Origin of the sequence: Leifsonia sp. Leaf336, assembly GCF_001423695.1 — a bacterium.
Lineage (GTDB): Bacteria > Actinomycetota > Actinomycetes > Actinomycetales > Microbacteriaceae > Leifsonia.
On sequence record NZ_LMOZ01000002.1, the window covers coordinates 337,565 to 452,907 of the forward strand.

99 protein-coding genes, 3 tRNA genes and 1 other RNA gene (2 of these 103 running past the window's edge) are annotated in these 115,343 nt (G+C 69.9%); 77 read left to right on the forward strand and 26 right to left on the reverse strand.

The window, feature by feature from the left end:
- Nucleotides 1–58 carry the 5' end (the start) of a xylose isomerase gene (gene xylA, locus ASF88_RS10535; RefSeq protein WP_055917772.1) on the reverse strand. Its footprint begins 1,136 nt before the window's first position, so 58 of the gene's 1,194 nt are visible here — the first part of the coding sequence; it begins with the start codon at nt 56–58; its stop codon lies off the left edge, out of view.
- Between the two features lie 80 nt (nt 59–138).
- Nucleotides 139–1,173 (reverse strand): LacI family DNA-binding transcriptional regulator, encoded by a 1,035-nt coding sequence (locus ASF88_RS10540; RefSeq protein ID WP_082518899.1) that lies wholly within the window; start codon nt 1,171–1,173, stop codon nt 139–141.
- An 81-nt stretch (nt 1,174–1,254) separates the two neighbouring features.
- Between ASF88_RS10540 and ASF88_RS10545 the strand changes: the two genes are divergently transcribed.
- The 10 genes from ASF88_RS10545 to ASF88_RS10590 all read left to right on the forward strand — a co-directional run bounded on the left by ASF88_RS10545 (nt 1,255) and on the right by ASF88_RS10590 (nt 13,489).
- Nucleotides 1,255–2,232, forward strand: coding sequence for an acetylxylan esterase (locus ASF88_RS10545; RefSeq protein WP_055917775.1), 978 nt, complete (start codon nt 1,255–1,257; stop codon nt 2,230–2,232).
- Between the two features lie 114 nt (nt 2,233–2,346).
- Nucleotides 2,347–3,534 (forward strand): Gfo/Idh/MocA family protein, encoded by a 1,188-nt coding sequence (locus ASF88_RS10550; protein WP_055917779.1) that lies wholly within the window; start codon nt 2,347–2,349, stop codon nt 3,532–3,534.
- Between the two features lie 24 nt (nt 3,535–3,558).
- Nucleotides 3,559–4,251 (forward strand): ThuA domain-containing protein, encoded by a 693-nt coding sequence (locus ASF88_RS10555; protein WP_055917782.1) that lies wholly within the window; start codon nt 3,559–3,561, stop codon nt 4,249–4,251.
- Complete coding sequence (locus tag ASF88_RS10560; protein WP_055917785.1) at nt 4,236–5,333, forward strand: Gfo/Idh/MocA family protein; 1,098 nt, start codon at nt 4,236–4,238, stop codon at nt 5,331–5,333. The genes ASF88_RS10555 and ASF88_RS10560 overlap by 16 nt, the downstream gene beginning before the upstream one ends.
- 27 nt (nt 5,334–5,360) lie before the next feature.
- Entirely contained in the window at nt 5,361–6,560 is a 1,200-nt protein-coding gene (locus ASF88_RS10565) for an ROK family transcriptional regulator (protein WP_055917788.1), read from the forward strand.
- 205 nt (nt 6,561–6,765) lie between these two features.
- The gene (locus tag ASF88_RS10570) at nt 6,766–8,076 is read left to right on the forward strand and encodes an ABC transporter substrate-binding protein (RefSeq protein ID WP_055917791.1); all 1,311 of its coding nucleotides are present in this window, start codon (nt 6,766–6,768) and stop codon (nt 8,074–8,076) included.
- 70 nt (nt 8,077–8,146) lie between these two features.
- Nucleotides 8,147–9,100 (forward strand): carbohydrate ABC transporter permease, encoded by a 954-nt coding sequence (locus ASF88_RS10575; protein WP_055917794.1) that lies wholly within the window; start codon nt 8,147–8,149, stop codon nt 9,098–9,100.
- A complete protein-coding gene (locus tag ASF88_RS10580) occupies nt 9,100–10,002 on the forward strand; it encodes a carbohydrate ABC transporter permease (RefSeq protein ID WP_055917797.1) in 903 nt (300 codons plus the stop codon). The genes ASF88_RS10575 and ASF88_RS10580 overlap by 1 nt, the downstream gene beginning before the upstream one ends.
- The gene (yicI, locus tag ASF88_RS10585) at nt 10,003–12,291 is read left to right on the forward strand and encodes an alpha-xylosidase (RefSeq protein ID WP_055917800.1); all 2,289 of its coding nucleotides are present in this window, start codon (nt 10,003–10,005) and stop codon (nt 12,289–12,291) included. It abuts the gene before it with no gap.
- 16 nt (nt 12,292–12,307) lie between these two features.
- Nucleotides 12,308–13,489 (forward strand): ROK family transcriptional regulator, encoded by a 1,182-nt coding sequence (locus ASF88_RS10590; protein WP_055917802.1) that lies wholly within the window; start codon nt 12,308–12,310, stop codon nt 13,487–13,489.
- Nucleotides 13,490–13,529: 40 nt separating this feature from the next.
- On the opposite strand, the gene ASF88_RS10595 is transcribed toward ASF88_RS10590, so the two are convergent.
- A complete protein-coding gene (locus tag ASF88_RS10595) occupies nt 13,530–14,735 on the reverse strand; it encodes a Gfo/Idh/MocA family protein (protein WP_055917805.1) in 1,206 nt (401 codons plus the stop codon).
- A 231-nt stretch (nt 14,736–14,966) separates the two neighbouring features.
- Here ASF88_RS10595 and ASF88_RS10600 point away from each other — a divergent pair, with 231 nt between their 5' ends.
- Together ASF88_RS10600 and ASF88_RS10605 are read left to right on the forward strand one after the other, a co-directional pair.
- Nucleotides 14,967–16,196 (forward strand): multidrug effflux MFS transporter, encoded by a 1,230-nt coding sequence (locus ASF88_RS10600; protein ID WP_055917808.1) that lies wholly within the window; start codon nt 14,967–14,969, stop codon nt 16,194–16,196.
- Nucleotides 16,197–16,231: 35 nt separating this feature from the next.
- Entirely contained in the window at nt 16,232–16,951 is a 720-nt protein-coding gene (locus tag ASF88_RS10605) for a phosphatase PAP2 family protein (RefSeq protein WP_082518900.1), read from the forward strand.
- A gap of 10 nt (nt 16,952–16,961) precedes the next feature.
- Here ASF88_RS10605 and ASF88_RS10610 read toward each other — a convergent pair whose 3' ends face one another.
- Nucleotides 16,962–17,846 (reverse strand): aminoglycoside phosphotransferase family protein, encoded by an 885-nt coding sequence (locus ASF88_RS10610; RefSeq protein ID WP_200935266.1) that lies wholly within the window; start codon nt 17,844–17,846, stop codon nt 16,962–16,964.
- A 17-nt stretch (nt 17,847–17,863) separates the two neighbouring features.
- Between ASF88_RS10610 and ASF88_RS10615 the strand changes: the two genes are divergently transcribed.
- On the forward strand, nt 17,864–18,472 hold the full coding sequence (locus ASF88_RS10615; RefSeq protein WP_055917811.1) for a GNAT family N-acetyltransferase: 609 nt from the start codon (nt 17,864–17,866) through the stop codon (nt 18,470–18,472).
- A 9-nt stretch (nt 18,473–18,481) separates the two neighbouring features.
- Here ASF88_RS10615 and ASF88_RS10620 read toward each other — a convergent pair whose 3' ends face one another.
- Both ASF88_RS10620 and ASF88_RS20370 read right to left on the reverse strand, forming a co-directional pair.
- A complete protein-coding gene (locus ASF88_RS10620) occupies nt 18,482–19,051 on the reverse strand; it encodes a hypothetical protein (protein ID WP_235493405.1) in 570 nt (189 codons plus the stop codon).
- Nucleotides 19,048–19,293: a hypothetical protein gene (locus ASF88_RS20370; RefSeq protein ID WP_157498307.1), complete on the reverse strand. Its 246-nt coding sequence runs from the start codon at nt 19,291–19,293 to the stop codon at nt 19,048–19,050. The genes ASF88_RS10620 and ASF88_RS20370 overlap by 4 nt, the downstream gene beginning before the upstream one ends.
- A 110-nt stretch (nt 19,294–19,403) precedes the next feature.
- On the opposite strand from ASF88_RS20370, the gene ASF88_RS10625 reads away from it, so the two are divergent.
- The 7 genes from ASF88_RS10625 to ASF88_RS10655 all read left to right on the forward strand — a co-directional run bounded on the left by ASF88_RS10625 (nt 19,404) and on the right by ASF88_RS10655 (nt 28,640).
- Entirely contained in the window at nt 19,404–20,438 is a 1,035-nt protein-coding gene (locus ASF88_RS10625) for a LacI family DNA-binding transcriptional regulator (protein WP_055917814.1), read from the forward strand.
- Nucleotides 20,439–20,548: 110 nt separating this feature from the next.
- Entirely contained in the window at nt 20,549–21,790 is a 1,242-nt protein-coding gene (locus tag ASF88_RS10630) for an ABC transporter substrate-binding protein (RefSeq protein ID WP_055917817.1), read from the forward strand.
- A gap of 92 nt (nt 21,791–21,882) precedes the next feature.
- The gene (locus tag ASF88_RS10635; RefSeq protein ID WP_055917820.1) at nt 21,883–22,737 is read left to right on the forward strand and encodes a carbohydrate ABC transporter permease; all 855 of its coding nucleotides are present in this window, start codon (nt 21,883–21,885) and stop codon (nt 22,735–22,737) included.
- Nucleotides 22,734–23,627 carry a carbohydrate ABC transporter permease gene (locus ASF88_RS10640; RefSeq protein ID WP_055917823.1) on the forward strand — a complete coding sequence of 298 codons (894 nt, stop codon included), beginning with the start codon at nt 22,734–22,736 and terminating at the stop codon, nt 23,625–23,627. Before ASF88_RS10635 ends, ASF88_RS10640 begins: the two co-directional genes overlap by 4 nt.
- Nucleotides 23,624–24,889, forward strand: a complete 1,266-nt coding sequence (locus ASF88_RS10645) for a family 1 glycosylhydrolase (RefSeq protein WP_055917826.1) — start codon at nt 23,624–23,626, stop codon at nt 24,887–24,889. Before ASF88_RS10640 ends, ASF88_RS10645 begins: the two co-directional genes overlap by 4 nt.
- Before the next feature lie 28 nt (nt 24,890–24,917).
- Nucleotides 24,918–26,432 (forward strand): arabinosylfuranosidase ArfA, encoded by a 1,515-nt coding sequence (arfA, locus tag ASF88_RS10650; RefSeq protein ID WP_055917829.1) that lies wholly within the window; start codon nt 24,918–24,920, stop codon nt 26,430–26,432.
- 78 nt (nt 26,433–26,510) lie between these two features.
- A complete protein-coding gene (locus ASF88_RS10655) occupies nt 26,511–28,640 on the forward strand; it encodes an RICIN domain-containing protein (RefSeq protein ID WP_235493406.1) in 2,130 nt (709 codons plus the stop codon).
- A gap of 109 nt (nt 28,641–28,749) precedes the next feature.
- Here the strand turns inward: ASF88_RS10655 and ASF88_RS10660 are convergent, their stop codons facing one another.
- The 5 genes from ASF88_RS10660 to ASF88_RS10680 all read right to left on the reverse strand — a co-directional run bounded on the left by ASF88_RS10660 (nt 28,750) and on the right by ASF88_RS10680 (nt 33,204).
- A complete protein-coding gene (locus tag ASF88_RS10660; protein WP_055917834.1) occupies nt 28,750–29,097 on the reverse strand; it encodes a hypothetical protein in 348 nt (115 codons plus the stop codon).
- 86 nt (nt 29,098–29,183) lie between these two features.
- On the reverse strand, nt 29,184–29,939 hold the full coding sequence (locus ASF88_RS10665) for a phosphatase PAP2 family protein (RefSeq protein WP_055917837.1): 756 nt from the start codon (nt 29,937–29,939) through the stop codon (nt 29,184–29,186).
- Nucleotides 29,936–30,691, reverse strand: a complete 756-nt coding sequence (locus ASF88_RS10670) for a phosphatase PAP2 family protein (RefSeq protein ID WP_055917840.1) — start codon at nt 30,689–30,691, stop codon at nt 29,936–29,938. Before ASF88_RS10670 ends, ASF88_RS10665 begins: the two co-directional genes overlap by 4 nt.
- The gene (gene ppk2, locus ASF88_RS10675) at nt 30,675–31,505 is read right to left on the reverse strand and encodes a polyphosphate kinase 2 (protein ID WP_055917843.1); all 831 of its coding nucleotides are present in this window, start codon (nt 31,503–31,505) and stop codon (nt 30,675–30,677) included. Before ppk2 ends, ASF88_RS10670 begins: the two co-directional genes overlap by 17 nt.
- Nucleotides 31,506–31,617: 112 nt before the next feature.
- On the reverse strand, nt 31,618–33,204 hold the full coding sequence (locus ASF88_RS10680) for a phospholipase D family protein (protein ID WP_200935267.1): 1,587 nt from the start codon (nt 33,202–33,204) through the stop codon (nt 31,618–31,620).
- A gap of 171 nt (nt 33,205–33,375) precedes the next feature.
- Here ASF88_RS10680 and ASF88_RS10685 point away from each other — a divergent pair, with 171 nt between their 5' ends.
- Nucleotides 33,376–34,224 (forward strand): DUF1206 domain-containing protein, encoded by an 849-nt coding sequence (locus ASF88_RS10685; protein ID WP_055917849.1) that lies wholly within the window; start codon nt 33,376–33,378, stop codon nt 34,222–34,224.
- A gap of 421 nt (nt 34,225–34,645) precedes the next feature.
- Here the strand turns inward: ASF88_RS10685 and ASF88_RS10690 are convergent, their stop codons facing one another.
- Nucleotides 34,646–35,617 (reverse strand): aldo/keto reductase, encoded by a 972-nt coding sequence (locus tag ASF88_RS10690; RefSeq protein WP_055920301.1) that lies wholly within the window; start codon nt 35,615–35,617, stop codon nt 34,646–34,648.
- Nucleotides 35,618–35,675: 58 nt separating this feature from the next.
- Entirely contained in the window at nt 35,676–36,563 is an 888-nt protein-coding gene (locus ASF88_RS10695) for a helix-turn-helix transcriptional regulator (RefSeq protein ID WP_200935268.1), read from the reverse strand.
- A gap of 102 nt (nt 36,564–36,665) precedes the next feature.
- Here ASF88_RS10695 and ASF88_RS10700 point away from each other — a divergent pair, with 102 nt between their 5' ends.
- The 5 genes from ASF88_RS10700 to ASF88_RS10725 all read left to right on the forward strand — a co-directional run bounded on the left by ASF88_RS10700 (nt 36,666) and on the right by ASF88_RS10725 (nt 42,073).
- Nucleotides 36,666–37,934, forward strand: a complete 1,269-nt coding sequence (locus tag ASF88_RS10700; protein ID WP_055917853.1) for a multidrug effflux MFS transporter — start codon at nt 36,666–36,668, stop codon at nt 37,932–37,934.
- Nucleotides 37,922–38,944, forward strand: a complete 1,023-nt coding sequence (locus tag ASF88_RS10705; protein WP_055917857.1) for a zinc-dependent alcohol dehydrogenase family protein — start codon at nt 37,922–37,924, stop codon at nt 38,942–38,944. Before ASF88_RS10700 ends, ASF88_RS10705 begins: the two co-directional genes overlap by 13 nt.
- Nucleotides 38,945–38,963: 19 nt before the next feature.
- A complete protein-coding gene (locus ASF88_RS10710) occupies nt 38,964–39,371 on the forward strand; it encodes a (R)-mandelonitrile lyase (RefSeq protein ID WP_055917860.1) in 408 nt (135 codons plus the stop codon).
- Nucleotides 39,368–39,718: a carboxymuconolactone decarboxylase family protein gene (locus ASF88_RS10715; RefSeq protein WP_055917864.1), complete on the forward strand. Its 351-nt coding sequence runs from the start codon at nt 39,368–39,370 to the stop codon at nt 39,716–39,718. Before ASF88_RS10710 ends, ASF88_RS10715 begins: the two co-directional genes overlap by 4 nt.
- Before the next feature lie 1,167 nt (nt 39,719–40,885).
- Nucleotides 40,886–42,073: a site-specific integrase gene (locus ASF88_RS10725; RefSeq protein WP_055917867.1), complete on the forward strand. Its 1,188-nt coding sequence runs from the start codon at nt 40,886–40,888 to the stop codon at nt 42,071–42,073.
- A 68-nt stretch (nt 42,074–42,141) separates the two neighbouring features.
- Here the strand turns inward: ASF88_RS10725 and ASF88_RS10730 are convergent.
- Nucleotides 42,142–42,229 (reverse strand) — tRNA-Ser (locus ASF88_RS10730).
- A 98-nt stretch (nt 42,230–42,327) separates the two neighbouring features.
- Here ASF88_RS10730 and ffs point away from each other — a divergent pair.
- From ffs to msuE, 23 genes are all read left to right on the forward strand, one after another.
- An RNA gene (gene ffs, locus ASF88_RS20080) (signal recognition particle sRNA small type) lies at nt 42,328–42,424 on the forward strand.
- Between the two features lie 139 nt (nt 42,425–42,563).
- Nucleotides 42,564–43,994, forward strand: coding sequence for a DUF1254 domain-containing protein (locus ASF88_RS10735; RefSeq protein WP_200935269.1), 1,431 nt, complete (start codon nt 42,564–42,566; stop codon nt 43,992–43,994).
- A gap of 2 nt (nt 43,995–43,996) precedes the next feature.
- On the forward strand, nt 43,997–46,135 hold the full coding sequence (pta, locus tag ASF88_RS10740) for a phosphate acetyltransferase (protein ID WP_055917869.1): 2,139 nt from the start codon (nt 43,997–43,999) through the stop codon (nt 46,133–46,135).
- Nucleotides 46,132–47,325: an acetate/propionate family kinase gene (locus ASF88_RS10745; RefSeq protein ID WP_055917872.1), complete on the forward strand. Its 1,194-nt coding sequence runs from the start codon at nt 46,132–46,134 to the stop codon at nt 47,323–47,325. Before pta ends, ASF88_RS10745 begins: the two co-directional genes overlap by 4 nt.
- 13 nt (nt 47,326–47,338) lie before the next feature.
- Complete coding sequence (locus ASF88_RS10750) at nt 47,339–48,715, forward strand: acyl-CoA thioesterase/BAAT N-terminal domain-containing protein (RefSeq protein WP_055917875.1); 1,377 nt, start codon at nt 47,339–47,341, stop codon at nt 48,713–48,715.
- On the forward strand, nt 48,712–50,037 hold the full coding sequence (locus tag ASF88_RS10755) for an acyl-CoA thioesterase/BAAT N-terminal domain-containing protein (protein ID WP_055917879.1): 1,326 nt from the start codon (nt 48,712–48,714) through the stop codon (nt 50,035–50,037). Before ASF88_RS10750 ends, ASF88_RS10755 begins: the two co-directional genes overlap by 4 nt.
- Nucleotides 50,034–51,302: an acyl-CoA thioesterase/BAAT N-terminal domain-containing protein gene (locus tag ASF88_RS10760; RefSeq protein WP_235493407.1), complete on the forward strand. Its 1,269-nt coding sequence runs from the start codon at nt 50,034–50,036 to the stop codon at nt 51,300–51,302. The genes ASF88_RS10755 and ASF88_RS10760 overlap by 4 nt, the downstream gene beginning before the upstream one ends.
- A 35-nt stretch (nt 51,303–51,337) precedes the next feature.
- Nucleotides 51,338–53,710, forward strand: coding sequence for a DNA polymerase III subunit gamma and tau (locus tag ASF88_RS10765; protein WP_055917881.1), 2,373 nt, complete (start codon nt 51,338–51,340; stop codon nt 53,708–53,710).
- Between the two features lie 4 nt (nt 53,711–53,714).
- The gene (gene recR / locus ASF88_RS10770; RefSeq protein WP_055917883.1) at nt 53,715–54,311 is read left to right on the forward strand and encodes a recombination mediator RecR; all 597 of its coding nucleotides are present in this window, start codon (nt 53,715–53,717) and stop codon (nt 54,309–54,311) included.
- 153 nt (nt 54,312–54,464) lie between these two features.
- Nucleotides 54,465–55,751 carry an aspartate kinase gene (locus ASF88_RS10775; RefSeq protein WP_055917886.1) on the forward strand — a complete coding sequence of 429 codons (1,287 nt, stop codon included), beginning with the start codon at nt 54,465–54,467 and terminating at the stop codon, nt 55,749–55,751.
- Between the two features lie 82 nt (nt 55,752–55,833).
- On the forward strand, nt 55,834–56,907 hold the full coding sequence (locus ASF88_RS10780) for an aspartate-semialdehyde dehydrogenase (RefSeq protein WP_055917889.1): 1,074 nt from the start codon (nt 55,834–55,836) through the stop codon (nt 56,905–56,907).
- Between the two features lie 92 nt (nt 56,908–56,999).
- Nucleotides 57,000–58,502 (forward strand): malate:quinone oxidoreductase, encoded by a 1,503-nt coding sequence (locus ASF88_RS10785; RefSeq protein ID WP_055917892.1) that lies wholly within the window; start codon nt 57,000–57,002, stop codon nt 58,500–58,502.
- Nucleotides 58,503–58,759: 257 nt separating this feature from the next.
- On the forward strand, nt 58,760–60,370 hold the full coding sequence (locus ASF88_RS10790; RefSeq protein WP_055917893.1) for an ABC-F family ATP-binding cassette domain-containing protein: 1,611 nt from the start codon (nt 58,760–58,762) through the stop codon (nt 60,368–60,370).
- A 55-nt stretch (nt 60,371–60,425) separates the two neighbouring features.
- Entirely contained in the window at nt 60,426–61,535 is a 1,110-nt protein-coding gene (locus ASF88_RS10795) for an Rv2578c family radical SAM protein (protein ID WP_055917896.1), read from the forward strand.
- 160 nt (nt 61,536–61,695) lie between these two features.
- Nucleotides 61,696–62,889: a sensor histidine kinase gene (locus ASF88_RS10800; protein WP_055917900.1), complete on the forward strand. Its 1,194-nt coding sequence runs from the start codon at nt 61,696–61,698 to the stop codon at nt 62,887–62,889.
- A complete protein-coding gene (locus ASF88_RS10805) occupies nt 62,886–64,097 on the forward strand; it encodes a hypothetical protein (RefSeq protein ID WP_055917903.1) in 1,212 nt (403 codons plus the stop codon). Before ASF88_RS10800 ends, ASF88_RS10805 begins: the two co-directional genes overlap by 4 nt.
- Nucleotides 64,094–64,768, forward strand: a complete 675-nt coding sequence (locus ASF88_RS10810) for a response regulator transcription factor (protein WP_055917905.1) — start codon at nt 64,094–64,096, stop codon at nt 64,766–64,768. The genes ASF88_RS10805 and ASF88_RS10810 overlap by 4 nt, the downstream gene beginning before the upstream one ends.
- A gap of 28 nt (nt 64,769–64,796) precedes the next feature.
- Nucleotides 64,797–65,471 (forward strand): thymidine kinase, encoded by a 675-nt coding sequence (locus ASF88_RS10815; protein WP_055917909.1) that lies wholly within the window; start codon nt 64,797–64,799, stop codon nt 65,469–65,471.
- The gene (locus ASF88_RS10820) at nt 65,471–66,778 is read left to right on the forward strand and encodes a UDP-glucose dehydrogenase family protein (RefSeq protein WP_055917913.1); all 1,308 of its coding nucleotides are present in this window, start codon (nt 65,471–65,473) and stop codon (nt 66,776–66,778) included. Before ASF88_RS10815 ends, ASF88_RS10820 begins: the two co-directional genes overlap by 1 nt.
- Nucleotides 66,779–66,854: 76 nt before the next feature.
- A complete protein-coding gene (locus ASF88_RS10825) occupies nt 66,855–68,723 on the forward strand; it encodes a DUF4012 domain-containing protein (protein WP_055917916.1) in 1,869 nt (622 codons plus the stop codon).
- Between the two features lie 50 nt (nt 68,724–68,773).
- A complete protein-coding gene (locus tag ASF88_RS10830; protein ID WP_055917918.1) occupies nt 68,774–69,319 on the forward strand; it encodes a hypothetical protein in 546 nt (181 codons plus the stop codon).
- 48 nt (nt 69,320–69,367) lie between these two features.
- Nucleotides 69,368–70,381 carry an LLM class flavin-dependent oxidoreductase gene (locus ASF88_RS10835; RefSeq protein ID WP_055917921.1) on the forward strand — a complete coding sequence of 338 codons (1,014 nt, stop codon included), beginning with the start codon at nt 69,368–69,370 and terminating at the stop codon, nt 70,379–70,381.
- An 88-nt stretch (nt 70,382–70,469) separates the two neighbouring features.
- A complete protein-coding gene (gene msuE / locus ASF88_RS10840; protein WP_055917924.1) occupies nt 70,470–71,063 on the forward strand; it encodes an FMN reductase in 594 nt (197 codons plus the stop codon).
- 4 nt (nt 71,064–71,067) lie between these two features.
- On the opposite strand, the gene ASF88_RS10845 is transcribed toward msuE, so the two are convergent.
- The 3 genes from ASF88_RS10845 to ASF88_RS10855 are packed head-to-tail and all read right to left on the reverse strand — an operon-like array spanning nt 71,068 to nt 73,939.
- The gene (locus tag ASF88_RS10845; RefSeq protein WP_055917927.1) at nt 71,068–71,811 is read right to left on the reverse strand and encodes a glucosamine-6-phosphate deaminase; all 744 of its coding nucleotides are present in this window, start codon (nt 71,809–71,811) and stop codon (nt 71,068–71,070) included.
- On the reverse strand, nt 71,808–73,166 hold the full coding sequence (locus tag ASF88_RS10850) for a 6-phospho-beta-glucosidase (protein ID WP_055917930.1): 1,359 nt from the start codon (nt 73,164–73,166) through the stop codon (nt 71,808–71,810). Before ASF88_RS10850 ends, ASF88_RS10845 begins: the two co-directional genes overlap by 4 nt.
- Nucleotides 73,163–73,939: a DeoR/GlpR family DNA-binding transcription regulator gene (locus ASF88_RS10855; protein ID WP_055917933.1), complete on the reverse strand. Its 777-nt coding sequence runs from the start codon at nt 73,937–73,939 to the stop codon at nt 73,163–73,165. Before ASF88_RS10855 ends, ASF88_RS10850 begins: the two co-directional genes overlap by 4 nt.
- Before the next feature lie 202 nt (nt 73,940–74,141).
- On the opposite strand from ASF88_RS10855, the gene ASF88_RS20375 reads away from it, so the two are divergent.
- The 4 genes from ASF88_RS20375 (at nt 74,142) to ASF88_RS10875 (ending at nt 78,311) form a co-directional block, all read left to right on the forward strand.
- Nucleotides 74,142–75,110 (forward strand): carbohydrate kinase family protein, encoded by a 969-nt coding sequence (locus ASF88_RS20375; RefSeq protein ID WP_055917936.1) that lies wholly within the window; start codon nt 74,142–74,144, stop codon nt 75,108–75,110.
- Between the two features lie 77 nt (nt 75,111–75,187).
- A complete protein-coding gene (locus tag ASF88_RS10865; RefSeq protein WP_055917939.1) occupies nt 75,188–76,546 on the forward strand; it encodes an extracellular solute-binding protein in 1,359 nt (452 codons plus the stop codon).
- The gene (locus ASF88_RS10870; RefSeq protein ID WP_082518905.1) at nt 76,543–77,490 is read left to right on the forward strand and encodes a carbohydrate ABC transporter permease; all 948 of its coding nucleotides are present in this window, start codon (nt 76,543–76,545) and stop codon (nt 77,488–77,490) included. Before ASF88_RS10865 ends, ASF88_RS10870 begins: the two co-directional genes overlap by 4 nt.
- Nucleotides 77,487–78,311 carry a carbohydrate ABC transporter permease gene (locus ASF88_RS10875; RefSeq protein WP_055917942.1) on the forward strand — a complete coding sequence of 275 codons (825 nt, stop codon included), beginning with the start codon at nt 77,487–77,489 and terminating at the stop codon, nt 78,309–78,311. The genes ASF88_RS10870 and ASF88_RS10875 overlap by 4 nt, the downstream gene beginning before the upstream one ends.
- Before the next feature lie 221 nt (nt 78,312–78,532).
- On the opposite strand, the gene ASF88_RS10880 is transcribed toward ASF88_RS10875, so the two are convergent.
- From ASF88_RS10880 to ASF88_RS10890, 3 genes are all read right to left on the reverse strand, one after another.
- Nucleotides 78,533–78,606, reverse strand: a tRNA-Pro gene (locus ASF88_RS10880).
- A 78-nt stretch (nt 78,607–78,684) separates the two neighbouring features.
- Nucleotides 78,685–79,668 carry a metallophosphoesterase gene (locus ASF88_RS10885; protein ID WP_055917945.1) on the reverse strand — a complete coding sequence of 328 codons (984 nt, stop codon included), beginning with the start codon at nt 79,666–79,668 and terminating at the stop codon, nt 78,685–78,687.
- Nucleotides 79,668–82,214, reverse strand: coding sequence for a transglycosylase domain-containing protein (locus tag ASF88_RS10890; protein ID WP_055917948.1), 2,547 nt, complete (start codon nt 82,212–82,214; stop codon nt 79,668–79,670). The genes ASF88_RS10885 and ASF88_RS10890 overlap by 1 nt, the downstream gene beginning before the upstream one ends.
- Before the next feature lie 115 nt (nt 82,215–82,329).
- Between ASF88_RS10890 and ASF88_RS20950 the strand changes: the two genes are divergently transcribed.
- Nucleotides 82,330–82,464: a DUF4177 domain-containing protein gene (locus tag ASF88_RS20950; protein ID WP_235493408.1), complete on the forward strand. Its 135-nt coding sequence runs from the start codon at nt 82,330–82,332 to the stop codon at nt 82,462–82,464.
- Nucleotides 82,464–82,934 (forward strand): RidA family protein, encoded by a 471-nt coding sequence (locus ASF88_RS10895; RefSeq protein ID WP_055917951.1) that lies wholly within the window; start codon nt 82,464–82,466, stop codon nt 82,932–82,934. Before ASF88_RS20950 ends, ASF88_RS10895 begins: the two co-directional genes overlap by 1 nt.
- A gap of 74 nt (nt 82,935–83,008) precedes the next feature.
- Here ASF88_RS10895 and acs read toward each other — a convergent pair whose 3' ends face one another.
- Nucleotides 83,009–84,958, reverse strand: a complete 1,950-nt coding sequence (gene acs, locus ASF88_RS10900; RefSeq protein WP_055917954.1) for an acetate--CoA ligase — start codon at nt 84,956–84,958, stop codon at nt 83,009–83,011.
- Nucleotides 84,959–85,299: 341 nt separating this feature from the next.
- Between acs and ASF88_RS10905 the strand changes: the two genes are divergently transcribed.
- From ASF88_RS10905 to ASF88_RS10925, 5 genes are all read left to right on the forward strand, one after another.
- Nucleotides 85,300–86,292: a TadA family conjugal transfer-associated ATPase gene (locus ASF88_RS10905; RefSeq protein ID WP_055917957.1), complete on the forward strand. Its 993-nt coding sequence runs from the start codon at nt 85,300–85,302 to the stop codon at nt 86,290–86,292.
- Complete coding sequence (locus tag ASF88_RS10910) at nt 86,285–87,274, forward strand: type II secretion system F family protein (protein ID WP_082518906.1); 990 nt, start codon at nt 86,285–86,287, stop codon at nt 87,272–87,274. The genes ASF88_RS10905 and ASF88_RS10910 overlap by 8 nt, the downstream gene beginning before the upstream one ends.
- Nucleotides 87,275–87,377: 103 nt before the next feature.
- Nucleotides 87,378–87,578, forward strand: a complete 201-nt coding sequence (locus ASF88_RS10915) for a DUF4244 domain-containing protein (protein WP_055917961.1) — start codon at nt 87,378–87,380, stop codon at nt 87,576–87,578.
- Nucleotides 87,579–87,603: 25 nt separating this feature from the next.
- Nucleotides 87,604–87,957 carry a hypothetical protein gene (locus tag ASF88_RS10920; protein WP_055920315.1) on the forward strand — a complete coding sequence of 118 codons (354 nt, stop codon included), beginning with the start codon at nt 87,604–87,606 and terminating at the stop codon, nt 87,955–87,957.
- Nucleotides 87,954–88,313 carry an Rv3654c family TadE-like protein gene (locus ASF88_RS10925; protein ID WP_082518907.1) on the forward strand — a complete coding sequence of 120 codons (360 nt, stop codon included), beginning with the start codon at nt 87,954–87,956 and terminating at the stop codon, nt 88,311–88,313. The genes ASF88_RS10920 and ASF88_RS10925 overlap by 4 nt, the downstream gene beginning before the upstream one ends.
- Before the next feature lie 11 nt (nt 88,314–88,324).
- Here the strand turns inward: ASF88_RS10925 and ASF88_RS10930 are convergent, their stop codons facing one another.
- A complete protein-coding gene (locus tag ASF88_RS10930) occupies nt 88,325–88,576 on the reverse strand; it encodes a hypothetical protein (RefSeq protein WP_055917965.1) in 252 nt (83 codons plus the stop codon).
- Between the two features lie 239 nt (nt 88,577–88,815).
- On the opposite strand from ASF88_RS10930, the gene topA reads away from it, so the two are divergent.
- The 7 genes from topA (at nt 88,816) to ASF88_RS10965 (ending at nt 98,701) form a co-directional block, all read left to right on the forward strand.
- On the forward strand, nt 88,816–91,641 hold the full coding sequence (topA, locus tag ASF88_RS10935) for a type I DNA topoisomerase (protein ID WP_055917968.1): 2,826 nt from the start codon (nt 88,816–88,818) through the stop codon (nt 91,639–91,641).
- Entirely contained in the window at nt 91,638–92,270 is a 633-nt protein-coding gene (gene tmk / locus ASF88_RS10940) for a dTMP kinase (protein WP_055917969.1), read from the forward strand. The genes topA and tmk overlap by 4 nt, the downstream gene beginning before the upstream one ends.
- 77 nt (nt 92,271–92,347) lie before the next feature.
- Nucleotides 92,348–93,538, forward strand: a complete 1,191-nt coding sequence (locus ASF88_RS10945; RefSeq protein ID WP_055917972.1) for a DNA polymerase III subunit delta' — start codon at nt 92,348–92,350, stop codon at nt 93,536–93,538.
- Complete coding sequence (locus ASF88_RS10950; protein ID WP_055917974.1) at nt 93,535–95,091, forward strand: alpha/beta hydrolase; 1,557 nt, start codon at nt 93,535–93,537, stop codon at nt 95,089–95,091. Before ASF88_RS10945 ends, ASF88_RS10950 begins: the two co-directional genes overlap by 4 nt.
- A 59-nt stretch (nt 95,092–95,150) precedes the next feature.
- The gene (locus ASF88_RS10955) at nt 95,151–95,846 is read left to right on the forward strand and encodes a TetR family transcriptional regulator (protein WP_235493409.1); all 696 of its coding nucleotides are present in this window, start codon (nt 95,151–95,153) and stop codon (nt 95,844–95,846) included.
- A gap of 88 nt (nt 95,847–95,934) precedes the next feature.
- Nucleotides 95,935–96,010, forward strand: a tRNA-Thr gene (locus ASF88_RS10960).
- Nucleotides 96,011–96,142: 132 nt separating this feature from the next.
- On the forward strand, nt 96,143–98,701 hold the full coding sequence (locus ASF88_RS10965; RefSeq protein WP_055917979.1) for a PKD domain-containing protein: 2,559 nt from the start codon (nt 96,143–96,145) through the stop codon (nt 98,699–98,701).
- A gap of 13 nt (nt 98,702–98,714) precedes the next feature.
- On the opposite strand, the gene ASF88_RS10970 is transcribed toward ASF88_RS10965, so the two are convergent.
- Together ASF88_RS10970 and ASF88_RS10975 are read right to left on the reverse strand one after the other, a co-directional pair.
- Nucleotides 98,715–100,364 carry a PQQ-binding-like beta-propeller repeat protein gene (locus ASF88_RS10970; RefSeq protein WP_055917982.1) on the reverse strand — a complete coding sequence of 550 codons (1,650 nt, stop codon included), beginning with the start codon at nt 100,362–100,364 and terminating at the stop codon, nt 98,715–98,717.
- A complete protein-coding gene (locus tag ASF88_RS10975; protein ID WP_055917985.1) occupies nt 100,361–100,948 on the reverse strand; it encodes an RNA polymerase sigma factor in 588 nt (195 codons plus the stop codon). The genes ASF88_RS10970 and ASF88_RS10975 overlap by 4 nt, the downstream gene beginning before the upstream one ends.
- A 91-nt stretch (nt 100,949–101,039) precedes the next feature.
- On the opposite strand from ASF88_RS10975, the gene ASF88_RS10980 reads away from it, so the two are divergent.
- The 9 genes from ASF88_RS10980 to ASF88_RS11020 all read left to right on the forward strand — a co-directional run bounded on the left by ASF88_RS10980 (nt 101,040) and on the right by ASF88_RS11020 (nt 111,199).
- The gene (locus ASF88_RS10980) at nt 101,040–102,674 is read left to right on the forward strand and encodes a D-alanyl-D-alanine carboxypeptidase/D-alanyl-D-alanine-endopeptidase (RefSeq protein WP_055917987.1); all 1,635 of its coding nucleotides are present in this window, start codon (nt 101,040–101,042) and stop codon (nt 102,672–102,674) included.
- 15 nt (nt 102,675–102,689) lie between these two features.
- Nucleotides 102,690–103,271: an isochorismatase family protein gene (locus ASF88_RS10985; protein WP_055917990.1), complete on the forward strand. Its 582-nt coding sequence runs from the start codon at nt 102,690–102,692 to the stop codon at nt 103,269–103,271.
- 60 nt (nt 103,272–103,331) lie between these two features.
- Nucleotides 103,332–105,497, forward strand: a complete 2,166-nt coding sequence (locus ASF88_RS10990) for an MMPL family transporter (protein WP_055917993.1) — start codon at nt 103,332–103,334, stop codon at nt 105,495–105,497.
- A gap of 129 nt (nt 105,498–105,626) precedes the next feature.
- Nucleotides 105,627–106,406, forward strand: coding sequence for a thiamine pyrophosphate-dependent enzyme (locus ASF88_RS10995; protein ID WP_055917996.1), 780 nt, complete (start codon nt 105,627–105,629; stop codon nt 106,404–106,406).
- Between the two features lie 38 nt (nt 106,407–106,444).
- Nucleotides 106,445–107,170, forward strand: coding sequence for an alpha/beta fold hydrolase (locus ASF88_RS11000; protein ID WP_055918000.1), 726 nt, complete (start codon nt 106,445–106,447; stop codon nt 107,168–107,170).
- Between the two features lie 49 nt (nt 107,171–107,219).
- The gene (locus tag ASF88_RS11005) at nt 107,220–107,681 is read left to right on the forward strand and encodes an Lrp/AsnC family transcriptional regulator (RefSeq protein ID WP_055918003.1); all 462 of its coding nucleotides are present in this window, start codon (nt 107,220–107,222) and stop codon (nt 107,679–107,681) included.
- A 26-nt stretch (nt 107,682–107,707) separates the two neighbouring features.
- A complete protein-coding gene (locus ASF88_RS11010; protein WP_055918006.1) occupies nt 107,708–109,171 on the forward strand; it encodes an NAD-dependent succinate-semialdehyde dehydrogenase in 1,464 nt (487 codons plus the stop codon).
- Nucleotides 109,172–109,187: 16 nt separating this feature from the next.
- Nucleotides 109,188–110,372: a thiolase family protein gene (locus ASF88_RS11015; protein WP_055918009.1), complete on the forward strand. Its 1,185-nt coding sequence runs from the start codon at nt 109,188–109,190 to the stop codon at nt 110,370–110,372.
- Between the two features lie 47 nt (nt 110,373–110,419).
- Nucleotides 110,420–111,199, forward strand: coding sequence for a 3-hydroxyacyl-CoA dehydrogenase (locus ASF88_RS11020; RefSeq protein ID WP_055918012.1), 780 nt, complete (start codon nt 110,420–110,422; stop codon nt 111,197–111,199).
- Between the two features lie 59 nt (nt 111,200–111,258).
- Here ASF88_RS11020 and ASF88_RS11025 read toward each other — a convergent pair whose 3' ends face one another.
- On the reverse strand, nt 111,259–112,716 hold the full coding sequence (locus ASF88_RS11025; RefSeq protein ID WP_055918015.1) for a helix-turn-helix transcriptional regulator: 1,458 nt from the start codon (nt 112,714–112,716) through the stop codon (nt 111,259–111,261).
- Between the two features lie 117 nt (nt 112,717–112,833).
- Between ASF88_RS11025 and ASF88_RS11030 the strand changes: the two genes are divergently transcribed.
- The gene (locus ASF88_RS11030) at nt 112,834–114,729 is read left to right on the forward strand and encodes a phosphoenolpyruvate carboxykinase (GTP) (RefSeq protein ID WP_082518909.1); all 1,896 of its coding nucleotides are present in this window, start codon (nt 112,834–112,836) and stop codon (nt 114,727–114,729) included.
- 116 nt (nt 114,730–114,845) lie between these two features.
- On the opposite strand, the gene ASF88_RS11035 is transcribed toward ASF88_RS11030, so the two are convergent.
- Nucleotides 114,846–115,343, reverse strand: the end of a protein-coding gene (locus tag ASF88_RS11035; RefSeq protein WP_055918017.1) for an ABC transporter ATP-binding protein. Its footprint extends 1,482 nt past the window's final position; only the last 498 of its 1,980 coding nucleotides appear in the window; its start codon lies beyond the right edge, outside the window — the gene reads right to left on this strand; its stop codon occupies nt 114,846–114,848.

Here is a 115,343-nt window from a genome sequence, read left to right on the forward strand (position 1 = left end):
AGCCGATGGTCCACAGTCCGAACGAGAACTTGTCGGCGCGGGTGGGGGTGAGGCTCATGGATGGTTCCTTCAGCGTCGTCGGTGATTTGTTGTTTCACTAAACTTATACCAGGAGTGACGCGTGCGCGCCACCGGCACCTACCGTGGCGCCGCAGTCGAGCTGCGCACCACCAGCGAGGTCGCCAGCTCCAGGCGGGTGTTCTCGACGTCCTCCGCCCGCAGGCGCAGCGCCAGCCGTGCCGCCTCCTCCGCCATCTCCTGCAGCGGTTGACGGACGGTCGTCAGCGGGGGCCGCGCCCAGAGCGCGGGAGCGACGTCGTCGAACCCCACCACCGAGACGTCGCCCGGCACGTCGAGGCCGAGCGCGAACGCGGCGTCCATGACCCCGAGGGCCTGCAGATCGTTTCCGCACACGATCGCGGTAGGTCGGTCGTCGTGGCCCAGCAGGCGCCGGGCCTCCCGCTCGCCCGACGCGCGGCTGAAGTCGCCCGCGGCCGCGATCGCCGGGTCGAGGGCGAGTCCGGCCTCCTGCAACGCCGACTGGTACCCGGCCACCCGCGCACGCGAGCACATCATGTCGGGCGGCCCGGAGATGACGGCGATCCGCGAGTGGCCGAGGCCGAGGAGGTGCCGGGTCGCCGCGACGCCGCCCGCCCAGTTCGTCGCACCGATGGCGGGGACGTCGGCGGGCGGGTCGCCAGCGGGGTCGACGACCACGACGGGGATGTTGCGTGTGCGCAGCTGCCGCCTGTGCGACGCAGTGAGGTCGGAGAACTGGAGCACGACCGCGACCGGCTTGCGGCTCAGCACGCCGGCGATCCAGTCGGCGCCGGGGCGGCTCACGTCGTCGAGCGCGCTCAGCCCGAGCACCAGTCCCGACTCGCGCGCGACCCGCTCGACGCCGCGGATGATCTCCATCGACCATTCGCTGGTCAGATCGGCGACGACGAGCTCGAGCAGGCCGCCGCGCTCCGGATCGAGCCCACGCCGGGCATAGCCCGAGTCGTGCAGCAGCTGCTCCACCCGGCCGCGGGTCTCCGCGGAGACGCCAGGACGGCCGTTGAGGACCTTCGAGACCGTCGAGAGCGAGACCGCCGCAGCGCGGGCGATGGCCTCCAGCGTGGGCCGGCCCGGTGCGTGTGCCGCCGCGGGCGGCGACGTCGGTTCCGGCATGGGGACACTGTGCCACAATGTCGGGCAGCCCGAACCCCCATCGCCCGACCCGCTCTCGAATCCATCCACGCGAGGAGACCAATGCCGCTCACCGACCTCACCCTGCCCGAACTGCTGGCCTTCCGTCCGGAGGTCGCCGAGCCGGACGACTTCGACGCCTTCTGGGCCGACACGATCGACGAGGCACGTGCGGCGGCCGAAACGGCGGGCACGCGACCGTCGCTTACCCCGGCCGCGACTCCGGTTACCCAGCTGATCATCGAGGACCTCACGTTCCCGGGGTTCGGCGGGGAGCCGGTGCGGGCGTGGGTGTCGCGGCCGCGGGACGCGGAAGGCCCCCTGCCCGCCGTCGTGCAGTACCAGGGCTACAACGGCGGCCGCGGCCTGCCGGGCGAGAACGTGCTGTGGGCGCTCGCCGGCTACGTGCACGTCTTCATGGACACCCGCGGCCAGGGCAGCGGCTGGGGCACGGGAGGCGTCACCGCCGACCCGCACGGCTCCGGCCCGGCGACGGCCGGCTTCATGACCCGCGGCATCCACGACCCGCGCGAGCATTTCTACCGCCGCGTGTTCACCGACGCGGTGCGCGCCGTCGACGCGACCCGCACCCTGCCCTTCGTCGACGCCGACCGCATCGCGGTGACCGGAGGCAGCCAGGGCGGCGGCATCGCGCTCGCCGCGGGCGCGCTCGCCGGCGTGCAGGCCGTGCTGCCCGACGTCGCCTTCCTGTGCGCGTACCGCCGCGGGGCCGAGGTCGCGGCGGACGGGCCGTTCCAGGAGCTCGCGATGTATCTGTCGGTGCACCGCGACGAGGTCGACACGGTGTTCCGCACGCTCTCGTACCTCGACGGCGTGAACTTCGCGCGCCGCATCGAGGCGCCCTCGCTGTTCTCGGTCGCGCTGATGGACACCGTCGTGCCGCCGTCGACGACGTTCGCGGCCTACAACCACCTGGCGGCCGCCGATCGAGCGATCGAGGTGTACGCGTTCAACGACCACGAGGGCGGCCAGACGGCTCACTGGCAGAAGCAGGCGGAGTGGCTGGCCGCGCGGATCTGACCTCCGGCGACGCGCACCGCTGAACGAAAACTTTCCAATAGTCGAGCGAAACTTGTTCGGCTCCCGCCCCGGCCAATAGCGTCGCAGCATCACCGACGCGAAGGGGCTGGAACGATGACGCGAGCGACGCGCGAGCTGCGGGTGGCCATGATCGGCTACGGCTTCATGGGCGCCGCGCACTCCCAGGGCTGGCGGGTCGCTCCGCGGTTCTTCGACCTGGAAGCCGAGCCGGTGATGGCGACCATCGTCGGCCGCGACGCAGACCGGGTGGAGGCCGCGCGCGAGCGCTTCGGCTGGCAGCGGAGCGAGACGGACTGGCGGCGCGTCGTCGACGACCCCGCCATCGACATCGTCGACATCTGCTCGCCGGGCTCGTCGCACGCCGAGGTGGCGATCGCCGCTCTGGAGGCGGGCAAGCACGTGCTCTGCGAGAAGCCGCTGGCCAACACGGTCGAGCAGGCGGAGGCCATGGTCGCCGCCGCGGAACGTGCGGCCTCCCGCGGCGTGCGCTCGATGGTCGGCTTCAGCTACCGCCGCGTGCCCGCGATCGGGTTCGCGCGGCAGCTCGTGCAGGCCGGCAGGCTCGGCGTCATCCGCCAGGTGCGCGCCCAGTACCTCCAGGACTGGCTGAGCGACGAGAACGGCCCGATGACGTGGCGGCTCGACAAGACGGCCGCCGGATCCGGGTCGCTGGGCGACATCGGCGCGCACGCGATCGACCTGGTCGAGCACCTCACGGGCGCGCAGTTGTCCGCCGTCTCCGGGACGCTGGCGACGTTCGTGGAGGAGCGCCCGCTCCTCGGCGAGACCGTCGGCCTCTCCGGCACCGCGTCGGAGGAGCGCGGACGCGTCACCGTCGACGACGCGGCCTGGTTCACGGCCAAGCTCGCGGGAGGCGCGGCGGACGGCGCGATCGGCGCCTTCGAGGCCACCCGGTACGCGACCGGCCGCAAGAACGCGCTGCGCATCGAGCTGTCCGGATCGCTGGGGGCGATCGCCTTCGACCTGGAGTCGATGAACGAGCTCGAGTTCTACGACGCGACGGCCCCGGCGGGGGAGCAGGGCTTCACCCGGATCATCGCGACCGAGCCCGAGCATCCCTACATGGCGAACTGGTGGCCGACCGGTCACGCGATCGGCTACGAGCACGCCTTCAGCCACGAGGTGGTCGACTTCGTCACCGCCATCACCGCGGGCGCCGACCCCGAGCCGTCGTTCGCCGACGGCCTCCACATCCAGCGCGTCCTCGCCGCGGTCGAGCGCAGTGCCGCCGACGGCAGTGCCTGGACGCCCACCCACTGACCATCGAACGTCCCGGAAGGAATCATGACCAGAAACGCGCTCGTCGTCCGCGGCGGGTGGGACGGGCACATGCCCGTCGAGACCACCGACAGCTTCATCCCGTTCCTGGAGGCGAACGATTTCCGCGTGCGCGTCGAGGAGGGCTCCGCGATCTACACCGACGATGCGTATCTCGCGACGGTCGATCTCATCGTGCAGGTCAACACCATGAGCAGCATCACCGGCGAGGAGTTCGCCGGGCTGCAGCGGGCCGTCCTGAACGGCACGGGGATGGGCGGCTGGCACGGCGGCATCGCCGACTCGTACCGTGACAACGCCGACTACCTGCACATGATCGGCGGCCAGTTCGCGCACCACGCGGGCAAGCACCCGGACGAGCGCACGGGCGGCCAGGAGGACAACTACATCCCCTACACCGTGCACATCACCGAGTACGGCAAGACCCACCCGATCACGCAGGGCATCGACGACTTCGACCTCGTCACCGAGCAGTACTGGGTGCTCTCGGACGAGTACAACGACGTCCTGGCGACGACCACGCAGGAGGCGCGCCCGTGGGACGCCTGGAACCGGCCCGTGACCTCCCCGGCGATCTGGACCCGCCAGTGGGGCGAGGGCCGGATCTTCGTCTCGGCGCCCGGACACCGGCTGGAGATCGTGCAGAGCCAGCCGGTCCGCACCATCATCGAGAGGGGGCTGCTGTGGGCGGCACGCTGAACGTCGGAGTGGTCGGGGTCGGGAACATCAGCCGGCAGTACTTCGAGAGCCTCCCCGCGCTGCCCAACCTCCGGCTGCGCGCCGTCGCCGACCTCGACGTCGAGCGCGCCGCGGCCGTGGCGGGCGAGCAGAACGCGGAGGCTCTGACGGTCGACGCCCTGCTCGCGCATCCCGACGTGGATGTCGTGCTGAACCTCACCATCCCGCAGGCGCACGCCGAGATCGCGCTGGCGGCGCTCGACGCGGGCAAGCACGTCTACGGCGAGAAGCCGCTCGCGCTCGGCATGGCCGAGGCGACGCCCGTGCTGGAGCGCGCGACCGCGCTGGGCCTGCGGGTCGGCAGCGCTCCCGACACCGTGCTGGGCACGGGCATCCAGACCGCGCGCGCGGCACTCGACGACGGGGCGATCGGCGTGCCGCTGGGGGCCGCGGTCTCGTGGACCGCTCCCGGGCACGAGCTCTGGCATCCCGCGCCGGCGTTCTACTACCAGCCGGGCGGCGGCCCGCTGTTCGACATGGGGCCGTACTACCTGACCGCGCTGGTGACCTTCTTCGGCCCGGTCGTGCGGGTGTCGGGGGCGACCTCGCGCTCCGCACGGGAGCGCACCGTCGCGACCGGCCCGCAGGCGGGCACGCGCATCCCGGTGGAGGTCGACACGCACGTGACGGCGATCCTCGAGCACGCTTCCGGGGTGATCTCGACGGTGACCGTGTCGTTCGACGTGTGGGCCACGCGCATCCCGCTGTTCGAGGTGTACGGCACCGAGGGCACGCTGTCGGTGCCCGACCCGAACGGCTTCTCCGGCACCGCGGCGATCGCGACGTCGGGCGACCGCGAGTTCCGCGACCTGCCCGTGGCCGCCGGCTACACCGAGGCCGGGCGCGGCTTCGGCCTGGCCGACCTCGCCCGCGCGATCGAGACCGGCCGGCCGCACCGGGCGTCGGGCGCGCTCGCCTTCCACGTGCTCGAGATCATGGAGGCCGTGCTCGCCGCCGGCGCACGCCACGAGGTGATCACGCTGACCTCCACGGTCGATCGGCCCGACGCCGTGCCACTGGGGGCGCGGCCCGAGAGCTGGTGACCCGACCGGCGGGGTTATTGTCATCACATGAGCGCCACCGACCTGAGCACCGTGCGCCCGGCGAGCGGCGGCGCCACCGATGCGCTGCGCCGCAGCAACCTGGCGACCGTGCTCGGCCTGGTGCATCGTGAGGGCGCGCTGTCGCGCAGCGAGCTCACCCACCGCACCGGCCTGAACCGCTCGACGGTCGGCGACCTGGTGGCGGAGCTGTCGGCTCTCGGCCTCGTGGAGGTCGACGAGACGCCGGTCGCTGGAGGCCGCGGGCGGCCGAGTCCTGTCGTGCGCGTGACCGACACGATCGCGGCCATCGCGGTCAACCCCGAGGTCGACGCCGTGATCGTCGGGCTGGTCGGGCTGGGCGGCCGGGTGCTCAAGCGGGTGCGCATCGAGACGCCGTCCGCGCGCTCGGTGGCGCAGACCGTCACCCTCGCCTCCGCCGGGATCGCCGGCATGCTCGCCGGCGAGACGGGCATCCGGATCGCCGGACTCGGCGTGGCGGTGCCCGGTCAGGTGCGGCTCTCCGACGGCATGGTCCGCGAGGCCACGCACTTCGGCTGGGTGGACGAGCCGCTGGCCGAGCTGCTCGAGGAGGCCACCGGTCATCGGGTCTGGGCGGCGAACGCGGCGGTGCTGGGCTTGCGCGCCGAGAGCGCGTTCGGCGCGGGCCGCGGCGTCGACGACCTGGTCTACATGATCGGCGGCGCGAGCGGCATCGGCGGCGGCGGCATCAGCGGAGGGCGCCTGCTGACGGGCGCCGCAGGCTATGCGGGGGAGTTCGGCCACACCTTCGTTCACTCGGAGGGCCGGCAGTGCTCGTGCGGGTCGCGCGGCTGCCTGGAGGCCGAGGTGACGCAGGCCGAGCTGCTCGCCGCGGTCGGGCTGGCCTCGGCGGAGGCGGCCTCCCTCGCCGACCGGCTGGCCTCCACGGACGACCCTGCGGCGCGCGCCGAGGTCGCGCGCGCCTACTCCTACGTGCGCATCGCCGTGCGCAATGCGGTCAACGTGTTCAACCCGTCCGTTGTGGTGCTCGGCGGGTTCCTCGCCGCGCTCTACCGGGGCGCGACGGCGCACGGAGCGCCCGACCTCCTCGGGGAGGTCGTGCACTCGTCGCGCGAGGGCGTGACCGTCGTGGAGGCGCAGCTCGGCACCGATCAGCTGCTCATCGGCGCCGCCGAACTGGTCTTCGCCGAACTCATCGCCGATCCGGCGCGCGCGCTCGCGGCCTAGTCTTCCGCTGCCGAGAACCGACCTGTGGTCGGTATTGTTGTGCACGCGAACTAATCGTCTCGACTCGATAACTGGGCGTTCGCGTCGAGAAATTCGACTTGCATTTCCTCCAGCGGCCGCTTATGTTGTGTTCGTCAACAAAATGCATCGGAGTGGCTGCGGGGCCTGCAGACGCGCGTCCACTCCTACTACAAGGAGGTAATCGATGCGCAAGAAGCACCTCGCCATCGGCGCGATTCTCGCCGCCGGTGCACTGCTGCTCGCCGGCTGCTCCAGCTCGTCCGGCTCCGATTCCGCGAGCACCGACGGAAAGGGCAAGACGCTCACCCTCTGGCACTACGAGGGCGAGGACTCTGCCATGGGCAAGGCCTGGGATCAGGCCATCAAGGACTTCGAGAAGGAGACCGGCGCCAAGGTCGACTTCCAGGCCAAGAGCTTCGAGCAGATCCGCTCGACGGCCTCCCAGGTCCTGAACTCGAACCAGGCCCCGGACATCCTCGAGTACAACAAAGGCAACGCGACCGCAGGCCTCCTGGCCAGCCAGGGCCTGCTGAGCAACCTCGACGACGCCGTGAAAAAGTACGGCTGGGACAAGAAGCTCGCCAAGAGCCTCCAGACCACGGCCAAGTACGACGACAAGGGCATCATGGGCTCCGGCTCGTGGTACGGCGTCCCGAACTACGGCGAGTACGTCGAGGTCTACTACAACAAGGACATGTTCGCGAAGTACGGCATCGAGGTGCCGAAGACGCAGGACGAGTTCGTCGCGGCTCTGCAGAAGTTCAAGGACGCCGGCATCACCCCGCTCGCCGAGTCGGCCGCGGAGTACCCGCTCGGCCAGCTCTGGTACCAGCTCGCGCTGACCAAGGCCGACCGTTCGTTCGTGGACGACTACCAGCTCTACAAGGGCAAGGTGAACTGGCAGGGCACCGAGCTCAGCTCCGCCACCAAGACCGTCGACGACTGGGTGAACAAGGGCTACATCTCCAAGGACGCCTCGGGCCTCAAGGCCGAGGACGCCGGCACCGCCTTCATCGCCGGCAAGTACCCGATCTTCTTCTCGGGCAGCTGGTGGTACGGCCGCTTCGTCAACGAGATCAAGAACTACCAGTGGGGCACCTTCCTGTTCCCCGGCGCGAAGATGTCGCCCGGTTCGGCCGGCAACATGTGGGTCGTGCCGGAGAACGCCAAGAACAAGGCGCTCGCCGAGAAGTTCATCGACATCACGATGAGCCCGAAGATCCAGGCGATCCTCGGTAACAACGGCGGCATCCCTGTCGCCGCGAAGCTCAGCGACATCACCGACGCCAAGTCGAAGGAGCTGATCGCCAACTTCAACACCCTCACCGGTGAGGACGGCATCGCCTTCTACCCCGACTGGCCCACGCCGACCTTCTACGACCAGCTGAACGCCGGCCTGCAGGAGCTCATCACGGGCACGAAGTCGCCCGCGGACGTCAACAAGGAGCTCGGCTCCGAGTACCAGTCCGGCGTCGACGACATCGTCAACCAGTAACCGTCCTCCCGTCCCGGCCGCCGAGCACGTGCCCGGCGGCCGGGCCGGGGGACAGGCAAGGAGAACAGACATGAGCGTCAGCGTTGCGGCGCCGAAGGCGCGCAAGCGCAGCGAAGCGCTGCTGCCGGACAGCGGCCGCGGGTCGTTCTGGTGGTACCTGCTGCCGGGGTTCGTCCTGCTCGCGGTGATCGTGCTGATCCCGCTGGTGTGGAACATCTACCTCAGCTTCACCAGCTACCGCGGCATCCGGCCGCCCAAGTTCATCGGCGTGACCAACTGGGTGCGCCTGTTCGGCGACGAGAAGTTCTGGACGTCGTTCGGCAACTCCATCGCCATGATCGTCGCGATGGTCATCATCCCGACGCTCGTCGGCCTGGTGCTGGCGGCGATGCTGTTCGACCTCGTCGGCAAGAAGTTCGGCGGCAAGCTCGCGAGCTTCCTGCGCGCCACCTACTACCTGCCGCAGATCCTCCCGGCGGTCATCGCGGCCATCGTGATCGGCTGGATCCTGCGGCCGGACAACGGCGCGCTGAACACGATGCTCGCCGCGGTCGGCCTCGGCGACCTCCAGCACAACTGGCTCGGCAGCCCGGACACCGCGCTCGCGTCGATCATGGCGGTGATGGTCTGGGTGCAGATCGGCTACCCGGTGGTCATCTTCATGGCCGCCCTCCAGCGCGTCGACCCGGAGCTCTACGAGGCGGCGGAGCTCGACGGGGCCAACTGGTTCCAGCGGTTCCGCTCGATCACGGTCTCGATCATCCGGCCCGAGATCTTCGTCGTCACCCTCACCTGCACGATCGCGGCCCTCAAGGTCTTCGGCCCGGTCTACACCCTGACGCGTGGAGGCCCTGGCACGGCGACGATGGTGCCGAGCTACTACTCGTACAGCGAGTTCTTCCAGAGCCAGCAGGTGGGCTACGGAGCCACGATCGCGACGGCGCTCACCGTCGTCATCGTCGCGGTCTCCATCCTCTTCATCGTCGCCCAGAACCGGGCCGAGCGCAGGGAGAACGAGCGCTGATGTCCACCACGATCACGCGCGACGCGACGACCGGCACGGCGCCGGCCTCCGCCCCGCGCACGCTGAAGCGGCAGAAGCCGAAGAAGACCGCGAGCGACTGGATCATCCTGGTCGTCGCCGCCGTCATCGGCGTCGCGATCGCCTTCCCGTTCCTGCTGATCCTGCTCAACTCGTTCAAGAGCCCTGCGGACTACAACACCAGCGGGCCCCTCCAGCTGCCGACGCACCTCTACACCGACGGACTCGTGAACTTCTGGAACCGGGTGAACTTCCCGCAGAAGCTCTGGAACTCGATCTTCATCTCGGGTGTCGTGTCGATCCTCGCCGTCGTCATCTCGGTGCTGAACGCGTATGCGATCGGGATCGGCCGGGTGAAGGCCCGCACCTGGATCATCGTGCTGTTCCTGCTGGCGAACATGCTGCCGCAGGAGGCCCTGCTCTACCCGCTGTACTTCATGTTCAAGCAGGTGGGCCTCTACGACAACGTGTGGAGCGTCATCATCATCTTCACCGTCATCCAGAGCGCGTTCGGCACCTACCTGCTGTCGAGCGTCTACGGCACCTTCCCCAAGGAGGTGCTGGAGGCCGCCTCGCTCGACGGCGCCGGACGCTGGCGCATCCTGTGGCGGGTCGTCGTTCCGATCTCGCGGCCGACGCTGAGCGTGCTGCTCATCTTCTTCTTCATCTGGACGTGGAACGAGTTCCTCATCCCGCTGACGTTCCTGGTCTCGAACGACAACCAGACCGTGCCCGTCGCCATCAGCGTGCTGCAGGGCGACCGGCTCATGGATGTCACCACGACCTCCGCGTCGGCGCTGCTGGGCCTCATCCCCACGCTCATCTTCTTCCTCATCTTCCAGCGCACCCTCACGCGCGGCATCACAGCAGGAGCTGTCAAGTAAATGAAGTTCACCGATGGTTTCTGGCAGCTCCGCGACGGCGTCACGCCGGTCTACGCCCAGGAGGCGTACGACCTGTGCGCCGGCGACGGGGAGGTCACGATCACCGCGCCAGGCAAGGTCATCGAGCGCCGCGGCGACACCCTCAACCGGCCGACCCTCACGGTCACCCTCAGCTCGCCGCTGCGCGACGTGATCGGCGTGCGCGTCGACCACTGGCAGGGCGGGCGCGACGAGCGCGGCTTCGCGCTGGCCTCCGAGGAGGGGCATGTCACGGTCACGGCCGACGACGCGTCGGCGACGCTGCGCGCCGGCTCCCTCGCCGCGACCGTCACACGCGGCGCCCCGTGGTCGCTCGCCTTCACGGCGGGTGAGCCGGGGGAGGAGCGCGTACTGACCTCCAGCGGGCACAAGTCGCTCGGCTACATGACGGTGGAGGGCGAGGGCGCGTTCGTGCACGAGCAGCTGGCGCTCGGCGTCGGCGAGCTGGTCTACGGGCTCGGTGAGCGCTTCGGCCCGCTGGTGAAGAACGGTCAGACCGTCGACATCTGGAACGCCGACGGCGGGACCTCCAGCGAGCAGGCCTACAAGAACATCCCGTTCTATCTGACCAACCGCGGCTACGGCGTCTTCGTGAACCACCCGGGCCACGTCTCGTACGAGATCGGCTCGGAGTCGGTGGAGCGCGTGCAGTTCTCGGTCTCGGGCGAGAGCCTCGAGTACTTCGTCATCTACGGGCCGACGCCCGCGCAGATCCTGGAGCGCTACACGGCGCTGACCGGCCGGCCGGCCTCGGTGCCCGCGTGGTCGTACGGCCTGTGGCTCAGCACGAGCTTCACGACCTCCTACGACGAGGCGACCGTGACCTCCTTCATCGACGGGATGGCCGAGCGCGACCTGCCGCTGTCGGTGTTCCACTTCGACTGCTTCTGGATGCGCGAGTTCAACTGGTGCGACTTCGAGTGGGACCCGCGCACCTTCCCGGACCCGGACGGGATGCTGGCGCGCCTGCACGACAAGGACCTCCGGGTCTGCGTGTGGATCAACCCGTACATCGGCCAGCGCTCCCCGCTGTTCGCGGAGGCCGCGGAGGGAGGGTACCTCGTGAAGCGGCCGAACGGCGACGTCTGGCAGTGGGACCTCTGGCAGGCCGGCATGGGACTCGTGGACTTCACGAACCCGGAGGCCACTCGCTGGTACCAGGACAAGCTGCGCGCGCTCGTCGCGCAGGGCGTCGACTGCTTCAAGACCGACTTCGGCGAGCGGATCCCGACCGAGGTGGAGTACTTCGACGGCTCCAGCCCCGAACGGATGCACAACTTCTACACGCAGCTCTACAACCAGGCCGTCTTCGAGGTGCTCGCCGAGTCGCGGGGTGGGGGCGACGCCGTGCTGTTCGCCCGGTCGGCGACCGCCGGCGGCCAGACGATGCCCGTGCACTGGGGAGGCGACAACACCTCCAGCTACGAGTCGATGGCCGAGACGCTGCGCGGCGGCCTGTCGCTGGCGCTCAGCGGCTTCGGGTTCTGGAGCCACGACATCGGCGGATTCGAAGGCACCCCCGACCCCGGCGTGTTCAAGCGCTGGACCGCGTTCGGGCTGCTGTCGAGCCACTCGCGCCTGCACGGCAGCGACTCGGTGCGCGTGCCGTGGGCCTTCGACGAGGAGGCCGTGCACGTCACCCGCATCTTCACGAAGCTCAAGCTGCGGCTCATGCCGTACCTGTTCGCCGCCGGGCGGGAGGCGCACGCCACCGGCACGCCGGTGATGCGGCCCATGCAGCTCGAGTTCCCGGGCGACCCGGCCGTCGACTACCTCGACCGCCAGTACCTGCTCGGGTCCGACGTGCTGGTGGCGCCGGTGTTCTCACCGGCCGACGTGACGTTCTACCTGCCGTCCGGCACCTGGACGCGACTGCCGCTCGACCTCGCCGCGCTCCTCGCAGGCGGCGCGACCGTCGAGACCGTGGAGGGCGGACGCTGGTTGCACGAGACGCACGGCTTCGACAGCCTCCCGCTGTTCGTGCGCGAGGGCGCCGTGCTGCCGGTCGGCGCGCGTGACGACCGGCCCGACTACGACTACCGCGACGGGCTGACGCTCGCGGCGTTCGCCGGCGCCGACGGCGCCCGCACGGTGAGTGTGACCACGCCCGACGGCGCGGTCGCCGAGTACACGGTGACGCGCGAGGGATCGACCCTCACGGCCTCCGGACCGGACGGAACGGACTTCATGCTGCTCGACGTCGCGACCGGCCGCTCCACGGCATCGACCGGAGGGCGTGCCGAGCTGTAATACAGTAACCGGGACCATGAACGGCAGGACGACGGGGACGAACCTCGACACGGTGCGACGGCACAACCTCGCCACCGTGCTCGGGATGGTGCACCGCGGCGGCCCCGTCGCGCGCTCGGCGCTCACCCAGGCGACCGGCCTCAACCGGTCGACGATCGGTGCTCTGGTGGCCGAGCTGGTCGAGCAGGGGCTCGTGCTGGAGCGCGAGCCGGAGACCAGCAACCGGGTGGGGCGGCCGTCGCCGGTGGTCGCCGCCGACGGGCGGGTCGTCGCGCTCGCGGTGAACCCCGAGATCGATGCGGTCACCGTCGGGGTGGTCGGTCTCGACGCGCGCGTGCACCGCCGGGTGCGGTATCCCACCGGGCACGTGCCCACCGCGCAGGAGGCCGCCGCGATCGCCTCCGCGGTGATCGACGGCCTCCGGCCCGACCTGGCGTCGGCCTCCCGGGTCGTCGGCATCGGCGTGGCGGTGCCCGGGCTCGTGCGGGAGGACGACGGCGTGGTGCGCCTCGCCCCGCATCTGGAATGGGCCGAAGAGCCGTTCGCCGCGGAGCTCGCGGCGGCCACCGGCTACCCGGTTCTCGCGGCGAACGACGCGCACCTCGGCGCGAACGCCGAACGGCTGTTCGGCGCGGGCCAGAGCGCCGCCGACCTCGTCTACCTGAACGGTGGAGCCTCCGGTATCGGCGCCGGCGTGATCGTGGGAGGAGCGCCGCTGACCGGGATCAGCGGGTACGCAGGCGAGCTCGGCCACACCCTGGTGAACTCCAGCGGCGTGCGCTGCCACTGCGGCGCGATCGGCTGCCTGGAGACCGAGGTGAGCCAGCGGGCACTGCTGCGCGTGCTCGGGCTCGCGTCGGCCGACCCCGACGAGCTCGCGCGGGCCCTGCGCGGGGCGGTGGAGGCCGGCAACGCCGACGTGATCGCGGAGGTCGACCGGCAGCGGGGGTTCCTGGCGACGGCGCTACGCAACGCCACCAACGTCTTCGACCCCGAGCGGATCGTTCTCGGAGGCTTCCTGGGCGCGCTGCACGAGCTCGCGCCCGAGCGCCTCCCGGAGCTCGTGGCGGCCCAGGCGCTCGCCGCCTCCGCCGAGACCCTCACGATCACGCGCGCGGCCCTCGGCAGCGACATCCTCCTCATCGGCGCCGCCGAGCTCGCGTTCACCCCGCTGCTCGCGTCGCCCTCCGCGCCGTAGCGCCTTAGCACCTAGCGCCGTCGTTGCCTGCGGTCGGGGCTCAGAGGGAGGCGGGGGCGTCTCCGAAGTCGGGGATGGTGAGACGGGTTCCGCCCTGGAGGGCGCTCTCGTGCGCCACGATCCCGGGGAGGGTGTAGCGGGCCGCCTGCCAGGCGTTGACCGGCGGGAGGGTGCGCTCGTTCACCGCGCGCACGAAGTCGTCGGCGAGGAAGTGATGGCTGCCCTCGTGGCCGTTGCTCGCGTGGTCGAACTCGCGCGGCAGGCGCGTGCGATCGTGGATGGGCGCGCTGCCCGACGTGAAGGCGTCGCGCAGAGCGGGCGAGACGTGGGCGAGCGACGGGTCGTCCGGTGAGAGCGTCGGCTTCGGCTGCAGGAGGTCGGTGATGTCGGTCACGCCCTCCTTGTCGGTGCGGTGCGACACGGTCGCCAGCTGCTCGAAGCTGCCCTCGGTGCCGAAGAACCGGAACCGCGACTCCCGGATGTGCGACGGGTAGCCCACCCGGCGGAACTCGTTCGTGCGGAACGATCCGCCGCCCGCCACCTCGAACAGGGCGGTCGCGTTCGAGAAGTCGTTGCCGAACATGCTCACTTCGCGGTCGAAGACGCCGTCGCCCCGGTCGTCGGTGACGCCGATCGCCGAGACGCTCACGGCGTGCGTGCGCCAGGCGCCGAGGATGCCGCCGATCGAGTGCGTCGGGTAGAGCAGGGGAGGGTAGCTCGCGGTCGACTTCCACTGCTCGCCGCCGGAGTACCGGTAGGCGTCGTAGAAGCCGAGGTCCATGTCGTGCACGTAGTCGCCTTCGGCGTAGAACACCCGGCCGAACGCGCCCTCTTCGATCTGCGACCGCGCGTAGACGGTCGCGGGGTTGTAGTGGCTCGTCTCGCCCATCATGTAGGTGAGCCCGGTGCGGCGGACGGCGTCGATGATCGCAGCGATCTCGTCGGCGCTGATCGCCATCGGCACGGCGGAGTAGACGTGCTTGCCGGCCTCCAGCGCCCGGACGACCAGCGGGCCGTGCGTCCAGCGCTGCGTGAAGATCGCGACGGCGTCGACGCGCGGATCGTCGAGGGCGGCCTCGAACGACGCGATCGTGCCGTCCAGTCCGTATTCGGCGTCGAGCCGTTCCGCACGCTCCGGCAGCAGGTCGGTGGCGTACACCGCGCTCACGCCGGGATGCAGCGCGAACAGCTTGGCGAACTGCCCGGCGAACTGGCCCGCGCCGATCATGGCGATGGAGAAGGTCATGTCACTCGCTTTCCGCGCTCACGGACGCCCCGCGAAAACGGGGCAATGTGCACGTTCACATTAACACCCGAAATCCGATAGCATGTAGCTGCGCCTGCAATCGAATCGATTCGAGCAGACGTCTCTCGCACCACCTCCCAGCACCGCGCCCGCCGCGGTGCTGTCATTTTTGCGTCCAGCGCCGGGCGCGGCCCTCCCACACACCCGCACTCAGCAGAAGGACGTCCTCCCGTGACCACCGTCGTGCACCCCGGCGACTCGCTCTCCGGCCGCCAGCGCCTGGCATACATCCTCATCCTCGGCGCACTCACCGCACTCGGGCCGTTCACGATCGACATGTATCTTCCGGCGCTGCCGACCCTCGAGTCCGACTTCAACGTCTCGACCGCGATGATCCAGCTCACGCTGACCGCGACGACGATCGGCTTCGGGCTCGGGCAGCTGCTGGTCGGCCCGTGGTCCGACAAGGTCGGCCGCCGCATGCCGCTCATCGCGGCGACCGGTGTGCACATCCTCGCCTGCCTCGCCGCCGCGGTCGCGCCCAACGTCGAGCTGCTCGGCGCCGCGCGCGCCCTGATGGGCATCGGTGCCGCCGCGGGCGGCGTCGTCGCCATGGCCATGGTGCGCGATCTGTTCGGAGGCCGCCCGCTCGTGCGCATGCTCAGCCGGCTCGCCCTCGTCAACGGCCTCGCGCCGGTGCTCGCGCCCGTGCTCGGGTCGTGGCTGCTGCTGGTGATGCCGTGGCGGGGCATCTTCGTCGTGCTCGCCTGTTACGGCCTGTTCGTGATCGTGTGCGTCTCGCTCTGGATCACCGAGACCCTCCCGAAGGCGCGCCGGCACGATGCCGGCCACGCGACCGTCGGCCAGCGCTACCGCTCGGTGCTGAGCGACCGCGTCTTCGTGGGCATCGCCGTCGTGGGCGCCGCGAACTTCACCGGCCTGTTCTCGTACCTGTCGGCCAGCCCGTTCATCTTCCAGGGCCTCTACCAGTTCACCCCGCAGGAGTACGGCCTCCTGTTCGCGGTCAACTCCATCGGCATCATCATCGGTGTGCAGTCGGCCTCCCGGCTGACGAAGTACTTCGGGCCGCAGTGGATCCTCGCGGTCTCGACCATCGTGATGCTCGTGGCCTCCCTCGCCATCGTGGTGCTCGACCAGGCGCACGTCGGCATCTGGGGAGTAGCCGTGCCGCTGTGGTTCTTCATCGCGGCGTGCGGATTCGGGTTCCCCTGCGTGCAGGTGCTCGCGCTCAACAACCACGGCCACGAGGCCGGCACGGCGGCGAGCCTGCTCGGCGCGCTGAACTTCGGCGCGGCCGGCATCTTCTCGCCGATCGTCGGTCTCCTCGGCACCAGCAGCGCGGCCCCGATGGGCGCGATGATGGCGATCTGCGCGACGGTCTCCATCGCCGCCCTCTGGCTGATCGTGCGTCCGCGGACGGTTCCCGAGCTCGCTCACTGAGCGCTTCCTTGGAGGGCTCCCGGTACGGTGAGTCCATGACGGGCGCCACTCCGAACGACCTCCACGCCGCCGCGCGCATCCAACGGAGGTGGCCGCTCATCTCGGCGTCGGTCGCGATCGGGCTGGTGATCCTCCTGGGGGCGATCATCGCCTTCCGGCCCGCCGAGCCGTTCGCCGTCGACCTGAAGTGGATGGCCGAGATCGTCGAGCACCGCTCTCCGGTCTGGACCGTGCCCGCGCTGTTCTTCAACTACGTGGGCGGCGGCATCCTCGGGTCGGTGGTGATCCCGGTTGTGATCTTCGCCCTGCTGCTCGCCTTCCACCGGCCATGGGGCGCGGCCTTCTTCGCGATCGCGAGCATCGTCTCTGTCGTCTGCGTGCAGGTGCTCAAGCACACGGTGGGACGCGAGCGTCCATCCACGATCCTGATCCACGTCGACACCGGTTCATTCCCGTCGGGGCATACGGCCAACGCGGCGACGATGGTCGTCGTCTTCGGGATACTGTTCCCGCGCGTGTGGGTGTGGTGCGTGGGCGCCGCGTGGGCGCTGCTGATGGCGGTCAGCCGAACCTACCTGGGCGCGCACTGGCTGAGCGACACCATCGGAGGCCTGCTCCTCGGCGCGGGCGTCGCCGTCATCGTGTGGGCGCCGCTCGCCTACCGGCTCGCGGCCGAGAGCAAACGGCCGCACCCGTTCCTCCGGTTGCGCGTGGGCTCGGCCTCGGCCGGCTCGGGCTCGTCCGGCTCGGGCTGACGCACCGCTCTCAGCCGGCCGTCGCGCGCAGAGCGAGCCGCCCTACGCCGACGGCGATCGCCGGGTCGTCGCCGCTGCGCTCCGACCATGCCGCCGACAGCCCGGCCCAGGCGATCGCCCAGCGCAGCAGCCGCTGTTCGGCGATCCCGGTCTCGTCCGCGATGACCCGCACCGAACGCTCGAACCGCCCGGGGGCGAGCGCGACCTCCCGGCTGGGATTGCAGAGGATGTTGGCGAAGTCGAAAGCCGGGTCGCCATGGATGTGCTTGGGGTCGATGGCGAGCCAGCCACGCCCTCCGCTGCGGGTGTCGCCGAAGTCGAGGACGTTGCCGTGGTGGAGGTCGCCGTGCAGCACCACATCGCCGACGGGAGCCTCCAGCAGCGCCTCCGCCTCCTCCGCCGCGCGGGCGAACAGCCCGTCGTGAGCCTCCGGATGCTCGGCGGCGTGCTCGAACAGCTCGCGGAACCAGCGCCGCAGATCGACCAGCCCCTCCGGCCTCGGGAGGTCGTCGACAGCGTGGAGGCGCAGCGCGGCGCGGCACAGGATCCGCGTGGCGGCGTCGTCACCCCGCGCGCCCGACGCCGCCAGCGCGACCAGCTCGCGGTCGCCGCTCGCGCGCTCGAGCACCAGCGCATCGTCGTCGGCGGCGAGGACCGCGGCCGCGCCGCGGCCGGCCCACCACCGCAGCACGTGGCCGCCCGCGGCCTCCTCGGGTTCGATCGCCCTCTTGAGGTAGGCCGCGGCTCCGTTCAGCCGGACAGGCTGGAGCACGCTCGACGCCGTCGAGAAGGCGGCGCCGTCGGGCTCCAGCCGCCAGCGCGTCCGCCAGGGCGCCAGCAGGGCGTCCGCGTCCGCGTTCGCGTGATCCGCTCGGGCGACGCTGGAGGCACTCACCCTGGCATACTTTCACGGTGAGCTCGATCCGTCCGTACCGACCGACCGACCGTGACGACGTCTACGACGTGTGCGTGCGCACGGGAGCGGCGGGGCAGGATGCGACCGGGCTGTACTCGGACGAAGCGCTGCTGCCCGACATCTTCGCCGGCCCGTACGTCGCCTATGAGCCCGATCTCGCCTTCGTCGTCGACACCGGCGAGCGCGTCGCCGGATACGTCATCGGCGTCGCGGACAGCCGGGCCTTCGCCCGCTGGTACGACGACAACTGGCTGCCCGGCTTCCGCCGGGCGCACCCGCTCGACGCCGCCCCCGACGACCGGGAGCGCGAAGTCATCGGGTGGGGACTCGACGCGGCCGACAGCATCGTGCCCGAGATCGACAGCTACCCGGCGCACCTGCACATCGACCTCCTGCCCGAGCTGCAAGGGCAGGGCTTCGGCCGTCGGCTCATCCGCCGGATGCTGGCCGCGCTGCACGAACGCGGCGTGCCCGGAGTGTTCCTGCGGGTGTCGTCCGCCAACACGTCCGCGTTGGGGTTCTACGAACGCCTCGGGTTCCACGAGCTGCCGTCGAGCCGGCCGAGCTCGCCCGTTCTGGGAATCGCGACCGACGCCGAGGTCTGAGGCGCCCCTCTACCGGAATCGCGGCAGCCGCTCGAACCAGTAGAGCAACTCGGGCGAGGTGCGGCTCAGCTGGGTCATCGTCATGAAGTCCTCGGGTCGCGTCACCGGGCGGTCGAGTTCCTCCGCGACGCGCTCGATGTCCTCCGCCGACCAGAACTGGCCGCGCATCCGCAGCAGCACCCGGCCGTCGTCACCGGTGACGAAGAGCTGGGGGAGGGTGTCGAGGGTGCTGCCGTCGTAGAGGCGCACCAGCAGGATGGAGCGCACATCGACCGGGCGGACGAGCAGGGTGCGACCGAAGAACCCGCGCTCGCGGACGCCGTCGGGGCGCAGCGCGATCGTCGCGCTGAAGAACCCGTAGACGCCGACGATCGTGGCCAGCACGACGAGCACGTGCGCGCCGAGCACGAACGTCCAGTCGCCATCGGGGATCGTGAGCCAGTAGAGCACCGCGAAGACCGGGGTCGTCAGGGCGAGGATGGCCGTGAGGCCGCGCGTGAAGAGATCACGATGCGGGCGCAGCACGACGATCGGCGCTGCCATGTCCGTCTCGACTTGCGATCCCTGCTGCCTGCTCATCGTGTCGAGCCTGACCGATTCCTCTCGTCACCGGTAGCGGCATTTTGGGGGACACGACGGGCGCGCTCGGCCAGCGTCCGCGCCCGGATGGAGCGCACGCGGAAGGCCGACAGGGTGGTGACGAGCACCCCCACGGCGAAGAGCACGACGGTGGCCGGGTCGTGCATGGAGCGACCGATGAGCATGGTCACCGCCGCGAGCACGACGGTGGCGCAGAGCTGGCTGAACATCTTCCCGGTCACTGGACATATGTAACATGCCCGGCTGGGTGCCGGCCGACGCCTCGCGTGGATGTGCAATGCTATCAACGTTGTAAATCCGTCCGCGGAAGTGTGTGGAACGAGGGGGTCTCATGGTCGCGACGCTGAAGGATGTCGCCGGTGCGGCGGGCGTTTCGGTCAAGACCGTCTCCAACGTCGTCAACGGCTACGACTTCGTGAAGGCGGCGACGCGAGAGAAAGTGCTCGCTGCGATCGAGGAGCTCGGCTACCAGCCGAACCTGGCGGCGCGCAACCTCCGCGCCGGCCGGACCGGCGTCATCGGCCTGGCTGTTCCATCGCTCAGCTTCAGCTATTTCGCCGAGCTGGCCGACGCGGTGTTGGAGGCCTCCCGACGGCTCGGTTTCGTGACGCTGATCGAGCAGACCGGCGGCGATCGGGAGGCCGAGCTCGAGCTGCTGCGCGGTTCGCGGCTGTCGATGCTCGACGGCCTGATGTTCTCACCGCTCGGCATGTCGATGGACGACGTGGATGCGCTGAACGTCGACTACCCGTTGGTGCTGCTGGGCGAGCGGATCTTCGGCGGACCGACCGATCACGTCGTCATGCAGAACGTGGAGGGCGGCCACGCGGCGACCGAGCATCTCATCGGCTCGGGCCGTAAGCGCATCGCCGTGCTGGGCGCCCACGTGGCCGAGCGCGTGGGGTCGGCCTCCCTCCGCCTCCAGGGCTACCACGCGGCGCTCAGGGATCATGGTCTCGATCTCGGCGACGAGCTGGTCGTGTTCCGCGAGGGCTGGCATCGCACCGACGGTGCGGCCGCGACGCAGGAGCTCCTGGATTCCGGAGTCTCGTTCGACGCGATCTTCGCCCTCAACGACGAGCTCGCGCTGGGCGCGCTGCGCGTGCTCAATCAGGAGGGCGTCCGCGTGCCGGAGGACGTGGCGGTCATCGGCTTCGACAACCTGATCGAGGGCCAGTTCGCGATGCCGAGCCTCAGCACCATCGACCCGGGTCGTTCGAGCATCGCCGAGCGCGCCGTCGCTGCGCTGATCGAGCGCATCGGCGACCGCAACGGGGAGGTCGGGGCGCCTCGGATGATCGAGGTCCCGTTCACCACGGTCGTGCGCGAGTCGTCGCGCGCGAGCGCCTCCGTACCGACCGCGTAACGGCGATTGACATCCTGAAACCGATGCTCCTATAATCCGATACAACGTTGGAAATGCAACGTTGTAAAAATAGGATCGGCCCGGAGCCGGTCACCGTCGAGAGGCATTCAATGAAGAAACTCATCGCAGCCGTCGCGCTCGCGGCCGGCGCGGCCGTCGCGCTCGCGGGCTGCTCCGGAACCGGTGCGGCATCGTCCACCGGCCACGTGGATCTCACGTTCTGGCACGGGTACACCGAGGCCGACGGCAAGGTCCTCGACACGATCGTCGACGACTTCAACAAGTCGCAGAAGAACATCACCATCACCACCACCACCAAGACCTGGGCCGTCATCGGCGACACCCTGCTCCCGGCGCTCTCCGCGAAGAAGGGCCCCGACATCGTCGCCGTGCCCGCGGAGACTCTTCCGGTCTACGCGACCAAGGGCGCCTTCGCGAAGCTCGACGACTTCTACGCCGGTGACGTCGCGAACGCCAACCTCAACCCGCGCGCGGTCGAGATGGAGAAGGTGAACGGCGCGTACTACGGCGTGCCGACCGGTTTCGTCCCGCTGTCGGTCATCTACAACAAGGCGCTGTTCGAGAAGGCCGGCATCAACACCTTCCCGACGACCTGGGACGAGTGGGTCGCCGACGCCAAGAAGCTCACCGATCCCGCGACCGGTCAGTACGGCCTCGCCCTCCCGGACCACGCCACGGTCGGGAACGGCGTCTGGGCCAGCCTCTTCTACGGCAACGGCGGGGAGATCGTGAACGGCTCGAAGTCGGTCGTCGACTCGAAAGCCAACCAGGAGACCCTGAGCTACTGGTCGAAGGCCGTGATCGAAGACAAGATCTCGCCGACCGGACTCGACGGCGTCGCCTCCGACAAGCTGTTCTCCTCCGGCAAGGCGGCCATGGAGATCGGCGGCCCGTGGATGGCCGGCGTTGCAGAGGCGAACAAGATCGACTACGGCATCGCAGGCATCCCCGCTGGTCCCAAGGCCTCCGCCTCGTCGGCGATCGGCATCTCCGCCGCGGTCACCGCTCAGGCCGACCCGGCCAAGCAGGCCGCCGCGAAGAAGTTCTTCGACTACTTCTTCACCAAGGAGGTGGCCACGAAGTGGTCGCTCGGCTCCGGCTGGCCTCCGCTGCGGACCGACATCCCCGCCTCCGCCGTGTCCGCCAACCCCGTCGTGGAGGCGCTGACGAAGATCGCCGGCGACGCCCGGCCGCTGCTGCCCGGCGTCGCCAACAGCACTGACGTGCTGGCCGCGGTCGACGAGGCGACCCAGAAGGCGCTCACCGGCGGCGACCCCGCCCAGCTCCTGCAGGACGCCTCGGCCAAGGTGCAGCAGGCCCTCGCCAAGTGATCGACCGGCGGGCCGCCGACCACCTCGCGACTACGTCAGCCTGAAGCCGGGCGGCGTCGGCTCGCTCAAGGGGCTGGCGCAGCCGGGCGCCGATGGCGCTGCTGTTCCTGCTGCCGGCTCTCGTGATCCTCGCCGCCTTCGTCGGCTGGCCGATGCTCTCGGCCCTCCGGCTCTCGTTCACGAACGCGAGCGGGTTCGGTGCGGAGAGCTGGGTCGGCCTCGACAACTACGTGCGGATCTTCACCGATCCTCAGATCTTCGCCACGCTGGGCAACACCGCGCTGTACACGGTGCTCTTCACGCCGACGGCACTGATCGCGGCGCTGCTGCTCGCGCTCCTGCTCGGCAACCGCCGGCTCATCGCTCGCGGCTTCTTCCGCACCGCGCTGTTCCTGCCGTTCGTGGTCTCGCTCGCGGTCGCCGCGTTCGCCTGGAGCTACCTGCTGGATCCCCAGGTCGGTCTCGTGAACTACTGGCTGCGCGGCGTCGGCATCCAGCTGGGCAACGTCCTCCAGGACCCGCTGCTCGCCATGCCCACCGTCGTGCTGGTCGCGATCTGGAAGAACTTCGGCTTCTACATGGTGATCTTCATCGCCGGGCTCCAGGAGATCCCCGAGTCGCTTTACGAGGCGGCAAAGATCGACGGTGCGGGCGCCTGGCGCCGCTTCGTCAGCGTGACGCTGCCGCAGCTGAGCAACACGCTGGCGTTCGTGGTGGTCTTCGCGATGATCGCCGCTCTGCAGGCCTTCGACCAGATCTACGTGATGACGGGAGGCGGCCCCTACCGCTCGACCCAGACCGTCGTGATGGAGATCTACCAGGAGGGCTTCAAGAAGCTCGACCTCGGCGGGGCCACCGCGCTCTCCTACGTGCTGCTGGCGGCGACCCTGCTCCTCAGTCTCATCCAGTTCCGGTTCTTCGGACGACGCGAGAAGGACATCGCATGACCACCACCGCCGCCGCCCAGCGCAGCGTGACGCCGCCGCGCACCGTGCCCGGCCGTGCGCGCCTCCGGCTCGGCCGCCGCGCCGAACGCTGGCTGCTGTTCGCCGCCGTCCTGGTGCTCACCGCGATCGTGCTGCTCCCCGTCATCGTGATCGTGCTGACCGCGTTCAAGCCGGCCGCCGAGGTCAACGCCTTCCCGCCGACCCTGCTCCCGGGCACGTGGACGTTCGACAACTTCGCGAAGATCTTCAACGACCTCCCGTTCGGCCGCCTGTTCGTCAACAGCCTCGTCTTCGCGGGCGGTGTCACTGTGTTCGCGCTCGTGTTCGACTCGCTCGCCGCGTACGCTCTCGCCCGGATAGACTTCCGGGGCAGCCGCGTCCTCCTGATCGTGATCGTCGCCAGCCTGATGATCCCGTTCCAGGCGACGCTCATCCCCGTCTACCAGCTGGTCGCCCAGCTCGGCTGGGTGAATACGTTCGCCGGACTGATCATCCCGCGCGCCGCGGACGCCTTCGGGATCTTCTTCCTCCGCCAGTTCTTCATCTCGCTGCCGCGCGACCTCGACAACGCGGCGCGGATCGATGGCGCGGGCGAGTTCCGGATCTTCCGGAGCATCGTGCTCCCGAACGCCGTGCCGGCCCTCCTCACCCTCGCGATCTTCACGTTCGTGAACAACTGGAACGACCTCCTGTGGCCGCTCGTCTTCACGACGTCGCCGGAGATGGGGACGATCACCTCGGGGCTGACGCTGCTGACCGGGCCGAGCGGGATCATCCCGTACGGCACGATGATGGCCGGGTCGCTCATCGCGGTGCTCCCGCTCGCGATCATGTTCCTGATCATGCAGCGGCGGTTCATCGAGTCCGTCGCGACGACGGGGCTGAAGTGACGGCGCCGCGCTGGTTCGAAGACGGCCGCCTCCGTCTCGGGCTCGGCATCGAGGACACCTTCGTGCCGCAGTCGCGGCCGGGGGAGCGCGCCATCGACGAGTACGAGCTGACCGAGCACTACGTGCGGTTCGCCGACGACTTCGCGCTCGCAGCGGGCGTCGGCGCCGAGCTCCTGCGCTGGGGCGTGCCGTGGTACCGCGTCGCTCCCGAGCCGGGGCGCTGGGACTGGGAGTGGACCGACCGCGCGATCGACGCCCAGCTCGCCGCCGGGCTGCGCCCGATCATCGACCTCCTGCACTACGGCACGCCGTTGTGGTTGGAGGCCGAGTTCGCCAACGCGGACTACCCGTACCACGTCGAGGAGTACGCCGCGCGGTTCGGCGAGCGCTACGGCGACCGGGTGTTCGACTACACGCCTGTCAACGAGCCGGTGATCCACGCGCTGTTCTCGGGGGAGTACGGCTACTGGCCTCCCTACCTGACCGGCGCGGAGGGGTTCGCGGCGATCGCCGCCAACCTGGCTCGCGGCTTCGTGCGCAGCCAACGGGCGCTCGCCGACCGCGTCGGAGCGCCGGCGACCTTCGTCCACGTGGACGCGGCGATGAGCTTCATCGGCGACGACATCGCGCCCGAGCACCGAGAGGAGGCCGACCGGCTCCGGCATCAGGTGCACCTCGTCGAGGACCTCGTCACCGGCCGCGTCGACTCCGCGCACCCCTTGCTCGACCGCGTCTCTCCGGCGATCCCCGACATCGAACTGCAGTGGTTCCGCGAAAACGCCGTGCAGCCCGACGTGATGGGTGTCAACTATTACCCCCGGCACTCGACCGAGCTGTTCGAGGCCGGCGTGCACCACGGCGGCGGCTTCGCCGACCCGCGCCCGAGCGTCGACCGCGGCGCCGCGGGCCTGCGCGAGGCGCTGGAGGCGTTCGCCTTACGCTACGGTGCGCCGGTGATGGTCACCGAGACCTGCGTGACGGGCAGCGTGGAGGAGCGCATCGCGTGGCTCGACGAGTCGATCGCGCTCGTGGAGCGGATGCGCGCCGAGGGCGCACCCGTCGTCGGCTACACCTGGTGGCCGCTCTTCGACATGTACGAGTGGACCTGGCGCCACAGCACGAACCCGCGGGCCGATCATCTGCTGACGATGGGGCTGCACGATCTCGTCGAGTCCGCCGACGGCCTCCTGCGCGTCGCGAACCCCGTCGCCGACCGCTACCGCGCTCACAGTCGCCGCCTGGCGGCGCTCGCCGGATCCTGACCCAGAACGACGACACCGGAAGAATCACATGCACTCAGCACGTCTCACCCTCCAGCCCGCCGCGACGATCGGCGCGATCAACCCGCGCCTCTACGGCTCGTTCCTCGAGCACCTCGGTCGCGCGGTCTACGACGGGATCTACGAGCCGGGCCACCCCTCGGCCGACGCGGAGGGCTTCCGGACCGACGTCATCGACCTGGTGAAGGAGCTCGGCGTCTCGGCGATCCGCTATCCCGGGGGCAACTTCGTCTCGGGCTTCCGGTGGGAGGACTCGGTCGGCCCGCGCGAGCAGCGGCCTCCCCGGCTCGATCTCGCCTGGCACACGACAGAGACCAACGAGGTGGGCCTGCACGAGTTCCAGTCGTGGCTCGACAAGGTCGGCAGCGAGCTCATGCTCGCGGTCAACCTCGGCACCCGCGGCGTGCAGGAGGCGCTGGACCTGCTCGAGTACGCGAACCACCGCGGTGGGACGGCGCTCTCCGAGAAGCGCATCGCCAACGGCCGCACCGAGCCATTCGACGTCCGCATCTGGTGCCTGGGCAACGAGATGGACGGCCCCTGGCAGCTGGGCCACAGCTCGGCGGAGGAGTACGGGCGGTTGGCCGCGAAGACCGCCGGCGCGATGAAGGCCTACGATCCCGACCTCGAGCTCGTCGTCTGCGGCTCGTCGAGCTCGTCGATGCCGACCTTCGGCGAGTGGGAGCGGGCCACGCTGACCGAGACCTACGAACTCGTCGACTACATCTCTTGCCACGCCTACTACGAGAACACCGGCGACCTCGGGTCGTTCCTCGCGTCCGGCGTCGACATGGACCACTTCATCCGCAGCGTCGTCGCCACCGCCGATCATGTGAAGGCGGTGCGCGGCAGCGACAAGCGCATCGACATCTCGTTCGACGAGTGGAACATCTGGTACAACACCCGCTTCGAGAACGTCGACCGGATCACCGGAACGGACAACTGGCCGATCGCTCCGCGCCTGCTGGAGGACGTGTACACCGTGGCCGACGCGGTCGTCTTCGGCAGCCTCCTGATCACGATGCTGAAGCACGCGGACCGGGTCACGAGCGCCTCCCTCGCCCAGCTGGTGAACGTGATCGCCCCGATCATGACCGAGCCGGGCGGCGCGGCGTGGAAGCAGACGACGTTCTTCCCGTTCGCCGCCACCTCGGCGCACGGTCGCGGCGTCGCCCTCGACGTCGACCTCGTCTCCGGCACCTACACGACCGAGCGGTTCGGCGACGTGCCGCTGGTGGATGCCGTCGCGACCCACGACGAGGCCGCCGGCCGCTACGCGGTCTATGCGGTCAACCGGTCGGTCGACGCCCCCACCGAACTCGTGATCGACCTGGCAGCGCTGGGCGCGGCGGGCCACGACCTGCGCGTGTCCGCACGCACGCTCTCCGACCCGGACCTCGACGCGGCCAACACGCTCGACGATCCGGAACGCGTGGCCCTGGCCGACCTCCCGGTCGCCCGCGACGGCGACACCCTCCGGCTCGAACTGCCCGCCGTCTCGTGGACCGAGGTGCTGCTGGGCTGACCCATCGTGACGGCGACCCGACGTCGTGACAACCCGTGCGCGCCCGCGCCCGGGTCGGCAGTGAGAAAGGGAACGAAGATGCTTCCATCACGCACCACGTCGCGATCGCCGATGCCGGGATCGCCCCGGCGCAGACGGATCCGAACGCTCGCCGCGGCCGTCGCCGCCGCGGGCGCCCTCGTCGCCGCCGCGATCGTCGCGGCTCCCGCCGAAGCAGTCACGGCGGGGAACGGGTCGCTGGTGTACTCGCCGGCCGCCGGCACCTCCTTCAACCCCGAGGGAGGCCGCGCCGCCGGCACGACGTACGCCAAGAACATCGTCCTCAAGTACAGCGGATCGTCCAACGGCACGCAGCTGGTCACGTACGACCAGCTCGTCCTGGTCAACGGCAAGCAGGTCTATCCGATCTACCGGAGCACCGACGACGGCGCCACGTGGAGCCACCTGACCGACATCGTCCCGAACAACGACTTCCCGACCCTCGCCCGCACCGCTCAGCCGTTCCTCTACGAGCTGCCGCAGCAGGTCGGGAGCCTGCCCGCCGGGACGATCCTGCTCTCGGGCATGATCATGCCGACCGACCGGTCGAGCAGCCGGCTCGTTGTCTACAAGAGCACGGACCACGGCGCGAGCTGGTCGTACCTGAGCACGATCGACACCGGAGGCCCTGCGACCTACGACCCCACCCCGACCTCCACGACCACCACCGTGTGGGAGCCGTCGCTGATCGTCGACGGCAACGGCAAGCTCGCCGCCTACTTCTCCGACGAGCGGCAGAAGGCGAACGGCGTGCTGCAGGCCGTGTCGTACCGGGAGTCGAGCGACGGCGGCCTGACCTGGGGCGCCGAAGGGAACGTCTCCGCGCCGACGAACAGCAGCGACCGGCCCGGGATGATCACCGTCACCAAGCTGCCCGACGGCCGCTACCTGGCCACGTTCGAGGTCGTCAACCGGCCCAGCCAGTCCAACAACACGGCACCGGCGTACTTCAAGATCTCGCCGGACGGCGTGACCTGGTCGCCGACCACCAGTATCGGAACGCAGATCACGCTGGCGAACGGTCGGGGCATCGGCTCGTCGCCGTACGTCAAGTGGGTGCCCACCGGTGGCCCCAAGGGAATGGTCGTCGTCGCCTCCAAGTGGGGGCTCGACGCCTCGGGCAACATCAGCGGCGGCGAGGACTTCTACGTCAACTACAACCTCGGCGCAGGCCCGTGGGAGCGCCTGCCGATGGCGGTGACCTACGACTCGACGGACACCGCCGGCGGCACGTTCTCCGGGTTCGCCCAGAGCATCGACTACAGCGTCGACGGCCGGACCCTCTACCAGGCGACCAATGTGGAGAACTCCGCGACCACGTACAACGACATCCGCGTCGGGTCGATCCCGCTGGACGCACAGCAGTACGAGGCAGAGAAGGCGGCGCGCACCTCCGACACCTCGCTGGTGACCGACGTCAACGCCGCCAACGGCAGCAAGGTCGGCAACATCAACCTCTCCACGAGCGCGGTGACGTTCACCGTCCGCGTGCCGTCGGCCGGGTCGTACACGCTCAATGTGCGCTACGACAACGGCACGGGCGGCGCCAGCACTCACAACGTCTCCGTCAACGGAGGCATGGCGACCTCGATCAGCTACCCGGCGACCGTCGACTGGGGGCGTTTCGGGTGGGCGCAGAAGACCGTGACCCTGAATGCGGGCACGAACACGATCGCCTTCACCAAAGGCACGTCGTACGCGGAGCTCGACCAGCTGCAGGTGTATCAGCCTGGCACACAGCTCGACTCGCAGTTCCGGGTCGTGAACCGCAACAGCGCCAAGCTCCTGGAGATCGCGTCTGCACAGCTCACGGACGGTGCGCTCGCGCAACAGTGGGGCGACACGGCCAACGCCTGCCAGATCTGGAACTTCCACCCGGTGACCGGGAGCACCCAGCTCTACAACGACAACAGCGGGAAGCTCCTCGAGATCCCGGGGGCGCAGACCGGCAACAACGTCCAAGCCGGCCAGTGGGGCCCCACCGGCAACGCCACCCAGAACTGGAACCTGACGACAAGCGGGGGGTACTGGACGCTGACCAACGCGAACAGCGGAAAGGTGCTCGAGATCGCGGGCTCCTCCACCGCCAACGGCGCGGCGGCGCAGCAGAACCCGTCGACGGGCGCGGCGAACCAGCAGTGGCAGTTCGTGCGGGAGGGTATCCAGTAGCGCGATCGGGGCTCTCCGGCATTCGTCACGAATCAGCTGATTCGTGCCACGAATCTCGCGATTCGTGACGAGTCTGCCGAGGGAAGCAGTGGCGGAGAATGAGGGGTCGTCAGAAAAGTGTGGGCGATGCGTCGTCGTCGTCCCAGCGGGGATCACCCGACTCCAGGCCTCCGTCGTACTCGTCGCCTATCTGCACCGAATCGAACTCGGCCTCCGACACGACGGCATGTCCATGATGGCGGCCGTCCTCGACGTCGAGCACCCAGCTGTCGGGGACGACGACCACGCGCTCGCCTCGACTGCCGCTCGCCGCGAGGTTGCCGTGCGCCGGCGAGAACCGCTTGGCGGTCACGACGCCGTGCATGCGCGTAGACCGTCGGATGTTGCTCTGGATGAGCCAGATAACGGTCGCGCTGAACACGGCGAAGACGCCGAACGGGATGAGCACGAGCGCCACGGATCCACCCTAAGGCGCGGACGGCGGGGCCCCGACCCCCAGAGCTGGTCACCCGTTCGTCACGAACCAGGCAAAGGAGCGGTCGATCACGTCTCCGGATTCGCCGGATGCCGGTCCACCTTGACCCAGATGGGTGGGTGGGGGCGGCGGCGCTCGCGGTAGAGCCGCAGGGCGAAGGGCGCCCAGAGGATGATCCCGACCCCCACCCCGACGAGCATGCCCCCGACGGTGTCCAGGATCCAGTGAGCGCCGAGATAGGTGCGGCTGAGCATCATCAGGAGGACGTAGACCAGCCCCGTGACCCAGACCCAGGTGCGCCAGAAGATGATCGCGAGCGTCGTGGCGATGAGGGCTGCCGTGGCGCTGTGGCCGGATGGGAAGGAGCCGAAGTCTGGCCGGACGAGGATCGCCGTCGGCCGCGGGCGTCCGACGAGATTCTTGATGACAGTCACGATCGCACCGCTCGTCACGGCGGCGATCACGTAGTACAGGGCGGCCCACGGGCGGCGCCAGATCAACAGGCCGGCGATGATCACGAGCGGGACGAAGACGATCGAACTGATCCCTCCGCCCACCTGGTCGAGGACGAGCGCCGGAACCGTCCAGATCGGCGCGCGCGCCTTGACGAGCGCGTTCATCCACGCGACCTCGAAGTCGAACGGCTTGTCGGCCTGCCGGTAGAAGATCACCGTCGCGAGCAGGACGACGAAGAGGAGCGCCGCCGCCCCCGAGACGACCCACCACAGCCGGGCGATCTTGACCTCGGCGGGAGCGTCGCTGGCGACGACCTCCTCGATCGCGTTCGCCGGCGCGCCTCCCGACCCGTGCTGGTCGGCGCTCACGGCGACTCCGACCCGGAAGCTCGCACCCGGACGGTCCGCCAGGTGTCCACGGCGATCACGCCGCCGATCACCACGAGCGAGAGCGACATCGAGGCGAGCACATCGGTCGGCCAGTGGTACCCGAGGTAGACCCGGCACGCGGCTGTCGCGACCGCCAGGGCGAACGCGACGACGAGCGCGATGACGGTGTACACCGGGTTGCGGCGGCGCGAGAAGATCAGGTAGGTCGTGATGAGGAGGAAATCGGCTGCGCCCATCACATGCCCTGACGGGAACGACGAGGTGTGGTCCGCACCGATCAACATGGCGCTGACGGGCGGCCGGTGTCGGCCGATGATCGGAGCGAGGATCTGGACGGTGGCGACGCCGACGATCATGCTCACGGCGAGCAGGAGCGGTCGCCAGGCGTGTCGTGCCGCGATCCCCCACCACACCACCGTGATGAGCACGACGATCGGCAGGACGACCGGGCCGAAGACCGTGGCGACGATCGCCATCATCACGGTCAGTGTCGGTGACCGCATGCCCTCCAGCCAGGCCTGGATCGGTCGGTCGATCGCCGACAGCCCGTCGCTCTCGCGAACCGAGTCCAGGACGGCGAGGAAACAGATCAACCCGACGACCATGAGCACGGCCGAGACGATGTAGAGGTTCCGCCGGGAGGAGGCCGGAACGACCCGGTCCTCGACGAGGAACTTCTCGTGCCATCGTCGACGCGCCCCTGCGCGTCTGTCGCTAAGCGCTGAGGTCATCGGAGGCTCGATCCGGCACGTACTTGTACAGTTCCCGCAGCGGCCGCACGTAGTCGTCGGCCTCCGGTCGTTCAGGGAGTTTCAGCTTCTTCGGCTCGATCGTCTCGTAGGGGATCTGCGAGAGGAGGTGGCTGATGACGTTCAGGCGGGCCGACTTCTTGTGGTCGCTCTCCACCGTCCACCAGGGCGCCTCGGGGATGTCGGTGGCCTTGAACATGTCGTCCTTGGCTTGCGAGTACTCCTCCCAGCGCGTGATCGAGTGGAGGTCCGTCTCGGAGAGCTTCCAGCGGCGCATCGGGTCCTTGAGCCGTGACTCGAACCGCTTCTGCTGCTCATCGTCGGAGACCGAGAACCAGTACTTGAAGAGCATCAGGCCGTCCTCGACGAGCAATCGCTCGAGCGCGGGAGCCTGCCGGAGGAAGGTGTCGTATTGGTCAGGCGTGCAGTAGCCGAGCACGTGCTCGACACCGGCGCGGTTGTACCAGGACCGGTCCATCAGCACGATCTCGCCCGCCGCGGGGAGCCGCTCGATGTAGCGCTGGAAGTACCACTGGCTCTTCTCGCGCTCCGTGGGGACGCCCAACGCGACGACCCGGGCGGACCGCGGATTGAGGTACTGGATGATCCGCTTGATCGCGCCGCCCTTGCCCGCGGCATCGCGTCCTTCGAAGATGACGAGTACCCGGGCACCGGTCGCGACGACCCACTGTTGCATGGCGACCAGTTCGATCTGAAGCTGCTTCAGCTCTGCTTCGTACGCAGCCTTGCTCGGTCGGTCCCCCTTCGATTTGGACTTCTTCTTCGGAGTGCTCATCTGCCGCCTTCGGTTCGCATGGTCGAGTGAGCATACGGCGAAGGCGAAGACGTTGCCTGGGGTTGAACGAGCCGTGCATCGTGCTATGCGCTTGCGTGCGCCTCGAGTCCGATCAGAACTTCGCGGTGCCTCGCAGACGGCGAGGGCGGGCGTCGGGGTCGACGATGACGCGGTTGATCGGGTCGGCCCAGAGGCGTTGAGACCGCGTGGCGGGCTCGACCATGTGGTGACGCGCCTGTCCGCCGGGCCGAGGCGAGGGGCGCCCGCTCGTGTGCCAACGATCGAGCGCGTCGGCGGCGGCGTTCCACAGAGCCAACCCTTCGGCTGTGTCCAGCAGCCGGGGATCGTCGTCGGCGAGGCCGAGGTGCTCCGCCCAGAGTTGCACGCGGAAATCGCGGGGGAGGCGGCCGGCGGCAGGGCCGTCGGGCGTGGTGTCGACGACGGCGCAGGTGAGCTCGCTGTCCGTCGTCCAGGAGCGACGGTTGAAGTTGTCCGACCCGCAGGTCATCCAGACATCGTCGACGATGCAGATCTTCGCGTGCACGTAAATGGGAATCGAGTCGTCGTTCTCCAGATCGAACACCCCGACACGGTCGGGGGCTGCTCGGCGCAAGGCCGCGACGGCGCGGAGCTGCCCGAGACGGCGCGGAGGACCGGAGAGCGATCCGTCGGAGTCCGGGAACCGCGGCAGGACGACGATCACCCGCAACTCCGGGGTGGTTCTGAGCGCCCTGGCGAGCGCGGCGACCACCTCCGTCGACCACAGGTATTGGTCTTCGATGTAAATGAGGGACCTGGCCGAGCCGAAGGCTTTCGCGTACGCGCGCGCGATGCTTCGCTCACCGTGCGGGGCGAAGGGGAAGCGCGGCCGTTTCGGCCCGTACGTGCGCAGGAGCTGGACGGCATGGGGTCCCGCAGGCGCGGGCGCCGGCGCGGCCTCCGGGAGGGGACGCGGGTGGCTCGGCATGTCCGCGAGTCGCTGCAGGAGCATCCGGTACGGGTTGCGGTGGTCGAGCGGGTGCGGGTCGTTCCACCGCTCGGCGAAGACGTCGAGTACGTCCGCGACGACGGGACCGCGGAGCTCGAGGGCTGCGTCGTGCCACGGTGGGGTGCGCCCGTAGCGCGGATCCATGGACACCGCCTGCGGGTCTCCGGCATGGTGCACGTCGTCACGTCGGCTGTGCGACAGGTCGATTCCCCCGACGAACGCGACGTCCCGTGACGGGTCGCCGGTGTGGCGGAGCACGAAGAACTTCTGGTGGTGGGATCCGAAGCGGCGGACGCGCTGGTCGAGCAGCACCTCCCCGCCCGCATCGTTGATCTCGCGTCCCAGGCGGGCGTTGGATCGAGCGCTGATCGGCGACGACACCCGTTCGCCGTGGGAGCGCCAGACCAGCCCGCGGACCTCGACTCCCGAACGGGCCAGCTCTGCGAGCAGTTCGCCGATGGTCGGCCCCTCCGGCCGCAACCGTTCATCCCGGTCGCCGCGCCAGTCGGTGAACCACACCCGGTCGCCGGCATGCAGGGCGGTCAGCTCCTCCCACAGCCGCTCGAAGTACGTCGCCCCGTGCACGAGCGGACGCACCAGGTTCCCCTCCGACCAGGATGACCCGGGCGCGCCGCCCGTCTGGATCGTCGACGCCGGATTCCCTCGCTCCTCGCGGGTGAGGAACCAGGCGCGGGGATCAGTCGCGTCCACGCTCATCGTTCGCGGGCCCTGCCTCTCGTGCGGCACTCGTCATGTCGCTCCCAGCGCTTCGACTAGCAGGTCGATGGCGTGCAATCAACCCCACGTCGAAGAAGCGTGCGAGGACTATCAATGAGCTAGATCGTTCGGATGTTCCGTCCCGATCATACGGAAGAGGGTGCGATGACCAGCGCGAAGGCGGGGGGCGCCGAGCCGAACGCCGCCGCGGCCGGCAAAGCCGGAGTGCGCAAGGCCGCCCGCGTCGCGGGCGACAGCAAACTGCTCGAGATCCCCGCTCGGGTCGGGTTCGCCGCGAGCGGCGTCATCCAAGTCCTCCTGGGAGGACTGGCGATCCAGTTCGGGGTGACGCAGGTCGGGGAGGCCGACCAGACCGGCGCTCTCGAAGAGGTGACGAAGATCCCCGGCGGCTTCATCGTCTTGTGGCTCGCGGCGATCGGCCTGTTCGCCCTCGCGCTCTGGCTGATCACGGAGGCGGTCCTGGTCAGGGGCCGATCGGGCTCCGCCTGGTCGCGGCGGCTGCAGCATCTCGGCAAGGCGATGGCCTACGCCGTGTTCGGCTTCACGGCCGTGGCGTTCGCCCAAGGGCATCCGAGCCACGCGAGCGACACGACCCGTCAGCTGAGCACGCAGATCCTGTCGACCCCCGGCGGCCAGCTGCTGCTCGGCGCGGTCGGACTGGCGACCTTCGGGATCGGGGTCTACTTCGTCGTCAAGGGCGTCCGGCGTCGTTTCCGTCGCGACATCCGAGTGCCATCCGGGACCGCCGGACGCGGAGTCACGATCCTCGGGGTGGTCGGCTACCTCGCGAAAGGCATCGTGGTGATGGCGGCAGGCGCCGCTTTCGTCCTCGCCGCGATCACTGTCCAGCCTGCGAACGCGACCGGGCTCACCGGCGGGCTCGACACGCTGATCCAGCTTCCATTCGGAGGCCTCATCATCGTCGTGCTCGGCGTCGGGCTGATCGCGTCCGGCGTGTACAACGTGGTGCGCGCGTCGCTGGCGCGGTTCTGATCGCGCGCTTGCCGCGATGAGGGAACGCGATGAGGCAAATATTGGCGGAGAATGGGGGATTCGAACCCCCATCGGGCCATTTCACGGCCGTCAAAACGGGGGGAAAACCTCCAGATTCCGCGGTTTCTGGGTCCTTTGCAATCACAGGAATCACGTGGAATCTCAGAAAAGTGTGGGCAAAGTGTGGGCACGGGCTTCACCCCTCGAGCGCGATCCTCGTAGCGAGGGATGTGCCCGGCTAAGGATCTCTCAGTGGAACGGTGCCGGACGCCTCGACCTGTCGACCGTCGTCGCAGATGGTGGTTCCGCCACGAAGTTCGTCCGTTTTGGGCCCGGAGACAATCTAGGTGGCGGCCTGGGCGTGCATTCGTGACTGAGGCACCATGCACCGATCGGACGGTGACGGCGAGGATGCTCGACGTTAGTGCACGAGTCCGGCGGTCAGTGCCGAGATCGCCTCGAGTTGCTTCGGTGCGAGGTCGACGTCGGCTGCCGAAGCATTTGCCTGGATCTCGTCGGCCGTCTCGGCGCCGACGATTACCGAAGCGACTGCGGGTCGGGAAAGGAGCCAAGCCAGCGAAACCTGCGCCATGGTCAGCCCCCACTCTGTCGCGAGGCGGTCGACTTCGCGTGCAACTCTGATCTCCGCCTCCGAGAAGCCGGGGCCACCGAAGCGCCTGTCGCCTGAGATCTCGCGATCGAGCACCGACAGGTTCGCCAGCAGACCCCCGTGAACGGGAGCGAACGGGACGACGGACGTGCCGAAGTGCACGCTCGCACCAGACAGCTCATGTTCGGCGCTGCGATCGAGCAGGCTGTACTTGACCTGGGAGGCAACGGGCGCAGAGACGAGCCGGCGGTCGTCGGCGATCCACAGCGCCTCCACCAGCTGCCATGCCGGGTGATTGGACAGGGCGACGTAGCGCACTTTGCCTTGATGGATCAGGTCGTCATACACCGCGAGCGTCTGCTCGAGAGGCGTGTCCGGATCGGGAAAGTGCGCATAGTAGAGGTCGATGGAGTCAGTCCGGAGACGCTTCAAGCTGCGTTCGACCTGCTGCATGATGTACCGCCGGGAGAGGCCGGCGGCTGCATCAAATCGTCGTTCTCCTGACTTGGTTGCGAGCACCACGTCCTCTCGGTGCCCCTGGAGCGCCGTGCCCAGTATTTCCTCGGCGGATACTCGCTCCGCGGCCGGTGGGACTCCGGGCCGATCGAAGGTGGGGGAGGAACCGTAAACGTTCGCCGTGTCGAAGAAGTTGATGCCGAGATCGAGCGCAGCGCCGACGACTCCGGGGGCCTCTTGCGGCGACGGTGCTACGCCGAACGTGGCCGATCCGAGACAGATCCGGGAGACGCGCACGCCCGTGGTGCCAAGACTTGAATACTTCACGGGGAACACGTCCTTCCGGAACCGCGCAGGCGTCGCCGAGGGCGAGAACGTTGAGCCCTCATGATTCCCGCGTGATTGCCTGACGAGTGGTGGTGCGGTCGGCGGCCCACGAGCCGAGCAGTTGCAGCCGCTCCGCGGATGGCGATCCGGGCTCGGCGGTGTAGACGAGCATGACGTGGCCGGGCTCTGCCGTGATCGCGAATTCCTCGTAGGCGAGTGTGATGTCGCCCACGACGGGGTGGCGGAACCGTTTCGTGCCAGCGCCGTGAGTGCGGACGTTGTGGGCGCCCCAGAGTTGCCGGAACGTGTCGCTCTGCGTGGACAGTTCCCCAACGAGATCCTGCAGGGCGCGGTTGTGCGGGTCACGGCCGGCCTCGGCGCGCATGACGGCGACGCACATGTCGGCGAACAGGTCCCAGTCGGGATAGAAGTCGTGGGAGGCCGGGTCGAGGAACTGGAAGCGGGCAAAGTTGGGTGTTCGTCCGCCGTCGCCGATCATCGGCGAGTAGAAGGCTCGGCCGAGTGCATTGAATGCGATCACGTCGGATTGTGCGTTGCGCACGACGGCGACACCGCCGGTGAACGCCTCCAGCGCCCAGTGCAGGCTCGGCCGGGAGGCGGGACTCTTGCTCGATCGCCGGCGCGGGCGGCCGGACACGGGGATCCCGTCGGCGGCGCGCGCGAGGTCGAAGAGATGGGCACGCTCCGTGTCGTCGAGCTGAAGAGCCCGGGCCACAGCGTCAAGGACGGCTGTTGACACCCCGGCGATCCCGCCGCGTTCCAGCTTCGAGTAGTACTCGACGCTGACGTCTGCCAGCATTGCCACCTCCGAGCGGCGCAACCCGGCCACACGGCGACCTGTCCCGGCGGGAAGGCCGACCTGTTCCGGTGTCAGCTTGGCACGGCGCGACATCAGGAACTCGCGGACTTCGGCTGGATTGTCCATGTCGTCGAGAGTAGGCCGGGATCCGACCGGGAGGGATGCCCTGTCAGTACACCTCTCATCAGAGACTCCCTCGGATGAGCGAACCGGGTTTTGCTTGTTGTCGTGACAGATTCCCTCGCTACCGCTTCCCGGGTCCGCGCCGGCCGCGGCGTAGCCACGCTCCTGCTCGTACTGACGGTCTTCGGGCCCATTTCGATGGACCTCTACCTTCCGGCTCTCCCGTCGCTCACCACCGAGCTGGGAGCGCCAACGTCTACGGCTCAGTTGACCGTCACCGCCTGCCTGATCGGCCTTGCCGCCGGGCAGCTGATCGCCGGTCCGCTCTCTGACCGGTTCGGGCGCCGCGGACCCGTGCTGATCGGGGTCACGGCTTACGTGATCGTTTCCGCCCTCTGCGCCGCCAGCCCGACTGTCCAGGTCCTGGTCGCCGCACGTCTGGTGCAGGGCATTTCGGGCGGGGTCGGCATCGTGATTGCACAGGCCGCCGGCCGCGACGTCTACGAGGGCGCACGACTCATCCGCTTCTACGGGCGACTGACCGTCATCGGCGGGTTCGCTGCGATCGTCGGCCCGCTCATCGGCGGCGCACTGACAACGATCCTCGACTGGCGTGGACTGTTCCTCGTCCTGGCCGTGATCGGTGCGGTCATCCTCACCTGGATCGGGTTCGGATTCCCGGAGACGCTGGCCCCGGATGCACGCATCGCCGCAGGCTTCGCCGTCATCGGGCGAGACATGCGACTACTGTTCTCCGACCGCCGCTTCGTCGGCGCAGTGATCGCGCAGGGCTTCGTTTATGCCGCCCTCTTCGCCTACCTCAGCGGCGCCACCTACGTGCTGCAAGGCGTCTACGGTTTGTCGCCGCAGGGCTACGCCCTCGCCTTCGGGCTGAACTCGGCCGGGTTCATGGTGTTCGGCTACCTCGCCGGACGCGCCAGCGAAAAGTGGAGCGTGATGGGGACACTCGTCACGGGCCTGGTGGTCGCGGGCGCTGGCGCCGCCGGACTCCTGGTCGCCGGCCTGACCCACGTCCCGCTGATCATGGTGATCGTGTCCCTGTTCCTGCTGGCTGCGGGCACCGCGATCACGAGCCCGCCCTCCACCACCCTCGCATTGGCGGACTACCCGCAGATCGCGGGGACCGCGTCCTCGCTCCTCGGCGCCGCACGATTCGCCTTCGGCGGCATCGCCGCCCCGCTCGTCGGCGTCGCCGGCGCGCTGAACATCCTCCCGCTCGGTCTGGTCACCACGATCTCCATCGTCCTCGCCGGGCTGGCTGCCGTCGTCTTTCTCACCCGTCCGACCCGAGCGACCGCTCGCGCCGGCATCATCCACCCCGCAACGGAAGGAACACCCACATGCGTGGAGTAATCATGTACGCCCCTCGGGATGTCCGCGTCGAAGACCGCGACGACCCGACGATCGAGCAGCCCACCGACGCCGTCATCCGCGTCGCCGCCGCCTGCATCTGCGGCTCGGACCTGTGGCCGTACCGCGGCACCGACTCGATCACGTCACCCACCCCGATGGGTCACGAGTATGTCGGCGTCGTCGAGCAGGTCGGCGACGAAGTGACGACCGTGAAGGTCGGCGACTTCGTCGTCGGCTCGTTCTTCGCCTCCGACAACACCTGCGAGATCTGCCGGGCCGGGTACCAGTCGCGCTGCGTGCACGCGTTCCCGATGGGCGCACTCGGCACTCAAGCCGAGAAGCTGCGGGTCCCGCTCGCCGACGGCACGCTCGTCGCGGTCCCCGGCCGGCCGACGGATGCGCAGCTGCGCGGCCTGCTCGCCGCTTCCGATGTACTCGGCACCGGCTGGTTCGCCGCGGTCGCAGCGGAGGCCGGCCCCGGCAAGACCGTCGCGGTGGTCGGTGACGGCGCCGTGGGGCTGCTCGGCATCCTCGCCGCGAAGCAGCTGGGTGCCGAGCGGGTCATCGCCATGAGCCGCCACGCCGACCGTCAGACGCTCGCCCGCCGCTTCGGCGCCACTGACATCGTCGAAGAGCGCGGGGACGACGGGGTTGCGAAGATCAAGGAGCTCACGGACGGTCTCGGTGCGCACTCCGTGATCGAGGCCGTGGGCACCCAGGAATCGATGATGCAGGCGATCCGCGCCACCCGCCCCGGCGGTCACGTCGGCTACGTCGGCGTCTCGCACGACGTCGAACTCCCCGGAGAGGAACTGTTCTTCTCCGGCGTCCACCTGCACGGCGGACCGGCTCCCGTGCGCCGGTTCCTTCCCGAGCTGGTCAGGCTCATCATGGACGGCGAGATCGACCCCGGCGCGGTCTTCGACCTGACCCTCCCGCTTGAGGACGCGGCCCAGGGCTATCAGGCGATGGACGAACGCCGCGCCACCAAGGTCCTGCTCACCCTCTGACCCGCGGAAGGACACAATCATGAACATCGAACCCGAGAAGCCCACGATCAAGAACTCTCCGGAACAGTTCGCCGGGGACGTCTGGGTCGACCCGATCGTCGCGCCGCACGAAGGCGACCAGCGCATGACCGCCGCCCGTGTGCGCTTCGCCCCCGGCGCCCGCACCGCCTGGCACTCTCACGCACGCGGCCAGTACCTGCACGTCACGGCGGGCGTTGCGCGCTTCGGCGATCGCGACGGCAACGTCATCGAAGTGCATCCCGGTCAGACGCTCTACACCCCGCCCGGCCAGGACCACTGGCACGCGGCGGCACCGAACTCCTTCATGGAGCACATCGCGTTCCTCGAGTCCGCCGACGACGCGGCCGACACCACCGACTGGAAAGAGCACATCACCGACACCGAATACGAGGGAGGTAACGCATGAGCGACACGAACGCTTCGGCCGGCTGGACCGGCGGGCAGCGCGCGTTCGGCGACTTCGCGCCCGGGCTCGTCCACTACACCGACAAGGTGCTGTTCGATGAGGTGTGGGAGCGGCCCGAACTGTCGAAACGCGACCGCAGCCTGATCACCGTCTCCGCCCTGCTGGTGGGCGGCAACGTCGAGCAGCTGCACTTTCACCTCCCGTTCGCACGGGAGAACGGTGTGACTGAGCAGGAACTGATCGAAGTCATCACGCATCTCGCCTTCTACGCCGGCTGGCCCAAGGCCATGTCTGCCATGACCATCGCCAAAGAGCATTTCGGGGCGGACCCGGGCGAGTCTGAGTGACGATTCCGGTCATCCACTCCCCACCGCCCTCAACTGGGCTGATTACGACGGGTCACTAGCCGGTCCATTTGCGGCTTCGCGGACGCTATTCGAACGGAGACCTGCCGGGACCGCTGGGTCGCGGAAGCGATGTTCCCCTAAGACCCTCCCGCGAAAATGCCGGGTCAAGGCACCCAACCGCAACAGTCGGCGCATGCGATCGACTATGCCTGCCTCGCCGCCAAAAACTAACGCCTCACCGAGTCGGTGTCGAACGTCTTCGTTCACGTTCACCAGAGACTCGCTCGGGGCGGCAATTGATGCCCGTGGTCGCGAGATGCCGCGACCACCAAAGTGACGACGAAGAGAAGCCGGGGCAGCCGAGCAACAAGCCCAGGGGAGGATCAAAGAGCGAGGATCCGATCAAGCGCCCGAAATACAGATGGAGCAGCGAGAGGGCCCAAAGGTGGAAAGCCAATGCACGTAGGCACTCTTTTGAGTGAGCCTAAAAATCGCCGGAATGTCGGGGGTCTCGTGTAAACCCAGTTGCATGGCCAAACGGGGGAGTTTCGGCAGGGTTGAACGGCGAGTGGCGTCCTACGCGCGGCAGCGGCAGGAGCACGACGTGGCGGCTGCTCGACGTGCTGAAGAGCGCCAACTCCAAGTCGTCCACAACCTCGAAGCAGAGCAGCGACGAGCGTCGGAATCCCAATCGCGCACGCGGACAGATGCGCTTCGACGACTGCATCATCTTGGCCAAGACCTAGACCGTCTGCGACGAGAAGAGGATGCTCTCCTGACCGATCGGGACGAACTGATCTTCCAGTTGAGGCAACTGGGATCTAATTGGAACTCCATCGCAGCGGCCGCCGGGCTGAGTCGACAAGCGCTCAGCATGCGCGCTTCCAAAACACAGGGGCGGTCCCGATGACTTTTCCTCCACCCCGCACGGAGCAGCCTGGCGCGTTGAGACGCCGAGTCAAGGGTGCAGCTCCGCTGCATCGCGAAGCGACGCGCAGCGCCCTTGACACGGCCTCTCAACGCGCGATCCTCCTTGGTCGGGGTAGATGGAGAGATGCCGGGTCGGGTGAATCGATGGTGCGCGTCAAATCGACGCGTAAAGCACAACGTGTAAGTGAAGGGTAGTCGTTGACGTAAGCGGCTGAGGCGCCGAGCAAGGAGGTTGAGATGGGAACCGTCACGCCCTATGAAACCGGCGGCGGCCGTCGCTGGCGTGTGCGCTACCGCACACCGGACCATCGACAGACCGACAAACGCGGCTTCACGACAAAACGTGACGCTGAGCTGTTCCTAGCCAACGTCGAGGTATCCAAAGCTGCGGGTTCGTACGTCGATCCACGCGCGTCGCGCATCACCGTCGGCGAACTCGCCGTCGACTGGCTCGCCAACAAACGCCAGGCGATGAAGCCCTCCAGCTTCCACTCCGTCGAGACCTCGTGGCGCGTCTATGTGGAACCGCGTTGGTCGGCTACTGCCGTCGGCTCGATCCGGCCCAGTACCGTTGAGCAGTGGATCCGCGAGCTCGGCGAAGGCTCGGCCGTCTCGACGCAACGCGTCCGTTGGACCGCGGACGAGTCACGCCCACGATCTGCGACCGTGGTGCTGCGGGCACTTGGCGTGCTCGCCGGCATTCTCGACGTCGCCCTGAAAGATGGTCGTGTCGCCAAGAACGTCGCACGCGGGGCCGACGGAACTCCACGCAAACACTCGAGCAAGACCCGCCGCTACCTGAGCCATGAGGAGGTCATCCGCTTCGCCGAGGCGGCCGAGACGGACATGCAGGCGACGCTTCTGATCGTCTTGGCGTACTGCGGACTTCGATGGGGCGAGGCAACCGGGCTGCGCGTGCGGGACGTCGTGATGCTGCGGCGACGACTGCAAGTCAATCGCACCGCGACTGAAGTGAATGGGAACGTCGTGGAGGGCCTCCCTAAGACTTGGGAAAAGCGTTCCGTCCCGTTCCCACCATTTCTCGCCGAACCCCTAGCGCGCCTGTGCGAAGGGAAGGAGCCCGACGATCTGCTCTTCGCCGACCGCTTCGGCGGCTTCCTGAGGCGCCCCAGCGCCAGCAACAACAAGCGCTCCTGGTTCCTGACCGCTCTCGCCCAAGCAGGCCTCGAGCGGCTCACACCGCACGACCTCCGCCATACCGCCGCGAGCCTCGCCGTCAGTTCAGGAGCGAACGTGAAAGCCGTCCAACGGATGCTCGGGCACAAGTCCGCAGCGATGACGCTGGATACCTATGCAGACCTCTTCGAGGATGACCTGGATGCGGTTGCGATGCGCCTAGATGCCGGAGGCCGTCAGAAAAATGTGGGCAAAGTGTGGGCACAGCGTGGGCGCAGCGACGACTAAATGAACCCTGGAGTGCCGAACTTCCGCGCAACCACTGGGATCGCGGGGCAGAAGCCGGAAGAAGAAAATGGCGGAGAATGGGGGATTCGAACCCCCGAGGGCTTGCACCCAACACGCTTTCCAAGCGTGCGCCATAGGCCACTAGGCGAATTCTCCTGGGTTGCCACCACCTCGCGGCGACGGCTCACAATATCTTAGCGGACGCCGGAGGCGCTCATGTGCACGGCCTCCCAGCCGGAGCCGCTAGACTGTTTCGCGGCTCCCCACGTGGCGCCATCCAGGCCAACTCCCCCAGGGCGGAAACGCAGCAAGGGTAACCGGGCTCTGGCGGGTGCGTGGGGGGTCTTTTTCGTGTCTGGGGCCCGCTGGTCCGCGTTCAGGGTCCGGCCACACGCCCCGCGTAGAGTGTGGGCAGCACAGCAGCTGTCAACACCCTTCCGATTGTTCTACGCTTTGTAGAATGACACTCCCGACGAGTCGAGGTGCGCGAATGACCGACCAGGTTTCCGTGGAGCAGGGGAACGCCGAGCTGGCGTCGGAAGCGTATGTCGTGGGCTTCCCGCTCGTGTTCGATCTCGAGCAGGTCGACCGCTTCACGCGGGAGGGGCTCGGAGCCGTGCCGCCGACGCCGTACAACGCGTTCGGCCACGCGCGGGTGCTCGCCGGCCCTGAGACCGAGTTCGTGTCCGTCAACAACGACACCGTCTACTCGATCGCGCAGCTCGACCTGGGCGTCGGGCCGCTGCTGCTCGAGGTCCCCGCCGTCGGCGACCGCTACTACGTGCTGCAGTTCGTCGACGCATGGACGGAGAACTTCGCCTACGTCGGCACGCGTGCCACCGATTCCGATGCCGGCCGGTTCCTGCTTGTCCCGCCGGAGTGGGAGGGCGAGGAGGCCGACGCGGCCGGCGACGGTGCGACCGTCATCCGGTTCCCGACTCGGATCGGCACGATCGTCGGCCGCTGGGCGGTCGCGGGGGAGGACGACCTCCCCGCCGTTCACGCCCTCCAGGACGCCCTGACGCTGACGCAGACCCGCGAATCGTTCGCCCCTCCCGCCGGTGTTCCGGAGGTCGAGGCCGGGCCGAGCGAGGCGCTCACCTTCTTCGAGCGGATGCGCGTGTGGTCGCGGGAGTTCCCGCCCGCGGACCACGACCGGCTCGCGCTCGCGAGCTACGACTCGATCGGGCTCACCGGCTCCACACCCATCGCGGACCTCGCCGACGACGTCCGCCAGGCGCTGGAGGAGGGCTACGCCGTCGGCAAGCAGGCCCTGGAGTCGGCCCTGCACACGGCCATCCCCGTGGTCGACGGCTGGCAGGCCAACCTCCACGTCTTCGACTACAACGTCGACTTCTTCGAGGTGGGCGCCCTCGACAGCCCCGCCTGGCAGCTCACCGACCCCACCACCCGCTACGCGCACCGCGCCGCGGCCGCCCTCGGCGGGCTCTGGGGCAACCACGGGTACGAGGCCGCGTATTTCCCCACCTACGTCGACGCCGACGGGGAGGCCCTCACCGGCGACCACGAGTACCGCCTGCGCCTGAACCCCACCCCGCCCGTGGGCGCGTTCTGGTCGATCACGATGTACGACCTCCCGCACTACTACCTGGTCGACAACCCGATCGGGCGCTACTCGCTGGGCGACCGCACGCCCGGGATCGTCTACGACGACGACGGCGGGCTGACCATCACGATGAGCGCCGACCGCCCGGCCGACGCGACCGCCGCGGCCAACTGGCTCCCCTCCCCGCGAGGCGCGTTCCGGCCGCTGCTACGGCTGTACGCGCCGGGTCCGGCCGTCCTCGACGGCAGCTATCGGCTCTCGCCGATCGAGCGGGTCGCGACAGCGGCCGACGCAGACCACCAAGACTACGAAAACCACGACCACACACCGCCGATCGACGAGGAGACCCGCTGACCGTGGCCCGTTCGCTCTACATCACCTCCGCGGAGGGGCACACCGGCAAGTCGACCGTCGCCCTCGGCGTGCTCGAGTCGCTCCGACACTCCGTCGAACGCGTCGCCGTCTTCCGGCCGATCGCCCGCTCGGCCGTCGAACGCGACTACGTGCTGGAGCTGCTGCTCGACCGGGTGACCGCCGAGATTAGCTACGAGGAGGCGATCGGCGTCACCTACGACGACGTGCACGCCGACGCCGACGCGGCTCTCGGCGAGATCGTGCGTCGTTTCCGTCAGGTGGAAGCTCGCAGCGATGCCGTCGTGATCCTCGGCTCCGACTACACCGACGTCAGCAGCCCCACCGAGCTCGGCTACAACGCGCGCATCGCTGCCAACCTCGGCGCTCCGGTGCTGCTGGTGCTGGGAGGCCGGATCGGCCAGGGGCTCGGCGAACGACTGGGCCAGGCCGAACCGCGCTCGCCGGAGGAGATGCGCCAGCTCGCGGAACTCGCGCTCGCCGAGCTGCGGCAGGAGCACGCCGGTGTCGTCGGCGTCGTCGCGAACCGCGCGGACGCCGACCACCTCGACGCGATCGTCACGGCCGTCGGCTCCGCCGTGCGGGCGGCCGGCGCCGCCGTCGCCTCGGGTCCTGACCTTCCGCCGGTCTGGGCGATCCCGGAGGACGCCTTCCTGGTGGCGCCGAGCATCCGGTCGATCATGGAGGCCACAGGCGGCGCCCTGATCGCGGGTGATGGGACGCTGCTGGCGCGCGAGGCGCTCGGCGTCGTCGTCGCGGGCATGTCGATGAACAACGTGCTCCCGCGCCTCGTGGAGAGCTCGGTCGTGGTGGTGCCAGGGGACCGCACCGAAGTGCTGCTCGCGGTGCTGATGGCGAACGCGTCGGGCACGTTCCCCTCGATCTCCGGAATCGTCCTGAACGGCGGGTTCGACCTCCCCGAGCCGATCGAGCGGCTGCTGGCCGGGTTGCGCTCGCCGCTTCCCATCGTGCGGACCGGCCTGGACACTTACGAGACGATCGTGCGCATCACCCGCGCGCGCGGGCGCTTCGCGGCGGACTCGCAGCGCAAGTACGACACCGCGCTCGCCCTGTTCGAGCGGCACGTCGACGCCGACGAGCTCCTCGCCCGGCTCGACGTCTCGCGGCACCAGGTGGTCACGCCGCTCATGTTCGAGTACGACCTCATCGAGCGCGCCCGCGCCGCCGACAAGCACATCGTGCTGCCGGAGGGCGAAGACGATCGGGTCCTGCGCGCCGCGGCGACGCTGCTGTCGCGCGGGGTCGCGCGGCTCACGATCCTCGGCGAGCCCTTCGAGGTGCGGTCGCGCGCGATCGAGCTCGGCCTCGACCTCAGCAGGGCGGAGGTGCTCAGTCCGTTCGACGACGTGCTGCGGCTGCGCTTCGCGAACGAGTACGCGAAGCTGCGCGCCCATAAGGGGATCACGGTCGACCAGGCCGCGGACACCGTCACCGACGCCTCCTATTTCGGCACGATGATGGTGCACCTCGGTCTCGCCGACGGCATGGTCTCCGGGGCGGCGCACACGACGGCCCACACCATCCGGCCCGCGTTCGAGATCATCAAGACGCGGCCGGGCGTGTCCGTCGTGTCGAGCGTGTTCCTGATGGCGCTTGCCGACCGGGTGCTCGTCTACGGCGACTGCGCGGTCGTCCCCGATCCGACCTCCGAGCAGCTCGCCGACATCGCGGTGTCGTCCGCGCGCACGGCCGAGCAGTTCGGGATCGAGCCGCGCGTGGCGATGCTGTCGTACTCGACCGGCGACTCAGGCGCGGGGGCCGACGTCGACAAGGTGCGCACAGCGACCGAGCTGGTCCGCGAGCGTGAGCCGCAGCTCGCCGTCGCCGGCCCGATCCAGTACGACGCGGCCGCCGACGCCGCTGTCGGGGCCGCGAAGATGCCCGGCTCGGAGGTCGCGGGCCGGGCGACGGTGTTCATCTTCCCCGACCTCAACACCGGCAACAACACCTACAAAGCGGTGCAGCGGAGCGCGGGCGCGGTCGCGATCGGCCCGGTGCTGCAGGGCCTCCGCAAGCCGATCAACGACCTCTCGCGCGGCGCGACCGTCGAGGACATCGTCGACACCGTCGCGATCACGGCGATCCAGGCGGCGCTCTCATGAGCGCCGTGCTGGTGGTCAACAGCGGCTCGTCGTCGCTCAAGTACCAGCTGATCGACGCCGGGAGCGAGGAGGCGCTGGCCTCCGGGCTGATCGAACGGATCGGCGAGGCGTCCGGGCACATCCGGCACACCGGCCCGCGCGGACGCTGGGAGACCACTCTCGCGATCCCGGACCACACGGCGGCGTTCCGGGTGATGCTCGACGCGTTCGAGACGGAGGGGCCGAGCCTCGACGAGAACCCGCTGGCCGCGGTCGGTCACCGGGTGGTCCACGGCGGCAAGCGCTTCTTCGAGCCGACGATCGTGACCCCGCTGGTCGAGATCAACATCGAGGACCTCTCCGACCTCGCGCCCCTGCACAACCCCGCCAACCTGCAGGGCATCCGCGCGGCGGAGGCGGCCTTCCCCGACGTGCAGCACGTCGCGGTCTTCGACACCGCCTTCCACCAGACGCTCGCGCCGGAGGCCTACACCTACGCGATCGACGCGGCGCTCGCCGACAAGCACCGGGTGCGCCGCTACGGCTTCCACGGCACCTCGCACAAGTACGTGTCCGAGGCGGCGGCGGAGTTCCTCGGCCGTCCGCTCGGCGAGCTGAAGCAGATCGTCCTCCACCTCGGCAACGGTGCGTCGGCGTGCGCGGTCGATGGAGGCCGGTCGGTCGACACCTCCATGGGGATGACGCCGCTGGAGGGTCTCGTGATGGGCACCCGCTCCGGCGACCTCGACCCTGCGGTGCTCGTGCACCTGGCGCGCCGCGCCGGCCTCGGGATCGACGATCTCGACGAACTGCTCAACCGGCGCAGCGGGCTGCTCGGGCTCTCCGGCCACGGCGACATGCGCGACGTCAGGCACGCCGCGGAGTCGGGGGATGCCGCAGCACGGCTGGCTCTCGACACGACCGTGCACCGGCTCAAGCACTACATCGGCGCCTACACCGCACTGCTCGGCGGCCTCGACGTCCTGACGTTCACCGCGGGCATCGGCGAGAACGACGGGAGGCTGCGCGCCGAGGTCTGCGCAGGCCTGGAGGTGCTGGGCATCCGGCTCGATCCCGAGCGCAACGCCGCCGCGTCGGGCGAGGCCAGACGGATCTCCGCCGACGACTCCCGCGTGACCGTGCTCGTCGTCCCCACCGACGAGGAGCTCGAGATCGCGCGCCAGTCCCTGCAGGCGGTCGGCGCGGGCTGAGGGCGGGTGCGGCATGCGGCGGCGCGGCGACGAAGCCGAGCGGGACGGACGGCCCACCCGGGTGGCCTCCCTGCGCACCGCTGCCGCGGCGGCCGTCGTCGCGGGGCTCGCCCTGGTCGCCGCGCTGAGCGGGTGCGCGACCGTCGAGGGCCCTGCCGGGCCGAGGTTCGTCACCCCGCCGCTGATCCGGTTCAGCTCCGTGCTGTGGCCGGTGCCGCTGCAACTGGTCGGGGCGCAGCCCGGGACGCGGCTGCGGATCACGGCCTCCCTCACCTCGGCGCGCGGCACCTGGACGTCGGGAGCCACCTACGACGTCGGCGGTGACGGCACGATCGACTTCGCGCACGACCGGCCGCAGCTCGCGCCGTTCACGCAGCCGGACTCCGCCGGCCTGTTCTGGTCGCTGCGCGGCCCGTCGCTCGGCCCGGTGGAGCTCGCCCGGCAGTGGATGCGTGACACCAGTCCCGTGACGCTCACGGCGGCCGACGGGGATCGCGTCGTCGCCCGCCGGACGTTCCGGCTCCAGGGCCTCGGCGCCGCCGCGCGCTCCGACACGGTCTATACGCACGACCTGGCCCCGGACGGCGTCGGCAGCCAGCCGCCACCGCACGAGACGCACGAGGACGAGCCGATCGGCACCTTCTGGAGCGCGGCCTCCATCGAGCGCCCGACCGGGCCGGCCGTGCTGATGTTCGACGACCCGTCGCCCGGGGCGTCGTCGGCGTTCACGGCTCCGGTGCTCTCGCAGTTCGGGGCGTCGGTGTTCGTCATCCCCGTCGGCTCGCCCGACGGCGTGCACGTCTCGACCGTGATCGACAGCGGCACGGTGTCCGCGGTGCTCGAGTGGATGCACCACCGCGTCGGCGTCGACCCGCGGCACATCTTCGTCTACGGAACGGGAGCGTCCGAGCAGCTGGCGGTCTGGGCCGCGACGACCTTCCCGAAGCAGCTGCACGGACTGTTCGCCGGCGGCGGCGCGTCATCGTTGCTGTGCCTGGCCGGGTCGAGCGCGTCACCCGTCTTCGCCGGGAGCGTCGGGCTGCCCTGCGAGCGCGAACCCGGGCCGGCGGTCGCTCCTCCCTCGCTGCAGGAGGCCGCAGGCCCGGTCGTGCTGATCTGCGGCCGCGACGACGCGGTGTACCCGCGCGCCTGCGACGACCTCCAGGCACTCGCGCGCACCCGCACGCTGCGCGCCGGCGACCAGTTGCTCCCGGAAGCCCGTGCGGCCCACGCCGTCGCGGTTCCGCCGGGGCTCCCGATCGCGCTGCCGATCGACGGCGGGTCATCCGGGGCAGGCGCGACCGGCGTCGACGCGCAGGCGACGCAGGGCGCGCGCATCGCGTTCTGGAACGCGGTGGGGCAGCAGCTGCTCCGGGCGGTGCTCTCATGACGCGGAGGCCGACCTGGAACAGACGGAGGCGAGCGGCGGTGGTGCTCGCGGCGGCAGCCGTGCTGTCGGCAGTGGCGGCGCTCTCCGGCTGCGTGCCCGCCCCTGCCGGCGGCGCGCAGATCGTCGTTGCGCGCTTCGGCAACGCCACGGCCGACCCGGTCGTCGTCTCGGTGACCGGCTTGCGACCGGGGCAGGACGTCGTCCTCACCGCTTCGGCGACCACCCTGGCGGGGGAGTGGAGGTCGCGGGCGCTGTACGCGGTGCCGCCGACCGGCATCGTCGACACCGCCTCCCAGCAGCCGATCACCGCGCCGTACGTGCGCCCGGACGCCGCTGCGCTGTTCTGGAGCATGAGCGGTCCCTCCGTGAGCCAGGCCGAGCTGGAACGCGCCTGGGCCGAGGGGCCCGTGCGCATCGCGCTGACCGCGCAGCAGCAGGGGGTTCAGGTCGCGACGACCGAGGTGCAGCGCTCGCCGCTGGCGTCGCAGAGTGTGGAACGCGACGTGAGCGTCGCCGATCTGACCAGGGACGCCGCGGCGGGCGACGCCGTCCCGCCCGCGACCGGGCCGGGCCTGCGCGTCGGGACCCTGTTCACTCCGCTGCCGACGCTCGTCCACCCGCGTCCGGGAGTGCTGCTGATCGACGGCGACGACGACGCGGCGTCCGGCGCATTCGCCGCGCGGAGGATCGCGGCCATCGGCTTCCCGGTGCTGACGCTGCCGGCGTTCGGACCCGAGGGGCAGCTCCCCGGATCGGCGGCGCTCTCGGTGCAGACCTTCGACGCCGCCCGCGCCTGGCTGTCGCGCCGGGCGGGCGTCGACCCCGACCGGATCGTCGTCTACGGCACGGGGCCCGCCGCTCCGATCGCGCTCTGGTTCGCCGCGAACGAGCCGGGAGCGGTCTACGGCGCCATCGCCGCCAGCGGCCCGACCGCGGGACTCTGCGCGTCGTCGTCGGGCGCGCCGACGCTGCTCGACGACGGGCGACCGGTCCCGTGCGCCGACCCGTCCCGGACGCTCGCCGACACCCCGATCCTTCCGCTCAGCCGCATCCCGGGGCCCCTCCTGCTCGCCTGCGGAACCGCGGACGAGCTGCTCCCGTCCGCCTGCGACTGGACCAGCGCGGGCGCCGCGGCACGCGGGCCGCGCGCTGCGGGCGAGACGCTCTTCGCCGACGGTTCGGCGGACGAGCTGAGCGCGCCGCCGATGCTCCCGATCGGGCTGAGCGACCTGCCGCCGCAGACCGCGCAGGCGACGGAGGACGCGCGCGTGTCATTCTGGTCGCGGGTGACCGCACTGCTGGAGGGGGCGATCGGGCCGTGAACACAGCACGGATCCGCACGATGCGCCGCCGCGTGCTCGCGGCGCTGGCCGGTGTCGCCCTCGCGGCGGTCGCGCTCGTCGGCTGCAGCTCTCAGACCGGTGCGGCGGGCCCGCGCTTCCAGCTCAGCGCGAACCCCACCCCTGTCTGGCAGCCGGTCGGCATCCGGGTCGTCGCCCTCCCTCCCGGCCAGCAGGTCACCATCCGCGCGGTACTGCGCCCCGGCGCGGTGTGGACCTCGCAGGCGGTGTACGCCGTGCCGGCCGACGGCGTGGTCGACCTGGCCAGGGACGTCCCGCTGGAGGCCCCGTTCACCGGGGCGGACGGGATGGGGCTGTTCTGGACTCTGCACAGCACCACCGGTGAGGCGGCGACCTCGGACGTGACCTGGGGCGGCTCGTCGTTCTCGGTCGACCTCCAGGCGTCGGTCGGAGGCCGCCCGGTCGCGGAGACGCGCGTGCAGCGCACCGGCCTCTCCGCGGCGGCGCCGGCGCGTGCCGTGTTCGACGACGGGATCACGGGCGACTACTTCCAGCCCACGAGCTCGGCGGAGGGCGTGCGGCCGGGTGTCATCGTCTTCGACGGCACCGACCCCGGCTCGCGGACGGGCGTGCTCGCCGGGGCGACGCTCGCGGCGCTCGGCTTCCCGACGCTCGACCTGTCGGCCTACGGGTCGGCCGGCCAGGTCGACCCGGTGCGCAGCTTCCCGGCCGAGCGGTTCCTCTCGGCACTGAGCTGGCTGCGGTCGCAGCCGGGCGTCGACGACCAGCGGATGTTCACGTTCGGCACCTCCCGCGGTGCGCAGCTCGCGCTCTGGGCGGCCGCGGCGTATCCCGGCACGGTGTACGGGGCGATCGCGCCGGGAGGCACGACCGGCCTGGTCTGCCCGTCGCCGGTGCCGAGCCCCACGGTGACGGTCGACGGCGCCTGGGTGCCCTGCACGACCGGCACCCACGACCCCGCGCCCGCCGCCGTGCTCGACCTCCAGCGCATCCCCGGCCCGGTCGTGCTCGGCTGCGCCGGCCACGACGAAGAGCTCGCCAACGGCTGCGCGTGGCTCGACGCCGCGGCGGCCAAGCGGCCGCAGCGCGAGGGCGACGCCTACCTGCGCGCGCCGGACGCGACGCACCTTTTCTACCTGCCGCCCTACACGCCGCTGCTGCTGCCGGCGGGGTCCGCCGCGCAGCCGACGGAGCGGGCCAGGGAGGCCCTGTGGGCGGACATCCTCGCCGCGCTCACGGCTCCGTCGTCGGTACCGGGGCACTGAGGCCGATTGTCGGCGGCGGCAAGTAGCATGTGTGAGTGGTAACCGCTCTCTATCGCCGATATCGGCCCGACACCTTCGCCGAGATGATCGGCCAGTCGCAGGTGACCGAGCCGCTGATGACGGCGCTGCGCACCAACCGGGTCAACCACGCCTATCTGTTCTCCGGGCCGCGCGGCTGCGGCAAGACCACCTCGGCGCGCATCCTGGCCCGCTGCCTCAACTGCGCGGAGGGCCCCACCGACACCCCGTGCGGAAAGTGCGCGAGCTGCATCGAGCTCAGCCGCGACGGAGCAGGGTCGCTCGACGTCGTCGAGATCGACGCCGCCAGCCACAACGGCGTCGACGACGCCCGCGACATCCGCGAACGGGCCATCTTCGCCCCGGCCCGCGACCGCTACAAGATCTTCATCCTCGACGAGGCGCACATGGTCACCCCGCAGGGCTTCAACGCCCTGCTGAAGATCGTGGAGGAGCCGCCGGAGCACGTGAAGTTCATCTTCGCGACCACAGAGCCCGAGAAGGTCATCGGCACGATCCGCTCGCGCACGCATCACTACCCGTTCCGGCTGGTGCCGCCCGCGCAGATGCTGGAGTACGTCCAGGGCCTCTGCGACAGCGAGGGCATGACCGTGGCGCCGGGAGTCCTCCCGCTCGTCGTGCGCGCCGGAGGCGGCTCGCCGCGAGACACCCTCTCCCTCCTCGACCAGCTGATGGCCGGGTCCGAGGGCAGCGCGATCGAGTACGAGCGGGCCGTCGCGCTCCTCGGCTACACCCACGCCGCCCTCCTCGACGAGGTCATCGACGCCATCGCCGCCCGCGACGCCGCCGGTGCCTTCGCCGCGGTCGACCGCGTCATCCAGACCGGGCAAGACCCTCGTCGGTTCGTCGACGACCTCTTGGAGCGGCTGCGCGATCTCATCGTCGTCGCCGCGACCAGCGTCGAAGGCGCTGCCGCCGTGCTCCGCGGCGTTCCGCAAGACGAGCTCGACCGCATGGGCGTGCAGGCGATGAAGTTCGGCGCCGCCGAGCTCAGCCGGTCCGCCGACATCGTCAACGCCGCCCTCACCGAGATGACCGGGGCCACCTCGCCCCGCCTGCACCTCGAGCTGATGATCGCGCGCGTGCTGGTGCCGTCGAGCGACGACACCGAGCGCGGCGCGCTCGCCCGCGTGGAGCGCCTCGAGCGCCGCGTCGGCGTCAGCGACGCGAGCGAGCCCGACGTAGTGCGCGCGGAGCCGCGTGCTGCTGCGCCCGCTCGAGCGGCTGCTGCTGCGCCGGCCGCTGCCGCGCCGGCGGCTGCTGCCTCGTCGGCCCCCGCGTCCCGTCCCGCCGAGTCCTCCGCTCCGGCGCCGGTCCCTGAGGCTTCCGCGCCCGAACCAGTCACGCCCGCGGCGGAGGCCCCGGAGCGAGAGACGGCAGCCGACACCACTCCGGGCGACGAGCCTGCTCCGGCTGCGTCCGCGCCTGCCGCGCCCGCCCCTGTCGGGGCGGTGACCACGCAGCAGGTCAAGGACTCCTGGCCGCAGATCCTCGACGCGGTGCAGCGGGCCAAGCGCAGCGCGTGGATGGTCGTGTTCACCGCGCAGGTGCGCTCGCTGAACGACGACGTGCTCACACTGTCGTTCCCGAGCGACAACGACGTGCAGAGCTTCCGCCAGCCGCAGTCGGCGGGCGGTCAGAGCGTGAGCGAGTACCTGCGCCAGGCGATCATCGACATCCTGGGCATCCGGGTCAAGTTCATCGCGCGTGCCGACGGCGCCCCCGCCGGCGGCGCTCCGTCGCGCCCGACCGCAGGAGCACCCGCCGCTCCGGAGGCCCCGACCTGGCCGGGAGCCGGCGGCGACTCGACCAGCGGTCCATCGGCCGCGCGTTCGGCCGCCTCCTCCGCTGCGCCCGCCTCCTCCGCTGCGCCCGCTTCGCCCGCTCCTTCGTCGGCTGCTGCTTCCGGACCGTCGGCCGCGGTCACCGAATGGGCCACGGTCACCATTCCGGCGTCCGCGCCGGCCGCCGTGGCCACACTCGATCGACCGCAGGCGAGCGTAGCGATCGAGGACGTCGCCCAGCCGGCGCCGTCGGCTCCGGCCGTGGACGCGCTGCCGGACGACCTGGAGCCCCCGGAGGAGACCGAGCCTCCCTACGAATCCGTGGTACCAGAAGAGCCCGAGGGCGACTGGGCCGCCACGCCCGAGGCCGGCGCCGTGCCGGCGACGCGGGCGCCCGCGCCCGGCCGTCCCGCCACCGAGCGGCCTGCCGCGCGGCAGGCGCCTGAGCGCTCCGCACCGGCCGCCGGGTCGCGCACGCCGACGTTCCAGGCTCCGCAGCGCTACGGCGAGGCCGTCGTCCGCGAGATCCTCGGGGCGACCTTCCTCGAGGAGCAGCCTGCGCCTCCGTCACCGGGGATGAGGTAGCGGCGTGTACGAAGGCATCGTCCAAGAGCTGATCGACGAGCTCGGGCGTCTTCCCGGTATCGGCCCGAAGTCGGCGCAGCGCATCGCGTTCCACATCCTGCAGACCGAGAGCTTCGACGTCACGCGTCTGGCCGAAGTGCTGCTCGAAGTGCGCGACAAGGTGCGGTTCTGCGAGATCTGCGGAAACGTCACCGAGCAGCCCACCTGCTCGATCTGCCGCGACCCGCGTCGCTCGCCCGAGCTGATCTGCGTGGTCGAAGAGGCGAAAGACGTGGTCGCGATCGAGCGGACCCGTGAGTTCCGCGGGCTCTACCACGTGCTGGGCGGGGCGATCAGCCCGATCGACGGCATCGGCCCCGACGACCTCCGCATCCGCCAGCTCATGCAGCGTCTCGCCGACGGCACGGTGCAGGAGGTCATCATCGCGACCGACCCCAACCTCGAGGGCGAGGCGACGGCCACCTACCTCAGCCGCCTGCTGACCACGCTCGAGATCCGGGTCACGCGCCTGGCCTCCGGCCTCCCCGTCGGCGGTGACCTCGAGTACGCCGACGAGGTCACGCTCGGCCGCGCCTTCGAGGGCCGACGCCAGGTCTCCTGACCGGGCACAGAGGGGACGCAACACGCCGCAATGCGCGCGTCGATGCGGCATGTTGCGTCCCCTCTGTCGGCGGCGCCGAACGCAACGTCACATGGCCGATCGGGCATATCCCCGGCCGGTAGAATGGTCACTCCCGTGAGTTCTGGAGAGCCTGTGGCCCTGATCGTTCAGAAATTCGGCGGCTCGTCCGTCGCGAATGCCGAGAGCATCAAGCGCGTCGCCAAGCGCATCGTCGAGACGCGAAAGGCGGGCAACGAGGTCGTCGTCGCGGTTTCGGCGATGGGAGACACCACCGACGAGCTCGTCGACCTCGCCCACGAGGTCACGCCGATCCCGGCGCCCCGCGAGCTCGACATGCTCCTCACCGCGGGTGAGCGCATCTCGATGGCGCTCCTCGCCATGTCGATCAAGAGCATGGGATACGACGCGCGCTCGTTCACGGGCAGCCAGGCGGGCATGATCACCGACGCCCAGCACGGCGCCGCGCGCATCGTCGACGTGACCCCCGGGCGCATCCAGGACGCCCTCGACGAGGGAGCGATCGCGATCGTCGCCGGGTTCCAGGGCTTCAACCGCGACACCCGCGACATCACCACGCTGGGCCGAGGCGGGTCCGACACCACCGCCGTCGCGCTCGCAGCCGCCCTCGGCGCCGAGGTGTGCGAGATCTACACCGACGTCGACGGCGTGTTCACCTCCGACCCCCGGCAGGTGCCGCTCGCCCGCAAGATCGACCGGATCACCAGCGAAGAGATGCTCGAGCTCGCCGCTGCCGGCGCCAAGGTGCTGCACATCCGGGCCGTCGAGTACGCCCGCCGTCACAACGTGACCCTGCACGTGCGCTCCTCGTTCTCGAACAAAGAGGGCACCTACGTCCTCAACGAAGCAGCGGCGGCCGAGGCCGCCAAGAAGGATGGAACCGTGGAAGAGCCCATCATCTCCGGAGTGGCCACCGACCTGAGCGAGGCCAAGATCACCGTCGTCGGCGTGCCCGACGTCCCCGGCAAGGCCGCGCAGATCTTCAAGATCGTCGCGAAGGCCAACGCCAACGTCGACATGATCGTGCAGAACGTGTCCGCGGCGGCGACCAGCCTCACCGACATCTCGTTCACCCTCCCCAAGTCGGAGGGCCAGCGCGTGCTCACGGCGCTCACCGCCGAGAAGGACGAGGTCGGCTTCCAGTCGCTGCAGTACGACGACCAGATCGGCAAGCTCGCCCTCGTCGGCGCGGGGATGCGCACCAACACCGGCGTCTCCGCCGCGCTGTTCGAGGCTCTTTACGAGGCCGGCATCAACATCGAGATGATCTCGACGAGCGAGATCCGCATCTCTGTCGTCACGCGGGCCGACACCGTGGCGGAGGCTGCGCGCGTCGTCCACACCGCCTTCGGCCTCGACGGCGACGAGAAGGCCGTCGTCTACGCCGGCACCGGCCGCTGAGCCGGCCGCGATCGCAGACCCGGGAATTCGCCCGGCCGTCCTCCCGTTCGACACTTCAGACCACGACTCGAAGGAACACACCATGAGCGAGACCGCCCCCGGATTCGACATCGCCGTCGTCGGCGCCACCGGCCAGGTCGGCAGCGTGATGCGCCGGCTGCTGGAGGAGCGCGACTTCCCGGTGAAGAGCATCCGCTTCTTCGCCTCCTCGCGCTCGGCCGGCACGACCTTGCCGTTCCGCGGCCAGGAGATCACCGTCGAAGACGTGGCGACCGCCGACGTCTCCGGGATCGACATCGCGCTCTTCTCCGCAGGCGCCACCGGCTCCAAGGCGCACGCGCCGCGGTTCGCCGAGGCCGGCGCCATCGTGATCGACAACTCCAGCGGCTGGCGCATGGACCCGGACGTGCCGCTGGTGGTCTCCGAGGTCAACCCCGAGGCGATCGCCGACGCGCGCAAGGGCATCATCGCCAACCCCAACTGCACCACCATGGCCGCCATGCCCGTGCTGAAGGTGCTGCACGAGGAGGCCGGCCTCCAGCGACTCATCGTGAGCACCTACCAGGCCGTCTCGGGATCGGGGCTCGCGGGAGCCGAGGAGCTCGCCGGCCAGGTCCGCACTGCGGTCGCCGACGAGAACCTCCTACAGCTCGTGCACGACGGCTCGGCGGTCGCGATGCCCGACCCGGTCAAGTACGTGCGCCCGATCGCGTTCGACGTCATCCCCCTGGCGGGCTCGATCGTGGAGGACGGCCAGAACGAGACCGACGAGGAGAAGAAGCTCCGCAACGAGAGCCGCAAGATCCTCGGCCTCCCCGACCTGCTCGTGAGCGGCACCTGCGTTCGCGTGCCGGTGTTCACCGGTCACTCGCTGTCGATCAACGCCGAGTTCGCGTCGGCGATCTCGCCCGAACGTGCCGCAGAGCTCCTCGCCGACGCCCCGGGCGTGCGTCTCACCGACGTGCCGACGCCGCTGGAGGCCGCGGGTCAGGACCCGAGCTTCGTCGGCCGCATCCGTGCCGACGAGGGCGCGCCGGAGGGCCGCGGCCTCGCGCTCTTCATCAGCAACGACAACCTCCGCAAGGGCGCGGCGCTCAACGCCGTTCAGATCGCCGAGCTCGTCGCCGAGCGTCTGGGCACCCGCGTCGCCGGCTGACCCCGCCTCTTCGCCAGGAGATCTGTCTTGATGTCGAGACAGATCTCCGGGCGACGGGGGGCGCGAAGCGCCGCTCACCGTAGGATTGTCTGGTGAGCACTGATCCCATCGACGTCGTCCTGATCGGCGGCGGCATCATGAGCGCCACGCTGGGCTCCCTGATCCAGCGCGTGCAGCCCGACTGGAGCATCCGCATCTACGAGTCGCTGGGCGCCGTCGCCCAGGAGAGCTCCAACCCGTGGAACAACGCAGGCACGGGCCACGCCGCCCTCTGCGAGCTCAACTACATGCCGGAGGCCGCCGACGGCTCCGTGGACCCCGCCAAGGCCATCAGCATCAACGAGCAGTTCCAGCTGAGCCGGCAGTACTGGGCCTCCCTCGTCGCCGCGGGGCACCTGCCCGACCCGCGCTCGTTCATCAACGCGACGCCGCACATGACCTTCGTGCGTGGCCGCGACAACATCCGCTACCTCCGCAAGCGCTACGAGGCGCTGAAGGACCAGCCGCTGTTCGAGGGCATGGAGTACTCCGAAGACCCCGCGACGATCGGCGAGTGGACCCCGCTGCTCACCAAGAAGCGCAGCGCCAAGCAGCGCATCGCGGCGACCCGCCAGACCGCGGGCACCGACGTCGACTTCGGCGCGCTCACGCGTGCGCTCGTCGACGACCTGGTCGACAACGGCGCCGAGCTCGCCCTCAACCACCGCGTGCGCAGCATCAAGCGCACCTCCGACGGGCTCTGGCGCATCAAGGTGCGCCACGAGGTCGGCCACACGCCCCACGAGGCCACCGCGCGCTTCGTCTTCGTCGGCGCGGGCGGCGGCGCCCTGCACCTGCTGCAGAAGTCCGGCATCCCCGAGATCAAGGGCTTCGGAGGCTTTCCGATCTCCGGCCAGTTCCTGCGCACCTCCGACCCCAAGATCGTCGCCCAGCACCAGGCCAAGGTCTACGGCAAGGCTGCTGTAGGCGCACCGCCGATGTCGGTGCCGCACCTCGACACCCGCGTCGTCGACGGCGAGGCCTCGCTGCTCTTCGGCCCGTACGCCGGCTTCAGCCCCAAGTTCCTGAAGAGCGGCAGCTGGTGGGACCTCCCCGGCTCGGTCCGCGCGGGAAACCTCGGGCCGATGCTCGCGGTCGCGCGCGACAACTTCGACCTCATCAAGTACCTGGTCGGCGAGCTGCTCGCCAACCGCGACAAGAAGATGAAGGCGCTGCAGGAGTTCATGCCCACCGCCAAGTCGGAGGACTGGGAGCTCATCACGGCCGGCCAGCGCGTGCAGGTCATGAAGAAGGACCCGAAGAAGGGCGGCGTGCTGCAGTTCGGCACCGAGGTGATCGCCTCGGCCGACGGCTCCATCGCCGGCCTGCTCGGCGCCTCGCCGGGCGCCTCGACCGCGGTCCCGATCATGATCGACCTGCTGCAGACCTGCTTCCCGGACCGCTACGCGGGCTGGCTGCCGACGCTGAAGAAGCTGATCCCGACCGTCGGCACGACGCTCAACGACCGCCCGAAGGAGGCCGCGCGCGTGCTCGCGGAGACCGCGGCGGTGCTCGAGCTCGAGGAGCAGCCGGCCGGTCAGGTCGTCCGGGCCTGACCTCCCTCGCGCAGTCGATCCGTACCGTGCGGTACGGATCGGCTGGACAGCCGCGCCGTCGACCTGTTAGAGTCGGCGACGCTATGAAGTGAGAACCTCCTCTCGTCCCGCGCCCGAGGCGCCGTCGATCGAGTGAGCGACCCCATAGGTCCTGCGCCGCCTGGTCATCCCAGCACCGGGCGCTCCGGCGCAACTCATCGACGGAACTCCGCCCGGCGGGAATCTGCTCCTGACGGAGCGCCCGGAAGGTGGTTCTCATGCATACCCTCACCCTCTCCCCGCTGCGCGCGGATGGCATCTCGGTGCGCTACGGCGACCGACGGGTGCTCTCCGACGTGTCGCTGACCGTGCCTCCCGGCGCCCGCCTCGGCCTGATCGGCGAGAACGGCGTCGGCAAGTCGACGCTCCTGCGCGTGCTCGCAGGCGCTGAGACCCCGGATTCCGGTGTCGTCTCGCGGCCCCGTCGCGTCGGGTTCCTCTGGCAGGAGGTGCGCTTCCGACCGGAGGACACCCTCGCGGCCCTGATGGAGGACGCCCTCGCGGAGGTGCGTGCGATCGAGCGCGAGCTGGAGGCCGCTTCGCTCGCCCTCGCGGACGACGATCCGTCCGCGGCTGTGCGCTACGACGACGCGCTGACCGCCGCGGAGCGCGCCGAGGTCTGGTCGGCCGAGTCGCGTCGCGACGCCCTGCTCGACGGTCTCGGGGTCGGCGGCATCCCGCTGGCCCGGCGGCTTTCGGAGGTCTCGGGAGGCCAGCGCAGCAGGTTCGCCCTCGCTGCGCTGCTTCTCGGCCGGCCGGACGCGCTGCTGCTCGACGAGCCGACGAACCACCTGGACGACGCGGCGGCGGCGTTCCTGGAGTCGCAACTCCTCGGCTGGCACGGCCCGGTGCTCTTCGCGAGCCACGACCGCGCCTTCCTCGACTCGGCGGCCACCGGTCTGCTCGACCTGGACCCGACGCGCACCGGCACCACCGTCTTCGGCGGCGGGTACAGCGCGTATCTCGCAGAGAAGGCGGCCGAGCGCGCCCGTTGGGAGAAACAGTTCGCCGACGAGCAGGCAGAACTCGCCGCGCTGAAACATGCGGTCGACGTCACGGCCCGCTCGATCGCGTGGTCGGGCAAGGTGCGCGACAACGACAAGTTCGTCAAGTCCTACAAGGGCAACACGCTCGACCGGCAGATCAGCCGCCGCGTCCGGAACGCCGACGGCCGGCTCGAGGAGCTGACGAAGACGCAGGTGCGCAAGCCGCCGAAGCCGCTCGGCTTCACCGGGATCCCGTCGGGGTTCCAGCGTCTGACGGAGGAGGCCGGATCGCTGCTGCAGGCGGAGGACCTCCACGTGCCTGGTCGGCTGACGCTCGGCCGGTTCGCGGTCGAGGCCGAGTCGCGGGTGCTGGTCACCGGGCCGAACGGCGCGGGCAAGTCGACGCTGCTCTCTGTGCTGGCGGGGCGGATCGTCCCGTTGGTGGGGACGGTGCACCGTCGCCGCGGGCTGCGGGTCGAGCTCCTGGAGCAGGATGTGCGCTTCGCGGACCCGACGCAGACGCCGCGGCGGATCTACGAGCTGGCGCTGGGGGAGCGGCGCGCGGAGTCGGTGCCCCTGTCGGGGCTCGGGCTCATCGCGCCGCGCGATCTCGACCGGGAGGTCGGGCTGCTCTCGGTCGGACAGCAGCGCCGGCTGGCGCTCGCGCTCATCATGGCGCGGCCGCCGCACGTGTTCCTGCTCGACGAGCCGACCAACCACCTCTCGCTCGGTCTCGCGACCGAGCTGGAGGAGGCGCTGGGCGGCTACCCGGGCGCCGTCGTGGTGGCGAGTCACGACCGGTGGCTGCGATCACGCTGGGACGGGGAGGTGGTGGCGCTCTGAGCTTCGGCGCGTCTGTGGCTTGACGATGATTCGAACATATGTTCGAATAGGTTCCATGAGGTGGAGCGGGCAGGAGCTGGCGGTGGAGACGCCGTCGGCCCTGCCCGGTCTCGCCCGGCTGAACAACCTGGTGCGGTCGGTGCGCACGCCCGAGTTCGCGGGCATCACCTTCCACGAGATCCTCGCCAAGTCAGCGCTCAACAAGATCCCGGGCGGGGGAGGGCCGATGCCCTTCGGGTGGACCATCAATCCGTATCGCGGCTGCTCCCATGCGTGCGTGTACTGCTTCGCCCGGCCCACCCACAGCTATCTCGAGCTCGATCAGGGCAAAGACTTCGACCAGGAGATCATCGTCAAGGTCAACGTGGCCGACGTGCTGCGCAAAGAGCTCGCGAAACCGAGTTGGGGGCACCATCCGGTCGCGCTGGGCACCAACACCGACCCGTACCAGCGTGCAGAGGGGCGCTACGCGCTCATGCCCGGCATCATCGACGCGCTCACCGACTCCGGCACCCCGTTCAGCATCCTGACCAAGGGGTCATTGCTCCGTCGCGATCTCGACCGGCTGGCCGAGGCCTCCCGACACGTCCCCGTCGACATCGCCATGTCGATCGCGGTCTACGACGACGACCTTCAGCAGTCGGTCGAGCCGGGCACACCGACGACGAAGGCGCGCCTGGCGACGGTCACCGCCGTGCGTGAGCACGGTCTCGACTGCTCGGTCTTCCTGATGCCGATCCTCCCGTATCTCACCGACACCCGTGCGCACCTCGACGAGGCCCTCCGGCAGGCGAAGGAGGCCGGCGCCACGAGCGTCCTCTACACGGCACTGCACCTGAAGCCCGGGGTCAAAGAGTGGTACTACCTCTGGCTCGGGCGCGAGCATCCCGAGCTGCTGCCGCAATATCGGAGCATGTACGGCCGGGGAACGTACGCGCCCAAGGAGTACCGCGCGTGGCTCGCCGCCCGCATCAAGCCGCTCATCCGAGCGCACGGTCTCGAGCGCGGGCGCGAAGATCCGTTGACCGGGGGCGTCCGCTCCTCGGCCCTTGGGATGCTGCGCGACGGCGAGGGTGAGCGGCGAACCGTGGAGCGCGTCGCGCCGCAGGAGGTCGCGCCCGAGTCGGCGCTCGTGACGCTCGGAGTGCAGCCGACGCTGTTCTGAGCGGCTCGCGCACTCGCGCACCCGCACGGGGTACAGCGCGTCCGAGCCTCCGGGGTACACAGCGGCCGGATGAACTGCCATAATCCCGTCTGGGGCGTCGCGCTCGAGCGGCGCTCTCCGGCAGGTTTCGCCGGCCCCCCACTCGTGTCGAAGGAGCCCGGTGTCGCTCGGTCTTCCCAGCCACCTCTCGCGGGCGGCCAACTCCAAGGCGTTGGCCGTCGCCGCCCGCTGGGCCGCGCTGGTCTGCCTGGTGATGGCGATCGTCAACGTCGCGATCTCGACAGTGGGAGGGACGACCGGCGTGGGCTCGTGGATCAGCACGCTCGTGCTGATGCCGATGATCCTCCTGCTGCTCCTGCTGTCGCGCGGGCGCACCGTGGCGCTGACCGTCGCCTACCTGCTCGTCGGCGCCGTGTGCACCTTCTTGTACGTCTACCTCCTCTTCGAGAGCACGCCCACCTATCGCGACACCAACCTGTTCGTGGTCGCCCTCCCGGTCGTCGCGATGACGCTAGTGGGCGGAACAGGAACAGGGGCGCTCGCGGGGATCCTCTGGGCCACGCTCGGCTTCGCGCTCGCCGAGGCCGCCGTGCTCCTGGGCGCGACCGCGGCGGAGCGGGTGTTCCGGCCCGATGCGATCTCGCTCGGCGCCTACCTGCTGCTCGTCGGCATCCTGGCGTTCGACGGGCTCACGCGCGGGACGCGTTCGCGCCCGCAGTCGGCGATCCACCGAGCCGTTCGCGACGCGCGTCTCGTCGACCTGCGCCGGGAGTTGCTGGCCGAGTCCACCGCCGACCTCCACGACACCGTGCTCAGCGAGCTCGCCGCCGTCGCCGCGACCGAGTCGGGCGAGCTCCCGCAGCGGCTGAGGGCGCGCATCGAGTCCGACCTGCGGGCGCTCGGCGGGACAGCGCCGCCCGCGGACGCGTCGCCGTCGACTGCGCCGCCCGACGACGACTCCTGGTACGGGAGTGAGCTGCGTCGCGCCATTGAAGACGCCCGCGACGAGGGACTCGCCGTCGACGTCTCCGGCGACCGGGAGGCCGTCGCCCGGCTCACCGACGACTCGCGACGCGCGGTCGGGCTCGCGGTGCGGCAGTGCCTGGTCAACGTCCTGCGGCACTCGGGCAGCGCGACCGCCGAGGTGGCGGTGTCGTCCGGCGACAGTTCCGTCTCCGTCATGGTCGTCGACGGGGGCCGCGGCTTCGCCGTCGCGTCCACGAGCGCAGACCGGCTCGGCCTGCGGCAGTCGGTGCACGATCGCATCAGCAAGGTCGGCGGCACGGTGACCGTCTACTCGAGCGAGGACGTCGGCACCACCGTGATCATGACGCTGCCCACGGAGGCCGCATGAACTCCGTGATCACCGAGACCATCGTGCGTTACCGGTCGATGCCGGTCGAGCGAACGCCGCAGCGGCTGGATCCGCTGGGAGTGCAATCCGCGTGGCTGCTGGTGCCGCTGATCGGCGTGGTGGCCGTGGGCTACGCGCTGTACTCGACGCTCGTGCACCTGGGGCAGCTGCGCAGCCCGGCCCTGGCCGTCTGGGCGATCGTCGTGCTCCTGATCGCGGTGACGGTCGCCGCGATCCGCACCCATCCGGGGCTCCCACCGGTCGGCCTGTGGTCGAACCTGGGGATCATCGGCGTCGCGCTCGCCGCGGCCGTGCTGTTCGACGCCGCGGTGTGGGGCGCCAACCAGCGCATCCAGGACGACTGGGGGCAGATCGCTGTCGCCCTCCTGCTGACGGCGATGCCGCTCTACCGGCCGGTGGCCGAGGTGCTCGCCACCACGACCGTCTCCGCCCTGGTGCTCGGGGCGCTGGCCGCGGCGCAGGCGTCGACCATCGTCATCGCGAACCATCCGGCGGTCTATGCGACAGTCGCCGCGACACCGGTGCTGGCGCTGGCGTTCGGCGGCGCGGGATACGCCTGGACGATGACGGGGGAGACCCTGCGCTGGCGCGAGGTCGCCCGCGACGGTCAACTGCGGTTGGAGGGAGAGCTGCGGCAGGTCGCGGAACGGATGGTCGCGCAGGAGCGCGCGACCGCTCTGAACGCGGAGGCCGTCCCCTTCCTCACCGGCCTCCTGGCCTCCGGGCGCATCACCCCGCACGACCGCGAACGCGCGCGGGCCATCGCGACGCGCCTGCGCCGAGCGGCCGTCGACGCGGTCGGCCGCAGCTGGCTCGCCGAGACGGTGGACCTGGCGCTCGCCGGCCGCGGAGCAGCCGCAGACCCGCAGAGCCGGTCGCGCGTCGACGATCCCGACCGGCTCGACCGCGTTCTGAGCGAGGAGCAGCGTGCGATCGTCGGTGCGCTGATCGGAACCGTCGCCGACCTGCCCGGGCTCGACGCGTCGAGCGTCGCGGTGGCGGTCTCCGCCCCGGACTGTCCGGTGTTCGTGCTCACCGCCCGGGCGCAGGAGCACCGTCGCGTCCTGCGCTCCGCCCTCGTCCCGTTCCTCAGCGCGCTGCAGTCCGTGTCGATGGAGGCGTCGATGCGCGTGCGCGACGGGGGATTCACCGTGCGGTTCGCATACCCTGGGAGGCGGACACCATGAGCACCGCGGCAACACACCCCACGCCATCGTCGCCGCCGATCCGGCTGGCCATCCTCGACGACCACGAGATCCTCCTCGACAGTCTCGCCACCTGGATCGAGCGCAACGCGCCCGAGTTCGACCTCGTCGTGCGCGCGGGGAGCTGGCTGGAGCTGGTGCACAGCGACGCTTTCCCGACCGACCTGGTGATCATGGACCTCCAACTTCGCGAATCGGTGTCGATCGGCGCCCGGGTGCGCACCTGCCGTGCGGCAGGGGCCAAGGTCGTCGTGCTGAGCGCTGTGGACACCCAGGAGGACCGGGACGCCGCACTCGCCGCCGGCGCGGTGGCGTACGTCACGAAGACCCAGCCGATGGCCGAGCTGATCGCGGTGTCGCTCGCCGCCATGGGCAGAGACGGCTCCGCCGCGGAGCCGAAGCCCGACTGGCGCCCGCGCCCGACGGTTCCGGAGGCCTCCCGCCCCAAGCTGAGCGACGGCGAACGGCAGGCCCTCGTGCTGTACGCGGACGGCCGTACTACCTCCGAAGTCGCACGTGCGATGAACGTTCAGTACGAGACCGCGAAGACCTATCTGCGGCGCGTGCGCGAGAAGTACGGCAAGGTCGGCAGGCCCACGAGCTCGCGCGCAGACCTCATCCGCCGCGCCGCGGAGGACGGCTACCTCACCTGAGGCTCCGGCGCCCGCATAGGATTGCTCCGTGGCAAAACTGTATTTCCGCTACGGCGCGATGAACAGCGGCAAGAGCACGGCCATGCTGCAGGCGGCGTACAACTACGAGGAGCGCGGGCATCGCGTGCTGCTCGCCAAGCCCGAGATCGACACCAAAGGCGACATGGGCATCCTGTCGCGGCTGGGCGTGACCCGGCAGGTCGACTTCCTGATCGCTCCGGAGACCGACGCGTACGGCAGGTTCCAGCAGCACAGGGAGCGCACGATCAAGCGGTTCGACCGCGACGTGAGCGCGCTCCTGGTCGACGAGGCGCAGTTCCTCACCGAGGCGCAGATCGACGACCTCCTGCGGATCGCGCTGCTCGACGATATCCCCGTGCTCGCCTACGGCATCCGTACCGACTTCCAGACGGTCGCGTTCCCCGGCAGCAGGCGCCTCCTGGAGGTCGCCCACAGCCTCGAGGAGCTGAAGACGATCTGCCGCTGCGGACGCAAGGCCATCTTCAACGCGCGCAAGATCGACGGCATCTTCGTCTTCGACGGCGACCAGGTCGCGATCGACGGCGCCGAGGTGAGCTACGAGGCGCTCTGCGGAAACTGCTACCTCGACGAGAGCCACGGCGTGTTGAACAACGGCCGGCGGCACTGGCCGCTGAGCACGGCGACCGCCTACGACAGCGAACCGGATTCGGACTTCACCTGATGCGCATCTCCGTCATCGGCGTCGGCTACCTCGGAGCCGTGCACGCCGCAGCTATGGCCGACCTGGGTCACACGGTGGTCGGCGTGGACGTCGACGAGGGCAAGATCGCCGCCCTTTCGGAGGCGCAGGCGCCGTTCTTCGAGCCGGGGCTCCCCGAGGTCCTGGCCTCCGCGACGGCGACGGGAAGACTTCGCTTCACGACCGATTTCGCCGCGGTCGCGGATGCGGATGTGCATTTCGTGGCGGTGGGGACGCCGCAGTCGGCGGGGTCGGATGCGGCCGATCTGCGGTTCGTGGATGCCGCGTTCGCGTCGCTGCTGGAGCATGTCTCGCCGGGGGATGTGATCGTGGGCAAGTCTACGGTGCCGGTGGGCACGGCTGCCCGGTTGGCGCAGTTGGTGGCGGAGCGGGCGCCGGGGGTCACTCTGGTGTGGAATCCGGAGTTCCTGCGGGAGGGGTTCGCGGTGCAGGACACGGTCAGCCCGGACCGGCTGGTCTACGGGGTCCCGACCGGGGAGGTGGGTGAGCGTGCCGCGCGGATCCTGGATGAGGTGTATGCGTCGGCGGTGTCGGCGGGCACGCCGGTGATCGTGACCGATTACGCGACGGCGGAGCTGGTGAAGGTCGCGGCGAACGCGTTCCTGGCCACGAAGATCTCCTTCATCAACGCGATGGCCGAGATCGCGGAGGTCACCGGTGCGGACGTGACGCAGCTGGCGGACGCGATCGGGCATGACGCCCGGATCGGGCGCCGGTTCCTGAACGCCGGCGTCGGGTTCGGTGGCGGCTGCCTGCCCAAGGACATCCGCGCGTTCAGCGCGCGTGCGCGCGAGCTGGGCCGGGGAGAGTCGGTGCGCTTCCTCGACGAGGTCGACCAGATCAACCTCCGCCGCCGGCAGCGCGTGGTCGACCTCGTCCAGGAAGAGGCCGGTCGTCTCGACGGGGTCCGGGTCGCGGTACTCGGGCTGGCGTTCAAACCGCACTCCGACGACATCCGCGACTCGCCCGCCCTCGATATCGCGGTCCGTCTGGCCGAGGGCGGCGCGATCGTGACCGCCACCGACCCCGAAGCCATCGCCAACGCCCGCCGCCGGGCACCCCACCTCGCCTACGTCGACTCGGCGGTGGAGGCTGCCCGAGACGCGGACATCGTGCTCCTGATCACCGAATGGCCCGAATTCACCAGCCTCGACCCCCACACACTCGGCGACCTCGTCACCCACAAAACCATCATCGACGGGCGCAACGCCCTCAACCCCGACACCTGGCGCACCGCCGGCTGGCGATACCGCGGCCTCGGCCGCTGACGGGCGGCGCCCGCGCCTCCTTTGGGGGTCACGTGGGGGCTGGGGTTGAAAGTGAGGATTTGTTACCTTTATCCTCATGGCGACCGGTCTCTCGCACGAAGAAGCGCCGCCGCGGCCAGCGGCACCGCCTCCTGAGCCGCGCCGCCGACGTCGAAGTGCCCTCGGGCTCACCCTGATCATCGTCGGGGTCCTGCTGCTGTTCGCCGTGGCGTGGATCGGTGCGCGGGCCTACCTTGCCCACCAGGAACTCGCCGCGGCCGCACCCGACGTGCAGGCGGTGCGTTCGGCGGTCGAGTCCGGAGACACCTCCCGTGCCGCCGCAGCCGCCGCCGACCTCCAGAAGCGCGCGCATCACGCGGCGTCGCTCACGAGCGACCCGGTGTGGCAGACGGCCGAGATCATCCCGTGGATCGGTCCCAATCTCGCCGCCGTCCGCTCTGTCGCTGCGGCCACCGACACGCTCGCCACCGACGTGGTGCGTCCGCTGGTGTCCGTCGCAGGATCCGTGGATCCCCGCGACCTGAAGCTGTCGAACGGCAAGATCGACCTGAAGCCGTTGCTCACCGCCCAGCCGGTCGTGGAGAAGGCGCAGACGGCGTTCGAGACCGCCCAGCAGCAGGTGGCCTCCATCGACGACCGCAGTGTAATCGTGCCGATCGCGACGGCGGTCGACAAGATGCGCGGCGCGATGACGGCGGTGGCTCCCGATCTGGAGGCCGCCGGCAACACCGCTCGGCTGCTGCCGGGCATGCTCGGCGCCACGGGCCCCCGCTCCTACCTGATCGTGGCGCAGAACCCGGCTGAGCTGCGAGCGACCGGAGGCCTCATCGGGTCGGTCGCGCTGGTCACGACGAACAAGGGCGCCATCGCGCTCACCGCGCAGGACGCCGGCACCGCCATCGGCCCCTGGCCGGAGCCGGTCTTCGACGTGCCGACGGCGACGACCGACCTCTACGGCCCGCTGGTCGGCCGCTATCTGCAGGACGTCAACTTCACACCGGACTTCCCGCTCGCCGCACGCACCGCGTCCGCGATGTGGGTCAAGACGCACGGTGGCGTGGTCGACGGTGTCATCACGGTCGATCCGGTCGTGCTGAGCACGCTGCTGCGCGCCACCGGTCCGGTCAACCTCCCCTCGGGCGACAAGCTCACCTCGTCGAACGCGGTCTCGCTGCTTCTGAGCGGTATCTATGCCCGCTATCCCGACCAGCCCAACCTCCAGGACGCGTTCTTCTCCTCCGCCACGACCGCGCTCTTCACCAAGATCGCGAGCGGCGGCGTCGACGGCAAGGCGCTCGCCTCCGCGCTCACCGCCGCTGGCGCGTCCGACAGGCTCCGCATCTGGAGCTCCCGGCCGTCGGAGCAGTCGGTGCTGCAGTCGACGACGCTGGCCGGCAACCTGCCGGTGTCCGATTCGCAGACGACCGCGCTCGGCGTGTACTTCAACGACGCCACCGGCTCGAAGATGGACTACTACCTGCAGACGTCGGTCTCGGCCGGAGCGGCCGTCTGCCGCCTGGACGACAAGATCACCTCCATCGTGCACGTCACCCTGAAGAACACGGCCCCGGCCGACGCGGCGACGTCGTTGCCCGCCTACGTGACCGGCAACGGATCGTATGGGGTCCCGGCGGGGCAGATCCGCACGCGGATCGCGTTCTACGGCCCGCAGAAGGGCCTCCTGGCCAGCGCGAAGAGCAACGGCGTCGACCTGAGGTCGATCGCCGGAACCGACGACGGGCGGCCGGTCGCCGTGGTGGAGGTCCAGCTGAAGCCGGGGGAGTCGACGTCCGTCGACGTGGAGTTCCTGGGCACGGTCCAGAAGGCGACGGGGCTGACGGTGGCCGTCACCCCGACGCTGAGAGGAGACGGGTCGACCCCCGATGTGGGGGCACGAACCGCGGTGGGAACCATTGCTGTCCCGTGCACAGCCAGCGTAAAGTGAGCATTAATCACTAACCGGACTGGTGCCGGGTCGAGGGGAAGGCGTACCCGATGTTGAAGAAGATCCTGGCGGCAGCAGCCGTCACCGCAGCGCTGCTGCTCGCGGCACCTGCGGCCGCGAACGCAGTGGACTACCCGAGCGGGGCTCCCTGCACGTTCGACGTGAGCACCACCCAGGCAGGCCACTCGGCCACGCTCACCTGCGTGCCAGGCACCTGGGGCGACGGCGAGAGCATCACCTGGGTCGCCAGCGGCTCCGATGGTTCGAGCATCGTCATGGCGAGCTCCGTGACGTTCTCGAAGCACGCCAACGCCGACGGAAGCGACGTCCTGCACGTCACGCTCCCGGCCGACGCGACCGGCAGCTACACCATCACCGGCACCGGGTCGAGCACCGGGCACGTCTGCTCCGCCTCCCTGACGGTGGTCCCGGCCGACGCATCCGCATCGACCATCAACGACCCCGGAAGCTCCGGACTCGCCGACACCGGCTCCGTCATCGCGGAGTGGGCGATCTGGACGGGCGCCGGCCTCCTGGCCGTCGGACTCGTGAGCGTCGCGGTCGCGGCGTGGATGCGCAAGGTGCGGTCCTCCTGACCCCGCGCCGGTAGGAATGCACGGAGGGCGGCAGCGGTTGCCCTCCGTGTGACCACCGCCATCCCCCTCAACGTCCTCGACCTCGCCAGCAGACCCGCCGGCGGCAGCAACGCCGACGCAGTAGCCGGGACGATCCGCCTCGCACGAGAGGCGGAGCGTCTCGGCTACCGTCGTTTCTGGGTCGCCGAGCACCACGGGATGCCCGCGATCGCCTCCAGCGCTCCTGCCGTGCTCATCGCAGGCATCGCTGCGGCGACCGAGCGCATCCGCGTCGGGTCCGGCGGGGTGATGCTCCCCAACCACGCACCCCTCGTGGTCGCCGAGCAGTTCGGCACGCTCCGCGCCCTCTACGGCGACCGTATCGACCTCGGCATCGGCCGGGCGCCGGGAACCGACGGCGCGACAGCGATGGCGCTGCGGCGCAGTGCCGAGGGGCTCGGTGTCGACGACTTCCCGCAGCAGCTGCTCGACCTGTTCGGGTTCTTCTACGGCGGCATGAGCGACGCGAACCCGCTGCACACCATCACCGCCGTGCCGGGCCTCGGGGACGCGCCGCAGGTGTGGCTGCTCGGTTCGAGCGGCTACAGCGCCCAGGTCGCCGCCGCTCTCGGCCTGCCGTTCGCCTTCGCCCACCACTTCGCCGGTGAGAACACCGAGGCCGCGCTCGACCTCTACCGGTCGCGGTTCGAGCCGGGGGAGCAGCTCAGCGAGCCGCACGCGATGATCGCCGTCAACGTGATCGCCGACGACGACCCGGCGCAGGTGCGTGCGCTGTCGCTGCCCGGGCAGCTGTCGTTCCTCCGCATGCGCCGCGGACTCAAGCCGCAGCCGGTGAGCATGGAGGAGGCCCTCGCCTACGAGTTCAGCCCGGCGGAGGAGGAGTTCATCGCCGCACGCAACGCACGCCAGGCGATCGGCACGCCGGATCAGGTGAAGGCCCGTCTCGACTCGCTGATCGCCTCCACCGGCGTGGACGAGCTGATGGTGTCGTCGGGGGCGGCGACCGTCGAGGGTCGCATCCAGTCGCTGGAGGTCGTCGCGGAGCTGTACCCCGCTCCATGACGGTGCGTGACGGCGGCACGGGCTTTCGCCGACACCCGGGGGTAGCGTTGGGCCCACCCCGACCCCCCTCAGCGAAGGCGGTACCCGTATGGCACACGCACCCCACGTCGTCGGCGTGAGCGGCAGCCCGACCGCGCCCTCCCGCACGACCGTGCTCGTCGACGAGGTCACGCGCTCGTTCGCCGACGCGACCGGCGGCACCGCGACCACGATCGAGCTCGCACCGCTGCTCGCCGAACTGGGGGCCGCCCCCTTCCGCAGCGGGCTGAGCGCGCGGGTGCAGGAGGCTCTTGACACGGTCGAGTCCGCCGACGTGGTCGTGGTCGGGTCGCCGGCCTACCGGGCGACGTACACGGGCCTGTTCAAACTGTTCTTCGACCACATCGGCCAGTACGCGCTCATCGACAAGCCGATCGTCCTGACGGCCACAGGAGGGAGCGACCGGCACGCCCTCCTGGTGGAGCACCAGATGCGTCCCCTCTTCGGCTTCTTCCAGTCACTCACCCTGCCGCTCGGCATCTACGCGAGCGAGCCCGACTTCAAGGACTACGCGATCACGTCCGACGACCTCCGCGAACGCATCAACACGGCGGTCTCGCGCACGCTCCCGCTCATCCGCTCGCACATCGACCCGGAGTCGATCTACGCGACCGTGGATTTCGCGAGGCCTGACGCGTTCTGAGGCGTCAGGCCCGGGCGGGAATCCGGTCGAGCAGCGCAGCGGCTGCCGGGTCGAGCACGAGCGTCAGGTCGGGGTGCCCCTGGAGGAACGACGCGGGCAGCGCCTCCGTCGGCGGTAGCTCGATCGCGGAGCGGACCGCCTCGGCCTTCGCCTCACCGGTTGCGATCAGCACGATGCTGCGCGCCCGCAGAATGGTCGCGACGCCCTGCGTGACCGCGCGCGTCGGCACGTCGTCGAGACGCTCGAAGAACCGCGAGTTCGCCCGGCGGGTGGATTCCTCCAGCCGCACGACGCGGGTGCGGGAGTCGCGCGGCGATCCCGGCTCGTTGAAGCCGATGTGCCCGTTCGCGCCGATCCCCAGGATCTGCACGTCCACGCCGCCTGCGCTCTCGATCGCCGACTCGAAGTCCGCGGCCGCGGCCTCGGGATCGGCGGCAAGACCGTCGGGCACCCGCACCGAGCCCGGCCGCAGGCCGAGCGGCGCGACCACGTCGCGGCTCACGATGGAGTGGTAGCTCTCGGGATGCTCGCGCGGCAGGCCGACGTACTCGTCGAGCGCGAAGCCGCGCACGTCCGAGAGATCGGCCCCGCCCGCGACCGCCGCCGCGAGCGCGGCGTAGAGGGGGCGCGGGCTGGAGCCCGTCGCCACCCCCAGGATCCGCCGCGCGGACGCGCGAAGCCGCTTCAGGACCTCCCGAGCCGCGGCCTCGCCGGCGTCGTCCCGTCCGGATGCGACGATGATCCTCACCGCGTGAGAACCGCCGCGACCTCCGGGATGCGCTCGATGTAGCCGGCGACGAGCTGACGAGCCACCGTGACGCTGTCCACGAGCGGGTGCAGGGCGAACGCGGCGACCGCTTCCTCCCTCGATCCGGTCAAGGCTGCAGCGATGGTGTGCCGCTCGACGGCCTTCACCTGCGACATCAGACCGATCTGGTGGAGGTCGGGCTGATCGGTGGTGAGGGGGTGCACGCCGTTCGCGTCCACCAGCGTCGGGACCTCCACCACGGCGTCGTCGGGCAGACCCTGGATGGTGCCGTTGTTGCGCACGTTGAGGATCATGGTCTGCCGCTCGTTGCGACTGATCGCGGCCATCACGCCGAGCGCCACGCCGGCATAGCCCTGGTGCGCCGGATCGGCCTCCCGCTCCTTCACGTGGGTGGGTGCGTCCTGCGTGCCTCCCTTGGCCTCCGCCATGTAGGAGGCGCTCCGCCGTTCGACGGTCGTGCGCCACAGGTCGGCGACCCCCGAGCCCGCTGACGCGGCCTTCGCGTAGAAGTCGCTCTGCGAGTCGGCGAGGAAGTCGCCGCGGGTCTTGCCCGACTCGATGATGGTGCGCACGGCGTCGCGGTTGAAGTAGTAGTAGTAGAGGTACTCGTTGGGAACCGAGCCGAGCGAGCGGATCCAGTCGAGACCGAAGACGTGCCCCTCTTCCATGGCGCCCAGGAGGGCGTCGTCGGCGAGCAGGTCCGGCAGCACGTCGCGGCCGTTGTAGAGCACGCGCCGCATCCAGCCGAGGTGGTTGAGGCCGATGTAGTCCATCTGGACGCGCGTGTGATCGAGGCCGAGCAGGCCGGCCACGCGGCGGCCCAGGCCCGACGGGGTGTCGCAGATGCCCAGGACGCGATCGCCCAGCACCGTCTGCATCGCCTCGGTGATGATGCCGGCCGGGTTCGTGAAGTTCATCACGTAGGCGTCGGGCGCGAGCTCGGCGATGGCCTTCGCGGCCTCCACCATCACCGGGACGGTGCGGAGCGCATAGGCGAGGCCACCCGGGCCCGTGGTCTCCTGACCGAGCACGTTCAGGTCGAGCGCGACGTGCTCGTCGCAGCGCCGGCCGTCGAGCCCGCCCACGCGGAGAGCGGCGAAGACGTAGTCGCTGCCCTCGACGGCCGCACGCAGGTCGGTGGTCGGGACCAGACGCGGCGCGTCGGGGAAGCCCGCCGCGAGCTCGGTCAGGATCGCGACCATCGTCGACAGCCTGCTCTCGTCCACGTCGTAGAGCGACACCTCGTCGACGCGGGGCGTTCCCGTGTCGCGCAGCAGTGCCTGATAGACGTAGGGGGTGCGGAATCCTCCGCCACCGAGGATGCAGAGCTTCATACGACCGTGACCTCTCCGCCGGCATTCCGGCACAGTGCGAGTGTTTCGTCGGGTGCGCCGGTCGTGGTGATCAGCGCGTCGACGTCGGTGAGGGAGCAGAGCCGGAGGGCGCCTGTCCCGGGGAATTTGGCCTCGGACGCCAACAGGACGACTCTGTCCGATGCGGCGATCATGGACTGCTTGATCGGTGCCTCCACCGCCATGTTGTCGACGACGTGGCCGTTCGCGCGCACGCCCGTGCAGGTGAGGAACACCAGGTCGGCGCTGATCTGGGTGAGGGCGAGCTCGGCCAGCGAGCCGACCAGGGTGCGGTAGTTGCGTCGTACGACGCCGCCGAGCATCACCAGCCGCACCGACTCGTCGTCGCGCAGCTCGTCGAACACGGCCAGGCTGGAGGTGACGACCGTGATGTCGCGCCCGCGCAGCCGCTGGGCCACCAGGGGAGTCGTGGTGCCGATATCGAGGATGATCACGCTGCCGTCGGTCACCATCGCGGCGGCCGCATCGGCGATCCGCGACTTGAGGTCGACATCGCGCTGGTCGTCGAAGGTGCCCTCGTGGAGCGTGGCACCGTGGTCCTCGACGGTCGCGCCCGGCTTGAGCACCGCACCGCCGTAGGTGCGGGTGAGCTCTCCGTTGCGGTCGAGGAGCTCGAGATCGCGCCGGATCGTGGACTCGCTGACGGCGAGGGCCTCGGCGAGTTCGCGCACGGAAGCCGCGCCGTCGGCCTGGAGCGCACTGATGATGCGGTTCTGCCGCTCGCGGAGGATCATGTCGACACTCTACTCGTACTTGAGCAAACTCTTGCAAACGCATTCACGCAAACATTCGAGTCGCGCAAACTTAACAAAAATGCGTCACGCGGGTAATGTGATCGAAACACTGGATGCGCAAGCTTGCTGGATATCGACGGCTCCGACCCGAAGTCACGCAAACTCGAGCATCGCCACGGATCCGCGACGAAGAGGAGAGCCCGTGACCGTACGACCGCTGCACGAAGGAGCCGAGCTCCTGTTCGCCGGCGAGATCTTCTGCGACGTCGTCTTCGCCGGCGTCGAGGCGCCGGAAGTGGGCGCCGAGGTGTACGCGGAGGCCTTCACCATCACCGCCGGGGGAGTGGCGAACCGCGCGGTGGCCGCGGCGCGAGCCGGCGCCACGACCATGGTGCTCTCGCGGCTCGGCGACGACCCGCTGGGCGAGTACGTCCACGCCCTACTCGATGGGGAGCCCGGGCTCGACACACGCCTCCTCGAGCGGGTGCGCGGGCACCAGAGCCCGGTGACGGTGTCGCTCACCACGGCCGACGACCGCAGCTTCATCACCTACCAGGAGCGGCTCGGCCAGCTGCACGTTCCCGACGAACTCGGCCCCGTGCACGCCACCCACGTCGGCGTGGCTCACGAGCTCCCCGAGTGGGTGGGCCCGCTGCGGTCCCGCGGCACCACGGTGGTCGGCGGGGTCGGCTGGGACCACACCGGCGACTGGTCGCCCGACGTGCTCGACCGGCTCGCCGAGGTCGACGTCTTCGTGCCGAACGACGCCGAGGCGATGCGCTACACCCGAACGGATGACGCGGTGGCGGCCGCCAAAGCCCTCGCCGAGAAGGTGCCGCTCGCCGTCGTCACGCGCGGGCCGCGCGGTGTCGTCGCGGTCGACTCCGCCACCGGACAGGTCGTGGAGGTGGAGACGCCTCCGGTCGCAGTGGTCGATCCCACCGGCGCCGGCGATGTCTTCGTCGCGACCTTCATGGCCTCCGGCCTGCGCGACTGGGACCTCCGCACGCGCCTCCGTTTCGCCGCGCTCAGCGCGACCCTCTCGGTCACGGGGCTGGGAGGCGCGGCGAGCGCGCCCCGACCCGCCGACCTCCGCGGCTTCGTCGAACGGCACAGACCCGAGGGGGACTGGTCGTTCCTGGACGCGGAACCCGAGCCGGCCGCCTCCTGAGCGCGAAGCACCACCCCGACCCAACCCCTGTCACACCCACGCACTGGACACCTGTTCACCGACCGAACGGACACACCATGAGACACACCAGGAAAGCAGCACTCATCGCCGGGGCACTCGCCGCCGTCGCGCTCACCCTCACAGCCTGCGCGCCGGGAGGCTCCGCGCCGGCCGCCAGCCAGAGCCTCGGCCCGGTCTCGAAGAGCGTCGGCTCGGGCAAGATCACGCTGACGGTCTGGGACCAGAACACCGACGGCGGCATCGACCAGGCCCAGAAGGAGCTCAACGCCGCCTTCGAGAAGAAGTACCCCAACGTCACCATCAAGCGCGTGTCCCGGTCGTTCTCCGACCTCAAGACCACGCTGAAGCTCGCCCTCTCCGGCGACAACCCGCCCGACGTCGTGCAGGCCAACCAGGGCTACCCCGACATGGGCGCGTTCGTGAAGGCCGGCCTGCTTCGTCCGATCAACGACTACGCCGACCTCTACAAGTGGAACGACTATTACCCGTCGAGCCTGCTCAAGCTGAACTCGTTCTCGTCCGACGGCAAGACGTGGCAGGGCGACAAGCTCTTCGGAGTCTCGCAGACCGGCGAGCTCGTCGGCCTCTACTACAACCGCGCTGTGCTGCAGAAGGCAGGAATCGACGCGCCCCCGAAGACGCTGCAGGAGCTCACCGACGACATGGCGAAGGTCAAGGCGGCGGGCGCGCTGCCGCTCAGCTACGGCGATGTCGAGAAGAGCCCGGGCATCCACCTCTACGGGCTCGCACTCTCGGCGCTCGCCGGCACGAAGGTCAACGACCTCGTCAGCGGCGCGAGCGGCTCGTGGACCGGGTCCGACGAGGTGCAGGCGGCGACCGTCGTTCAGGGCTGGCAGAAGTCCGGCTACATCACGCCCGGCGCCAACGGCGTCTCGCGCGACGCCGCGGTCGACGCGTTCGGCAAGGGCGGTGCGGCGTTCCTCATCACCGGCACCTGGTACCTCGCGACCCTCGCGGACGCGGCGTCCTCCAAGGACATCGGGTTCACCGCGCTCACGCCGGACGGCTCCAGCACCCCGGTCACCATGGGCGGCGAGGGCCTGGCCTGGGCGATGACCTCCAAGACGAAGCACGCCGACGCGGCTGCCGCGTACATCGACTTCATCACGGACAAGAACGCGTCCGAGGTGCTGGTCAAGACGGGCAACCTGCCGACCGTGGTGCCGAGCGGCTCCATCCCCGCCGAAGGCACCGTGGCGGGCGACATCACGCGGGACTACATGACGATCTCGAAGAGCAACGGCATCACGCCCTACCTCGACTACGCGACGCCGACGTTCTACGACACCATCACCGCCGCAGCGCAGGACCTCATCGCGCTGAAGGCCACGCCGCAGCAGTTCGGGCAGACCCTGCAGGACGACTACGCGAAGTTCACGAAGAGCAACGGATGACGATGACCGCGCGCAGCAGCGAGACGGTGACGACCGCCCGGACGGCCGGGGCCCAGCGCCCCGCCCGTCCGGGCCGCCGGCGCCGGAGCAAGGTCGCGTACCTGTACGTGCTTCCGGCCTTCGTCGTCTTCGCCGTCTTCCTGGGCTGGCCGTTCCTGCAGACGATCCAGTACTCGTTCTACAACTGGGACGGGCTGTCGCCCGCGACCTGGGCCGGCTTCGAGAACTACCTGTCGGTGTTCGTCGACCCGGAGCTGCGCGGCGCCTTCGCGCACGCACTGGTGCTGATGGTGTTCTACGCCGTCGTGCCGATTCTGCTGGCGCTGTTCCTCACGGCGCTCATCTCGCGGGCCAACGCCCTCCGCGGGATGGGCGCCTACCGCACGATCCTGTTCCTCCCGCAGGTCATCGCATCGGTCGTCGTCGCGACCATCTGGGTGTCCATCTACTCGCAGGACGGCCTCCTGAACGAGACGCTGCGGCTGCTCGGTCTGGGCGACCTGGCGCGCGTGTGGCTCGGCGACTACAGCTTCGCGCTGCCCGCGATCGGCTTCGTCGGCGCCTGGCTCAACATCGGGCTGTGCCTGGTGCTGTTCCTCTCGGGCGTCGGCAACATCCAGCCGGAGCTGTTCGAGGCCGCCCGACTCGACGGCGCGGGCGCAGCCCGAGAGTTCTTCGCCATCACCCTCCCGGCTCTGCGCGGCCAGATCGCCGTGGCGCTGACCCTGACCGTGGTATCGGCGCTCAAGACCTTCGACCTCGTCTACGTGACCACGGGGGGAGGCCCCGGCACCTCCACCACCGTGCCGGCGTTCGAGGCCTACAACCGCGCCTTCAACACGGGACAGGTCGGGTCGGCAGCGGCGGTCGCCGTCGCCCTCACAGCCGTGATCATGGTCGTCACCGCACTGATCAGCCGCATCCAGCCGAAGGACGTGCAATGAGACTCACCGCGCGCGAGAAGGTCGTCGACTACGTCGTCCTGTCGCTGTTCGCCCTGTTCGCGATCGTTCCGCTGGTCGGCGTGCTCTTCTCAGCGGTGACGCCGTCGAGCCAGAACAGCGGAGGCTTCTCGCTCCCCGCGAAGATCGACCTCGGCAATTTCGGCACGGCGTGGTCGGAGGGACACTTCGCCGGCTACATGACGTCGAGCCTGATCGTCACCCTCGGAGTCGTCGTGCTGACCACGGTGCTCGCCGTCTTGGCCGGTTTCGCGTTCGCCCGCCTCGACTTCTTCGGCTCGGGGATCCTGTTCTTCGTCATGCTCGCCGGGCTGATGCTGCCCGCGGAGGCCTTCATCATCCCGCTGTACTTCAACCTGCGTAGCGTGGGCCTCACCGACACCTACCAGAGCCTGATCCTGCCCCAGACGGCGCAGTCGTTGGCGTTCGCGATCTTCTGGATGCGCAACCAGTTCCGCTCCTTCCCCGGCGAGATCATCGAAGCCGCCCGCATCGACGGCGCCCGCGACCTCCGCGTGCTCTGGCAGGTGATCGTGCCGCCCTCGATCGCGCCGATCATGACCATGTGCGTGCTGGTGGCGATGTGGACCTGGAACGAGTTCCTGATGCCGCTCGTCCTCATCACGAGCGAAGACCGCCGCACAGCGCCCCTCGGCCTGGCGTTCTTCAAAGGCGAGCACCTGACCGACTACTCCCTGCTGAGCGCGGCAGGCATCATCGTCGCACTTCCGATCGTGGTGCTCTACTTCTTCCTGCAGAAGCGGTTCATCTCGGGGATGCTCGGGGGGATTTCGGCGAAGTAGGGGAGGTGGCCCAGGCTTCCCCGAGGACGCACCTCCGCGGGCATGTCGCGTGCGTCGGGGTGCGCCCTGCGCGCTCCCCCAGACGCCGCTCCTCGCTTCGCTCGGGGCGGCGCCCGGGGCCCCTCGCGGCAGGGGCCCGGTAGTCGCCAGCGAGCGAGAAAAGAATGAAGGAGGGTCCGGCTCGCTGAGCGAGCCGGACCCTCCTTCATTCTTTTATTGCGTCGGGGTGACAGGATTTGAACCTGCGGCCTCTTCGTCCCGAACGAAGCGCGCTACCAAGCTGCGCCACACCCCGATGGCCCGAAGGCCTCATCTAGGATACACGAGCGCGAGGGGTGCGAATGACCACTCGCTGCTCCGACTGCGACGCGGACTACTCGGACGCCGTCAGCGTCAGCAGGGTCGCCTCCGGCCGGCACGCGAACCGCACCGGCGCGTAGATCGACGTTCCGAGACCGGCCGAGACGTTCAGGTAGGCCGCTCGGAACGCGTGCCGCCAGATGCTCAGGCCCTTGACCTGCTGACGGGGGATGTCGCAGTTGGTGACCAGCGCGCCGAATCCCGGGACGCAGACCTGGCCACCGTGCGTGTGACCGGCGAAGATCATCGAGGCGCCGTACGTGACGAAGGCGTCGAGCACCCGGCGGTACGGTGCGTGCACGACGCCCAGCGTGACCGTCGGACGCTCGCTGCGCGGCTCGTCGGCCGGCCACATCGCGTCGTCGGAGTACGGGTCGTCTTCGCGCAGCTCATCCAGTGCGCCGGGGATGGCCTCCACACGGTCGGCTTGGATGTGCGGGTCGTTCACGCCGAAGAACTCGAGGTGCGTGCCGTTGATGTCGAGGGCACCGGCGGCGTTGTTGAGGTTCAGCCAGCCGAGGCTGTCGAAGTAGGCGGTGAGCGCCTTGTCGTCGAGGCGCGGAGCCGTCGTCGAGTGGCGCTTCGACGGGCCGCGGAAGTACTTGAGCGGGTTCTTCAGCTGCGGACCGTAGTAGTCGTTCGATCCGTGCACGAACACCCCGGGAACGCCGCGGAAGGCGTCGAAGGCGGCGCGGATGCCCTCCAAGCCGTTCTCGTGGCTGAGATTGTCGCCGGTGTCGACGATCAGGTCGGGCTGGAACCGGGCGAGCTCCCGCACCCACTGCTGCTTGTCGCGCTGCCACGGTGCCATGTGCAGATCGGACAGGTGCAGCACCCGGATCGGAGCGGCTCCTGCCGGGAGCACCGGCACACTCACCTCGCGCAGCGTGAACGCGCGCCGCTCGACCAGCGAGCCGTACGCGAATGCGGCCGCGCCCGCGCCGGCGAGCACCGCGAGCGCGGCGCCCACCGGACGGAAGCCCGAGGAGCGCGCCACTAGCCGCCGGCTCCCGGACCGGGAGTCGGCGTGCTCTTCTGCAGAGTGAGCGTGACCTGGGTGCCGGCCTTCGCGGGTGTGCCCGCGCCCGGATCCATCGCCTGGACGATGTCGTTGGGGGAGGCGCCACCGCCGTTGACCCTCGCGCTGAACCCGGCTGCCGCCAAGGCCTGTTGCGCGTCGGAGAGCTTCTGCCCGACCACGTTGGGGATGGCGACGAGGGAGCCGTTGCTCGTGTAGAGCGTCACGACCGTGCCCTTGCCGACGGACGAGCCGGCGGCGGGGTTGCTCGAGGCCACCGTGCCGGCCGGTGCCGCAGAGTCCTGCGGTCCGCCGTCGGTGCTGTCGAGACCCAGTCCGTTCAGGATGGACTTCGCCTCGTCGGGCGACTTGCCGGTGAGGTCGGGGATGGTGACCTGCACGCCCTGCACGAGCTTGCTGTTCGGCGACGGGAAGGAGTCGCCGCCGTACTTGCCGACGGCGGCGGACATCATGATGCGCTGGACGGACGTTCGGGCGCTCGCGGGCGAGGTGCCGTGGGTCGGATAGGTCTTGCGCATGTCCTGGTGGCCGCTCACGTTGCCGACCCAATACGCGCCGGCGACCTTCGTCGTCGCGGCGACGAGCCACAGCTGCTCGTTGCCGTCGGTCGTGCCGGTCTTGGCCAGCATGTCCTTGCCGGTCGTGTTCATGCCCGAGGCAGTCCCACCGCCCTGGGTGACCTTCTGCATCGCGTAGGCCATGCCCGCCGCGATGGCCGGGTCGACGGACTGCTGGCACTTCGTCGCAGGAGGCTTGACCTCCTTGCCGCCGCCGTCAGTGATCTTGTCGATGGCGATCGGCGAGCAGGTGACGCCGCCGTTGGCGATACCCGCGAACGCGGTCGCCATGGTCAGCGGGGCGATCTCGTTGGTTCCGAGGACGCTCGCCGGGTTGGTCCCCAACTCCTCGCCCTTAGCCGTGTGCACGCCGAAGGCCTGGGCGGTGTCCCGGATCTTGCACATGTCGAGCTGGGACGCCATCGACACGAACGCGGTGTTGATGGAGAGCTGCGTCGCCTGGACGGCGCTGCGCGTGCCTTCCTCGCCGGGGCTGTCGTTCGTGGGCCAGCGTGCGCCGGTCGGCCCGTAAGCGCCCCCCGGATAGCAGTAGCCCTTGAACGTTCCGGACGGGTACGTGCGGATGTTCGCGTTGACCGTCTCGTACAGCGAGTGGCCTTCTTTCAGCCACTCCGCCAGGGTGAACGTCTTGTACGTCGATCCCACCTGGAATCCGCCGGAGCCGCCGTACTGGTAATCGGTGGCGTAGTTGATGCTGGTGTACTGCCCGCCGGAGTTCAGCACGTCCGGGTCCTGGCTGTACTGCTTGTTCTGCGCCATGTAGAGAACGCGGCCGGTGCCCGGCTGCACGCCGACGAGCACGCCGCCGATGTCGAACTTGTAGACCTCCGGCACGTACGACGCGAGCGTGTCTGTCGCGACCTTCTGCAGGTCCAGGTCGAGCGACGTGTAGATCTTGTAGCCACCGCGGTTGAAGTTGGCGGCGCGGGTGTCCTCGTCGGCGCCGAACGACGCGTCGTTGAGGATGATCTTCTGGACGTAATCGCAGAAGTACGCGGACGAACCGGCCGTCTGGCATCCGCGCACCGACGGCGTGATGACCGGCGTGATCGGGGTCTTCATCGCCTCGTCGTACTGCGCCTTGGTCAGCTTCTTGTACTCGTACATCTTGCCGAGGATGTAGTCGCGACGATCCTTGTTCTTGGCGTAGCCGTTGGCGGCGCCGTTGGTCGTCGAGGCGGGGTTGTCGATCTTGAGGCCGGTCGGCTCGTTGACGATCGCGACGAGGCTGGCGGCCTGGGCCGGAGTCAGCGCGGCGGCCGTGACGTTGTAGTAGTAGCGGGCAGCGGCCTCGATGCCGTAGACCGAGCCGCCGAAGCCGGCGATGTTGAGGTAGCCCTCGAGGATCTGGTCCTTGGTGTACTTCTTCTCCAGACCGATGGCGTACTTCATCTCCTTGACCTTGCGGTCGGGAGTGACACCGGTCGAGTCGTCGACGCAGCTCTGGTACTTGGCCTTCTGCTCCTTGGTCTTGACCGGCATGGCCTCGCACTTCTGCAGCAGCACGTTCTTCACGTACTGCTGGGTGATCGAAGATCCGCCCTGTACGCCGCCACCGGAGACAGTGGAAAGGACACCACGCATGGTGCCCTGGATGTCGACGCCTCCGTGGCTGTAGAACCGTGGATCTTCACCGGCGATCGCGGCGTCTTTGACCGCCTGCGACATCTGGTCGAAGCCGACCGGGAGGCGGTTCTGGGAGTAGAAGGTCGCGAGAGCGACGTCCGAGCCGTCGGTGTTCTTCGCGTAGATGGTGGTCGGCTGAGCGAGCTGGCCGATCTGGAGGTACTCCGGAAGGCCCTCGAACACGCCGATGCCGTTGTTGGCGGCCATGCCCGTCACGGCGATGGCGGGCGTGACGGCAGCGGTGACCAGAAGACCGGCCACGGCACTCATGCCGACGAAAGCGCCGACTGCTCCGAGCACACCTCTAGCCTGTGGTTTTTGCGCAGACATAGGATCAGAGTAGGCGATGAACCTGATAAACCCCCCGAATGAAAAGAGCACCATGCTGCGCTGGGAATACCTTACGACTCCTCTCATGATCCATAACACCGCCGCCATCCTGAACAACTGGGGCTCGGAAGGGTGGGAGCTCGTGCAGGTCGTGACCGGCCCCGAGGGTGGGCTGGTCGCCTACCTCAAGCGTCCGGTGCAGAGCGAGGAGGCCGTCTGATGGCCGCGATCGAAGCGCGTCTCGCAGAGCTCGGCATCGACCTCCCGGCCGTCGTGCCGCCGGTTGCCGCCTATACCCCGGCGGTCGTCGACGCCGGCCACGTCTACACGTCGGGTCAGCTCCCGATGGTCTCCGGCACCCTCCCCGCGACCGGCAAGGTCGGCGACGGTCACGGTCTCGTGCCGGCCGACGACGCCAAGGAGTACGCGCGCATCTGCGCGCTCAACGCCCTCGCCGCGGTCAAGAGCGTCATCGGCTCGCTCGACCGGGTGACCCGCGTCGTCAAAGTCGTCGGCTTCGTCTCGTCCGACCCGTCGTTCACCGGCCAGCCCGGCGTCATCAATGGCGCCTCCGAGGTGCTCGGCGAGATCTTCGGCGACGCCGGAGTGCACGCTCGCTCCGCGGTCGGCGTCGCGGTCCTCCCGCTCGACGCCCCCGTCGAGGTCGAGCTCATCGTCGCCTACGAATAGGACCTCGGCAAACAGGAAACCGTCGCGAATCCGATCGATTCGCGACGGTTTCCTTTCGCCGGTTCGGCGCCTCGCTAGGTGAGCTTGGCCTGGATGGAGCTCATCACGGCGGTGTCGGCGAGGGTGGTCGTGTCGCCGACCTCCCGGCCTTCGGCGACGTCCTTGAGCAGGCGACGCATGATCTTGCCCGAGCGGGTCTTGGGCAGCTCGGTGACGATGAAGATGTCTCGCGGGCGCGCGATGGCGCCGATCTGCTCCGCCACGTGCTTGCGCAACTCCGCCGCGACGTCGATCGACTCCGCCGTCTCGAGCTGGTTCTGCTTGATGATGACGAACGCGACGACAGCCTGGCCGGTCGTCTCGTCGGCCGCGCCCACGACTGCGGCCTCCGCTGTCAGCGGGTGCGCGACGAGGGCCGACTCGATCTCCGCGGTCGAGAGGCGGTGGCCGGAGACGTTCATGACGTCGTCGACGCGACCCATCAGCCAGATCTCGCCGTCCATGTCGTAGCGCGCGCCGTCGCCGGCGAAGTACTTGTCGCCGAACTTCGACCAGTACGTCTCCACGAACCGGTCGGGGTCGCCCCAGATGCCGCGCAGCATGCTCGGCCACGGCTCCGTGACGACCAGCAGGCCGCCCTGGTCTTTGCCGACCGGCACGCCGGCCTCGTCGAGGATGTCGATGGAGATGCCGGGCAGCGGCACCTGTGCGCTGCCGGGCTTGAGGGTGGTGACACCGGGGAGGGCGGAGATCATGATGGCGCCGGTCTCGGTCTGCCACCAGGTGTCCACGATCGGGGTGTCGCCGCCGCCGATCACGTCGCGGTACCACATCCACGCCTCGGGATTGATCGGCTCGCCCACCGAGCCGAGCACGCGGAGGCTCGAGAGGTCGAACTTCTGCGGGTGCTGACGGCCGATCTTCATGAAGGAGCGGATGGCGGTCGGAGCCGTGTAGAAGATCGAGACCTTGTACTTCTCGATGATCTCCCACCAGCGACCAGGGTGCGGCGTCTCGGGCGTGCCCTCGTAGAGCACCTGGGTGGCGCCGTTGGCCAGGGGTCCGTAGACGACGTAGGTGTGGCCGGTGATCCAGCCGACATCGGCGCTGCACCAGTAGACGTCCGACTCGGGGTGGAGGTCGAAGACGTTCTTGTGCGTGAACGCGGCCTGGGTGAGGTAGCCGCCGGAGGTGTGCAGGATGCCTTTCGGCTTGCCCGTCGTACCCGACGTGTAGAGGATGAACAGCGGGTTCTCCGCGGGGAACGCCTTGGCCACGTGGTCGGCGTCGACGAGCGCGATCTCGTCCTGCCACCACAGGTCGCGGCCCTCGGTCCACTGCACCTCGTTCTCGCCGCGCTTGACCACGAGCACGTGCTCGACCGTCGACTCGCCGTTCGCGAGAGCGGCGTCCACCGCGTCCTTCAGCGGGAAGACGCGACCCTTGCGCCAGCCGCCGTCGGCGGTGATGACGAGCTTGGCCTCGGCGTCGTCGATGCGCGACCGGAGGCTCTCGGCGCTGAACCCGCCGAAGACAACCGAGTGCACGGCGCCGATCCGGGCGACCGCGAGCATGGCGATGACAGCCTCCGGGATCATCGGCAGATAGACGGCGACCCGGTCGCCGGCCTGGATGCCGAGGCTGGTGAGCAGGTTGGCCGCCTTCTTCACCTCGGCGGTGAGCTCGGCGTACGTGATCGTGCGCGAGTCGCCCGGCTCCCCCTCCCAGTGGATCGCGACCCGGTCGCCGTTCCCGGCGAGCACGTGGCGGTCGAGGCAGTTGTAGGCGACGTTGAGCTCGCCGTCGTCGAACCAGTTCGCGAACGGCGGGTTCGACCAGTCGAGCGTGCGGGTGAACGGCGTGTGCCAGTGCACGAGGTCGCGGGACTGCTCGGCCCAGAACGCGAGCCGGTCGGCCGATGCGCGCTCATAGAGGTCTGCCGTCGCGATCGCGTGCGCGGCGAACTCCTCTGTCGGCGCGAACCGCCGGGCTTCGTGGAGCAGGTTGTCGATTGTGTTGCTCATGGGGAGTCTTTTCGCTCCTTTGCGATGCGGATGTTCGAGTCGTGGCGCGACAATGCCTGACTCTACAACGTGCCGGTGACGGGCTCCGATCAGACTTGCGTTTGCATTGATTGTGCGTAAACTAGTCACCGGCCGAATGATAATTCTGGCGTGCGGCGCAATCGATTCCCCCCAATCCTGCGCCGCAGTGGCCGCACCTGTTCCCCCCAATAGGTGCGGCCCCCCTTTTTTAACCGGTGGTGCAGGGTAGTTCTCCGCCTCCGGGGTGTGGATGAGCGGGTCTCTCCACAAATTCGGTCGACCGGCGTCCGGGCCGGCGCCGGTCTTCGTAGCGTCGAGGCATGACGATCTCGACGGTCCCTCCCGCCCTCCCTCGAACCGATGCGACCGCGCGGGGCGAACCGGGGCCGTGGGAGACGTTCGGCCCGCTGACCCCCTATCTGATGCGGGAGGGCGTCACCGATCTCTTCCTCACCGGCGACGGGGTGCTGTGGTCCGATGGCGGGGCTCGCGGTCTCCATCGGGTAGATGGGTGGCACGCGGACGCGCAGGATGCCCGGCGCCTCGCGACGCGGTTGATCGCCAGCGGCGGCAGACACCTCGATGAGGCCACGCCGTTCGCCGACGTGCGGCTCGCGGGAGGGGTGCGCGTCCACGCGGTTCTCGCCCCGATCTCCACGTCGGGAGCGGTGATCTCGATCCGGGTGCCCTCCGCCGTCGCCCTGGGCATCGACGAACTGGTGCGCGCCGGGTCCCTATCGTCCGCCGACGCGGCCCGGCTCCGGGAGGCGGTGGCGGCGCGCACCAACATCCTCGTCACGGGCGCGGGAGGGGCCGGCAAGACCACGCTCCTGGGGGCGATCCTGGCCCAGGCGCCGCCCCACGAGCGGATCGTGCTCATCGAGGACGTTGCTGAGCTCCGCATCGCACATCCGCACGTGGTCGGGCTGCAGACGCGGCAACCGAACCTGGAGGGCGCGGGAGGCGTGGGGCTGCGCAGGCTGGTGCGCGAAGCGCTTCGGATGCGCCCCGACCGCCTCGTCCTCGGCGAGTGCAGGGGCGAGGAGGTCGTCGACCTGCTCGCGGCGTTGAACACCGGGCACGACGGGGGCGCCGGAACGCTGCACGCGAACTCGCTCGCCGACGTGCCGGCGCGCCTGGAGGCCCTCGGCGCGCTGGCAGGGCTGAACGAGATCGCTGTCGCACGCCAGACGCTCTCCGCTATCGGCCTGATCGTCCACGTCGAGAGGGTGGGCGAGCGTCGCGGGATCAGCGGGTTCGGGCGATTCACGACGACCGCCCATGGACGGCTCGCGGTGATCGGCGATGCCTGAGGCCGCGGCTCGCGGCGAACCGGGCGATGACCTGCTGGCACGGTCGGTCGAGGCGCTGGCGGTTCTGCTCGACGCGGGAATCTCCCCGGTCTCGGTCTGGGCGTATCTCGCCGAGGACGCCGAGCACCCCGCGCTGCGGGCCGCGGCGCGGCGGGTCGCGGACGGCGTGCCGCCGTCGGAGGCGCTCGCCGACGCGTCTCGGTGGCGCCGAGCCGAACGAGCGACGGCGAGGTCGAAGCGGGGGATGGCGCTGACGAGGCAACATGCTGGGCTCGATCACGGCATGGCCACGGTGGCGGCCGCGTGGGCCGTGGCGGAGCATGCCGGTGCCGCCCTGGCACCTGCGTTGCGCGGAGCGGCGACCGCCTTGCGAGATCGAGCGGAGACGGCGCGCGACGTGCGCACCTCCCTCGCCGGACCCCGTGCCACCGCACGGCTGATGGCCTGGTTGCCGCTGGTCGGCGTCGCCATGGCGTATGTCATCGGAGTCGATGTCGTGGGAGCACTGGCCGACGGCCCGCTCGGCTGGGGAGCGGCCGGTGCCGGGGTGTCCCTGATGGCGGCGGGTCGCGCGTGGACGGCCCGCCTCGTCCGCGCGGCTTCGCGAGCCGGCCCTGTGGCAGGCGCGGAACCGGAGTTGATGGCGATTGCGCTGGCTGGCGGGATGTCGCCGGGTCGCGCGAGGCAGCTGGTCGCGAAGACGAGAGAGAGGATCGGACTGCGCGCGGAGGACGCCGGGAGCTCCGTCGATCGAGTTCTCCGCATCGCTGAGCGAGCGGGCGCACCGGCGATCGAGCTGCTGTCCGCGGAGGCATTGCAGGAACGTCGCATCGCGAGAGCGAAAGGTCGCACCGGGGCGGAGCTGCTCGGAGTCCGTCTGCTGCTCCCATTGGGGATCTGCGTGCTGCCGGCGTTCGTGTTGCTCGGGGTCGTCCCCGTCGTTCTCGCGATGATGTCCTCCACCTTCACTGGCCTGGTGTGAGCTGTCCACAGATTCGCCCGCGAGCGCACGATCGGCGGCGTCGGAGGGCACGATCGGAAGAGGGCCACGAAGTCTCGTGGCACGTATCGGAACGGGGGAAATCATGGGCGAGATCATGCGTGAGCCGCGGAGCGTTCTCCAACGGCTGCGTTGGGAAGACCGCGGTGCGAGCACCGCGGAGTATGCCGTGACTACGATGGCGGCGGTCGGATTCGCGGGCGCACTGCTGATGCTGCTGCGCGGAGATGAGGTTCGGTCGGTGCTCGCCGACCTGGTGCGTCGAGCGCTGACAGTCGATGGCTGAGGGGAGGGGCTCGGACGAGGGTGCGATGGCGACTGTGGCGACTGTGGCGCCCGCGGCGACCCGTGAGCGTGGCAGCGTGACGGCGGAGTTCGCCACCGCATTGCCTGCCGTCCTGCTGTGCCTGGGGTTGTGCGTCGGCGCAGTGCAGGCTGCGGGGCAGCAGGCACGGCTACTCGATCACGCAGCAGCGGCCGCGCGTCTGATCGCACGCGGCGATCCCGCTCCCGAGCCGCCCTCCGGGGCCGCGAGAGCGGTCGTCTCCGAGGACGAGCTGGTGTGCGTGATCCTCTCCGCGCCGAGCGGTACCGCGGGATTGGGTGCGCTGGGCGTCACCGTGTCGGCGCGGTCGTGCGTCCTCGACGATGTGGAGCCAGGATGAAAGGGGCGCCGTGGCGCAGGGCGGCGGAGCTCGGCTCGGGAACCGTGCTGGCCCTCATGACGGTCGCGGTCGTCGCCGTGGTGACGACGGCGGTGATGCTCGTCAGCGGAGCATGGGCGGCGCGGCACCGCGCAGGCATCGCCGCGGATGCAGCAGCACTGGCTGCCGCGGACGTCGCCGTCGGGAGGGCACCCGGGGAATCGTGCGCCCGGGCGCAGTTCTTGGCGCGAGCCAACGGAGCCTCGCTCGTAGACTGCGCGGTCGAGGGCGTGGTGGCGCGGGTCACCGCGGGAGTGCCGTACGCGGGGTGGCAGGCGGAGGTCCCTGCTCGCGCCGGCCCTCCAGGAACCCCGTGACGGTGCTCGGCTCAGTCGAAGACGGTCTCCACGTAGCGGTACGCCACGGCGCTGGGGAGCGAGGCGCTCGGGTCGTCCGAGGCGTACTCCGTCTCGGAGGCCGAGCCGCGCACGTACAGGTAGTGCTTGCCGCCCGACTGAGCGGCCAGTTCCAGTCGCGGTTGAGGGACGCCGGAGTCGAGGAAGGACGTGGAGATGGTCTTGCCCTCCAGAGGGCCGTCGATGAGCTTGGCGGTGTACGTCGTCATTGATGTCGTTGCCATGAACTCATTGTCCTCCCGCGCTCTGCAAGGCAACAGGGCCCGACCCGCCGCGGAGGTGCGCCTGCGGCGAACGCCGGCGTCGACCCAGCAGGCGATTAGGCACACAACCGGCCTAGGTGTGTATGGTTTGCCTGTTGGGCCGCACGGCTCACGCTCGCCGCTCTCTGTGCGGCGCTCGGGGGAGCGATTTCGGGCCGGCGGGGTCCGTCTGAACACAGCAGCTATATAAGAGGAGTCAAGTGCCTGGCACGAAGAAGCTCGTCATCGTCGAGTCGCCGAACAAGGTGAAGTCCATCGCCCAGTACCTCGGCGACGGCTACGAGGTGATGGCATCCGTCGGACACATCCGCGACCTGATCGAGCCCAAGAATCTGCCTCCCGAGCTGAAGAAGGGGTCGCTCGGCAAGTTCTCCGTCGACGTCGAGAACCAGTTCGCACCGTACTACGTGGTCTCCGACCAGAAGAAGAAGACGGTCGCCGACCTGAAGCGCGCGCTCAAGGACGCCGACGAGCTCCTGCTCGCGACGGATGAAGACCGCGAAGGAGAGGCCATCGCCTGGCACCTGGTCGAGGTCCTCAAGCCGAAGGTGCCGGTCAAGCGCATGGTGTTCCACGAGATCACCAAGGAGGCGATCGAGAAGGCTCGTGACAACACGCGCGACATCGACACCGCCCTGGTCGACGCCCAGGAGACCCGCCGCATCCTCGACCGCCTCTACGGCTACGAGGTCTCGCCTGTGCTGTGGCGCAAGGTCGGCCCTGGGCTGTCCGCCGGTCGCGTCCAGTCTGCGGCGACCCGCCTCGTCGTCGACCGCGAGCGCGAGCGCCTCGCCTTCGTCGCCGCGTCGTACTGGGGCCTCACCGCTCAGCTCGTTCCCGAAGAAGCCGCCGCTTTCGAGGCGCGCCTCGCCCGCCTGGACGGCGAGCGGGTGGCCACCGGGCGCGACTTCGACGATCACGGCCGGCTGACGTCGGGTGCGACCACGCTCGACGAGGCGTCCGCACAGGCGCTCGCCGACGCTGTGCGCTCGGCGAGCACGGTGGTGACGGTCGCCAAGGTCGACTCCAAGCCGTACTCCCGCCGCCCCGCCGCCCCGTTCACCACCTCCACGATGCAGCAGGAGGCGGCGCGCAAGCTGCGCTTCTCCGCCCGGCAGACGATGAGCGTCGCCCAGACGCTCTACGAGAACGGCTACATCACCTATATGCGCACCGACTCCGCGTCGCTGTCGCAGCAGGCGACGAACGCGGCACGCGCCCAGGCGGCCAAGCTGTACGGCGCCGAGACGGTGCCGGAGAAGCCGCGCGCCTACGCCTCCAAGAGCAAGAACGCGCAGGAGGCGCACGAGGCGATCCGGCCCGCCGGTGAGGTGTTCCGCACCCCGGCCGAGCTGGAGAAGTCGCTCCGCGGACCCGAGCTGCGGCTGTACGACCTCATCTGGAAGCGCACGGTCGCCTCGCAGATGGCCGACGCCAAGGGCCAGACGGCATCCGTCACCGTCGAGGCGAAGATCGCCGAGGGGGAACTCGACGGCACCGTCGCCGAGTTCACCGCCAGCGGGACCGTGATCACCTTCCGCGGCTTCCTCAACGCGTACGAAGAGGGCCGCGATGAGGAGCGGAACGCCGACGCGGGAGGCGACGCCAAGCTCCCGCCGCTGACGCCGGGCCAGGCGCTCGCCGTCGAGGACGTCGCCGCCGACGGTCACGAGACCACACCGCCGCCGCGCTACACCGAGGCCAGCCTGGTGAAGACCCTGGAGGAGCTCGGCATCGGGCGCCCCTCGACCTTCGCGAGCATCATCTCCACGATCATCGATCGCGGATACGTCACCCAGCGCGGTCAGGCGCTGGTCCCCAGCTGGGTCGCCTTCTCGGTCGTCCGTCTGCTGGAGGACTACTTCGCCGACCTGGTGCAGTACGACTTCACCGCAGAGATGGAGGACGACCTCGACCGCATCGCCGACGGCGAAGCCGAGCGGGTCGACTGGCTGAACAGCTTCTATTTCGGAAGCGACAAGCACAAGGGCCTGCGCCGCGTCATCGACAACCTCGGCGAGATCGACGCGCGCAGCATCAATTCGATCGCGATCGACGAGGGCGTGACTCTGCGCATCGGCAAGTACGGCCCCTACCTGGAGGTCCACGAGGAGGGCGCTGCGGAGGACGCAACGCCTCGCCGGGTCAACCTGCCGCCGGAACTCGCCCCGGACGAGCTGACGCCGGCCAAGGCGAAGGAGCTCATCGAGGCGCCGGTGCAGACCGATCGCGTGCTGGGCTCCGACCCGGCGACCGGAAAGCTCGTCCTGGCCAAGGACGGCCGGTTCGGTCCCTACGTGACCGAGGCCGACCCGGAGGAGGAGCCGGCGGTCGACCCGCAGACCGGCGAGGTAGCCGAGGTCAAGAAGACCGCCAAGAAGGCTGCGGCCAAGCCGCGCACGGCCTCCCTGTTCAAGTCGATGGACCTCTCCACGATCGATCTCGACACCGCGCTGCGTCTGCTCGACCTTCCGCGCACCGTCGGGGCCGACCCGGAGAGCGGCGCCGAGATCCAGGCCGCGAACGGCCGGTACGGTCCTTACCTCAAGAAGGGCACCGACACGCGGTCGCTCCCGAGCGAGGACGACATCTTCGGAATCGACCTCGCCGGCGCGCTCGAACTCTTCGCGCAGCCGAAGTACGGCAACCGCCGCGCCTCCAGCGCTCTCAAGGAGTTCGAAGCCGATCCGGTCAGCGGCAAGCCGATCAAGATCAAGGACGGCCGATTCGGCGCCTACGTGACCGACGGCGAGACCAACGCCACCATCCCGCGCGGCGAGACGGTGGACGAGGTCGACTTCGCACGTGCGGTGCAGCTGCTGGCGGACAAGCGGGCCAAGGGTCCGGCCAAGAAGCCGGCGGCGAAGCGCACCACCACGCGCTCGACGGCCTCCAAGACCACCGCGGCGAAGACCACGACAGCAAAGACCACGGCAGCGAAGACCACGGCGGCGAAGACGACGAAAGCCGCGGCGAAGCCCAAGACGACATCGACGCGCTCCGCCGCGAAGAAGACCGCCGAGTGAGCGAGGAGACACGGCCCGGTCTGTTCATCACGCTCGAGGGCGGCGACGGTGTCGGCAAGTCGACCCAGGCCGCGCTGCTCGAGCAGTGGCTGAGCGGCCGCGGGCGCACGGTCGTGCGCACGCGCGAGCCGGGCGGCACTCCCGCGGGGGTGGAGATCCGCGAGATCGTCCTGCACCACCGCGGCGACATCGCCCCCCGAGCGGAGGCGCTGCTCTATGCCGCCGACCGCGCCCACCACGTCGCGACCGTCGTGCGTCCCGCGCTGGCACGCGGCGAGGTGGTGCTGCAGGACCGCTATATCGACTCCTCGGTCGCCTACCAGGGCGCCGGCCGGGTCCTCGACGCCGACCAGGTGCGCGACGTGTCGCTGTGGGCGGCGGAGGGCCTCCTTCCCGACCTGACGATCCTGCTCGACCTCGATGAGACGTCAGCGCGCGCCCGGCTCGACACCTCGCGCACCCGCTACGACCGGCTCGAGGCCGAGCGGTCCGACTTCCACGCCCGCGTGCGCGCCGCCTACCTCGCCCTCGCCGAGGCAGAACCCGAGCGGTTCCTGGTCGTCGACGCGTCGCAACCGGTGGACGACATCGCGGCGGACATCCGCCGCCGCCTCGAAGGCCGGGTCTGACCCCGGCGTCCGCGGCCCCGGGCGCCCAGGCCGCCGCCGCCGACGAGCTGTCCGCCGTGCCCGCTAGCCTGGAGCACATGGCGGTGTGGGACGACCTGACGGGTCAGGACGAGGCGATCGCCGTCGTGCGCGCCGCCGCCGAGTCGGCGACCGTCTCCGGTCCGGCTGCCGCCGCCGCGCGCGGCATGACGCACTCCTGGCTCATCACGGGTCCTCCCGGTTCGGGCCGGTCGAACCTCGCCTATGCCTTCGCGACCGCACTGCTCAGCCCGGGAACGCCGGACGGTGACCGCGCGACCCAGCGTCAGGTGGAGGCGCGCACGCACCCCGATCTCGCCGTGCTCAGCACCGAACGCGTCATCATCTCGATCGAAGAGGTGCGATCCCTCGTCTCCAGCTCCCAGTTCGCGCCGTCGGTCGGCCGGTACCGGGTGATGATCATCGAAGACGCCGACCGGATGACGGAGCGCACCTCCAACGTCCTCCTGAAGGCCCTCGAGGAGCCGCCGGAGCGCACGGTGTGGATCCTGTGCGCCCCCAGCGACGCCGATCTGCTGCCGACCATCCGCTCCCGCGTGCGCACCGTGCGGCTCAAGGTCCCCGGGGTCGCCGACGTGGCACAGCTGATCGAGCGCCGCGACGGAGTCGACCGCGCGGTCGCCGAGCGCGCTGCCCGGCACGCGCAGAGCCACATCGGGATGGCGCATCGCCTCGCGACGAACGAGGAGGCCCGTCGCCGGCGCGATCAGACCCTCGAACTCGCCCTGGGCATCCGCTCGGTCTCCGACGCCGTGCAGGCCGCGGCGACGCTGCTGGAGGTCGCCGGCGCCGACGCGAAGGCGATCACGGAGGAGCGCGACGCCGAGGAGCGCGAGCACGCCCTCCGTTCGCTGGGTATCGAGCCCGGAGGCGCCATCCCGCCGGCACTCCGCGGCCAGCTCCGGCAGCTGGAGGAGGACCAGAAGCGCCGGGCGACCCGCAGCCTGCGCGACGGGATCGACCGCATCCTCACCGACCTGCTCTCCCTGTACCGCGACGTGATGATGCTGCAGCTCGGCAGCGACAGCGAGCTCGTGAACATCGAGCTGGAGGGGCGGCTGTCCGCTCTCAGCGCGCACACGACTCCTGCCGCTACGCTCGCCGCGATGGATGCCATCGCGACCGCCCGTGAGCGGATCGACGGCAACGTCGCACCCGCCCTGGCCCTGGAGGCCATGCTCATCACCATTCTTCGCGGCGGCGCCGCGCGAAAGGGGACCGACCTGTGACCACCCGACTGAGCCGTCCGGCTCGCCGGCGGGCCGCTCGCACCGTCTTCGTCGCGATCGTGGCGGTGGCCGCCCTGACGCTGACCGGTTGCGTCACGTGGTTCCTGCCCGCGAAGACGTCCAGCACCTCCACTCCGGTGTCCGAGAAGGTCGCCGCCGCGCTCACTCCCTTCTACTCCCAGAAGCTCGTGTGGAACGAGTGCGCGCAGGGCAAACAGTGCGCCACCGCCAACGCGCCGCTCGACTGGAACGACCCCTCGGCCGGCGAGGTCAAGCTGGCCCTCATCCGTCAGCAGGCCACGGGCAGCAAGCAGGGGTCGCTGCTGGTGAACCCCGGGGGCCCGGGAGGCTCGGGCTACGACTTCGTCAAGGACTCGGTGAACTACGCCACCGACAAGACACTCCAGAGCCATTTCGACGTCGTCGGATTCGACCCCCGCGGAGTCGGCCGCTCGACGGCCGTGAAGTGCTACGACGCCGCACAGATGGACGACTACCTCTACGGCATCACGCCCGGTCAGCGCGGCTCCGACGCGTGGATCGCGAGCAACGTCACGCAGTCGAAGGACTTCGGCTCCGCGTGCGCGAAGAACACCGGGGCCCTGCTCGACCACGTCGACACGGTGAGCGCCGCGCGCGACCTCGACCTCCTGCGCGCCGTGCTCGGCGACAAGAAGCTCAACTACCTCGGCTACTCCTACGGCACCTATCTGGGCGCCGTGTACGCCGGCCTGTATCCGGACAAGACCGGTCGGCTGGTGCTCGACGGTGCACTCGACCCGGCAGCCAGCAACTTCGACGTCACCAAAGTGCAGGCCGAGGGCTTCGAGAGCGCACTGCGCGCCTACCTCAAGAACTGCCTCACCCAGAAAGACTGCCCGTTCAGCGGCACGGTCGACGACGGCATGACGACCATCTCGCAGCTGCTCGCCGCTGTGGAGGCCAGCCCCATCCGCAACTCCGACGGCCGCGAGCTGGGGGCGAACACGCTGGTCACGGCGATCATCTACCCGCTGTACGACGCGACTGCCTGGTCGTACCTGAGCAGCATGTTCGCCGACGTGATGAAGGGCAGCGCGCGGATCGCGTTCACCCTCGCGGACGGCTACAACAGCCGAAACAGCGACGGCACGTACAGCGACAACTCCACCGAAGCGTTCATGGCGATCAACTGCCTCGACTACAGCTACGACGACGACCCGGCGACGATGCGCGCGCAGGCGCAGGAGCTCGCCAAGGCCGCGCCCGTGATCGGGCCCTACATGGCCTACGGCGACATCGGCTGCGCCAACTGGCCGTACAAGACGACGGTGCAGCGGGGGCCGATCTCCGCGGCCGGATCCGCGCCCATCCTCGTCGTGGGCACCACCAACGACCCGGCGACGCCGTACGTGTGGGCGAAGAACATGGCATCGGAGCTCGAAAACGGCCACCTCCTCACCTACAAGGGCGAGGGGCACACCGCATACAACAAGTCCAACTCGTGCGTGAACGGCGCTGTCGACTCGTTCCTGGTCGATGGCACCATCCCACCGAAGGGCAAGACCTGCTGAGTCGGACCCACGCCCCCGCGTGAGTGGTGCAATTTTGCAGACGGTGAAATAATCGACTCGTGACTGTGGTGACCGGGACGACGGACGGCGAGCTGGGCCTCCGTGAGCGCAAGCGCATCGCGACCAGGCGTGCCATCCAGCTGGCGGCGTTGGAGCTCGCGAGCGAGCGCGGGTTCGACAAGGTGACGGTCGACGAGATCAGCCATGCCGCCAACGTGTCGCCGCGCACGTTCTTCAACTACTTCCCGTCCAAAGAGTCGGCGATCATCGGCGAGCTCCCCGAACTGCCCGACGAGGAGAGCATCGAAGAGTTCATCGATGCCGGGCCGGCCGAGCCCATCCTCGACGGCATGGGCAAACTGCTCATCGCTGCGATCGAGACAGGCGACCTCGACGGCGACCTGGGTGGCGGCCTCCCCGCCGAGACCGCGGCCAGCGCGCAAGAGCTGCACGTGCTGCGCCGCTCGCTGCTGAAGGACAACCCCGAGCTGTTCGCGCAGCGGATGGCGAGCATGCACAAGTTCGAGGACGCCCTGAGCGCCGTCGTGCAGCGCCGCCTCGCGCACGACGACCCGCAGCTCGCGGAGGACGAGGAGGCGTTGCATCAGCGCGCGCGTCTCGTCACCTACGTCGCGTTCGCGGGGATGCGGCACGCGTGGTCGTGCTGGGCCGACCACGGCGGCGTCGAGCCCCTCGCCGAACGGCTCCGCAGCTCGTTCGCCCAGCTGCAGGCGCTCGGCGCGCAGCAGGTCTGAGCGACGGAGGCCACGGCCGCGCATGGTCGAGAGCACCCTCCCGAATCGGGTAAGCTATCTGACTGTGCCCGGGCGCGAGTCCGGCCACGCCGCCCTAGCTCAGTCGGCAGAGCATCTCACTCGTAATGAGAAGGTCAAGGGTTCGATTCCCTTGGGCGGCTCCATCTGATCGACTTCTCCGTCTTCCTCGAGTCGTCGTCCCTCCATCTAAGACCCGACGGTTTTCGTGCACCCTCCGCCCATGCGGCGTAGACTGGCCCCGATCTGAGGATTATTCAGTTTGGCCGGGGGCTGTCATGGACACAACGACGAAGTCCGGCCGGGCGCGTGTGCTCGGCATGTTCACCGCGGTGGCTAGTGCGCTGCTGCTGATCGGGGGAGGGCTGAGCATCGGCGGCGCCGCATCCGCCGACACCAGGCCGGTCGACCCGACCAATCCTGCGACGCCTCCGACCGTCGACGGCAGCGTGCTGCCCACCACCCAGATGGACGGCGTCGCCTGGGCTCAGACAGTCGTCGGAAACACCGTCTACGTCGCCGGGAAGTTCACGGCTGCGCGCCCGTCGGGATCGCCCGCGGGGTCGAACACGACGCCGCGCAGCAACTTCCTCGCCTATGACGTCACCACGGGCGTCCTCAAGACCACCATCAACGTCCCGCTGAACGCACAGGCGCTCGCCGTCGCCGCATCGCCGGACGGCTCGCGCGTCTACCTCGCGGGCGACTTCACCACCGCCGGAGGCGCTACCTACTACCGGATCGTGGCCATCAGCACGGCGACCGGGCAGATCATCAGTTCGTTCCGTCCGGCGATGGCGAGCCAGGTGCGTGCGATCGCCGCCACGAACACCGCCCTCTACGCGGGCGGCACTTTCACCAGCGTCAACGGCATCGCCACCGGCTACATCGCGAAGATCGACGCGTCGAACGGCTCGCTGGTCACGTCGTGGAAGGCCTCGGCCGACTACGTCGTGGACGCTCTCGCGGTCAGTCCCGACGGCAGCCGGGTCTACGCGGGAGGCCGCTTCCAGAAGATGGACGGTGCGGCCAACTACGGGCTCGCGATGGTCGACGGCACCTCCGGCGCCGTCCTGCCGTTCCCGACCAACACGATCGTGCGCGACGCCGGGGTCAACGCGGGCATCACCGCGCTGGCCGCCACCTCCGACCGGGTCTACGGCTCGGGTTACGTGTTCGGCTCCGGCGGAAACTTCGAGGGCGCATTCTCGTCCGACGCCGTCACCGGAGCCCTGGTCTGGATGGAGGACTGCCACGGCGACACGTACACCGTCATGCCGATCGGCAACGTCCTCTACGCGGCCGGGCATGCGCACATGTGCAGCAACGTCGGCGGGTTCCCCGAGACGAATCCGCGCACCTATCACCACACCCTGGCGTTCTCGAAAGCCCGGACGGGCACCCTGACGAACGATGGCAACAGGTCGTACGCGAACTTCAGGGGCCAGCCGTCGCCGAGCCCGCTGACGTGGTACCCCGACTTCTCGACGGGCACCTACACCGGCCAGGGACAAGCGGTCTGGAGCCTTTCGGGCAACACGAACTACGTGGTCGCCGGAGGCGAGTTCCCGACGGTGAACGGCAAGGCGCAGTACGGGCTCACCCGGTTCGCGACGGACAGCGTCTCGCGCAGCACGATGGGGCCGAACAACAACACGGCGCTCACGCCGACGGCCAGCTCGTCGACGTCCGGGCAGGCGAGGATCGCCTGGACCTCCACGTACGACATGGACAACTATCAGCTGACCTACGCGCTCTCGCGTGACGGCAACACGGCGAACCCGGTCTACACGACGACCAAGGGGAACAACTTCTGGAACACCTCCGCGATGAGCTTCACCGAGTCCGGCCTGACGCCGGGGAGCGCGCACACCTACACGCTCACGGTCACCGACCCGGACGGCAACCAGATCGCCCGTAGCGGCAACCAGGTCGTGATCGCGGGCGGAGGCACGAACCCGCCGCCAGTCGCGTCGTTCACTGTCGGGCAGAACGGGCTGACGATCAGCGTCGACGGCACGGCCTCCAGCGACCCGAACGGCACGATCGCGTCGTACGCGTGGAACTTCGGCGACGGCAGCACCGCGACCGGCTCGACGGCGAGCCACGCCTACGCGGCAGCCGGCACGTACACCGTGACCCTGACGGTGACCGACAACCAAGGCGCGACGAACTCGACCTCGAAATCCGTGACGGTCACGGCGAACTCCGGCAACACCATCGCTCAGGACACCTTCCAGAGGACCGTCAGCGGAGGCTGGGGCAGCGCGCAGACCGGAGGCGCGTGGACGGGCTCGGGGAGCGCGACGCAGTACTCGGTGAGCAGCGGGACGGGCAACATCGCCGACGCGGCAGGCACGACCGCGACCGAGCTGCTCAAGTCGGTCTCGTCGACCCGCACCGACACGACGGTCACCCTCACGACCGACATCGCGCCGAGCGGAGGCGGGGCCTTCGTCTCGGCGATCGGCCGGCAGGTCGGCTCGGTGGCCTACGAGGGGCGGGCCTGGATCAGCGCGAGCGGCGCAGTGCAGGTACAGCTGCTGCAGAGCGGCACGACCATCCAGTCGGCAGTCGTCAGCGGCGTGACCTACACGCCCGGGATGCAGCTGACCCTGCGGGTGCAGGTCTTCGGCACCTCCCCGACGACGATCCAGGCGAAGCTCTGGCCGGCCACGCAGGCCCAGCCCACGAACTGGCAGGTCAGCGCCACCGACTCCACCGCCGCGCTGCAGGCAGCGGGCAACGTGGGGCTGAAAGCGTACCTGTCGGGCACGGCCAGCCCGTCGCCCGTCACCGTCAAGTTCGCGAACTACGGGGTGGTCGCCGTTCCGTGATCGGGAGGCCGGGTCAGCCGATCGACTCGAGGTGCGTGCCCGTTCCGCTGACCAGGTACCCTCCATCGAACTCCCAGGTCGTCGACCAGCTGGTTCGGGGGAGGGTCCAGAGCAGCTTGCCCGTCGCCAGATCCCACGCCGAGCCTGGCTGGCCGGGATCCGTATAGGGGGCCCGTCGGTAGCCGTAAAGGTTGCGCGAGCCTGAGAACAGACCCGGAATCGACGTGTCGGCATAAGAGCCCGAGCTGACCGGGTGGCCGTCGTCGACGGAGTAGCTGCAGAGCGCTCCGGTCGAGTACCGGACGATGATCGCATTGCGAGCGGTGTCCAGAACCGGGTTCGCGTTCTGTTCTCCATCGACGCACGTCGAGCGGGGGACGTTCCAGACGTCCTGTCCCGTCGTCTCGTCGACCAACATGACGTCTGATTTCGTCGTGACCAGGAACCAGCCGGCTCCGAGGCCGTTGGCGTCACCGAAGGACGGCCGCCCCGGTAGCGCTCCGGGCATCCTGACCTCCTGGAGGCTCGGATTGGGCCCGAAGGTCCGGTTCCAGAGCCGGTGCCCTCGCGCGTCGTAACCGCTCGCGGACGACACGGGGCTGTTCCAGTCGTAGTCGACCAGGACATCTCGCGTGGGGTAGGTGATACGGAACGGGTTGTCACCCCTTATCACTGCACCCGTCGCCGCGTCCAGGAGGCGGTCGCCCGCCCAACCGTCGTGCCACTGCGTCGAGAGGTCGATCACCCCCGATCCCAGCGTCGTCCCGTTCATGGAGGTGCCGAAGCCGGGCAGCGTGACCGTCCACACTGGTCGATCGGGTGTGAGGGGGTCGACCCTCATGGCGACATCGTCGGACACCGGCGTGCCCCGGGCGTCGGTGTTGTGCTGGATGGCGATGAGGTCTCCCGAGTCGTCTGGCAGCGCTATCCGATCCCGTAGAGGGAAAGTGCCTTCACCGAGGGTGTACGGCCCCAGCGTCCGGCCGGTCCGGAGATCGATGACCTCGTGGGGTCCTACGTCGTCCGCCCCGTAGGCGATGAAGGCCCGTCCCGATGTGCCGAGAACCTGCAGGTCGGTCATCCTCTGCCCCAGGCTCGCGACATCGAATGCCCACTCGCGCGTCCAGAGCGTCGTTCCGTTCGACGTGTCGACGAGCGTGAGCGCAATGTCCTCGTGCGTCTCGTCGATGCAATCCGAGCCCTCGTACTCTTTGGGACGGGTCCCCGTCAGATACAGCGCACGGCCGTCCGACAGCGAGTACGACTGCGTTCCTGTGCACCCGTCGTCCGCGCCGGGGAGGTCGAGCGTCCAACTCGGTTGCGCCGGGAGGGCGTCCACGTCGTGCGGCAGGATCGGCGTCGACTGCACGATCGGTGCCTGCGTCGGGGTCGGCGTGGGTGTCGGGGTCGGTGTCGGTGTGGCCGACGACGGGACGACCGGCGCGGGCGCCGGCTCGGGCTCCGCGAAGCGGAGGACGCCCGTCAGCGCGAGCGCCGCAGTGCCGCCCGCGAGAGCCAGGGCGACGCCGGTGAGCGCCGCGACCATCGCGAAGCGCCGGGTGGGGCGGCGGGAGGGCGCGGCATCCACCGTCTGGATGAGCAGCTCGCGGATGGCGGCGCTGCGGGCGGCGTCGAACGCCGGGGTCGGGTTGCTGGTGGTCATTGCGCACCTCCTTCGAGGATGGGCTCGGCCATGCCGAGCGTGAGGTCGCCGAGCTTGCGCTTGGCCCGGGAGAGCCGCGATTTGACGGTGCCGACCGGGACGCCGAGGGTCGCCGCGGCCTCCGCGAGGGGCAGTTCCTCGAGCACGCAGAGCGTGATGACGTCCTGATCGCGGGGCGGAAGCGCGGCGAAGGCGTCGCGCACGCGCTTCTCGCGCGGGCCGTTGTCGATCGACGCGTCGATGTCCACCGCGTGGTCGCCCTGGGTCTCGGGCTTCGGGAGGCGTGCGAGCGCCGTGCGGTACCGGCGGGCGCTGCGCGTCTGGTTGCGGATGACGTTGTTGGTCGTCACCAGCAGCCAGGGGAGGATCGTCCCGTCGACGACGTGCACGGCGTCGCGGCGGCGCCAGGCCTCCAGGAACACCATGGCAGTGGCGTCCTCCGCTTCGTGCGGGTCGCGGAGCAGGCGCAGTGCCTGCCCGAAGACGCGGTCGCGATGCCGGTCGAAGAGCGTGGCGAACGCGGCGGAGTCCCCGCTGCGTGCGCTCGACCAGGCGTCGGCCTCGTCGAAACTCCCTGTTTCCATATCCCCTCATGTCCGGTCGGCGGGAAAGGTTCCATCGAGCGGCCGGACGGTGGCGATTGGTGCTCTCAGGGAACGTGGGTAATATACCCGGATGCGCGAATCGGACCAGCGCGACTCCGGTCTGCCCGACGGCACCGAGTCTGAATCGACGAACACTTTCCCGCTTGTTCCCCCGACCGGCGACTCCTCTGCGACGAGCGAGCCCGGTGAAACGGCGACCCGTTCCGGCCGCCGGGCGGCCGCGACCCCGGCACGGGGAGGCGCCGCGGGAGGCGCGGTGGCGGCAGCGGCGGCGGGAGTCCTCTCCGCGATCCGCAGCCACCCCAAGGCCTGGATGGCTGCGGGGGCGGCGGTCGCCTTCGTGATCCTCGGCACGGGCAGCGTCGCGCTCGGTGCGACCATGGGCAGTGCTCCGGCGAAGGCGGCGGGAGTGGCCTCGCCGACGCACTCGGCCAGCAGCACGCCGACGCCCACGGCGACCCCCACCGTCGACCCGGCTCGTCCCGTGCCCGCCGCGCAGCCGGCGGCGAGCCGCATCCGCACCTGCTCGGTGGCCTCCCTCGCTCAGGACGGCCGGCTCGGCAACCTGGAGGCCCAGGTCGTCAACGCGAAGACCGGCGCGGTGCTGTTCGACCGCAACGGCGCCAAGCCCGGCCCGACGGCCTCCGTGCTCAAGACCCTGACGTCGGCCGCCGCGCTCGCGACCCTCGGCCCCGACTACCGCGTCCAGACGACAGTCGTCGCCGGCAGCGTACCCGGCCAGGTCGTGATCGTCGGAGGCGGCGACGTGACGCTGTCGCGGCTGCCCGGAGGCCAGGGCGCCTTCTACACGGGCGCTCCGTCCATCCAGGACCTCGCCAACCAGACCAAGCAGGCACTCGGCGGTCAGCCCGTCACCTCCATCGTGGTCGACGCCTCCCTGTTCGGCGGCCCGCTGTGGCAGCCCAGCTGGGACGAGCACGAGGAGCGCGTGGTCGAGGGCTCGACGCCCTACATGTCGGCCCTGATGGTCGACGGCGACCGCAACGACCCGGGAGCGGTGGAGTCGCCGCGCAGCACCGACCCCGTCGGGCGGGCCGTGCAGTATTTCCAGCAGTACCTGGGCACCAACGTCCCGGTCACCTCCGGCTCCGCTCCGGCGGGAGCGCGCCAGCTGGCCGCCGTGCAGTCGCAGCCGGTCACCACGCTGATCGATCAGGCGATGAAGTACTCCGACAACACGATCATGGAGGAGCTCGCGCGCCTTGTGGCGATCAAGGCCGGCGCCGGCAACACCTTCGAGGCCGAGAACGCGGGCGTGCTCGCCGGGCTGAAGGGCTACGGGATCGACACCAGCGGCATCCACATCGCCGACGGCTCCGGCCTCAGCGCCGACAACGCGGTTCCGCCGGCATACCTGACCCAGCTGTTCATCAAGGTGCTCAACCGCCAGAACGGACTGGGCGTCGTCTACGACGGTCTGCCGGTCTCCGGTCAGTCCGGCACGCTCGGCCCGGGCTACAGCCGCTTCACCGGCGCCAACGCGGTCGCCCGCGGCGCCGTGCACGCCAAGACCGGCTGGATCAACAACGGCTACACGCTGTCCGGCATCGTCGACGCCGCCGACGGCACGCCGCTCACCTTCGCGGTCTTCGCGCTCGGCCCGGTGAGCGAGAATGCCAAGCAGGCGATCGACACGCTCGTCACCGGCTTCTACAAGTGTGGTGACAACCTCATGAACGGCTGAGCAGAGGAGGCAGCGGTGGGCAAGGCGCTGTTCATCATCGACGTGCAGAACGACTTCACGGAGGGGGGCGCTCTCGGCGTCGACGGGGGAGCGGCGGTCGCTGCGGCCATCACCGAACACCTGCGCGCGCACGCCGGTGAGTACACGATCGTGCTCGCGAGCCGTGACTGGCACGACGCGGACAACGACAACGGCGGCCACTTCGCCACCGATGCCGATCCGGACTTCGTTTCCACCTGGCCGCCGCACTGCGTCGCTGGCACGGCCGGCGCCGAGTACCACCCCGCGCTCGACACCTCCCGCGTCGGCTACCACATCCGCAAAGGCCAGGGAGTGCCCGCCTACTCGATCTTCGAGGGGCGTACGGATGCGGGGTCGACGGTTCACAACCTGCTGGACGAGCACGGGATCGACATCGTCGACATCGCGGGCATCGCGACCGATTACTGCGTGCGCGCCTCCGCGCTCGACGCACTGGCGCACGGGCAGCGCGTGCGCGTACTCACCGACCTCGTCGCGGGTGTCGCGGCTGAGTCGTCGGAGGCGGCGCTGGCCGAGCTGGGCCGCGCGGGAGCGGAGCTCGTCGCGACCGACTAGAGAGCGGCCCCAATTAGGCACTATGCTGATTGCTAACTTGGCTAGCTAATTGGAGGCGTGATGTCGGGCAAGCCGTCACTGTGGTTGCGGATCGTGGTGCCGACGGCGCTCATCCTGATCTGGTTGGTGGTGGCGGGCATCGGCGGCCCGACCTTCGGCAAGCTCTCCAGCGTCTCCAGCAACGACCAGGCCGCCTTCCTGCCCGCGAGCGCGGAGTCGACCGAGGTGCAGGACTGGCAGAAGCGGTTCACGGACTCCGACGCGGTGCCGGCGATCGTCGTGGTGCAGTCCGACTCCGCCATCCCGAGGAGCGAGCTCGCGTCGTACTCCGAGCTCGCCACGAAGCTCGGGGAGGTGAAGGGCGTCCAGGCGCCCGAGTCCGGCGCGACGACGAGCGTCGCCGGGCCGATCCCGTCGGAGGACGGCACGGCCGTGCAGTTCATCGTGCCGGTCGCCGACACGAACAACGTCAAGACGGTCGTCGCCGACCTGCGCAGCGTCGTGAAGAGCGAGCTGCCGTCGGGAGCCCAGGGCTGGGTCACCGGTCCCGCGGGGCTCACCGCCGATCTGGTCAACGCGTTCGGCGGCATCGACGGCATCCTCCTGCTCGTCGCGGTCGGCGCGGTGTTCGTCATCCTGCTGCTGGTCTATCGCGCGCTGCTGCTGCCAGTCCTGGTGCTGCTGACCTCCGTCTTCGCGCTGTGCGCCGCCATCCTCGTCGTCTACCTCTTCGCGCTGTGGGGCTGGATCAAGCTGAGCGGGCAGAGCCAGGGCATCCTCTCGATTCTGGTGATCGGCGCCGCCACCGACTACTCGCTGCTGCTCGTGGCGCGCTACCGGGAGGCCCTCCAGCAGGACGAGTCGCGCTGGACGGCGATCCTGAAGGCGTGGAAGGCGGCCTTCGAGCCGATCCTCGCCTCCGGCGCCACGGTCATCCTCGCCCTGCTGTGCCTGCTGTTCTCCGACCTCAACTCCAACAAGAGCCTCGGGCCGATCGCCGCTATCGGCATCGTGTTCTCGCTGCTGTCGGCGCTGACCCTGTTGCCGACGCTGCTCGCGGTGTTCGGGCGCGCGGCGTTCTGGCCGTTCCGCCCCGTCTACGCCGGCGACCACGCCCACGAGCACAAGCACACCGACGAGGAGGCCATCGCCGGGCTCAACGGCATCCGCGGTGTCTGGCGGCGCGTGGGTGCGCTCATCGCCCACCGGCCGCGGATCACCTGGATCGTGTCGTTCGTGCTGCTCGCAGCCTGCGCCCTGGGGCTCACCCAGCTCAAGGCCAACGGTGTCGAGCAGACCGACCTGGTGTTGTCGCAGTCCGATGCGGCCGACGGGCAGAAGGTCCTCGCGAAGCACTTCGACGCCGGCTCGGGCGCGCCCGTGATCATCGTGGCGAAGGAGGCCGACGGCGAGGCGGTGCGCGCGGCCGCCGAGAAGAACGACGGCATCGCGACCGCGACCCTCTACACGGGCGGAGGCCGCCCGGCGGCCGCGGGGGGCGCCGCGGCGCCGCCGGTGGTGAAGGACGGACGGGTGCTCGTCCAGGCAACGCTGAAGGCGCAGCCCGACTCCGCGGCCGCCGAGCAGGTCGTCCGCGAGCTGCGCCACGACCTCCCGAGCACCGACTTGAGCGTGCTCGTGGGCGGGGTGACCGCGATCGCGCTCGACACCAACGACACCGCCCAGAGCGACCTGATGAAGATCATCCCGATCGTGCTGCTCGTCATCCTGCTGGTGCTGATGCTGCTGCTGCGGTCGATCGTCGCGCCGGTCCTCCTGATCGCCAGCGTCGTGCTGTCGTACGCCGCCGCGCTCGGCGTCTCCGCCCTGGTGTTCGACCACCTGTTCCGATTCCCCGGCGCGGACGCCAGCGTGCCGCTCTTCGGGTTCGTCTTCCTGGTGGCCCTCGGGGTGGATTACAACATCTTCCTGATGACGCGGGTACGGGAGGAGTCGCTGCGGATCGGCACGCGGCCCGGCATCCTGCGGGGCCTGGGGATGACCGGGAGCGTCATCACCTCCGCCGGTGTGGTGCTCGCGGCGACCTTCGCGGCCCTCGCCGTCATCCCGATCCTGTTCCTCGTGCAGATCGCCTTCATCGTGGCGTTCGGCGTGCTGCTCGACACCGTGCTCGTCCGCTCGCTGCTCGTCCCTGCCCTCTCGTACGACATCGGACGGGCGATCTGGTGGCCGTCGAAGCTCTGGCGGAACGCGCCGCAGCGCTGACCCCGATGGTCATCGCGCTGCGCACCCTGTAGGGCGGAGCGCGGTCGTCGGCGCCGCGCGCTGAACAGGATGCGCGTCCGCCGTCGCGTTCGTTGCCGCCCGGCGCAGGGGTCGGCGAGAGTGGAACATATGACCTCCACGATCCTCGAGCCGGTCATCGGAACCCGCGCCGACGTCGCCGCACTGCTCCGACGGCTCTACCGGACGATGGCGACCGTCCGCAGACTCGACCGTGAAGCGGTCGTCCTGCGCGGCCGCGGCCTCCTCCCTTCCCACATCGACTCCCGCGGCCGCGAGGCCGTGCACGTCGGGGCAGCGTCGGCGCTCGACCCCGCGCGCGACCGCGCGTTCCCCGCAGCCCACGAGCCCGGCATCGCGATCGCGCTCGGTGCAGACCCGGCCGCCGTGCTGAGCGCGCGCCGCGGGGCGCTCGGCGCTGCACTCGAGGGCTCGGTGACGCACGCCGTCGGCTGGGCGCTGGGCGCCAAGCTCGACCGCACCGGCGCGTGCGCGCTGGCGCCCGTCGGTGCGGGCTCCGGGAGCGCTGCCGAGCTGCGCACCGCGGTCGGCACGGCTCGCGCAGCGGCCCTTCCCGTGGTGTTCCTCTCCGGCTCCGGCCGTTCGGGAGGCACCTCGATGCCCGTCCTGCTGGTCGACGGCTCCGACGCGCTCGCGGTGCACGAGGCGACGCTGGAGGCCCTGGAGCACGCCCGCGCCGGCCTCGGCCCGATCCTCATCGACGCCGTGCTGCCCGAGCCGGCGGCCTGGCCCGCCCGTGACCCGCTGGTGGTCTGCGAGCAGCGCCTCCGCGCCACCGGAACCGTCGACGACGACTACTTCGCCGAGGTCGCCGACACCGCCGACGCCCTCGCCGACCGGATGCGCGCCCGCGTGACGGCCGGCGTCTGACGCTGCCGCACCGCCCGGCGATCGGGGAGGATGGAGCTATGCGCCTCCACGTCGAACGGCATCCCGGAGCCGACCCCGTCCTGCTGGTCCACGGCTTCGCCACGACCGGCGCCCTCACCTGGGAGGCGACCGGCTGGGTTTCGGCGCTCGCCGAGGCCGGGCGCGGCTCGGTGGTCCCCGACCTGCGCGGGCACGGCGGCAGCGACGCCCCGCACGATCCGGCCGACTACTCGCCCGACCTCCTCGCCGCCGACCTGATCTCCGCCCTCGACGAGCAGGGCCTCGACCGCGTCGACGTCATCGGATACTCCATGGGCAGCTGGGTGGCGCTCGCGCTCGTGGGCCTGGCGCCGCAGCGCGTGCGGCGGCTCGTGGTCGGCGGCGTCGGCACGGTCGAGCAGTTCGGGCATTGGGGTGTGGAGGCTGTGCGGCAGGCGATCCTGGAGGGAGCGGACACGCTCCCGGCGGACTCCCCGCTGGCGCCGCTGCTGTCGTCGCTGCGTGAGGCTCCCGGCGTCGACCGCGAGGCGCTCGCCGCGTGCGCGACCGGGATGGCGCAGCATCCGCTGCCGCTCGCTTCCTCCGTGCCGACACTGGTCGTCGCCGGCGAGACCGACCCCGTGGCCCAGGATGCCGACCGAGCGGCCCGTCTCCTCGGCGCCGAGCTCGTGGTGATCCCGCGCCGCAACCACATCACCACGCTGAGTGCGCGCGCGTTCAAGCAGGCTGCGCTCCCGTTCCTGGGAGCTTCGGTCAGCGTGTAGGTGAGTGGTCACCGCGGTCGTACGATGTGCGAGGAGCGAAGGAGTGCGCATGATCGACAGGCTGGACGCCGACCTCATCGCCCTGCTCACGGCGGAACCACGGCTCGGTGTGTTCGAGGCCTCCCGTCGGCTCGGCGTCGCGCGCGGCACGGTGCAGGCCCGGCTCGACCGGCTGCAGCGCACCGGCGTGGTCAAAGACTTCGCGCCGACGATCGACAGCCATCGGCTGGGGTTCCCCGTCACGGCGTTCGTGACGGCCGAGATCACCCAGAGCGACCTCTCGGTCGTCGAGCACCTGCGCGGCATCCCCGAGGTGCTGGAGGTGCACACCGTCACCGGGTCGGGCGACCTGCTGATCCGGGTGGTCGCCCGCTCCAACGCCGATCTGCAGCGGGTGATCAACGGGATCCTGGGCGACTCGGGGATCAGCCGCACCTCCACGGTGATCGCGCTGGAGACCAAGATCGAGAGCCGCAGCGTGCCGCTGGTGCAGGCGGCCGCCGAAGACTGAGCAGAACCGAGCCAGGAGGAAACACCATGGACGAGAAGACGTTGCTCGAACGCGTGCCCGATCGCCTCTTCATCGGCGGCGAATGGCTGCCGGGAGCGAACGGGACGCTGAAGGTGTTCGACCCGGCCACCGGCGACCTCATCCGCGAGATCGCGAACGCGTCCGAGGAGGACGGGGCCCGCGCGCTGGACGCCGCAGTCGCCGCGGCCGATGCGTGGGCGGCCACCCCGCCGCGCACGCGCGGGGAGATCCTCCGTCGCGCGTTCGACCTCCTGCAGGAGCGTCGTGACGAGTTCGCGCTGCTGATGACGCTCGAGATGGGCAAGCCGCTGGCCGAGTCCAACGGGGAGGTCACCTACGGCGGCGAGTTCCTGCGCTGGTTCTCGGAGGAGGCCGTGCGCATCGCCGGCCGCTACGCGACCAACCCCGAGGGCACGGGCCGGATGATCGTGTCGCAGCACGCCGTCGGGCCGTGCTTCCTGATCACGCCGTGGAACTTCCCGCTGGCCATGGCGACGCGCAAGATCGCGCCGGCCCTGGCCGCGGGCTGCACGGTCGTCGTCAAGCCGGCCGAGTTGACCCCGCTGACGACGCTGTACTTCGCCCGCCTGCTGGAGGACGCCGGGCTGCCGGCCGGCGTGCTCAACGTGATCACGACCTCCACCTCGGGAAAGGTGTCGGCGCCGATCATCGCCGACCCGCGCCTGCGCAAGCTGTCGTTCACCGGCTCGACCGAGGTGGGCAGGAAGCTGCTGCAGCAGGCGTCGGAGAACGTGCTGCGCACCTCCATGGAGCTCGGCGGCAACGCGCCGTTCGTCGTGTTCGACGACGCCGATCTCGACCGCGCGGTCGACGGCGCGATGCTGGCGAAGTTCCGCAACATCGGCGAGGCGTGCACGGCGGCCAACCGGTTCATCGTGCACGAGGACGTCGCCGACGAGTTCGCGCGCCGGGTGACCGAGAGGGTCAAGGCGATGAAGATCGGCCGCGGAACCGAGGACGGCGTCACCATCGGCCCGCTGATCAACGCGGACGCGGTCGACAAGGCCGCCGAGCTGCTGGAGGACGCGGTCGCCCGGGGCGCGACAGTGCTGACCGGCGGCTCGCGCGTCTCCGGAGCCGGCACGTTCTTCGAGCCGACCGTCGTCACCGACGTGCGTGCGGGCAGCGAGATCCTGCGGCAGGAGATCTTCGGCCCGGTGCTGTCGATCGTGCGCTTCCGCGACGAGGACGAAGCGGTGCGCATCGCCAACGACACCGAGTTCGGCCTGGTCTCGTACGTCTTCACGAAGGACCTCGCCCGCGGTCAGCGGATGATCGAGCGCCTGCAGACCGGGATGATGGGGCTCAACGTCGGCGTCGTGTCGAACGCGGCGGCGCCGTTCGGCGGTGTGAAGCAGTCGGGGCTCGGGCGCGAGGGAGGCCCGGAGGGCATCCACGAGTACCTCAGCACGAAGTACACCTTGACGCCCGATCCGTTCACGGCCTGAACCGAGGAGCACCACCATGCCGACCGAAGCCGTCATCGTCGACGTCGTCCGCACGCCCTCCGGCCGCGGCAAGCCGGGAGGGGAGCTCTCGGACATCCACCCCGCCGACCTCCTGGCGGGCGTGCTCGCCGAGCTCGTGCACCGCAACGGACTGGACCCGGCGCTCGTCGATGACGTCATCGGAGGCTGCGTCACGCAGTCCGGCGAGCAGGCGGGCAACATCACCCGGACCGCCGCGCTCAGCGCGGGCTTCCCGGAGAGCGTGCCGGGCGTCACGATCGACCGGCAGTGCGGGTCGAGCCAGCAGGCGGCGGCTTTCGCCGCGCAGGGCGTAATCGCCGGCGCATACGACATCGTCATCGCCTGCGGGGTCGAGTCGATGAGCCGTGCGCCGATGGGTTCGAACGTGGGCGGAGCCTCCCTCGGCGGCGAACTGCTGCACTCGCGCTACCCCGAAGGCCTGGTCAACCAAGGTGTCGCCGCGGAGCTGATCGCCGAGCGCTGGGGCATCGCGCGGGACGAGCTGGACGCGTTCGCCGCCGAGTCGCACCGCCGCGCCGCGGAGGCAGCCGCCTCCGGGGCCTTCGAGGGCGAGCTCGTGCCGGTGCCGACGCCCGACAGCGGCAGTGTGGAGGCCGACGAGACCATCCGGCCGGGCACGACGGTCGAGAAGCTCGCGACGTTGGCGCCGTCGTTCCGCACGGACGCGCTGGCGGCGCGGTTCCCGCAGCTCGACTGGCGGATCACCCCCGGCAACTCGTCGCCGCTCACCGATGGGGCGTCGGCCGCGCTGATCATGAGCGCGGAGGCGGCGAAACGGCTCGGGCTCAGGCCGCGGGCGCGGTTCCACTCGTTCGCGGTGACCGGCAGCGACCCGCTCTTCATGCTCACCGGGATCCTCCCGGCGACCCGCAAGCTGCTCGACCGCAGCGGGGTGAAGCTCGACGACATCCAGGCCTACGAGGTCAACGAAGCCTTCGCTCCGGTGCCGCTGCTGTGGCAGCGCGAGTTCGACGCCGACCCGGCCCGGCTGAACCCGCGAGGCGGCGCCATCGCGCTGGGCCACGCACTCGGCTCGTCCGGGACGCGGCTGCTCGGCACCCTCCTGAACGAGCTGGAGGCGGTCGGCGGCCGCTACGGCCTCCAGACCATGTGCGAGGGTGGAGGCACCGCCAACGCCACCCTCATCGAGCTCGTCTGAACCCTCTGCTCTTCTGAACCACCGCTCTTCGCGACGAAAGGACACTCATGCAGATCGACGGTTGCTCCGCCCTGGTCACCGGAGGCGCCAGCGGACTCGGCAACGCCACCGCGCGAGCGCTCACGGAGGCCGGCGCGCGCGTCGTGATCCTCGACCTCCCCAGCTCGGAGGGCGAGAAGGCCGCGGTCGCCCTCGGTCCGCACGCCCGGTTCGTGCCGGCCGACGTCACGGACGTCGAGCAGGTTCAGGAGGCCGTCCAGACCGCGAGCGCCCTGGCGCCGCTGCGGATCGTGGTCAACTGCGCCGGCATCGCGACGGCCCAGAAGGTGCTCGGCCGCGACGGCATCCTCCCGCTGGAGAGCTTCGAGCGGGTCGTCCGGGTCAACCTGATCGGCACCTTCAACGTGGTGCGACTGGCCGCGGCCGCGATGGTCGAGACCGAGCCGGTGGGGGAGGACGCACCGGGCGGCCAGGAGCGCGGCGTCATCGTGAACACCGCCTCCGTCGCCGCGTTCGACGGGCAGATCGGCCAGACGGCCTACTCGGCCTCCAAGGGCGGGGTGGCCGCGATGACGCTGCCTCTCGCGCGGGAGTTCGCGCGCAGCCTGATCCGGGTGGTGACCATTGCGCCTGGCATCTTCGAGACGCCGATGATGGCGGGGCTTCCGCAGGCGGCGCAGGACTCGCTCGCCGCGCAGGTGCCGCACCCCTCGCGCCTCGGCCGGCCGGCGGAGTACGCCCAGCTGGTGCGCTCCATCGTAGAGAACCCGATGCTCAACGGCGAGACGATCCGCCTCGACGGCGCCATCCGCATGCAGCCGAAGTAACCGAGATTCGTCACGAATCCACACTTTCGTGCCACGAATCAAGGCATTCGTGAGGAATCTCACACGTCGGAGTGCGCCTCCAGGAACGTGTACACGTCGGAGTCGTCGACGCCGGGGAACGACCCGGACGGCAGCGGCGACAGGATGTGCGCGTGCAGGCGCGCACTCGGCCACGCCTTGCCCGACCAGTGCCCGGTCAGCGCGGCCGGCGCCCGCTTGCAGCACGACTCGTCGGGGCAGCGCGACTCCGCCCGTTCCGTCGTCTCCCGACCGCGGAACCACTTGGCCTGGTCGAAGGGCACGCCGACGCTGATCGAGTATCCGCCCTCGGCCGTGCTGCCCGTCTGCGTCGAGCACCAGTAGGTGCCGGCCGGGGTGTCGGTGTACTGGTAGAACTCCGTCGTGCGGTTGGTGCGCGCGAAGGCGTTGCGGGCGCCCCACTTGCGGCAGACCACCTGCCCCTCGATCGAACCGGTCACGTCGGTCGGCAGCGGGAGGCCGTCGTTCTCGTAGCCCTTGTAGAGCGTGCCGTCGTCGCCGACCCGCAAGAAATGCAGGGGCATGTCGAGGTGCCGCGTCGCCAGGTTGGTCAGGCGCAGCGCCGCCGCTTCGTGGGTCACCCCGAATGCGTCGCGGAAGTCCTCGACGGCGAGGTCCTTCTCCTTCTTCGCCTGCTGCAGGAACGCGACCGCTGCGGCCTCCGGCATCAGGCAGCACGCCGCGAAGTAGTTGATCTCCAGCCGCTGACGCAGGAAGTCTGCGTAGCTGGCGGGACGCTCGTGGCCGAGCAGCCGGTGCGCCATCGCCTGCAGCGCCATCGACCGGAGGCCGTGACCGCCAGGGATCGAGGCCGGCGGCAGGTAGATGCGCCCGTTCTCGAGGTCGGTGATCGACCGGGTGGAACGGGGGAGGTCGTCGACGTAGATCAGCTCGAAGCCCAACTGCTCCGCCATCACGCTCACCTCGCGGTGGGTGAGGGCGCCGCGGACATGGCCGGAGGCGCGCACGCGCTCCTCGGCGAGCACCTCGATGTCGGAGATGTAGTTGTTCTGGCCGCGCATCCGCTCGCGTAGCTCGGTGTTCGCCCTCCGCGCCTCCTCGGGCGTCGCGATGGCCTCGCTCGCCCTCCGTGAGAGTTCGCGGTGGAGGCCGACCAGAGCCTCCAGCGTCTCGGTAGGGGTGCCTTTCGTCGGCTTGACGGTGGGGAGACCGAGGGAGCCGTAGAGGGTGCCCCGCTGCGCGCGGGAGAGCTCGATCTCCAGTGCGGCGCGCTCGTCCGGCGGCTCGGCGGAGAGCAGGTCGGCGAGCTGCACCCCGAGCGCGGACGCGAGAGTGCCGAGCAGGGAGATGCGCGGCTCGCGCTTGCCGTTCTCGATCAATGAGAGCTGACTGGCCGCGACGCCGGCCGCCGCCCCGAGCTCGTCGAGGGTGAGGCCGCGCTGCGTGCGGAAGTGCCGGATGCGGTGGCCGAGGGTTGCGACGTCCGCGGTCACCGGCTCGGAGGCGAGGGAGTCCATGCCTTCACAATAGCGAAAGAATCCTGATTCTTAACGCCACGATTCTCGCCCAGGGCCATGAATCCTGCCTGATGCTGGATACAGACCACGATCTTTCCGAACGAGAGGACCGCCGGAATGAGCATCGCCGAGCTCCCCAGGACCGACCAGGCGCACGACGCCGTCGATCACCGCGTGACCCCATCGCACGACACGAAGAGCACGGGAGGCATCGCGGGCCTGACCGGTCTCGACGGCCTCCGGGCCTGGGTCGCCGGCATCGCCGACCTGACCCAGCCGGAGTCGATCGTCTGGTGCGACGGCACACCGGGGGAGGAGGACCGCCTCACCAAGCAGCTCGTCGCCGAGGGAAAGCTCATCCGCCTGAACCCGGAGTGGCGCCCCAACAGCTTCCTCGCCCGCACCGATCCCGGTGACGTGGCCCGAGTGGAGGACCGCACCTTCATCTGCTCGCTCGCCGAGGACGACGCCGGCCCGACGAACAACTGGCGCGAGCCGGCGGCCATGCGCGCCGAGCTGCGCGAGGTCTTCGCCGGCAGCATGCGGGGACGCACCATGTACGTCGTCCCGTTCTCGATGGGCCCGGTCGGCGGTCCGATCTCGCAGGTCGGCGTCGAGCTGACCGATTCCGCGTACGTCGCCGTCAGCATGGCGAAGATGACGCGCGTGACCGGCGCCGTGCTCGACCTGATCGAGGCCGGGCAGCCGTGGGTGCCGACCGTGCACAGCGTCGGCGCCCCGCTGATCGACGACGCGGGAGTCCGCCACGACGACGTGACCTGGCCGTGCAACGAGACCAAGTACATCGTCCAGTTCCCGGAGACCAGGGAGGTGTGGTCGTACGGCTCCGGCTACGGCGGCAACGCCATCCTCGCCAAGAAGGCCTTCGCGCTGCGGATCGCCTCGGCGATGGCGCGCGACGAGGGCTGGCTGGCCGAGCACATGCTGCTGGTCAAGGTCACCTCGCCCGAGGGCCGCGCCTTCCACTTCGCGGCGGCGTTCCCGTCGGCGTGCGGCAAGACCAACCTCGCGATGCTGCGGCCGACCATCCCCGGCTGGACCGTGGAGACGATCGGCGACGACATCGCCTGGCTGCGCGAGGGGCCGGACGGCCGGCTGCGCGCGATCAACCCCGAGGCGGGCTTCTTCGGCGTCGCGCCGGGTACGGGAGAGCTCACCAACAAGACCGCGGTCGAGACCCTGTGGGGCAACACGATCTTCACCAATGTGGCGCTGCGCGACGACGGCGACGTGTGGTGGGAGGGCCTCACCGAGGAGCCTCCCGCGCACCTCATCGACTGGCAGGGCAACGACTGGACTCCCGCGAGCGGGCGTCCGGCCGCGCACCCGAACTCCCGGTTCACCGTGTCCGCCGCGCAGTGCCCGTCCATCGCCGACGACTGGGACGCGTTCGACGGCGTGCCGATCGACGCCATCCTGTTCGGAGGCCGCCGCGCCACCAACGTTCCGCTCGTGGCGCAGGCGCGCGACTGGAAGCACGGCGTCTTCATCGGCGCGACCGTCTCGTCGGAGAAGACGGCGGCGGCGGAGGGCACGGTCGGCGAGCTGCGCCGCGACCCGTTCGCGATGCTCCCGTTCTGCGGCTACAACATGGCGGACTACTGGGGCCACTGGCTGGAGGTCGGCGAGAAGCTGGGCGAGAACGCTCCGGCCGTGTTCCAGGTCAACTGGTTCCGCAAGGGCGATGACGGTCGGTTCCTGTGGCCGGGCTTCGGCGAGAACTCGCGGGTGATCGAGTGGATCGCGCGCCGGGTCGAGGGCACCGCCGACGCGGTGTCGACGCCGATCGGCCGGCTCCCGAAGGTCGAGCAGCTCGACCTGGACGGTCTCGACCTCCCGGAGGCCGACGTCGCGGAGCTCTTCGAGGTCGACCGCGAGAGCTGGCTCGCCGAGTGCGATCTGACGGAGGAGTTCTTCGAGCGCTTCGGCACCCGCGTGCCGGCGGCGCTGCGGGCCGAGCTCGCCTCTCTCCGCTACCAGCTCCGAGCGTGACCGCGTCGAGCCCGTCCCGAAGCCCCCGCGCCTGACCGCGGGCGACCGCCGAGTACGCGTACTGTCCGCGTACTCGGCGGTTTTTCGTGGAGTCGGTGTGGGTACCGCGCGGTGACTCAGACGAGGAGCTGGTGCTTGGCGAGGTCGCGGTAGAGCGGGGTGCTCTCGACGAGCTCGGAGTGGGTTCCGACGCCGACGACGCGGCCGTGGTCGAGCACGACGATCTGGTCGCTGTCGACGACGGTCGACAGCCGGTGGGCGATCACCAGCAGGGTGCGGTCCTCCGCCACGGCGTCGATCGCCTCCCGCATCAGCTGCTCGTTGCGGCCGTCGAGGCTCGACGTCGACTCGTCCAGCAGCAGGACGGGCGGGGCCGCGAGCAGCGCGCGGGCGATCGCGAGCCGCTGGCGCTCGCCGCCGGAGAGCATGATGCCGTCCTCGCCCACCGGGGCGTCGAGCCCGAGGTCGCTGCGTTCCAGCACCTCCGTGAGGTTGACCGCATGGAGGACGTCGACGCACTCCTCGTCGGTGGCGTCCGGCGTGGCCAGGCGCAGGTTGTCGCGCAGCGAGCCGGCGAGCACCGGAGCATCCTGCTCGACGTAGCCGATGTTCGA

What these genes read in the sequence shown, in the direction of transcription:
- ASF88_RS10540 (WP_082518899.1), bottom strand. Translation starts at nt 1,173, where the DNA reads ATGCCGGAACCGACGTCGCCGCCCGCGGCGGCACACGCACCGGGCCGG.
- ASF88_RS10545 (WP_055917775.1), top strand. Translation starts at nt 1,255, where the DNA reads ATGCCGCTCACCGACCTCACCCTGCCCGAACTGCTGGCCTTCCGTCCG.
- ASF88_RS10550 (WP_055917779.1), top strand. Translation starts at nt 2,347, where the DNA reads ATGACGCGAGCGACGCGCGAGCTGCGGGTGGCCATGATCGGCTACGGC.
- ASF88_RS10555 (WP_055917782.1), top strand. Translation starts at nt 3,559, where the DNA reads ATGACCAGAAACGCGCTCGTCGTCCGCGGCGGGTGGGACGGGCACATG.
- ASF88_RS10565 (WP_055917788.1), top strand. Translation starts at nt 5,361, where the DNA reads ATGAGCGCCACCGACCTGAGCACCGTGCGCCCGGCGAGCGGCGGCGCC.
- ASF88_RS10570 (WP_055917791.1), top strand. Translation starts at nt 6,766, where the DNA reads ATGCGCAAGAAGCACCTCGCCATCGGCGCGATTCTCGCCGCCGGTGCA.
- ASF88_RS10575 (WP_055917794.1), top strand. Translation starts at nt 8,147, where the DNA reads ATGAGCGTCAGCGTTGCGGCGCCGAAGGCGCGCAAGCGCAGCGAAGCG.
- ASF88_RS10580 (WP_055917797.1), top strand. Translation starts at nt 9,100, where the DNA reads ATGTCCACCACGATCACGCGCGACGCGACGACCGGCACGGCGCCGGCC.
- yicI (WP_055917800.1), top strand. Translation starts at nt 10,003, where the DNA reads ATGAAGTTCACCGATGGTTTCTGGCAGCTCCGCGACGGCGTCACGCCG.
- ASF88_RS10590 (WP_055917802.1), top strand. Translation starts at nt 12,308, where the DNA reads ATGAACGGCAGGACGACGGGGACGAACCTCGACACGGTGCGACGGCAC.
- ASF88_RS10595 (WP_055917805.1), bottom strand. Translation starts at nt 14,735, where the DNA reads ATGACCTTCTCCATCGCCATGATCGGCGCGGGCCAGTTCGCCGGGCAG.
- ASF88_RS10605 (WP_082518900.1), top strand. Translation starts at nt 16,232, where the DNA reads ATGACGGGCGCCACTCCGAACGACCTCCACGCCGCCGCGCGCATCCAA.
- ASF88_RS10620 (WP_235493405.1), bottom strand. Translation starts at nt 19,051, where the DNA reads ATGAGCAGGCAGCAGGGATCGCAAGTCGAGACGGACATGGCAGCGCCG.
- ASF88_RS10625 (WP_055917814.1), top strand. Translation starts at nt 19,404, where the DNA reads ATGGTCGCGACGCTGAAGGATGTCGCCGGTGCGGCGGGCGTTTCGGTC.
- ASF88_RS10630 (WP_055917817.1), top strand. Translation starts at nt 20,549, where the DNA reads ATGAAGAAACTCATCGCAGCCGTCGCGCTCGCGGCCGGCGCGGCCGTC.
- ASF88_RS10635 (WP_055917820.1), top strand. Translation starts at nt 21,883, where the DNA reads ATGGCGCTGCTGTTCCTGCTGCCGGCTCTCGTGATCCTCGCCGCCTTC.
- ASF88_RS10640 (WP_055917823.1), top strand. Translation starts at nt 22,734, where the DNA reads ATGACCACCACCGCCGCCGCCCAGCGCAGCGTGACGCCGCCGCGCACC.
- arfA (WP_055917829.1), top strand. Translation starts at nt 24,918, where the DNA reads ATGCACTCAGCACGTCTCACCCTCCAGCCCGCCGCGACGATCGGCGCG.
- ASF88_RS10655 (WP_235493406.1), top strand. Translation starts at nt 26,511, where the DNA reads ATGCTTCCATCACGCACCACGTCGCGATCGCCGATGCCGGGATCGCCC.
- ASF88_RS10670 (WP_055917840.1), bottom strand. Translation starts at nt 30,691, where the DNA reads ATGACCTCAGCGCTTAGCGACAGACGCGCAGGGGCGCGTCGACGATGG.
- ppk2 (WP_055917843.1), bottom strand. Translation starts at nt 31,505, where the DNA reads ATGAGCACTCCGAAGAAGAAGTCCAAATCGAAGGGGGACCGACCGAGC.
- ASF88_RS10685 (WP_055917849.1), top strand. Translation starts at nt 33,376, where the DNA reads ATGACCAGCGCGAAGGCGGGGGGCGCCGAGCCGAACGCCGCCGCGGCC.
- ASF88_RS10695 (WP_200935268.1), bottom strand. Translation starts at nt 36,563, where the DNA reads ATGGACAATCCAGCCGAAGTCCGCGAGTTCCTGATGTCGCGCCGTGCC.
- ASF88_RS10705 (WP_055917857.1), top strand. Translation starts at nt 37,922, where the DNA reads ATGCGTGGAGTAATCATGTACGCCCCTCGGGATGTCCGCGTCGAAGAC.
- ASF88_RS10710 (WP_055917860.1), top strand. Translation starts at nt 38,964, where the DNA reads ATGAACATCGAACCCGAGAAGCCCACGATCAAGAACTCTCCGGAACAG.
- ASF88_RS10715 (WP_055917864.1), top strand. Translation starts at nt 39,368, where the DNA reads ATGAGCGACACGAACGCTTCGGCCGGCTGGACCGGCGGGCAGCGCGCG.
- ASF88_RS10725 (WP_055917867.1), top strand. Translation starts at nt 40,886, where the DNA reads ATGGGAACCGTCACGCCCTATGAAACCGGCGGCGGCCGTCGCTGGCGT.
- ASF88_RS10735 (WP_200935269.1), top strand. Translation starts at nt 42,564, where the DNA reads ATGACCGACCAGGTTTCCGTGGAGCAGGGGAACGCCGAGCTGGCGTCG.
- ASF88_RS10745 (WP_055917872.1), top strand. Translation starts at nt 46,132, where the DNA reads ATGAGCGCCGTGCTGGTGGTCAACAGCGGCTCGTCGTCGCTCAAGTAC.
- ASF88_RS10750 (WP_055917875.1), top strand. Translation starts at nt 47,339, where the DNA reads ATGCGGCGGCGCGGCGACGAAGCCGAGCGGGACGGACGGCCCACCCGG.
- ASF88_RS10755 (WP_055917879.1), top strand. Translation starts at nt 48,712, where the DNA reads ATGACGCGGAGGCCGACCTGGAACAGACGGAGGCGAGCGGCGGTGGTG.
- ASF88_RS10780 (WP_055917889.1), top strand. Translation starts at nt 55,834, where the DNA reads ATGAGCGAGACCGCCCCCGGATTCGACATCGCCGTCGTCGGCGCCACC.
- ASF88_RS10790 (WP_055917893.1), top strand. Translation starts at nt 58,760, where the DNA reads ATGCATACCCTCACCCTCTCCCCGCTGCGCGCGGATGGCATCTCGGTG.
- ASF88_RS10795 (WP_055917896.1), top strand. Translation starts at nt 60,426, where the DNA reads ATGAGGTGGAGCGGGCAGGAGCTGGCGGTGGAGACGCCGTCGGCCCTG.
- ASF88_RS10805 (WP_055917903.1), top strand. Translation starts at nt 62,886, where the DNA reads ATGAACTCCGTGATCACCGAGACCATCGTGCGTTACCGGTCGATGCCG.
- ASF88_RS10810 (WP_055917905.1), top strand. Translation starts at nt 64,094, where the DNA reads ATGAGCACCGCGGCAACACACCCCACGCCATCGTCGCCGCCGATCCGG.
- ASF88_RS10820 (WP_055917913.1), top strand. Translation starts at nt 65,471, where the DNA reads ATGCGCATCTCCGTCATCGGCGTCGGCTACCTCGGAGCCGTGCACGCC.
- ASF88_RS10825 (WP_055917916.1), top strand. Translation starts at nt 66,855, where the DNA reads ATGGCGACCGGTCTCTCGCACGAAGAAGCGCCGCCGCGGCCAGCGGCA.
- ASF88_RS10830 (WP_055917918.1), top strand. Translation starts at nt 68,774, where the DNA reads ATGTTGAAGAAGATCCTGGCGGCAGCAGCCGTCACCGCAGCGCTGCTG.
- msuE (WP_055917924.1), top strand. Translation starts at nt 70,470, where the DNA reads ATGGCACACGCACCCCACGTCGTCGGCGTGAGCGGCAGCCCGACCGCG.
- ASF88_RS10850 (WP_055917930.1), bottom strand. Translation starts at nt 73,166, where the DNA reads ATGAAGCTCTGCATCCTCGGTGGCGGAGGATTCCGCACCCCCTACGTC.
- ASF88_RS10855 (WP_055917933.1), bottom strand. Translation starts at nt 73,939, where the DNA reads ATGATCCTCCGCGAGCGGCAGAACCGCATCATCAGTGCGCTCCAGGCC.
- ASF88_RS10865 (WP_055917939.1), top strand. Translation starts at nt 75,188, where the DNA reads ATGAGACACACCAGGAAAGCAGCACTCATCGCCGGGGCACTCGCCGCC.
- ASF88_RS10870 (WP_082518905.1), top strand. Translation starts at nt 76,543, where the DNA reads ATGACGATGACCGCGCGCAGCAGCGAGACGGTGACGACCGCCCGGACG.
- ASF88_RS10875 (WP_055917942.1), top strand. Translation starts at nt 77,487, where the DNA reads ATGAGACTCACCGCGCGCGAGAAGGTCGTCGACTACGTCGTCCTGTCG.
- ASF88_RS20950 (WP_235493408.1), top strand. Translation starts at nt 82,330, where the DNA reads ATGATCCATAACACCGCCGCCATCCTGAACAACTGGGGCTCGGAAGGG.
- ASF88_RS10895 (WP_055917951.1), top strand. Translation starts at nt 82,464, where the DNA reads ATGGCCGCGATCGAAGCGCGTCTCGCAGAGCTCGGCATCGACCTCCCG.
- acs (WP_055917954.1), bottom strand. Translation starts at nt 84,958, where the DNA reads ATGAGCAACACAATCGACAACCTGCTCCACGAAGCCCGGCGGTTCGCG.
- ASF88_RS10905 (WP_055917957.1), top strand. Translation starts at nt 85,300, where the DNA reads ATGACGATCTCGACGGTCCCTCCCGCCCTCCCTCGAACCGATGCGACC.
- ASF88_RS10910 (WP_082518906.1), top strand. Translation starts at nt 86,285, where the DNA reads ATGCCTGAGGCCGCGGCTCGCGGCGAACCGGGCGATGACCTGCTGGCA.
- ASF88_RS10915 (WP_055917961.1), top strand. Translation starts at nt 87,378, where the DNA reads ATGGGCGAGATCATGCGTGAGCCGCGGAGCGTTCTCCAACGGCTGCGT.
- ASF88_RS10920 (WP_055920315.1), top strand. Translation starts at nt 87,604, where the DNA reads ATGGCGACTGTGGCGACTGTGGCGCCCGCGGCGACCCGTGAGCGTGGC.
- ASF88_RS10925 (WP_082518907.1), top strand. Translation starts at nt 87,954, where the DNA reads ATGAAAGGGGCGCCGTGGCGCAGGGCGGCGGAGCTCGGCTCGGGAACC.
- ASF88_RS10930 (WP_055917965.1), bottom strand. Translation starts at nt 88,576, where the DNA reads ATGGCAACGACATCAATGACGACGTACACCGCCAAGCTCATCGACGGC.
- ASF88_RS10945 (WP_055917972.1), top strand. Translation starts at nt 92,348, where the DNA reads ATGGCGGTGTGGGACGACCTGACGGGTCAGGACGAGGCGATCGCCGTC.
- ASF88_RS10965 (WP_055917979.1), top strand. Translation starts at nt 96,143, where the DNA reads ATGGACACAACGACGAAGTCCGGCCGGGCGCGTGTGCTCGGCATGTTC.
- ASF88_RS10970 (WP_055917982.1), bottom strand. Translation starts at nt 100,364, where the DNA reads ATGACCACCAGCAACCCGACCCCGGCGTTCGACGCCGCCCGCAGCGCC.
- ASF88_RS10975 (WP_055917985.1), bottom strand. Translation starts at nt 100,948, where the DNA reads ATGGAAACAGGGAGTTTCGACGAGGCCGACGCCTGGTCGAGCGCACGC.
- ASF88_RS10980 (WP_055917987.1), top strand. Translation starts at nt 101,040, where the DNA reads ATGCGCGAATCGGACCAGCGCGACTCCGGTCTGCCCGACGGCACCGAG.
- ASF88_RS10990 (WP_055917993.1), top strand. Translation starts at nt 103,332, where the DNA reads ATGTCGGGCAAGCCGTCACTGTGGTTGCGGATCGTGGTGCCGACGGCG.
- ASF88_RS10995 (WP_055917996.1), top strand. Translation starts at nt 105,627, where the DNA reads ATGACCTCCACGATCCTCGAGCCGGTCATCGGAACCCGCGCCGACGTC.
- ASF88_RS11000 (WP_055918000.1), top strand. Translation starts at nt 106,445, where the DNA reads ATGCGCCTCCACGTCGAACGGCATCCCGGAGCCGACCCCGTCCTGCTG.
- ASF88_RS11005 (WP_055918003.1), top strand. Translation starts at nt 107,220, where the DNA reads ATGATCGACAGGCTGGACGCCGACCTCATCGCCCTGCTCACGGCGGAA.
- ASF88_RS11010 (WP_055918006.1), top strand. Translation starts at nt 107,708, where the DNA reads ATGGACGAGAAGACGTTGCTCGAACGCGTGCCCGATCGCCTCTTCATC.
- ASF88_RS11015 (WP_055918009.1), top strand. Translation starts at nt 109,188, where the DNA reads ATGCCGACCGAAGCCGTCATCGTCGACGTCGTCCGCACGCCCTCCGGC.
- ASF88_RS11020 (WP_055918012.1), top strand. Translation starts at nt 110,420, where the DNA reads ATGCAGATCGACGGTTGCTCCGCCCTGGTCACCGGAGGCGCCAGCGGA.
- ASF88_RS11025 (WP_055918015.1), bottom strand. Translation starts at nt 112,716, where the DNA reads ATGGACTCCCTCGCCTCCGAGCCGGTGACCGCGGACGTCGCAACCCTC.
- ASF88_RS11030 (WP_082518909.1), top strand. Translation starts at nt 112,834, where the DNA reads ATGAGCATCGCCGAGCTCCCCAGGACCGACCAGGCGCACGACGCCGTC.